Source organism: Streptomyces sp. NPDC003720 (genome assembly GCF_042875075.1).
Classification (GTDB): Bacteria; Actinomycetota; Actinomycetes; order Streptomycetales; family Streptomycetaceae; genus Streptomyces.
In genome coordinates this window covers 484,966-597,097 of sequence record NZ_JBIANZ010000003.1, presented here as the reverse complement: position 1 = coordinate 597,097, position 112,132 = coordinate 484,966, and the positions used below count along the sequence as shown (strand labels likewise).

The 112,132-nt window shown below is 72.7% G+C and carries 100 protein-coding genes and 4 tRNA genes (2 of these 104 running past the window's edge); 55 read left to right on the top strand and 49 right to left on the bottom strand.

What is annotated here, in order from left to right:
• Together proP and ACFYU0_RS11610 are read left to right on the top strand one after the other, a co-directional pair.
• Window positions 1-1,214, top strand: the 3' portion of a protein-coding gene (gene proP / locus ACFYU0_RS11615) for a glycine betaine/L-proline transporter ProP (protein WP_389299829.1). 160 nt of this gene lie to the left of the window's left edge; the window shows 1,214 of its 1,374 coding nt (coding positions 161-1,374); the start codon falls outside the window, past its left edge; the stop codon is at window positions 1,212-1,214.
• A gap of 271 nt (window positions 1,215-1,485) precedes the next feature.
• Window positions 1,486-2,154, top strand: coding sequence for an O-methyltransferase (locus tag ACFYU0_RS11610; protein ID WP_351659913.1), 669 nt, complete (start codon window positions 1,486-1,488; stop codon window positions 2,152-2,154).
• 30 nt (window positions 2,155-2,184) lie between these two features.
• Here the strand turns inward: ACFYU0_RS11610 and ACFYU0_RS11605 are convergent, their stop codons facing one another.
• Window positions 2,185-2,577, bottom strand: coding sequence for a hypothetical protein (locus ACFYU0_RS11605; protein ID WP_351659911.1), 393 nt, complete (start codon window positions 2,575-2,577; stop codon window positions 2,185-2,187).
• A gap of 134 nt (window positions 2,578-2,711) precedes the next feature.
• Here ACFYU0_RS11605 and ACFYU0_RS11600 point away from each other — a divergent pair, with 134 nt between their 5' ends.
• A complete protein-coding gene (locus ACFYU0_RS11600) occupies window positions 2,712-3,143 on the top strand; it encodes a DUF1992 domain-containing protein (RefSeq protein WP_351659908.1) in 432 nt (143 codons plus the stop codon).
• Between the two features lie 25 nt (window positions 3,144-3,168).
• On the opposite strand, the gene ACFYU0_RS11595 is transcribed toward ACFYU0_RS11600, so the two are convergent.
• Together ACFYU0_RS11595 and ACFYU0_RS11590 are read right to left on the bottom strand one after the other, a co-directional pair.
• Window positions 3,169-4,203: a hypothetical protein gene (locus tag ACFYU0_RS11595; protein WP_389299824.1), complete on the bottom strand. Its 1,035-nt coding sequence runs from the start codon at window positions 4,201-4,203 to the stop codon at window positions 3,169-3,171.
• A gap of 2 nt (window positions 4,204-4,205) precedes the next feature.
• A complete protein-coding gene (locus ACFYU0_RS11590; RefSeq protein WP_389299822.1) occupies window positions 4,206-4,877 on the bottom strand; it encodes a hypothetical protein in 672 nt (223 codons plus the stop codon).
• Window positions 4,878-5,025: 148 nt separating this feature from the next.
• Between ACFYU0_RS11590 and ACFYU0_RS11585 the strand changes: the two genes are divergently transcribed.
• Entirely contained in the window at window positions 5,026-5,535 is a 510-nt protein-coding gene (locus tag ACFYU0_RS11585; RefSeq protein WP_389299819.1) for a GNAT family N-acetyltransferase, read from the top strand.
• On the opposite strand, the gene ACFYU0_RS11580 is transcribed toward ACFYU0_RS11585, so the two are convergent.
• Window positions 5,522-7,561 carry a DHA2 family efflux MFS transporter permease subunit gene (locus ACFYU0_RS11580; RefSeq protein WP_389299817.1) on the bottom strand — a complete coding sequence of 680 codons (2,040 nt, stop codon included), beginning with the start codon at window positions 7,559-7,561 and terminating at the stop codon, window positions 5,522-5,524. The two genes, ACFYU0_RS11585 and ACFYU0_RS11580, sit on opposite strands and share 14 nt — an antisense overlap.
• A 149-nt stretch (window positions 7,562-7,710) precedes the next feature.
• Between ACFYU0_RS11580 and ACFYU0_RS11575 the strand changes: the two genes are divergently transcribed.
• On the top strand, window positions 7,711-9,027 hold the full coding sequence (locus ACFYU0_RS11575; RefSeq protein ID WP_389299814.1) for a peptidoglycan-binding protein: 1,317 nt from the start codon (window positions 7,711-7,713) through the stop codon (window positions 9,025-9,027).
• Window positions 9,028-9,349: 322 nt separating this feature from the next.
• Here ACFYU0_RS11575 and ACFYU0_RS11570 read toward each other — a convergent pair whose 3' ends face one another.
• Window positions 9,350-10,018 carry an HAD-IA family hydrolase gene (locus tag ACFYU0_RS11570; RefSeq protein ID WP_389299810.1) on the bottom strand — a complete coding sequence of 223 codons (669 nt, stop codon included), beginning with the start codon at window positions 10,016-10,018 and terminating at the stop codon, window positions 9,350-9,352.
• A 205-nt stretch (window positions 10,019-10,223) separates the two neighbouring features.
• Entirely contained in the window at window positions 10,224-10,805 is a 582-nt protein-coding gene (locus ACFYU0_RS11565; RefSeq protein ID WP_351659888.1) for a TMEM165/GDT1 family protein, read from the bottom strand.
• 376 nt (window positions 10,806-11,181) lie between these two features.
• On the opposite strand from ACFYU0_RS11565, the gene ACFYU0_RS11560 reads away from it, so the two are divergent.
• Complete coding sequence (locus ACFYU0_RS11560; RefSeq protein ID WP_351659885.1) at window positions 11,182-11,826, top strand: HNH endonuclease family protein; 645 nt, start codon at window positions 11,182-11,184, stop codon at window positions 11,824-11,826.
• A 109-nt stretch (window positions 11,827-11,935) separates the two neighbouring features.
• On the opposite strand, the gene ACFYU0_RS11555 is transcribed toward ACFYU0_RS11560, so the two are convergent.
• From ACFYU0_RS11555 to ACFYU0_RS11545, 3 genes are all read right to left on the bottom strand, one after another.
• Entirely contained in the window at window positions 11,936-12,499 is a 564-nt protein-coding gene (locus ACFYU0_RS11555; protein WP_351660188.1) for a VTT domain-containing protein, read from the bottom strand.
• A gap of 271 nt (window positions 12,500-12,770) precedes the next feature.
• The gene (locus ACFYU0_RS11550; protein WP_389299806.1) at window positions 12,771-13,226 is read right to left on the bottom strand and encodes a DoxX family protein; all 456 of its coding nucleotides are present in this window, start codon (window positions 13,224-13,226) and stop codon (window positions 12,771-12,773) included.
• A gap of 425 nt (window positions 13,227-13,651) precedes the next feature.
• A complete protein-coding gene (locus ACFYU0_RS11545) occupies window positions 13,652-13,885 on the bottom strand; it encodes a DUF2277 domain-containing protein (protein ID WP_351659878.1) in 234 nt (77 codons plus the stop codon).
• Between the two features lie 93 nt (window positions 13,886-13,978).
• Between ACFYU0_RS11545 and ACFYU0_RS11540 the strand changes: the two genes are divergently transcribed.
• Complete coding sequence (locus ACFYU0_RS11540) at window positions 13,979-14,977, top strand: ketopantoate reductase family protein (protein ID WP_389299803.1); 999 nt, start codon at window positions 13,979-13,981, stop codon at window positions 14,975-14,977.
• A 72-nt stretch (window positions 14,978-15,049) separates the two neighbouring features.
• Window positions 15,050-15,388 carry a hypothetical protein gene (locus ACFYU0_RS11535; protein WP_389299801.1) on the top strand — a complete coding sequence of 113 codons (339 nt, stop codon included), beginning with the start codon at window positions 15,050-15,052 and terminating at the stop codon, window positions 15,386-15,388.
• A 97-nt stretch (window positions 15,389-15,485) separates the two neighbouring features.
• On the opposite strand, the gene ACFYU0_RS11530 is transcribed toward ACFYU0_RS11535, so the two are convergent.
• Window positions 15,486-15,560 (bottom strand) — tRNA-Val (locus ACFYU0_RS11530).
• A gap of 213 nt (window positions 15,561-15,773) precedes the next feature.
• Between ACFYU0_RS11530 and ACFYU0_RS11525 the strand changes: the two genes are divergently transcribed.
• The 3 genes from ACFYU0_RS11525 (at window position 15,774) to ACFYU0_RS11515 (ending at window position 18,416) form a co-directional block, all read left to right on the top strand.
• Complete coding sequence (locus ACFYU0_RS11525) at window positions 15,774-17,174, top strand: hypothetical protein (RefSeq protein WP_389299798.1); 1,401 nt, start codon at window positions 15,774-15,776, stop codon at window positions 17,172-17,174.
• Between the two features lie 383 nt (window positions 17,175-17,557).
• Window positions 17,558-18,163, top strand: coding sequence for a DUF4383 domain-containing protein (locus ACFYU0_RS11520; RefSeq protein WP_389299795.1), 606 nt, complete (start codon window positions 17,558-17,560; stop codon window positions 18,161-18,163).
• 31 nt (window positions 18,164-18,194) lie between these two features.
• The gene (locus ACFYU0_RS11515) at window positions 18,195-18,416 is read left to right on the top strand and encodes a zinc ribbon domain-containing protein (protein ID WP_250402736.1); all 222 of its coding nucleotides are present in this window, start codon (window positions 18,195-18,197) and stop codon (window positions 18,414-18,416) included.
• Here the strand turns inward: ACFYU0_RS11515 and ACFYU0_RS11510 are convergent, their stop codons facing one another.
• The 3 genes from ACFYU0_RS11510 to ACFYU0_RS11500 are packed head-to-tail and all read right to left on the bottom strand — an operon-like array spanning window position 18,417 to window position 22,892.
• Window positions 18,417-19,247: an HAD family hydrolase gene (locus ACFYU0_RS11510; protein ID WP_389299791.1), complete on the bottom strand. Its 831-nt coding sequence runs from the start codon at window positions 19,245-19,247 to the stop codon at window positions 18,417-18,419.
• Window positions 19,247-21,703, bottom strand: coding sequence for a phosphoribosyltransferase (locus tag ACFYU0_RS11505; protein ID WP_389299788.1), 2,457 nt, complete (start codon window positions 21,701-21,703; stop codon window positions 19,247-19,249). Before ACFYU0_RS11505 ends, ACFYU0_RS11510 begins: the two co-directional genes overlap by 1 nt.
• A 22-nt stretch (window positions 21,704-21,725) precedes the next feature.
• The gene (locus ACFYU0_RS11500; protein ID WP_351659860.1) at window positions 21,726-22,892 is read right to left on the bottom strand and encodes an HpcH/HpaI aldolase/citrate lyase family protein; all 1,167 of its coding nucleotides are present in this window, start codon (window positions 22,890-22,892) and stop codon (window positions 21,726-21,728) included.
• Window positions 22,893-23,068: 176 nt separating this feature from the next.
• On the opposite strand from ACFYU0_RS11500, the gene ACFYU0_RS11495 reads away from it, so the two are divergent.
• The gene (locus tag ACFYU0_RS11495; RefSeq protein ID WP_389299784.1) at window positions 23,069-23,878 is read left to right on the top strand and encodes a TerD family protein; all 810 of its coding nucleotides are present in this window, start codon (window positions 23,069-23,071) and stop codon (window positions 23,876-23,878) included.
• Between the two features lie 3 nt (window positions 23,879-23,881).
• On the opposite strand, the gene ACFYU0_RS11490 is transcribed toward ACFYU0_RS11495, so the two are convergent.
• From ACFYU0_RS11490 to ACFYU0_RS11465, 6 genes are all read right to left on the bottom strand, one after another.
• Window positions 23,882-24,619 (bottom strand): Tellurium resistance, encoded by a 738-nt coding sequence (locus tag ACFYU0_RS11490; RefSeq protein ID WP_389299782.1) that lies wholly within the window; start codon window positions 24,617-24,619, stop codon window positions 23,882-23,884.
• 180 nt (window positions 24,620-24,799) lie between these two features.
• On the bottom strand, window positions 24,800-25,939 hold the full coding sequence (locus ACFYU0_RS11485) for a DUF475 domain-containing protein (RefSeq protein WP_351659851.1): 1,140 nt from the start codon (window positions 25,937-25,939) through the stop codon (window positions 24,800-24,802).
• Between the two features lie 255 nt (window positions 25,940-26,194).
• Entirely contained in the window at window positions 26,195-26,773 is a 579-nt protein-coding gene (locus ACFYU0_RS11480; protein WP_351659848.1) for a TerD family protein, read from the bottom strand.
• 98 nt (window positions 26,774-26,871) lie between these two features.
• Window positions 26,872-27,447 carry a calcium homeostasis/redox stress adaptation protein gene (locus ACFYU0_RS11475; protein WP_351659845.1) on the bottom strand — a complete coding sequence of 192 codons (576 nt, stop codon included), beginning with the start codon at window positions 27,445-27,447 and terminating at the stop codon, window positions 26,872-26,874.
• A 114-nt stretch (window positions 27,448-27,561) separates the two neighbouring features.
• Window positions 27,562-28,020, bottom strand: coding sequence for a peroxiredoxin (locus ACFYU0_RS11470; protein WP_351659842.1), 459 nt, complete (start codon window positions 28,018-28,020; stop codon window positions 27,562-27,564).
• Window positions 28,021-28,146: 126 nt separating this feature from the next.
• The gene (locus ACFYU0_RS11465) at window positions 28,147-28,584 is read right to left on the bottom strand and encodes a DUF3052 domain-containing protein (protein ID WP_351659839.1); all 438 of its coding nucleotides are present in this window, start codon (window positions 28,582-28,584) and stop codon (window positions 28,147-28,149) included.
• A 407-nt stretch (window positions 28,585-28,991) separates the two neighbouring features.
• On the opposite strand from ACFYU0_RS11465, the gene aceE reads away from it, so the two are divergent.
• A complete protein-coding gene (gene aceE / locus ACFYU0_RS11460; RefSeq protein WP_351659836.1) occupies window positions 28,992-31,739 on the top strand; it encodes a pyruvate dehydrogenase (acetyl-transferring), homodimeric type in 2,748 nt (915 codons plus the stop codon).
• A 90-nt stretch (window positions 31,740-31,829) separates the two neighbouring features.
• Window positions 31,830-32,573, top strand: coding sequence for a potassium channel family protein (locus ACFYU0_RS11455; protein ID WP_351659833.1), 744 nt, complete (start codon window positions 31,830-31,832; stop codon window positions 32,571-32,573).
• Window positions 32,574-33,072: 499 nt separating this feature from the next.
• Here the strand turns inward: ACFYU0_RS11455 and ACFYU0_RS11450 are convergent, their stop codons facing one another.
• Both ACFYU0_RS11450 and ACFYU0_RS11445 read right to left on the bottom strand, forming a co-directional pair.
• A complete protein-coding gene (locus tag ACFYU0_RS11450; protein WP_174266320.1) occupies window positions 33,073-33,381 on the bottom strand; it encodes a small hydrophobic protein in 309 nt (102 codons plus the stop codon).
• Between the two features lie 235 nt (window positions 33,382-33,616).
• Entirely contained in the window at window positions 33,617-35,236 is a 1,620-nt protein-coding gene (locus ACFYU0_RS11445) for an MFS transporter (protein ID WP_351659830.1), read from the bottom strand.
• 114 nt (window positions 35,237-35,350) lie between these two features.
• On the opposite strand from ACFYU0_RS11445, the gene ACFYU0_RS11440 reads away from it, so the two are divergent.
• The 3 genes from ACFYU0_RS11440 (at window position 35,351) to ACFYU0_RS11430 (ending at window position 38,208) form a co-directional block, all read left to right on the top strand.
• Window positions 35,351-35,977 (top strand): TetR family transcriptional regulator, encoded by a 627-nt coding sequence (locus ACFYU0_RS11440; protein WP_351659827.1) that lies wholly within the window; start codon window positions 35,351-35,353, stop codon window positions 35,975-35,977.
• A gap of 92 nt (window positions 35,978-36,069) precedes the next feature.
• Window positions 36,070-37,287, top strand: a complete 1,218-nt coding sequence (locus tag ACFYU0_RS11435; RefSeq protein ID WP_389299774.1) for an alpha/beta hydrolase — start codon at window positions 36,070-36,072, stop codon at window positions 37,285-37,287.
• Between the two features lie 66 nt (window positions 37,288-37,353).
• Window positions 37,354-38,208 carry a DUF4429 domain-containing protein gene (locus ACFYU0_RS11430; protein WP_351659821.1) on the top strand — a complete coding sequence of 285 codons (855 nt, stop codon included), beginning with the start codon at window positions 37,354-37,356 and terminating at the stop codon, window positions 38,206-38,208.
• Between the two features lie 21 nt (window positions 38,209-38,229).
• Here the strand turns inward: ACFYU0_RS11430 and ACFYU0_RS11425 are convergent, their stop codons facing one another.
• Window positions 38,230-38,685, bottom strand: coding sequence for a MerR family transcriptional regulator (locus ACFYU0_RS11425; RefSeq protein WP_389299770.1), 456 nt, complete (start codon window positions 38,683-38,685; stop codon window positions 38,230-38,232).
• Between the two features lie 111 nt (window positions 38,686-38,796).
• Between ACFYU0_RS11425 and ACFYU0_RS11420 the strand changes: the two genes are divergently transcribed.
• The gene (locus ACFYU0_RS11420; RefSeq protein ID WP_389299768.1) at window positions 38,797-39,267 is read left to right on the top strand and encodes a GNAT family N-acetyltransferase; all 471 of its coding nucleotides are present in this window, start codon (window positions 38,797-38,799) and stop codon (window positions 39,265-39,267) included.
• Between the two features lie 18 nt (window positions 39,268-39,285).
• Window positions 39,286-40,107 (top strand): serine hydrolase domain-containing protein, encoded by an 822-nt coding sequence (locus tag ACFYU0_RS11415; RefSeq protein WP_389299765.1) that lies wholly within the window; start codon window positions 39,286-39,288, stop codon window positions 40,105-40,107.
• Window positions 40,108-40,158: 51 nt separating this feature from the next.
• Here ACFYU0_RS11415 and ACFYU0_RS11410 read toward each other — a convergent pair whose 3' ends face one another.
• The gene (locus ACFYU0_RS11410) at window positions 40,159-40,809 is read right to left on the bottom strand and encodes a pirin family protein (RefSeq protein WP_389299763.1); all 651 of its coding nucleotides are present in this window, start codon (window positions 40,807-40,809) and stop codon (window positions 40,159-40,161) included.
• Window positions 40,810-40,884: 75 nt separating this feature from the next.
• Here ACFYU0_RS11410 and ACFYU0_RS11405 point away from each other — a divergent pair, with 75 nt between their 5' ends.
• The 5 genes from ACFYU0_RS11405 to fabF all read left to right on the top strand — a co-directional run bounded on the left by ACFYU0_RS11405 (window position 40,885) and on the right by fabF (window position 45,856).
• Window positions 40,885-42,090, top strand: a complete 1,206-nt coding sequence (locus ACFYU0_RS11405; RefSeq protein WP_351659808.1) for a helix-turn-helix domain-containing protein — start codon at window positions 40,885-40,887, stop codon at window positions 42,088-42,090.
• 89 nt (window positions 42,091-42,179) lie between these two features.
• Window positions 42,180-43,127, top strand: coding sequence for an ACP S-malonyltransferase (locus ACFYU0_RS11400; protein ID WP_351659805.1), 948 nt, complete (start codon window positions 42,180-42,182; stop codon window positions 43,125-43,127).
• A 17-nt stretch (window positions 43,128-43,144) separates the two neighbouring features.
• Window positions 43,145-44,176 carry a ketoacyl-ACP synthase III gene (locus ACFYU0_RS11395; protein ID WP_351659802.1) on the top strand — a complete coding sequence of 344 codons (1,032 nt, stop codon included), beginning with the start codon at window positions 43,145-43,147 and terminating at the stop codon, window positions 44,174-44,176.
• A gap of 81 nt (window positions 44,177-44,257) precedes the next feature.
• Window positions 44,258-44,506: an acyl carrier protein gene (locus ACFYU0_RS11390; RefSeq protein ID WP_018545314.1), complete on the top strand. Its 249-nt coding sequence runs from the start codon at window positions 44,258-44,260 to the stop codon at window positions 44,504-44,506.
• Between the two features lie 87 nt (window positions 44,507-44,593).
• Window positions 44,594-45,856, top strand: a complete 1,263-nt coding sequence (gene fabF / locus ACFYU0_RS11385; RefSeq protein ID WP_351659799.1) for a beta-ketoacyl-ACP synthase II — start codon at window positions 44,594-44,596, stop codon at window positions 45,854-45,856.
• 68 nt (window positions 45,857-45,924) lie between these two features.
• Here the strand turns inward: fabF and ACFYU0_RS11380 are convergent, their stop codons facing one another.
• Window positions 45,925-46,419 carry a DUF3145 domain-containing protein gene (locus ACFYU0_RS11380; protein WP_351659796.1) on the bottom strand — a complete coding sequence of 165 codons (495 nt, stop codon included), beginning with the start codon at window positions 46,417-46,419 and terminating at the stop codon, window positions 45,925-45,927.
• A 256-nt stretch (window positions 46,420-46,675) separates the two neighbouring features.
• Here ACFYU0_RS11380 and ACFYU0_RS11375 point away from each other — a divergent pair, with 256 nt between their 5' ends.
• Both ACFYU0_RS11375 and ACFYU0_RS11370 read left to right on the top strand, forming a co-directional pair.
• A complete protein-coding gene (locus ACFYU0_RS11375; protein WP_351659793.1) occupies window positions 46,676-47,578 on the top strand; it encodes an SGNH/GDSL hydrolase family protein in 903 nt (300 codons plus the stop codon).
• 14 nt (window positions 47,579-47,592) lie between these two features.
• On the top strand, window positions 47,593-48,564 hold the full coding sequence (locus tag ACFYU0_RS11370) for an aldose epimerase family protein (RefSeq protein ID WP_351659791.1): 972 nt from the start codon (window positions 47,593-47,595) through the stop codon (window positions 48,562-48,564).
• A 168-nt stretch (window positions 48,565-48,732) separates the two neighbouring features.
• Here ACFYU0_RS11370 and ACFYU0_RS11365 read toward each other — a convergent pair whose 3' ends face one another.
• From ACFYU0_RS11365 to ACFYU0_RS11355, 3 genes are read right to left on the bottom strand one after another with little or no spacing between them, the layout of a single operon-like run.
• A complete protein-coding gene (locus ACFYU0_RS11365; RefSeq protein WP_389299756.1) occupies window positions 48,733-49,065 on the bottom strand; it encodes a YrdB family protein in 333 nt (110 codons plus the stop codon).
• Window positions 49,066-49,114: 49 nt separating this feature from the next.
• Window positions 49,115-49,906 carry an EI24 domain-containing protein gene (locus ACFYU0_RS11360; protein WP_389299754.1) on the bottom strand — a complete coding sequence of 264 codons (792 nt, stop codon included), beginning with the start codon at window positions 49,904-49,906 and terminating at the stop codon, window positions 49,115-49,117.
• A gap of 20 nt (window positions 49,907-49,926) precedes the next feature.
• Window positions 49,927-50,364 (bottom strand): MarR family transcriptional regulator, encoded by a 438-nt coding sequence (locus tag ACFYU0_RS11355; protein WP_389299751.1) that lies wholly within the window; start codon window positions 50,362-50,364, stop codon window positions 49,927-49,929.
• Between the two features lie 89 nt (window positions 50,365-50,453).
• Between ACFYU0_RS11355 and ACFYU0_RS11350 the strand changes: the two genes are divergently transcribed.
• Together ACFYU0_RS11350 and ACFYU0_RS11345 are read left to right on the top strand one after the other, a co-directional pair.
• The gene (locus ACFYU0_RS11350) at window positions 50,454-51,452 is read left to right on the top strand and encodes an NADP-dependent oxidoreductase (RefSeq protein ID WP_351659779.1); all 999 of its coding nucleotides are present in this window, start codon (window positions 50,454-50,456) and stop codon (window positions 51,450-51,452) included.
• A 96-nt stretch (window positions 51,453-51,548) separates the two neighbouring features.
• Window positions 51,549-51,971, top strand: a complete 423-nt coding sequence (locus ACFYU0_RS11345; protein WP_351659776.1) for an organic hydroperoxide resistance protein — start codon at window positions 51,549-51,551, stop codon at window positions 51,969-51,971.
• Window positions 51,972-52,036: 65 nt separating this feature from the next.
• Here ACFYU0_RS11345 and ACFYU0_RS11340 read toward each other — a convergent pair whose 3' ends face one another.
• Window positions 52,037-53,197, bottom strand: a complete 1,161-nt coding sequence (locus ACFYU0_RS11340) for a serine hydrolase domain-containing protein (protein ID WP_389299748.1) — start codon at window positions 53,195-53,197, stop codon at window positions 52,037-52,039.
• A 172-nt stretch (window positions 53,198-53,369) separates the two neighbouring features.
• Window positions 53,370-54,488 carry a hypothetical protein gene (locus ACFYU0_RS11335; protein WP_389299745.1) on the bottom strand — a complete coding sequence of 373 codons (1,119 nt, stop codon included), beginning with the start codon at window positions 54,486-54,488 and terminating at the stop codon, window positions 53,370-53,372.
• A 202-nt stretch (window positions 54,489-54,690) separates the two neighbouring features.
• Between ACFYU0_RS11335 and ACFYU0_RS11330 the strand changes: the two genes are divergently transcribed.
• From ACFYU0_RS11330 to ACFYU0_RS11295, 8 genes are all read left to right on the top strand, one after another.
• Window positions 54,691-55,848 carry a mandelate racemase/muconate lactonizing enzyme family protein gene (locus ACFYU0_RS11330; RefSeq protein ID WP_351659767.1) on the top strand — a complete coding sequence of 386 codons (1,158 nt, stop codon included), beginning with the start codon at window positions 54,691-54,693 and terminating at the stop codon, window positions 55,846-55,848.
• On the top strand, window positions 55,845-56,858 hold the full coding sequence (locus tag ACFYU0_RS11325; RefSeq protein WP_351659764.1) for an alcohol dehydrogenase catalytic domain-containing protein: 1,014 nt from the start codon (window positions 55,845-55,847) through the stop codon (window positions 56,856-56,858). The genes ACFYU0_RS11330 and ACFYU0_RS11325 overlap by 4 nt, the downstream gene beginning before the upstream one ends.
• Before the next feature lie 113 nt (window positions 56,859-56,971).
• Window positions 56,972-57,940, top strand: coding sequence for a hypothetical protein (locus ACFYU0_RS11320; RefSeq protein ID WP_351659761.1), 969 nt, complete (start codon window positions 56,972-56,974; stop codon window positions 57,938-57,940).
• 55 nt (window positions 57,941-57,995) lie between these two features.
• A complete protein-coding gene (chvE, locus tag ACFYU0_RS11315; protein ID WP_351659758.1) occupies window positions 57,996-59,105 on the top strand; it encodes a multiple monosaccharide ABC transporter substrate-binding protein in 1,110 nt (369 codons plus the stop codon).
• A 36-nt stretch (window positions 59,106-59,141) separates the two neighbouring features.
• Window positions 59,142-60,701, top strand: coding sequence for a multiple monosaccharide ABC transporter ATP-binding protein (gene mmsA, locus ACFYU0_RS11310; RefSeq protein WP_389299739.1), 1,560 nt, complete (start codon window positions 59,142-59,144; stop codon window positions 60,699-60,701).
• A complete protein-coding gene (gene mmsB, locus ACFYU0_RS11305; protein WP_389299736.1) occupies window positions 60,698-61,942 on the top strand; it encodes a multiple monosaccharide ABC transporter permease in 1,245 nt (414 codons plus the stop codon). Before mmsA ends, mmsB begins: the two co-directional genes overlap by 4 nt.
• A gap of 57 nt (window positions 61,943-61,999) precedes the next feature.
• Window positions 62,000-63,148, top strand: a complete 1,149-nt coding sequence (locus ACFYU0_RS11300) for an aldose epimerase family protein (RefSeq protein WP_389299733.1) — start codon at window positions 62,000-62,002, stop codon at window positions 63,146-63,148.
• A 120-nt stretch (window positions 63,149-63,268) separates the two neighbouring features.
• Complete coding sequence (locus ACFYU0_RS11295) at window positions 63,269-64,969, top strand: histidinol-phosphate transaminase (protein ID WP_351659747.1); 1,701 nt, start codon at window positions 63,269-63,271, stop codon at window positions 64,967-64,969.
• A 27-nt stretch (window positions 64,970-64,996) separates the two neighbouring features.
• Here the strand turns inward: ACFYU0_RS11295 and ACFYU0_RS11290 are convergent, their stop codons facing one another.
• The 3 genes from ACFYU0_RS11290 to ACFYU0_RS11280 are packed head-to-tail and all read right to left on the bottom strand — an operon-like array spanning window position 64,997 to window position 66,642.
• Window positions 64,997-65,362, bottom strand: a complete 366-nt coding sequence (locus ACFYU0_RS11290; RefSeq protein WP_351659744.1) for a hypothetical protein — start codon at window positions 65,360-65,362, stop codon at window positions 64,997-64,999.
• Window positions 65,363-65,382: 20 nt separating this feature from the next.
• Window positions 65,383-66,033 carry a hypothetical protein gene (locus ACFYU0_RS11285; protein WP_351659741.1) on the bottom strand — a complete coding sequence of 217 codons (651 nt, stop codon included), beginning with the start codon at window positions 66,031-66,033 and terminating at the stop codon, window positions 65,383-65,385.
• Window positions 66,034-66,048: 15 nt separating this feature from the next.
• Window positions 66,049-66,642 carry a hypothetical protein gene (locus ACFYU0_RS11280; RefSeq protein WP_389299729.1) on the bottom strand — a complete coding sequence of 198 codons (594 nt, stop codon included), beginning with the start codon at window positions 66,640-66,642 and terminating at the stop codon, window positions 66,049-66,051.
• Here ACFYU0_RS11280 and ACFYU0_RS11275 point away from each other — a divergent pair.
• A complete protein-coding gene (locus ACFYU0_RS11275; protein ID WP_351659735.1) occupies window positions 66,641-68,287 on the top strand; it encodes a trypsin-like serine protease in 1,647 nt (548 codons plus the stop codon). The genes ACFYU0_RS11280 and ACFYU0_RS11275 overlap by 2 nt on opposite strands.
• 156 nt (window positions 68,288-68,443) lie before the next feature.
• On the opposite strand, the gene ACFYU0_RS11270 is transcribed toward ACFYU0_RS11275, so the two are convergent.
• Entirely contained in the window at window positions 68,444-69,094 is a 651-nt protein-coding gene (locus ACFYU0_RS11270; protein WP_351659732.1) for a DUF4360 domain-containing protein, read from the bottom strand.
• A 236-nt stretch (window positions 69,095-69,330) separates the two neighbouring features.
• Window positions 69,331-69,789, bottom strand: coding sequence for an Rrf2 family transcriptional regulator (locus ACFYU0_RS11265; RefSeq protein ID WP_351659729.1), 459 nt, complete (start codon window positions 69,787-69,789; stop codon window positions 69,331-69,333).
• Between the two features lie 75 nt (window positions 69,790-69,864).
• On the opposite strand from ACFYU0_RS11265, the gene ACFYU0_RS11260 reads away from it, so the two are divergent.
• Window positions 69,865-72,834, top strand: coding sequence for a beta-galactosidase (locus ACFYU0_RS11260; RefSeq protein WP_389299724.1), 2,970 nt, complete (start codon window positions 69,865-69,867; stop codon window positions 72,832-72,834).
• A 9-nt stretch (window positions 72,835-72,843) separates the two neighbouring features.
• On the opposite strand, the gene ACFYU0_RS11255 is transcribed toward ACFYU0_RS11260, so the two are convergent.
• The 3 genes from ACFYU0_RS11255 to ACFYU0_RS11245 form a co-directional block, all read right to left on the bottom strand.
• Window positions 72,844-74,364 carry an alpha-N-arabinofuranosidase gene (locus ACFYU0_RS11255; RefSeq protein WP_389299721.1) on the bottom strand — a complete coding sequence of 507 codons (1,521 nt, stop codon included), beginning with the start codon at window positions 74,362-74,364 and terminating at the stop codon, window positions 72,844-72,846.
• 166 nt (window positions 74,365-74,530) lie between these two features.
• Window positions 74,531-75,394 carry an SMP-30/gluconolactonase/LRE family protein gene (locus ACFYU0_RS11250; protein ID WP_389299719.1) on the bottom strand — a complete coding sequence of 288 codons (864 nt, stop codon included), beginning with the start codon at window positions 75,392-75,394 and terminating at the stop codon, window positions 74,531-74,533.
• Window positions 75,391-76,164: an IclR family transcriptional regulator gene (locus ACFYU0_RS11245; protein ID WP_351659717.1), complete on the bottom strand. Its 774-nt coding sequence runs from the start codon at window positions 76,162-76,164 to the stop codon at window positions 75,391-75,393. Before ACFYU0_RS11245 ends, ACFYU0_RS11250 begins: the two co-directional genes overlap by 4 nt.
• A gap of 131 nt (window positions 76,165-76,295) precedes the next feature.
• Here ACFYU0_RS11245 and ACFYU0_RS11240 point away from each other — a divergent pair, with 131 nt between their 5' ends.
• Window positions 76,296-76,853 carry a hypothetical protein gene (locus ACFYU0_RS11240; RefSeq protein ID WP_389299717.1) on the top strand — a complete coding sequence of 186 codons (558 nt, stop codon included), beginning with the start codon at window positions 76,296-76,298 and terminating at the stop codon, window positions 76,851-76,853.
• Window positions 76,854-76,881: 28 nt separating this feature from the next.
• On the opposite strand, the gene ACFYU0_RS11235 is transcribed toward ACFYU0_RS11240, so the two are convergent.
• Complete coding sequence (locus ACFYU0_RS11235; RefSeq protein ID WP_351659711.1) at window positions 76,882-77,751, bottom strand: hypothetical protein; 870 nt, start codon at window positions 77,749-77,751, stop codon at window positions 76,882-76,884.
• Between the two features lie 185 nt (window positions 77,752-77,936).
• On the opposite strand from ACFYU0_RS11235, the gene ACFYU0_RS11230 reads away from it, so the two are divergent.
• From ACFYU0_RS11230 to ACFYU0_RS11215, 4 genes are read left to right on the top strand one after another with little or no spacing between them, the layout of a single operon-like run.
• On the top strand, window positions 77,937-79,022 hold the full coding sequence (locus ACFYU0_RS11230; RefSeq protein WP_389299714.1) for a MerR family transcriptional regulator: 1,086 nt from the start codon (window positions 77,937-77,939) through the stop codon (window positions 79,020-79,022).
• A gap of 9 nt (window positions 79,023-79,031) precedes the next feature.
• A complete protein-coding gene (locus ACFYU0_RS11225; protein ID WP_389299712.1) occupies window positions 79,032-79,637 on the top strand; it encodes an O-methyltransferase in 606 nt (201 codons plus the stop codon).
• Window positions 79,638-79,678: 41 nt separating this feature from the next.
• Window positions 79,679-81,166 carry an acyl-CoA synthetase gene (locus tag ACFYU0_RS11220; protein ID WP_389299710.1) on the top strand — a complete coding sequence of 496 codons (1,488 nt, stop codon included), beginning with the start codon at window positions 79,679-79,681 and terminating at the stop codon, window positions 81,164-81,166.
• Window positions 81,159-82,502: a carboxyl transferase domain-containing protein gene (locus tag ACFYU0_RS11215; RefSeq protein ID WP_389299707.1), complete on the top strand. Its 1,344-nt coding sequence runs from the start codon at window positions 81,159-81,161 to the stop codon at window positions 82,500-82,502. Before ACFYU0_RS11220 ends, ACFYU0_RS11215 begins: the two co-directional genes overlap by 8 nt.
• A 55-nt stretch (window positions 82,503-82,557) precedes the next feature.
• Here ACFYU0_RS11215 and ACFYU0_RS11210 read toward each other — a convergent pair whose 3' ends face one another.
• Window positions 82,558-86,175, bottom strand: coding sequence for a S8 family serine peptidase (locus ACFYU0_RS11210; protein WP_389299704.1), 3,618 nt, complete (start codon window positions 86,173-86,175; stop codon window positions 82,558-82,560).
• Between the two features lie 981 nt (window positions 86,176-87,156).
• Here ACFYU0_RS11210 and ACFYU0_RS11205 point away from each other — a divergent pair.
• Window positions 87,157-88,194 carry a rod shape-determining protein gene (locus ACFYU0_RS11205; RefSeq protein ID WP_351659694.1) on the top strand — a complete coding sequence of 346 codons (1,038 nt, stop codon included), beginning with the start codon at window positions 87,157-87,159 and terminating at the stop codon, window positions 88,192-88,194.
• Window positions 88,195-88,485: 291 nt separating this feature from the next.
• Here the strand turns inward: ACFYU0_RS11205 and ACFYU0_RS11200 are convergent, their stop codons facing one another.
• Window positions 88,486-89,493, bottom strand: a complete 1,008-nt coding sequence (locus ACFYU0_RS11200) for an anti-sigma factor RsbA family regulatory protein (RefSeq protein ID WP_389299700.1) — start codon at window positions 89,491-89,493, stop codon at window positions 88,486-88,488.
• Between the two features lie 151 nt (window positions 89,494-89,644).
• Between ACFYU0_RS11200 and ACFYU0_RS11195 the strand changes: the two genes are divergently transcribed.
• Window positions 89,645-90,340 (top strand): ANTAR domain-containing response regulator, encoded by a 696-nt coding sequence (locus tag ACFYU0_RS11195; RefSeq protein ID WP_389299698.1) that lies wholly within the window; start codon window positions 89,645-89,647, stop codon window positions 90,338-90,340.
• Window positions 90,341-90,715: 375 nt separating this feature from the next.
• Here ACFYU0_RS11195 and ACFYU0_RS11190 read toward each other — a convergent pair.
• From ACFYU0_RS11190 to ACFYU0_RS11180, 3 genes are all read right to left on the bottom strand, one after another.
• A tRNA-Ile gene (locus ACFYU0_RS11190) sits at window positions 90,716-90,789 on the bottom strand.
• A 176-nt stretch (window positions 90,790-90,965) separates the two neighbouring features.
• Window positions 90,966-91,038: transfer RNA gene (locus tag ACFYU0_RS11185), tRNA-Asn, on the bottom strand.
• Between the two features lie 6 nt (window positions 91,039-91,044).
• Window positions 91,045-91,117, bottom strand: a tRNA-Asn gene (locus ACFYU0_RS11180).
• A 160-nt stretch (window positions 91,118-91,277) separates the two neighbouring features.
• On the opposite strand from ACFYU0_RS11180, the gene ACFYU0_RS11175 reads away from it, so the two are divergent.
• The 4 genes from ACFYU0_RS11175 to ACFYU0_RS11160 all read left to right on the top strand — a co-directional run bounded on the left by ACFYU0_RS11175 (window position 91,278) and on the right by ACFYU0_RS11160 (window position 96,894).
• Complete coding sequence (locus tag ACFYU0_RS11175; RefSeq protein ID WP_351659688.1) at window positions 91,278-91,583, top strand: YtxH domain-containing protein; 306 nt, start codon at window positions 91,278-91,280, stop codon at window positions 91,581-91,583.
• A 64-nt stretch (window positions 91,584-91,647) separates the two neighbouring features.
• Window positions 91,648-93,102, top strand: a complete 1,455-nt coding sequence (locus tag ACFYU0_RS11170; protein WP_351659686.1) for an FGGY family carbohydrate kinase — start codon at window positions 91,648-91,650, stop codon at window positions 93,100-93,102.
• 130 nt (window positions 93,103-93,232) lie between these two features.
• On the top strand, window positions 93,233-94,966 hold the full coding sequence (locus ACFYU0_RS11165; RefSeq protein WP_389299694.1) for an ABC transporter ATP-binding protein: 1,734 nt from the start codon (window positions 93,233-93,235) through the stop codon (window positions 94,964-94,966).
• The gene (locus ACFYU0_RS11160) at window positions 94,966-96,894 is read left to right on the top strand and encodes an ABC transporter ATP-binding protein (RefSeq protein WP_389299691.1); all 1,929 of its coding nucleotides are present in this window, start codon (window positions 94,966-94,968) and stop codon (window positions 96,892-96,894) included. Before ACFYU0_RS11165 ends, ACFYU0_RS11160 begins: the two co-directional genes overlap by 1 nt.
• A gap of 38 nt (window positions 96,895-96,932) precedes the next feature.
• On the opposite strand, the gene ACFYU0_RS11155 is transcribed toward ACFYU0_RS11160, so the two are convergent.
• The 5 genes from ACFYU0_RS11155 to ACFYU0_RS11135 form a co-directional block, all read right to left on the bottom strand.
• Window positions 96,933-98,165 carry an RNA polymerase sigma factor gene (locus ACFYU0_RS11155; protein ID WP_389299957.1) on the bottom strand — a complete coding sequence of 411 codons (1,233 nt, stop codon included), beginning with the start codon at window positions 98,163-98,165 and terminating at the stop codon, window positions 96,933-96,935.
• A gap of 132 nt (window positions 98,166-98,297) precedes the next feature.
• Entirely contained in the window at window positions 98,298-100,205 is a 1,908-nt protein-coding gene (dnaG, locus tag ACFYU0_RS11150; RefSeq protein ID WP_351659677.1) for a DNA primase, read from the bottom strand.
• A gap of 47 nt (window positions 100,206-100,252) precedes the next feature.
• Window positions 100,253-101,518 carry an FAD-dependent oxidoreductase gene (locus ACFYU0_RS11145; RefSeq protein ID WP_351659674.1) on the bottom strand — a complete coding sequence of 422 codons (1,266 nt, stop codon included), beginning with the start codon at window positions 101,516-101,518 and terminating at the stop codon, window positions 100,253-100,255.
• A gap of 78 nt (window positions 101,519-101,596) precedes the next feature.
• Window positions 101,597-102,949 (bottom strand): deoxyguanosinetriphosphate triphosphohydrolase, encoded by a 1,353-nt coding sequence (locus ACFYU0_RS11140; RefSeq protein ID WP_389299687.1) that lies wholly within the window; start codon window positions 102,947-102,949, stop codon window positions 101,597-101,599.
• Window positions 102,950-103,047: 98 nt separating this feature from the next.
• A complete protein-coding gene (locus ACFYU0_RS11135) occupies window positions 103,048-103,911 on the bottom strand; it encodes a sirohydrochlorin chelatase (protein WP_389299684.1) in 864 nt (287 codons plus the stop codon).
• A 171-nt stretch (window positions 103,912-104,082) separates the two neighbouring features.
• Between ACFYU0_RS11135 and ACFYU0_RS11130 the strand changes: the two genes are divergently transcribed.
• Together ACFYU0_RS11130 and ACFYU0_RS11125 are read left to right on the top strand one after the other, a co-directional pair.
• A complete protein-coding gene (locus ACFYU0_RS11130; RefSeq protein ID WP_351659665.1) occupies window positions 104,083-104,760 on the top strand; it encodes an ElyC/SanA/YdcF family protein in 678 nt (225 codons plus the stop codon).
• 103 nt (window positions 104,761-104,863) lie between these two features.
• Window positions 104,864-107,008, top strand: coding sequence for a molybdopterin oxidoreductase family protein (locus ACFYU0_RS11125; RefSeq protein WP_389299681.1), 2,145 nt, complete (start codon window positions 104,864-104,866; stop codon window positions 107,006-107,008).
• A gap of 30 nt (window positions 107,009-107,038) precedes the next feature.
• Here the strand turns inward: ACFYU0_RS11125 and ACFYU0_RS11120 are convergent, their stop codons facing one another.
• Window positions 107,039-107,467, bottom strand: a complete 429-nt coding sequence (locus tag ACFYU0_RS11120) for a gamma-glutamylcyclotransferase family protein (protein WP_389299954.1) — start codon at window positions 107,465-107,467, stop codon at window positions 107,039-107,041.
• Between the two features lie 147 nt (window positions 107,468-107,614).
• Here ACFYU0_RS11120 and ACFYU0_RS11115 point away from each other — a divergent pair, with 147 nt between their 5' ends.
• From ACFYU0_RS11115 to ACFYU0_RS11100, 4 genes are all read left to right on the top strand, one after another.
• Complete coding sequence (locus tag ACFYU0_RS11115; RefSeq protein WP_389299678.1) at window positions 107,615-109,264, top strand: M4 family metallopeptidase; 1,650 nt, start codon at window positions 107,615-107,617, stop codon at window positions 109,262-109,264.
• Window positions 109,265-109,653: 389 nt separating this feature from the next.
• Window positions 109,654-110,235 (top strand): hypothetical protein, encoded by a 582-nt coding sequence (locus ACFYU0_RS11110; protein WP_389299675.1) that lies wholly within the window; start codon window positions 109,654-109,656, stop codon window positions 110,233-110,235.
• Window positions 110,236-110,393: 158 nt separating this feature from the next.
• Window positions 110,394-111,014 carry a class F sortase gene (locus ACFYU0_RS11105; protein ID WP_389299672.1) on the top strand — a complete coding sequence of 207 codons (621 nt, stop codon included), beginning with the start codon at window positions 110,394-110,396 and terminating at the stop codon, window positions 111,012-111,014.
• A 176-nt stretch (window positions 111,015-111,190) separates the two neighbouring features.
• Window positions 111,191-112,132: the 5' portion of an NAD(P)/FAD-dependent oxidoreductase gene (locus ACFYU0_RS11100; protein ID WP_389299670.1), read on the top strand. Its footprint extends 276 nt past the window's final position; 942 of the gene's 1,218 nt are visible here — the first part of the coding sequence; the start codon lies at window positions 111,191-111,193; the stop codon falls past the right edge of the window.

Below are 112,132 nucleotides of genomic sequence, written 5' to 3'. Positions count from 1 at the left end.
ACATCGCGGTCACCCTGGGCAAGGTCTTCTTCCCGTCAGGCAACCCGACCGCACAGCTGCTCTCGACGTTCGGCGCCTTCGCCGCGGCCTTCCTGGTCCGCCCGCTGGGCGGCATGGTCTTCGGCCCGCTGGGCGACCGCGTGGGCCGCCAGAAGGTCCTCGCCCTCACCATGATCATGATGGCGGCGGGCACGTTCGCGATCGGCCTGATCCCGTCGTACGCCTCGATCGGCGTGGGCGCGCCGCTGCTGCTCCTGGCCGCCCGCCTGGTGCAGGGCTTCTCCACCGGCGGCGAGTACGCCGGCGCCTCGACGTTCATCGCGGAGTACGCGCCGGACAAGAAGCGCGGCTTCTTCGGGAGCTGGCTCGAGTTCGGCACGCTGGCCGGCTACATCGGCGGCGCGGGCCTCGTCACCCTGATGACGGCCCTGCTGTCCACGCACGACCTGCTGACCTGGGGCTGGCGTATCCCGTTCCTGATCGCGGGCCCGATGGGCATCATCGGCCTGTACCTGCGGATGCGCCTGGAGGAGACCCCGGCGTTCGCGGCCGAGGTCGAGAAGGCCGAGGCCTCCCGGCCGAAGGTGCCGCTGCGCGAGATGGTCGCGGGCCAGTGGAAGGCGCTGCTGCTGTGCATGGGCCTGGTGCTGGTCTTCAACGTCACCGACTACATGCTGCTGTCGTACATGCCGAGCTACCTGACCAGTGAGCTGAAGTACGACGAGACGCACGGGCTGCTGGTCGTGCTGGGCGTGATGGCCCTGATGATGATCGTCCAGCCGTTCGCCGGCGCCCTGACCGACCGCATCGGCCGCCGCCCGGTGATCGCCGCGGGCTGCGCGGGCTTCCTGCTGCTGTCCGTCCCGGCCCTGCTGCTGATCCGCCAGGGCAGCCTGGTGGCCGTGGCCCTGGGTATGGGCGCGCTGGGCATGCTGCTGGTCTGCTTCACCGCCGCCATGCCTGCCGCGCTGCCCGCGCTCTTCCCGACCCGGGTCCGCTACGGCTCGCTGTCCATCGGCTTCAACGTGTCCGTGTCCCTGTTCGGCGGCACGACCCCGCTGGTGGTCACGGCGCTGATCGGCGCCACCGGGAACATGATGATGCCCGCGTACTACATGATGGCCGCGGCCGTCGTGGGCGGGTTCGCCGTCTGGCGCATGTCCGAATCGGCGGGCCGCCCGCTGCCGGGCTCGGCCCCCTCGGTGGAGCGGTAGGCACCGGTCCGTCACCGTCGAGCGGCCCCCGGAGCGCGAGCGCCCGGGGGCCGTTCCCGTCCCCGCCCGCCGGACGATCCCGGCCGCGGGTCACGGCCCGCCGTGCCGGCCGCCGTACGCCGCGCCCGGCGGCCGAGTGGCCGCCCCGCCGCCGGTGCGGTCACCGCCGCCGCTCCCGCCGTCCGCGCCCCTCGGCTGAGACGATGCAGGGAAAGGCCCAAGGAGCCCCGGGAAGAGACTCGGGCGGACACTCGGGAAAGGCAGCAGACGCATGAGCTCGCAGCTCTGGGACGACGTCGACTTCTACTTCAGCAGCCATCTCGCACCGGAGGACGATGCGCTCCAGGCGGCCCTGCGCGACAGCGAGGCCGCCGGGCTGCCGCACATCAGCGTGACGGCCACCCAGGGCAAGTTCCTCCAGCTGCTCGCGGAGATCCAGGGCGCCCGGACCGTCCTGGAGATCGGCACCCTCGGCGGTTACAGCACCATCTGGCTGGCCCGCGCCCTGCCGGCCGACGGCAAGCTGATCTCGCTGGAGTACAGCGCCAAGCACGCCGAGGTGGCGACCCGCAACATCGCCCGGGCCGGTCTGGAGCGGATCGCGGAGGTGCGGGTGGGGCCGGCCCTTGAGTCGCTGCCCAAGCTCGCCGACGAGAACCCGGCCCCCTTCGACCTGGTCTTCATCGACGCCGACAAGTCCAACAACGCCCACTACGTGCAGTGGGCGCTGCGGCTGAGCCGGGCGGGCAGCCTCATCGTGGTGGACAACGTGGTGCGCGGCGGGCGGGTGGCCGACGCCGACAGCAGGGAGCCGGACGTGGTCGGCACGCGCGAGGCCATCGAGCTGATCGCCGCCCACCCCAGGCTGACCGGCACGGCCGTGCAGACGGTGGGCAGCAAGGGGTACGACGGGTTCGCGGTGGCCCGGGTGCTGGGCTGAGCCACCCGCCGGCCGCTCCGGGCCCGCGGCTCAGACCTCGTGGTAGAAGCCGACGTTGACGCTGCGCGGCGCGGTGCGGTCCTGGACGACGACCTCGCCGGAGCCGCCGCGCGGCAGCGTCACGGCCGCGCCGTAGGCGACGGTCTGCGCGTACTCGCCGACGATCAGCCGCACTTCGGCGGACGGCTCGGCCTGCGAGCCGCGCAGCCAGGAGAGCTGCCAGGCGCCGTCGGGGCCGAACCGGAACTCCAGGTGGACGCGGGAGACGAAAAGCCAGTCCTCGGGGGTGACCAGGCGGCACGCGGACGCGTCCCGGCCCACGCGCAGCACGGCGCCCGGCTCGCTGGGCGCGTCGGCCATCGTCATGCCGGCGGTGGCGCCCGTGTCGGCCCCGGAGACGGTGGCCATGGTCAGTTCGAGCACGTGCGTTCCCCCTGAAGATGCTGCGACGCCCAAGGAGCGGCGGCGTCGGAGACGTCCCTGCGCGGTGGCCTGTTTGCCGCACCGCCGCCGCATGATAAAACGCCCGGCGGGGCGGCGTCCGGCACAATGGGCTCATGACCGAGCGAAAGCCACCGGGCGTTCCGTTCGAGTCCTGGGTCGACAAGCAGATCCGGGACGCACAGGGGCGCGGGGAGTTCGAGCGGCTGCCGGGCGCGGGTGAGCCGCTGCCCGCCGACCTCGACTCCACCTACGACGAACTGTGGTGGGTCAAGCGGAAGATGGCCCGCGAGGGACTCGCGGTGCTGCCGCCGGCGCTGGCCCTGCGCAAGGAGGCGGAGGACGCGCTCGTCGCGGCCTACGCGGCGCCCACGGAGCGGATGGTCAGGAAGATCATCGAAGACGTCAACGTGAAGATCCGCGACATGATGTTCAAGCCGCCGCCGGGACCGTATCTGGGCAAGAAGCCGTACGACGTCGAGGAGGTCGTGCGCGAGTGGCGGCGGCGCAGGACCGCCACGAACGCGGAACCGGGCCCGGCGGGCTGAGCCGGGCCCGGGGTGCGCGCCCGGTTCAGAGGTGGAGCAGGCGGTCGGCCAGTTCGCGGTAGTCGCGCAGGGCCAGGCGCAGTTGCTCGGTGTCGGTCCCGTGTCCAGGGCCGTCCTCCTCGCCGTTCTGCCAGGACATGCGCAGCGACCTGCGGCGCCGGGTCACGGCCTCGCCGAACCGCGCGGCGATCTCCTCCAGTGTCCGGTCGGCCTCCTCGACGGCCGAGCGGGGTTCCTCCACGAATCCGGCGAGCGTCTGGCGCAGCTGCGCCTCCCACTTCTCCGCCTCCTCGTGCGCGAGGAGCGGGGTGCGGCTGCCGGAGTCCTTGCCCCCGGTGCCGGGCCGGCCGGTGTCGCCGGTCCGGGCGGCGGCGGACCCGAGGTGCCCCGTGCCGGACGCCACGCCGTCGGCCGTCTTCGCGCCGCCCCTCGTGACCCCGTCCGGAACCGGCGCCGCCGGCCCGTCACCGCTCGTCCGGTCGCGCGCGTCGGGGACGCCGAGCGCCTCGTCGCCGCGTACGCCCGAACCGGACTCGCGCCGGTCCGCCAGGCCCGCGCCTTCGGCGGCGCCGACTGCGGTGGCGCCGGTGCCGGGAGCATCAGCCCGGGCGGTGTCCGTTCCGGGAGCGCCGGCCTGGGCAGCGTCCGTCCTAAGGGTCCCGCCCTCAGGGGTCCTGGCTTGGTGGGTGCCGGCTTCGTGGACCCCGGCGTCGGTGGTGCCCCTTCCGGGGATGCCCGTCTCGGCGGTTCCGGTCCCGGTACGGCCTGTGCCCGCCGCGCTCGTCCCGGTCGTGCCGGCGGCGGCCGCGCCCGAGTGGGCGTCCACGCCGTCCCGCGGTGTGCGGTCGTCTCCCGTCAGACCCTCCCGGCCGGCGCCGGCCTCGCCGCGGAGCGGGCCCGCCCCGTCCTCGGAGCGGTGCACCGACTCCCCGCGTACGGGCCCGTCGGCGAGCCGCTCACCGACCCGGCGCTCGTCGTCGGGGCGCCGCCCGGCGCCGGTGACGTCGCCTTCGGCCGGATACCGCTCGGCATCCGCTGCCGCATCCCTGTCGCGCGCCATGGTCAGACTCCCCTCGGGTGGCTCTTGCCGAAGATGCCGGCCTTGCCGGACGACTGGTGCCGGGTGTCGTCACCCGTCCCGGTGGCGGTCTCGGAGCGGTGGCCGGTGGCCGGAGTGGAGTCGTTCATCAGGTCGTCGAAGAGGGCACGCGCGTCCATCAGGGCGGTGCGCAGCTCCTCGGTTCCGGCGGCGGACTCCCCCGCACCGCCGCCCGGCCCGGCCTGGCCCACCCGGTGCACCCGGCGGTATCCCTCGACGTGCTGGGCGTGGTGCACGGAGAGCGCGGCGACCTGCTCCTCGTAACGGCCGCCCTCCGGGTAGCCGCGGAAGGCGGCGAGGTCCGACAGCAGCCGGTCGGCCTCGGCCACGGCCTCTCGGGGCGCCTCGACGAACCGCTCCTGCACGGCCGTCCAGCGGGCGCTGTACTGTTCGCGCTCGGCGGGCTCCAGGGGGCGCTCACGCAGCTTGCCGTGGCGCTCCAGACGCTCCGTCAGCTCTCGCTCGGCGGCCTTGGTGTCGCCGTCGTGCCGGGCCACGGTCCGCTGGTACTCGGGCCCGAAGCGCCGCTTCAGGTCCGGTCCGCCCTGCCGGCCGCGGCCGCGCATTACCAGGGTGGCGGCGAGGACCAGGGCCGCCACGACCACGATCACAGCGATGATCATGCCTGTTGACATGGTTGCCTTCCGGAATCGGACCGGCCCCGCTGGCCGGCTCTCCTTGCGTGTGACCCGGAAGTCAGCGCACAAACGGTGGCCCACCGGCGAAGCGGCGCGCGGATATCCGGTTGCGCCCATCACCCGCCGGCACCGGACAATCCCCGGCATGACGTGGACGATCACCCCAGAACCGTTCGACTCCCCGGCCGCCGCCGCCCTTTGGCGGGCGTACTACACCGAGGTCAGCGACCGCTGGTACCTGCTGCACGAGGGGCGCCGCACCGCGCCGGACGAGCTGGAACGGGAGATCGCGGCCCGCACGGGCGCCGAACTCTCGCCGCCCAACGGGCAGTTGCTGCTGGGCCGGTACGACGGTGAGCCGGCCGGCTCGGCGGGGGTACGGCTGCTCACCCCGGACACCGCCGAACTCACCCGGGTGTTCGTGCTGGCGGGGATGCGCGGCCGGGGCGGGGCGGCGCTGCTGGTCGCCGCCGCCGAGGAGGCCGCCCGCGCCCTCGGCGCCACGGCGCTGGTCCTCGACACCCGCGGCGACCTGGTCGAGGCCCGCGCCCTGTACGCCCGGCTCGGCTACGCGGAGACGCCGCCCCACAACGACGACCGGTACGCCGAGCACTGGTTCCGCAAGGAACTGGCGGAGCCGGTCAACCGGTCCTGAGCACCGTGCCGTTGTGCGGCCGCTCGCGTTCCGAGCCGCACAGTTCGCCGGTCAGCTCCTTCACCAGCCGGGTGAGGTCGGTGGACCGGCCGGGTTCCCACCAGTCGCCGAGCAGATCGGCCAGGGACTCCTCGCGGGCCGTGGCGAGCCGTTCGGCGACCTCGCGGCCGGACGCGGTCAGCACCAGGTCCAGGCCCTCCCGCTCGGCCAGGCGCCGCTCCTCGACCTGGCGGGCGGCGGCCAGGACGGCCTGCAGCGGCACGGGACAGCGCTCGGCGAGCACACCGGGCTCCACCGAGCCGTACCTGCGGATGCGCAGCAGCAGCCAGCTCGCGGCGGGCAGCAGGTCGTAGCCGGCCCGCTCGGTGATGTCCCGGTAGATCTCGCGCCGCCCCTCGCGGGTGCCGAGCACGGACAGCGCGCGGCTCACCTCGTCGTGGGAGGAGCGTTCGACCGGGTTCGGCGGGATGGTCTCGGAGGCGTCCGGCGCGGTGACCGAGCCGCGCAGCGGGTCCTCCTTCAGGAACCACGCCAGGAGGAACCCGAGTGCGGCGACCGGGGCGGCGTACAGGAACACGTCGGTGATGGCGGACGCGTACGCGTGCAGGGCCGCCGGGCGCAGCGGGGGCGGCAGGGCGGCGATGCCCCGCGGGTCCGCCTTGAGGGCGTCGGGCGTGGCGCCGGGCGGCAGCCGGACGCCGCGGAAGGCGTCGGCGAGCTTGTCGGCGAGACGGCTCGCGAAGACGGTGCCGAAGACCGCGACGCCGAAGGACGCGCCGATGGAGCGGAAGAAGGTGACGCCGGAGGTGGCGACGCCGAGGTCCTCGTACGACACCGCGTTCTGCACGATGAGCACCAGGACCTGCATGACCAGGCCGAGGCCCAGGCCGAAGACGAAGAAGTAGGCGCTCATCTCCGCGGTCGGGCTGTGCTCGTCGAGCCGGTGCAGCAGGAGCAGGCCGATGGCGGTCACGGCGGTGCCGGCGACCGGGAACACCTTCCAGCGGCCGGTGCGGCTGACGATCTGCCCGGACACCGTGGAGGCCAGCAGTAGGCCGATCACCATCGGCAGCATGTGGACACCGGACATGGTCGGGGAGATCCCGTGCACGACCTGGAGGAAGGTCGGCAGGTAGGTCATCGCGCCGAACATGGCGAAGCCGACGATGAAGCTGATGACGGCGGCCAGGGTGAAGGTGCGCAGGCGGAACAGCGTGAGCGGCAGGACCGGCTCCGCCGCCCGGCGTTCCACCGCGACGAAGGCGACGGCGAACACGACACCGAGCACGGCGAGCCCGACGATCTGCGGCGAATTCCAGTCCCATGTCGTGCCGCCCAGGGAGGCGACCAGCACCAGGCAGGTGGCGACCGAGGCGATCAGGACGGTGCCGAGGTAGTCGATGACGTGCCGGGCGGTGCGGCGCGGGATGTGCAGGGCGGTGGCGATCACGGCCAGGGCGACGACGCCGACGGGCAGGTTGACGTAGAACACCCAGCGCCAGTTCAGGTGCTCGGTGAACAGCCCGCCGAGGAGCGGCCCGAGCACGCTGGTGGCGCCGAACACCGCGCCGAACAGGCCCTGGTAGCGGCCGCGTTCCCGGGGCGGCACGATGTCGCCGACGATCGCCATCGACAGGACCATCAGCCCGCCGCCGCCCAGCCCCTGCAGCGCCCGGAAGGCGATGAGCTGCGGCATGTCCTGCGCCATTCCGCACAGCGCGGAGCCGACGAGGAAGACGACGATCGCGGTCTGGAACAGCCTCTTGCGCCCGTACTGGTCACCGAGTTTGCCCCACAGCGGGGTCGCGGCGGTGGAGGCCAGCAGGTAGGCGGTGACCACCCAGGACAGGTGCTCGAGGCCGCCCAGGTCACTGACGATCGTGGGCAGCGCGGTCGCCACGATGGTCTGGTCGAGCGCGGCCAGCAGCAGCCCGAGCAGCAGGGCCCCGATCGAGACGAGCGCGTTGCCGGAGACGTGCTCGGCGGCCGTGGCGTCCTTCGCCGCGCCGTGCGTGTCCAGGGCCATGGAGACCTCCCGGGGCTCGATGCACCTCTTCCATCCTGAGTGGTGTCACCACTTATGGCCCGTCGAGTCCTGTGATTGTCCTTTGAGTCCTGCGGTTGTGGAGGAAGTCTGCATATCCTCTGAAGCTCGCGAGGGGACGGGGCGAACACATGACGGAGTCGAGCGGCCACACCTGCCCGGAGTGCGGCGCGCCCAGAGGACCGGACAACACGCCGTCGTGCGACTGCACGGAACGGGCGTCCCGGGCGCTGCGCGAGACGCGCACGGCCGAGGCGGCCGCGGCGGAGGACTTCGACCCGCTGCGCATACGGCCGTACGTGGAGATGGGCGACCCCGACGGAGCCGGCGCGCCCGGACCGGCGGGACAGGGATCCTCGCCGAACGAGCGGACCCCGGCAGGGCTGGGCGGGGAGGCTTCGGCCGGGGACAGCGCCGTTCCCGCGGACGGTGGGGGCGCGGGGGACGCCGTTCGGACGAGCGGGCCGGCGGAGCAGCGGCCCTCACCGGACGGGCGGACCCCGGCGGAACGGCAGTCCTCGCCGAACGGGCGGACCTCGGCGGAGCCGGACGGAGACGCCGTTCGGGTGAGCGGGCCGGCGGAGCAGCGGCCCTCACCGGACGGGCGGACCCCGGCGGAGCGGCAGTCCTCGCCGAACGGGCGGACTTCGGCGGAGCCGGGCGAAGACGCCGTTCGGACGAGCGGGCCGGCGGAGCAGCGGCCCTCACCGGACGGGCCGACCCCGGCGGAACGGCAGTCCTCGCCGAACGGGCGGACCTCGGCGGAGCCGGACGGAGACGCCGTTCGGGTGAGCGCGCCGGCGGCGCGGGGGGCCGTGCCGGACGGGTCCGGCGCGAGACGCTTACCGCCGCCCGGGGACTTCGGCGCACAGCCGTTCCCGGGCCCCGCCGGTTCCGCCGGCCGCACCCGCCGGCGCCGTACCGCCCTGCTGTGCATTGCGGGCGCGGGCGTGGTGGCGGCCGCCGTGGGTCTCGCCGGCGGACTGTTCTCCTACCAGGAACCGACCCGGGACCGGTCGGCACCGCAGGTACGCGAAAGCGTGCCGGAAGAGGCGCCGACGTCGCCGGGCTCCGCCTTCTCCTCCGAGCCCGCGTCCCCGTCGGCCGCCCGCCTGCCCGCGCCCGGGACGTCCGCACCCGGGACGGCGACCCCCTCGGCGTCCCGCGGCGCCTCCCGCCCGGCCCCCTCGGGCACGGCGTCGGCCGGCAGCCTCGGCCCGACCGCCACCGCACTGGTCCTGCGCCGCGGCGACCAGGGCCTCGAGGTCATCGACCTGCAGACCCGGCTGAGCGCGCTGAACCTCTACCCCGACCACATCGACGGCGTGTACACGCGCCCGGTCGAGGACGCCGTGCGCACGTACCAACTGGCCCGCGGCATCAGCGGCGACACGCCGGGGGTCTACGGCACGGCCACCCGCGCGAAGCTGGAGTCGGAGACCTGGTAGCCCCGCGCGCCCTCCTGAGGCGGGCCGCCCTCCACCGGGAGCGCTTCGGGCCGGGTGCGACGTCCAGCAGGTGCCGCTTCGAGCAGGTGCGACGTCGATCCGCGTCTCCGAGCGGGGCGACTGCAAGGCGGGCCGCCCTCCCTGAGAGCGCTTCGGGCCGGGTGCGAAGTCGAGCAGGTGCCGCTTCGAGCAGGTGCGACGTCGATCCGCGTCTCCGAGCGGGGCGACTGCGCGGCGGGCCGCCCTCTCCGAGAGCGCCTCGGGCCGGGCGCGCTTCGATCCGCGGCACCGAGCGGACGCAGTGCGGGCGACTCGGTGCCGCTCAGGCCAGGTGCAGCCGGACCGTACCGTCCCCGGCGGGTTCCACCCGTACTCCGGTCAGGTCCGGCACCACGACGTCCGGCCCGTGCGCAGCGGCCCGCGGCCCCACGCCGACGACCCGCATCCCGGCGGCCCGTCCGGCCGCGATCCCGGCCCCGGAGTCCTCGAAGACGACACAGTCCGCCGGGTCCACGCCCAATTCCGCCGCGCCCTTGAGGAACCCCTCGGGGTCGGGCTTGCTCGCCCCCACCGACTCGGCGGTGACGCGCACCTCGGGCAGCGGCAGCCCGGCGGCCGCCATGCGCGCGGTGGACAGGGCGACGTCGGCGGAGGTCACCAGCGCGTGCGGGACACCGCGCAGCGAGGCGAGGAAGGCGCCGGCGCCGGGCACTTCGACCACGCCGTCCATGTCGGCGGTCTCCTCGGCGAGCATGCGGGCGTTGTCGGCCAGGTTCTGTTCCACCGGCCGCTCGGGCAGCAGCACCGCCATGGAGGCGTGGCCCTGCCGCCCGTGCACGACCTTCATCACCTCGTCGCCGTCCAGGCCGTGACGCTCGGCCCAGCGCCGCCAGATGCGCTCGACCACGGCGTCCGAGTTGACGAGGGTGCCGTCCATGTCGAGCAGGAGGGCACGGGCGGTGAGGACGGCGGGCGTGGCGGTCGCCGGCATCGGCGGCTCCTCCTCGGGGTTCCCGGGACTCCCCGGGAAACGAACGAACGGGCTGGGCGGGGTGAAGCGCGGTGGGCGGAGTGGGAGACAAAACGGCCCCGCCCGCCGGTCAGGGAAAACGGGCGGGAGCCACTTTGTTTCTCCACGGTACAAAACAAGTCGCGGCACCGCCACCACCACCGGCGAGGGTTCACCGTCCGTTCGCTCAGCCGGCGACGGCCTCGTACAGGCTCCACACGCCCAGAGCCAGCATCAGCAGCGCCGCGATCTGTGTGATCAGCCGCAGCGGCACCCGCTTCATCAGGGCCTTGCCGCCGACGATGCCGAGCCCGGCCACGGCCCACAGACCGAGGACCGCGCCGACGCCGACGGAGATCGGGTCGTCGTAGCGGGCGGCGAGGTTGGCGGTCATGATCTGCGTGAGGTCGCCGAACTCGGCGACCAGGATGAGCATGAACCCGGTGCCGGCGACCTTCCAGAAGGACTGGTCGGCGGGCTTCTTGACCTCCTCCTCGCCCTCGTCCTTCTTCAGCAGCAGCACCGCCGCGCCGCCGAGGAACAGCACACCGGTGAGCGCGTGCACGATCTGCTGCGGGAGCAGGGTCAGCACGCTGCCGGCCGCGACGGCGAGCACGACGTGCAGCAGGAAGGCGGCGGCGACGCCCGCGAAGACGTACGAGGCGCGGTAGCGGGTGCCGAGGACGAGGCCGGCGAGCGCGGTCTTGTCCGGCAGTTCGGCGAGGAAGACGACGCCGAAGACGATCGCCGTCACGGTGATGCTGATCAAGGTTCCTCAATCGGTCGGGGCTGCCCCACCGAGAGTGCTGTACCTGACTGAGGACACCTCGGCACGGCAGCGCACTCGGCGCCCGCGCCTCGGGGGCACGGGCGTGCACTGCTTGCCGAAGGTCTCGCTGGGCGGTCCACGCGGGATCCGCCTCCGGGCGCCGGCTCAGGCTCGCTGAGCAGTATGTCGACGGTCCGGCGAAGAGCTACTCCCCTTCTGCACCGCCCATGGTACGCGATCGAAAGTTCGAGCCTGAACCTTGTCGTGTCATGCGCACGACACTAACTTCTAACCGAGCGCTCACCGACCGGCAACACGGCAGCGCGAGCATTCCCACGCCCGCGCTCCAACACCCCCACCGCACAAGGGAGTTCGCATGTCCCGGTTCTACGCGCGTCGACGGCTCAGCATACTCGCCGCCCTCAGCGGACTGGTAGCCTCCGTCGCCCTGTTCAACGCGCCGAGCGCCTCCGCGGCCCTGCCCACGCCGGTCAGCGGCGCCACGGCCCGCAGCTACCTCTCCCAGCTCACCGTGGCCACCGAGAACCGCACCGGCTACAGCCGCGACCTGTTCCCGCTCTGGATCACCATCAGCGGCACCTGCAACACCCGCGAGACGGTCCTCAAGCGGGACGGCACGAACGTCGTCACCGACTCCTCCTGCGCCGCCACCAGCGGCAGCTGGTACTCCCCGTACGACGGCGCCACCTGGACCGCCGCCTCCGACCTCGACATCGACCACCTGGTGCCGCTGGCCGAGGCCTGGGACTCCGGCGCGAGCAAGTGGACCACCGCCCAGCGGCAGGCCTTCGCCAACGACCTGACCCGTCCGCAGCTCCTCGCCGTCACCGACAACGTCAACCAGGCCAAGGGCGACCAGGACCCGGCCACCTGGATGCCGTCCCGCACCGCGTACCGCTGCACGTACGTCCGCGCCTGGGTGCAGGTGAAGTACTACTACAACCTGTCGGTCGACTCGGCGGAGAAGTCCGCGCTGACCAACTACCTGGCGAGCTGCTGACCGCCGGCCCCCCACAGCCCTCTCCGGCCGCCACGAGCAGGCGGCCGGGGAGGGCGGCGCCGTTCAGGGCCGCGTCCCAACCGCCCGGGCAGGGCCCACTCTTGAACCGTTACGCCGGCCGCCGCCGGACCAGGAAGCCGGCCGCCGCGCCCGCGCCGACCAGTGCGGCCACCGAGACGCCGGTGGCCAGCCAGGTGGCGCCCAGCCAGCGGGCGCCGAAGTAGCCGAGGGCGACGCTGTAGGCGGCCCAGGACAGGCCGGCCAGCGCGGACCAGGGAACGAAGTCACGGGCCCGGCGGTGCGCCGCGCCGGCACAGAAGGACACCACCGAGCGGCCGGCCGGCGCGAACCGGGCCAGCACCACCAGGGCCCCGCCGCCCCGGGACAGCGCCTCGCCGAGACGTTCCTGCGCGACGGTCAGCCGACGGGAGCGGCCTATCGCCCGGTCCAGGCGCTCCCCGCCCCGCCAGGCCAGCCGGTAGGCGGCGACGTCACCGAGGAGCGAGGCGGTCGCGGCGGAGAGGATCAACGCGAGGATGTCCGGCACCTCGTGCGGGACCTGTCCTGTCGCGGCGCCCGTGCCCGCGGCCGCCGCCGTGGCCGCCGTGATGACGAGGACACCGCTCGGCAGCACCGGCAGGAAGACGTCGAGCAGCACCGACAGGGCCACCATGACGTAGATCCATGGGCCGGCGGCCAGTGACCCCAGGCTCTCCCACACGACTGCTCCCCGTCCCCCGTGACTCCCCCGATGACAGCCATACAGCGTACGCCGCGGGTGTGACAGGAGGTTCTCAGGGGGCGCACGTGATCGTCACCCCGTTTTCCGGGCCTTCACACCGAGCGGACCCGGCGGCGCCCCACCCCGCTTCGGGAGCGGGGTGGGGCGCCGTGTCCGTATGCCCTGTCCGGACACCTTGAAGCAGCGCCCCGGCGGGCTGTGGTCAGGCCGCTATCGGAGCCTGCTCGGCGGAGGTCCGGCGCGCCGCGGCCGTACGCCGGGTGACCAGCCGGTCCAGGCCGAAGGCGCCGGAACCGGTGAAGACCAGCAGCAGGAAGGACCAGCAGAACATCACCGACAGCTCGCCGCCGTTCTGGATGGGCCACAGGGCGGCCTGCTGGTGGACGTCGAAGTACGCGAACGCCATCGAGCCCGAGGCGACCAGCGCGGCGCCACGCGTACCGAGGCCGACCAGGACGAGGCCGCCGGCGACGAGCTGGATCACCGCCGCGTACCAGCCGGGCCAGGCGCCGGCCTCGACGGTCCCGCCGTGGGTGCCCATGGCGCCGCCGAGGACGCCGAACAGCGAGGCGGCGCCGTGCACGGTGAACAGCAGGCCGACGACCACGCGGAACAGCCCGGTGACGTACGGCTGAGCGGAATTGAGACGTGCGGACATGTGGGGGGTCTCCTCTTCGGTTCGGTCGGGCCGGCCGGGGACGGGCCGGTCGTGGGGGCGGCGGTACCGAATGGAGACCCAGGTTAGGTGAACCTAATAGATGCTTGCAAGTTCAACATTTGGCCATGGTTCCACGCGTCCCGACGGCGCCCTTCCGGGCGCGAGCGCACGTAGCGGGGCCCCGACCGCCGCAGCGCGGACCGAAAGTGTGACCGAATCCACTCCCTGCACAGCTACCCACCGCCGCCACCCGGCCCACGCCGGCCACGGCAAACTCGGCGTCAACCACCCATCGGGCAAAGCCATCTGATCAACCGTCAGGCGAAAGCGGCGACCGGCCCCGAAGCAGGAAGCGGGCAGCACGGGACCCCCGAGCGGCGACCGGCCCACCGCCCAGGCCCCTCGGAGCGCGGGGAAGCGCTCCCCTACTCCGCCGCCGTCCGCACGGCCCGCCCCCGCACCTCAAGCCCCCCGAGCAGCTCGGCCGTGGCCTCCGCGACGGCCTCCACAGCCCGCTCGAACACCTCGCGGTTGTGGGCGGCGGGCGCCCGGAACCCCGAGACCTTCCGCACGTACTGCAGCGCGGCGGCGCGGATGTCGTCCTCGGTGGCCTCGTCGGGCAGCACTGGCGGGCGCAGCGTCTTGATACTCCGGCACATGCCCCCAGTCTCACGCAACGCGCCCACCCCTGCGAGGATCACGCCGAAGGCGGCCACCGACCCACGGGGCCGACCGACGAGAGGGAGCCCCTCATGACGACGAAGCAGACCGGGCAGGCCGGAAACACGGGACAGGCCGAGCACGCCGGACAGGCCGGACAGGCCGGGAGGCCGGCGGAGACCGGCCGGCCGGAGCGGACCAGGCGGACCGTGGCCGTACTGGGCCCCGGCGGCGTCGGCGGTCTCCTCGCCGCCCTCCTGTCCCGCTCCGGCCACCGCGTCGTCTGCCTGGCCCGCGAGGACACCGCCGCCATCCTGCGCACCCACGGAATCCAGGTCTGCAGCCGTCAGTTCGGCGACTTCACCGCGGCCGTGGAGGCCGACACCGAACTGCGCGAACCGGTGGACGCCTGCCTCGTCACCGTCAAGCACACCGGCCTGGACGACGCCCTCACCCGCGTCCCGCCCGCCGCACTCGGCGACGCCCTCCTCGTACCGTTCCTCAACGGCGTCGAACACCCCGCGACCCTGCGCGCCCGCTACCGCCCCGACCTCGTGGCCCCGGCCGTGATCCGGGTGGAGGCGACCCGGACCGCGCCGGGCGTTTTCGAACACGACAGCCCCTTCACTGAGATCGACCTAGCGAGCGGCACCGCGCCCCGGCCGCGCCTGGACGCCCTCGCCGCGGTGCTGTCCGACGCCGGCCCCACCGCCCGGGTCGTCGAGGACGAAACGGCAGCGCTGTGGGCCAAGATGGCGTTCCTCGCACCCCTCGCCCTGCTCACCACGCGGTACGGCCTCCCTCTCGGCGACGTGCGCACCCGGCATGACGAGGAACTGCGCTCGCTGGTCGCCGAGACGGCCGCGGTCAGCCGCGCCTGCGGCGCCCCAGCCGACCCGGCCGCGGCCATGGCCAGGTACGCCGCCTTCCCGGCCGGCATGAAGTCGTCCATGCAGCGCGACGCGGAGGCGGGCCGCCCGCTCGAACTCGAGGCCATCGGCGGGGCGCTGCTGCGCGCGGCGGACCGGCACGGCGTACCGGTGCCGGTGGCGACGCGGCTCGTGGGGGAACTGCGGGAGAGCGGTCACTGAGCCGATCACCCGTTCGACTGAACCTCGGGAACGAGCTCGCTACTCAAAATCGAACAGGCGTAGCATTGCCGCGTGGGTACGTCCTATGACTTTCCGAGTGACCTGCTCGCCGGTCAGGAGGAGCTGCACCAGATAAGGGCCGAGCTGTCGGCCCTGCTGAGGCGGCTCCCCTGGTCGGTCGAGCCGCTGGACGGCTTCAGCGACGAAAGCGGGTGGCGCAAGATCGAGCGGTCCGCGTCCCCGGGGTGGACGGAGGACGAGCAGGCGGAGGTGGAGAAGCTGCGGCAGCGGGAGCACGAGCTCGCGGTTTTCGTCAGCACCCACCGCTACTGGTCGGACCTGCCCGGCCCGGACCGCGTCGACGCCCGCAGCAGGCTGAAGCACGCCCCCGATACGCCCGAGGCCGACTGACCCCCCGCCGGTGATCACCGGAATCCGGCCGGGCGACCCCCCGCCCCATGACCGAAGGCCCAGCCCCTTGCGGGGACTGGGCCTTCTCGAATCCACATGGTGGGCGCGGACGGTTTCGAACCGCCGACATCCTGCTTGTAAGGCAGGCGCTCTACCGCTGAGCTACGCACCCGGGACAGGCCGACAGCCTACATTGTCCCGACGCCTGCCCTGCAAGCCCGCGCGGGCGTGTGGCCAGGGAGGCCCCGCTGTCCGTCCGATGTGCGTTCCGGCCGCGGCCGGTGAAAGTCCCCGAGCCCACGGCGAACTGATCGGCTCGTGTGTTCGTCTTCAACAGGTGGGAGAATGACAGCAGGTAGGGCGGACCACAGCACGGGAGAGGGATGTGAGGGCGACACCGGGCACGCCATCCACGCAGTCGTACCCGCCGTCGCCGACCGGACGGACCCGGCGTGGGTCCGCGGGGGTGCGTGACGTCCTGACGCTGATGAGTGTGCCGGTGGTGGTAGCGCTGGCGCTGCCGGTCGCGTTCGCCGGGGGCGGCACCCGGCGGTGGTTCGGCGGGCGTGCGGAGGGTCAGCGGGCCGAGGCGCAGGCCGCGAAGGACGCCGCGGCCGCCGCGTTCTACGAACTGGACACCGCCCAGCGGGACCTGCGGATCTCGGTGGAGACCATCACGGCCGTCGACGACTCCCCCGCCGCCCGGCGCGCGGTCGCCGACTTCGAGGCGCTGGGCGCGCGGATCGACGAGGTCAGTCAGCGGTACATCCAGGCCGTCGACGCGCATGATCTAGACCGCGACGGTCTTGAGGCGGCTACTGCGGCCCGGGCGCGGAGCGAGCTGACCGCGGCCAAGGACGAGCTGGTCCGGGTCAAGGAGGAGCTGGACCGTTTCGGCAGCTCGCTGGGGCCGTTGCTGGGCAAGGCCGAGACCCAGCTGGCCCGGCTCGCGCCGGCCGTGGAGCGGGCCCGGCAGGCGCTGCTGGGGGCGAGCAACGCGCTGGACGCCGTACGGGAGAAGGGGCTGGCGGCGGACGATCTCGCGGCCCGGCTGGCCGCGCTGTCCCCGGAGCTGACGAGGCTGAACCAGGGCGCCGGGCAGCACGGGGTGCCGCATACGCTGGAGCGGGCCGAGCGGGTGCAGCGGGAGGCCGCCGCGATCCGGGCCGAGGCCGAGCGGCTGCCGGAGCGGGCGGCGGAGATCGATCACCGGCTGGTCAGTCTGCGTACCCGTGCGCAGGCCCTGACCACCCGGGCGGGGCAGGTCGAGCCGGTGCTCAGCGAGCTGCGGCGGCGCTTCACGGCGGCGTGCTGGCAGGACCTGCAGCAGGTGCCCGCGTCGGCCGCGGAGAACGTGCGGCAGGCCGAGTCGAAGCTGCGTGAGGCGCAGGCGGCGCGGGACGCGCAGCGGTGGCCGGACGCCACGTCGCTGCTGTCGACGGTGCGGGCGCTGCTGAACAGTACCGACGAGGCCGTGTCGGCCGCCGGTGACCGGCTCGCCCGGTTGAACGCGGTGCAGAAGGATCCGCAGGCGGAGACGGAGCGGACCCGGTTCGCGATCCGGGATGCCCAGCGGCTGGCCATGACGGGACGTACGACGCCCGATCCGCGGCACGCGCGTCCGCTGGACGACGCGGTGGCCCGGCTGGACCGGGCGGTCGGCTCGCTGGAGGGCCGGCACCCGGACTACTGGCACTTCCTGACGGAGCTGGAGGCGGTACGGCGGACGGTGGCCGACGTGGTGTCGCGGATCCGCGAGGAGCGCGGGGGCGGCGCGGGTCACTGAGGCGCCGGGGCGGCGGGGAGCCGACGGCTGGGGCGCCGGAGGCCGTGGGGCGCCGTCACTGAGGCGACGGAGGCGGTGCGGCGCGGGCACTGGGGCGCCGGAGGCCGTGCGACGCCGCCCCTGAGGCGACGGGGGCCCGTGCGGCCCGGACGCTGGGGCGCCGGAGGCCGTGCGACGCCGCCCCTGAGGCGACGGGGGCCCGTGCGGCCCGGACGCTGGGGCGCCGGAGGCCGTGCGGCGCGGCCACTGAGGCGACGGGGGCGGTGCGGCCCGGGCACGGGCGCCGGGGGCCCGGACTGTTGAGGCGTGTGGTGGCGGTTCGGGGTGGGGTGGCGGATGCTGGATGGACGGATGGCCTCCGCTAGCGCCCGGAGGAGGCGGACATGGCCACACACGCAGTGCACAGCAGGCCTCGACGGCGGATCCGGTTCGACGAGCATCTGCCCGTGGACCACCGGCTGAACACGGTCTACCGCATCGGGGCGGCTCTGATCGGCGCGTTCCTGCTCGTCTTCGGCATTCTGGGGCTGATCGACCAGATCGGTTTCTTCAGCACCGGTGGTGACAGGGTCATCGGGCTGAACACCAACGGCACGCTGAGTGTGCTGTCCATCGTCGTCGGGGTGATCCTGCTGGCGGGCATGGTGATCGGCGGGAACGTGGCGTCGACGCTGAACATGGTGTTCGGGGTGCTGTTCCTGCTGAACGGTTTCCTGAACCTCGCGCTGCTGGACAGTGACTACAACTTCCTGGCGTTCCGGATCCAGAACGTGCTCTTCAGCTTCATCGTGGGGCTGCTGCTGATGACGTTCGGCATGTACGGCCGGGTCGGTTCCTCCCTGCCGCCGGACAATCCGTACTACCGGGCCCGTCATCCCGATCCGGCCACCGAGCCTCCGGGGCGTGAGCACGAGACGGGCACCATGCCGGTGACTATGCCGTTGCCGGGCAAGGAGGAGGGCGGGTCCGGCCGTCCCGGCTTGCGGTGATTCCGGAGCGGGTGCCGGTTACTCTGGGCGCATGCCTCGCTATGAATACCGTTGCCGTACCTGCGGTGACACCTTCGAACTGAGCCGTCCGATGGCGGAGTCCGCCGCTCCCGCAGCCTGCCCGGCGGGCCATGACGACACGGTGAAGCTGCTGTCGACGGTGGCCGTCGGCGGCACGGCCGGCGCCCCGGCCGCGGCGCCGGGCGCGGGCGGCGGGGGCGGCGGCTGCTGCGGCGGGGGCTGCTGCGGCTGATCAGGCCGGCGGGCCGGCGGGTGTCTCGCCGCGGGCGGCCCGCAGGAACTCCCGGGTGATCCGTTCGCCGGCGAGCACGCCCCGCTCCGGCAGTGCGGTGATGGCGGGTGCGGTCCACTTGCCGTCGGCGAGTTCGCCGTGTCCGGGCCGCCAGCCCCGGTCGGCGGCGAGGAGCATGTCGGCGTCGAGGAGGGAGTCCCCGGCCGCGAGGGTCAGCTCGGCTCCGGTGCGCCGGGCGACTTCGTGCACGGCCGCGCTCTTGGTGAGCGGCTTGGGGACGGCGTAGATCTTGCGGCCCTGGAGGGAGACGGTCCAGCCGCGGTTCTCCGCCCAGGCCGCCAGTTCCTTCATCCACTCGTCGGGCAGGAGTTCGCGCTCGATGACGAGGTAGGCGAAGAGGTCCTCGGCGACCCGGTGCTTGCGTACCCAGACGGGGTCGGCGGTGCGCATCAGGTGCTCGCGGATCTCGTCCAGGGGGGCGCACTCGTCGGCGAGGCGTGCCAGTACGCGCGCGTGCCAGTCGTGGTCGGTGGCTCCGTCGACCAGCAGGTGTCCGCCGTTGGCGCAGATCGCGTAGGCCGGCTGGGGGCCGGGGAGGTTGATGCGCTGGTACTGCTTGCGGGTCCGGGTCGTGGTGGGCACGAAGACGGCCGCGTCGCCGAGGTCGGTGAGGAGCTGGGCCGCCGTCTCGGTCATGTAGGACAGGGGTCTGCTCTCGTGGACCTCGACGCAGAGCAGGCGGGGGGCGCGTGCGTCGGGCATGGTCAGGGCCAGGGCCGCCGCCGAGTAGATGAGGGTGCGGTCGAGGTCGCTCGCGACGAGTACGGGCATCAGACGTTCACCGCCCGGCCGTCGGCGCCGGTGGCGCCGCGGGTGTACTGGGGGTGGATGAGTCCGACGCAGGTGTAGGGCAGTTCGCCGACCTCCTCGACGGGTACGCCGCGCTGTTCGGCGAGCAGGCGTACGTGGTCCAGGTCGGGGCCGGCGCCGGCCTTGGCGAGGATCTTCCAGGGCACGCGGCGCAGCAGTACCCGGGTGGTCTCGCCGACGCCGGGTTTGACGAGGTTGACGTCGTGGATGCCGTACTCCTCGCTGATCCGCTCGACGGCCCGCCAGCCGGCCCAGGTGGGGGTGCGGTCCTCGGTCATGAGTTCCTTGACGGCGCTGTCGACGGTGTCGGCGACTTCCTGGAAGCGGTCGCGGACGGCGTGGAGGAAGGCCGTGGAGACGTCGGCGCCGGCGAGTTCGCGGTAGAACTTCGCGCCGTGGAAGTCGTGCGGGCCGACCAGGTCGGCGCGCAGGACGGTGCGGGAGATCAGGCCGGAGACGGTGGAGTTGAGGCAGGCGGAGGGGATGAGGAAGTCCTCGCGGGTGCCGTAGGTGCGTACGCAGGAGCCGGGGTCGGCGAGGACGGCGATCTCGGGGTCGAAGCCGGTGATGCCGTCCTGCTCCTCGAACGCTTCCACGGCTTGGGCGAGTTCGCGGGTGATGGCGCCCTTCCCGGTCCAGCCGTCGACGAAGACGACGTCCCGGGGGTCGTGGTGGGCGGCCAGCCAGCGCAGCGCGTTGGCGTCGATGCCGCGGCCGCGGACGATGGAGACGGCGTAGTGCGGGAGGTCGAGACCGTGCCGGAACTGGGCCCAGCGGCGCATCAGGATGCCGACGGGGGTGCCGGCGCGGGCGAGCGAGACCAGTACGGGCCGGGGTGAGCGCTCTTGGAGGACGGTCTCGGTGACGACGCCGACGGCGTGCGCGATCCGGGCGGCGGAGGTGTCCAGGGCGGCGTGGAAGAGCCGCTGGTACTGCTCGCTGGGCTGGTACTCCACGGGGAGCGATTCGGCGTAGTGGGCGCCGCCGCTCTGGATGGCCTCCTCCCGCTCCTCGGTCGGCGCTTCGAGGGTGACGTCCGAGAGGTCCCGCAGCAGCCAGCCGACCTCGTCGGGCGGGTACGAGGAGAAGGCGGGGCCGCGGAGGGGCTCGGGCAGCATGGCCGGCCTTTCGGGGGTGGTGGCGGGGGTGGGCACGTGGGAGGGGACGACGGCGAGCAGGACGTGCGGGGTGTGGGCGGCGAGGCGGGCCGTCAGGCCGTCGGGGGCGCGCAGTGCGGGGGTGTCGGCGGCCGAGTCGACCACGGCGACGACGGCGTCGAAGCCGGCGCCTGCGACGTTGTAGGCGTACCGCTCGCCGGGGCCGTCGGCGGGGTCGTCGTGGGCGGGGAAGACCAGGCGGGTGCGGATCGCGTAGCCGGGGTCGTCGACGGCGAGGACGGGTGAGCGGGTGGTGGTGGAGAAGCGCACCCGGGTGTCCGGGGCGATCTGCTCGAGTTCGCGGGCGATGCGCAGCGGTGCGTACATCAGTTCCTCGAAGCCGAGTACGAGGATGTCGCGGGCGTCGGCGGGCAGGGCTTCGGCGATTCTGGCGGCCATGGCGGGCAGGGCGGTTTCCAGGCGGGCGCGGTGCGCGGGGGTGAAGCCGTGGCGGCCGCCGTCGGGCAGGCCGCGGGGCCAGCGCAGGTCGACACGGGTGATGCGGCCGCGGGGTGGTGCGGGCGTCTCGCCGGGCCGGGCGGCCTCGTGCCGTGCGACCAGTTCGCGGCCCTTGTCGAGGACGTCCTCGGGCAGCCGTACGGTGCCGGAGGCGGCGGCGACGAGATCGACGCGGGCGCCGATGCCGTCGGCGAAGCGCTGCAGGCGTGCGGTGTCCTCGGGTGAGCGCATGTCGACGAGGGCGACCACCACGTACCGGTCGCGCGGGTGGCGGGCGTGCAGGTCGCGGATGGTGTTGAGGACGGTGCTGCCGGTGGAGAACTCGTCGTCGACGAGGACCAGCGGGCCGTCGCCGGCGAGCAGGGCGGGGTCCTCGGGGAGCAGCAGGTGGGAGGTGGCGTGGGAGTGGGACTCCTCGAAGCCGCCGGCGGGGGTGATGCCGGGCACGGGGCGGCGGGTGGAGTGCAGGTACGGGGCGAGGCCCAGGCCGTCGGCGACCGCGTGGCCGAGGCCGGTGGCGGTCTCCGCGTAGCCGAGGACGACGGCGGTGGCGGCCGCCGTGTCGCCGAGCAGTGCGCGGACCCGGCGGCCCAGCCGGAAGCCGTGGCCGTAGACCACGGACGGCGACTGGGGCACGTGTTTGCCGAGCACGTTGGAGACCAGCAGGTGGGCCCGCTTGGGGTTGCGGCGCAGCGCGAGTCCGAGCAGGTCCGGCAGCCCGTCGTCGCCCTCCAGTCCGACTCCGAGTCGCTCGGCGACCCAGCGGCCGGACCAGACCCCGTCGTTCACTGCGTTGTTCATGCGTTCCTTGGGTTGGGAGGGGTCAGCCGGGTATTCCGGCGGTGAGCAGTTCGACGAAGCCGACGTCCTCGCCGGCGACGCCGAACACCTCGGCGCGCAGCAGGGTGCGTTCGGCCCAGGCGCGGTGCGGTTTCACTTCGTTCATCTTGTTCGTGTAGGCGGACCTGAGTACACCCCCGCCGCCGCGTTCCGGCCGGAGGATGTCGGCCGCGTCGCTGAACTCCTCGTGGCTGACCACGGACAGCGCGTGCACGGGCAGGACGTGGGAGGGGTGGATGCAGGTCTTGCCGAGCAGGCCGTTGGCCTGGTCGAGGGAGATCTCCCGGAGCAGTCCGTCCATCGCGTGCTCGATGAGCTTCTCGCGCAGCTCGACGGCCTGCACCTCGAGGAAGGGGCTCTGCCGCAGTTGTGGCTTGAACATGCGCTCGGGGACGCGGAAGTACTCCCAGACGGGGCCGGTGACGGTGAAGCCGCTGCCGTCGGCGCGGCCCAGCATGTTGACCACGTCGGCGATCACCGAGGCGACGACCTGGACGTCGTAGGCGGTCATGTCGGGTGCGCGGCGCAGGCCGTAGGAGGAGCAGAAGTCGGTGACGCCGAGGCGCAGGGCGAGGACCCGGTCGCGGTGCTTGCCGACCGCGCGGGCGATGCCCTCCAGGGTGTCCACGCGGCTCTCGCGGTAGAGCAGCTCGGGCGATTCGAGGACGGGCATGGCGAAGAGCCGGCGGCCGCTCTCGGCCTCGGCGAGGGCGAGGGCCTCGAGGAAGGGGTTGCCGCGTTCCTCGGTGAACTTGGGCAGGACGAAGCCGGACAGCAGCCGTACGGAGGGGCCGAGGCGCCGTACGAGGTCGGGGATCTGCTCGGGGACACGCACCCGGATGAACAGCAGGGGCGGTTCGGTCTCCGTGCGGGAGTCGAGGTCGGCGAACTGCCGGACGAGGTTCTCCTCGCCCGCGGCGACGTCCGCGTCGTCGATGGAGTCCTCCAGGCACAGCACCATCGAGACCACGCCGTTGCCGGCCTGTTTGACGATGTCGTCGGCCAGCTGCGGCCGGGTGGCCGGGCTGTACAGCGTGGCGCCCAGGGCCGCGGAGAGCAGCCGGGCCGGGGAGTCGGCGGTGAACTCGCACGGCTCCTGATGGAACAGACGCCTCCGCACCTCGGGGGCGATGTGCCCGAAATGACGCATACGGCTCCTTCGGTGCCCGGGTCGGACCTTTGGATTGGGTAAAGGGTGGCCGGTAATAGTACGTAGGGAACGATGTCGGAGGTTCCCTGCGGGCGTGAACTTCCGGTAACCGGCCCGCGTCGGCGCCGGTACACCCCGCATTGTCGTGGCCACGGCCCAGAAGGCAGGATGACCGCATGACGCACGCGATGCTGAAAGGGTCCAACGTCCCGCTCGAGGCCACCATGGTGCGCGCCGTGCTGCGCTGGACGCCCGGGCAGGGGGTTCCGGACGTGGACGCCTCGGCGCTGCTGCTGGGCCAGGACGGCCGTGTGCGCTCCGACGAGGACTTCGTCTTCTACAACCAGCCCCGGCATCCCTCGGGGAAGGTCTGGCGGCTGGGCAAGAAGCGGGTCCCGGAAGGCCTGACCGACACCATCCAGTCGGACCTCTCCGGTGTGGAGCCCGGTGTGGGCCGTGTCCTGCTGGTCGCGTCGGCGGACGGCGTCTCCTTCGACCAGGTGCCGGCCCTGTGCATCCTGCTGTACGACGCCGCCGTGGCCGATGGCGAGCCGCTGGCCCGTTTCGAGATCAAGCCGGAGACGGGGGCGGAGACCGCGCTGATCTGCGGTGAGCTGTACCGGCGCGGCGACGGCTGGAAGTTCCGCGCGCTGGGCGAGGGCTATTCGAACGGGCTGCGGGGCCTGGCCACGGACTTCGGGATCTCGGTGGACGAGTCGGAGGTGGAGGAGCCGCGGCAGGCCCCGCCGGAGACGACGTCCCAGCCCCTTCCGCCGGAGCAGCCGACGACCGCGGTGCCGTCCCAGCCGGGGTACGGCTATCCGCAGACGGTGTCGCCCCGGCAGCCGGCGTACGGCTATCCGCAGCCGACCTCGGGGCTGCCCGCCTACGGCTATCCGCAGTCCCCGCCGCAGCCGGTCCCGGCGGCTCCGCTGGACCCGGACTTCCGGCTGCCGCCCCAGGGGCCGCAGTTCATAGGCCGGTAGGGGCTACTGCTCCACCTTCGACTTGTAGCCCCGCCCCCAGGTCAGTCCCCATCCGTAGAGCCGGTCCAGTTCGCCCTGGAAGCCGTAGACGAACTTGACCTCGCGCCGGACGAGCAGTTCCCCCTTCACGTTCTCGATCATCACGACGGCGCAGGACCGGGCCTGGGGGTGGCGTTCGTCCAGGCCTATCTCGATGCGGGGCCCGTTGCTGGGGTAGAGCGTGACGATGGCGTGCGTGCGGTCGAAGGCGGGTGTGCGGTCGTAGATGTACACGAACACCAGCAGCCGCCTGATGGCGTCCCGGTGGTCCAGGTTGACGTACATGGTCTCGCCGGACGCCGAGCCGAACCGGTCGTCGCCGCTGAGCTTGATGTACGGGGGCGCGTTGACGTCGCCCAGGTAGCCGCCGAGGGGCTGGACGACCCCCTTGGTGCCGTCGGTGAGTTCGTACAGGCAGCCCAGGTCGAGGTCGACGTTGACCATGCTCTGGCCGTGGCCGAGCACCTCCGGTGGTTTCAGTGCCCGGAAGGGGTGCCGGAAGAGGCTGGTGCGCTGGTTGACGTCGAAGTCGGAGGTCCGCATCCGCCAGGTCAGGTTGACGCGCAGGTGGCCGGTGGCCGCGTCCTGCCGGGTGAGGGACACCTGCTGGTGCCGCCGGGTCAGTTCGATCGCGTTGCTCGCGGCGCTGCCCGAGTCGAACTCGGCGGCGCGTCCGCCGCGCAGCCCGTCGAAGAATCCCATTCCCGCCCCCAGGTGACTCGTCTCGAACGCCGTCAGGGGCGGCCGACCACGTCGGCCGCCCCTGATCAGAGCGTTCCTCACGGCGCGGGGCGTCACACCCCGTGACGTCCCCGATCTTGCCCTTAGGGGCTTCGCACCGGTCCGTTCCGGACGAAGTCCCCTGGTGGCCCGCCAGGACCGTCAGACCCCGGAGGACACCTCCGTCTTCTGGCCGGAGTCCTCGCCCGCGGCCGCGAGGGCGCGGTTGCGGCGGACGGAGGACCAGAAGGACCAGGCGATCAGGACGACGCCGACGAGTCCGGTGATGACCTCGTTGATCTCGTACCGGATGGTGACCATGAGGATCACGGCCAGGGCGCCGATGGCGTAGTGGGCGCCGTGCTCCAGGTAGACGTAGTCGTCGAGGGTGCCCTGGCGGACCAGGTACACGGTCAGGGACCGGACGTACATCGCGCCGATGCCGAGGCCGAGCGCCATCAGGACGATGTCGTTGGTGATGGCGAAGGCGCCGATGACACCGTCGAAGGAGAAGGACGCGTCCAGGACCTCGAGGTAGAGGAACATGAAGAACGCGGCCTGGCCGGCCAGGACGACCGCCGAGCGCTTCTTGCCCGTGCGCTCGGCCTCTTCCTCCTCCTCGTGCTCGCGCTCCTCCTGCTCCTCGAGGCGGTCCTCGAAGAAGCCGGAGAGACCGCCGACGACCATGTAGGTGATCAGGCCGGCGATGCCGGCGATGAGAACCGTCTGCGCCTTGTCGACGTGGGCGCCGCCGTGCTGGTGGGCCTGGGTGGCGAAGGTGAAGGCGGTGATGAGCAGGACGATCAGGGCGATGCAGACCGACAGCATGTCGACCTTGCCGAGCTTGGCGAGCGGCCGCTCGATCCAGCGCAGCCACTGGATGTCCCGGTCCTCGAAGATGAAGTCGAGGAAGATCATCAGCAGGAACATGCCACCGAACGCGGCGATCGCCGGGTGGGCGTCGGTGACGAGCTGCTGGTAGCGGTCCTTGTTGTTGAGCGCGAGGTCGACGGCCTCGATCGGGCCCATGTGGGCGGTGACCGCGACGATCACGACGGGGAAGACCAGCCGCATGCCGAAGACGGCGATGAGGACGCCGACGGTGAGGAAGATCTTCTGCCAGAAGGCGTTCATCTTCTTCAGGATTCCGGCGTTGACCACCGCGTTGTCGAACGACAGCGAGATCTCGAGGATGGCGAGGATCGCCACGATCCCGAAGGCGGTCCATCCGCCGTAGAACGCGGCCGCGACCAGGCCGAGCGCGGTGATCGCGAACGACCAGCCGAAGGTTTTCAGAAGCACTGGCTACCCCATCGTGTTGTGCGGGCACCTCCCAGACGATGTCTGAGGGGAGAGGTTCCCCCGCGCCGTACTCGGCTTTGCTAAATGTTGACCACGAGTCTAGAGGGGCACTGCGCCGAAAGGGTCGGCGAGGGGACCTCCGTCACATCGCCGCAGGTCCCCGCCTCGCACTGTCAGCACAGCTTGACGCCCTCGCGGAGCACGGGGGCGGCGGGGGTGGTCACGAAGCCCCGTCCAAGGGCCTCGTGTCCGGGCTCAGGAGACGTTGACCCCGAAATCGAGGGCGATGCCCCGCAGTCCGGACGCGTACCCCTGTCCCACGGCCCGGAACTTCCACTCGCTCTGGTAGCGGTACAGCTCGCCGAAGATCATGGCGGTCTCGGTGGAGGCGTCCTCGCTCAGGTCGTAGCGGGCCAGTTCCTGGCCGTCGGCCTGGTTGACCACGCGGATGAACGCGTTGGAGACCTGGCCGAAGGTCTGGCCGCGCTCGTCGGCGGCATGGATCGAGACCGGGAAGATGATCTTCTCGCACTGGAGCGGGACCTTGGCCAGGTCCACCAGGATCGACTCGTCGTCACCCTCGCCCTCACCGGTGAGGTTGTCGCCGGTGTGCTCGACCGAGCCGTCGGGGCTCGTGAGCTGGTTGTAGAACACGAACCACTCGTCGCCCAGCACCCGGTTGGCCCCGCCGCACAGCAGGGCGCTGGCGTCCAGGTCGAAGGGGGCGCCGGTGGTGGAGCGCGCGTCCCAGCCGAGCCCGATCATGACGTTGGTGAGGTTCGGTGCGGCCTTGGAGAGGGAGACGTTGCCTCCCTTGGCGAGCGTGACGCCCATGATGCTGGTCCTCCCCTAGTGGTGCTTCTTTGGTTGTCCTGCGCGTCCGGCGCCGCCCGTAAACGGTGCGGCGCCGGACGGTGGTGCTGTGTTGCGTGTCAGACGTTGACGCCGAAGTCCTGGGCGATGCCGCGCAGGCCGGAGGCGTACCCCTGGCCGATGGCGCGGAACTTCCACTCCGCGCCGTGGCGGTAGAGCTCGCCGAAGACCATGGCGGTCTCGGTGGACGCGTCCTCGCTCAGGTCGTAGCGGGCGATCTCCTGCTCGCCCGCCTGGTTCACCACGCGGATGAACGCGTTGCGGACCTGACCGAAGGACTGCTGGCGGTTCTCGGCGTCGTAGATCGACACCGGGAAGACGATCTTCTCGATGTCGGCCGGCACGCCGGCCAGGTTGATCTTGATCTGCTCGTCGTCGCCCTCGCCCTCACCGGTGATGTTGTCACCGGTGTGCTCGACGGAGCCGTCCGGGCTCTTCAGGTTGTTGAAGAAGATGAAGTGCTGGTCGCTCGCGACCTTGCCGGAGTTGTTCAGCAGCAGCGCGCTGGCGTCGAGGTCGAAGTCGGTGCCGGTCGTGGTGCGCACGTCCCACCCGAGACCGACGATGACGGCGGTCAGGCCCGGGGCCTCCTTCGTCAGCGATACGTTGCCGCCCTTGCTGAGGCTGACTCCCACGGGTCCTCCATGTGGTGTTCTGGGGCCGGAAGCCCCGTCGTGCTTCGGATATGGGATCAACGTGCCGATCCTAGTGACGGGTTCCCGCTCTCCGCAGACCCTGGACCCGGAGGATCACAGGGTGTCGAGCGCCTTCACGTAGTCGTTCAGGTCCCGGGCGTCCGGCAGTCCGTTGACCACGGTCCACCGCACGACGCCCTCCTTGTCGATGACGAAGGTGCCCCGGACGGCGCAGCCCTTGTCCTCGTCGAAGACGCCGTAGGCGCGCGAGACGTTGCCGTGCGGCCAGAAATCGCTCAGCAGCGGGTACTCCAGGCCCTCCTGCTCGGCGAAGACGCGCAGGGTGTGGATGGAGTCGTTGGAGACGGCGAGGAGCTGGGTGTCGCGGTCCGCGAACTTCGGCAGGTTGTCGCGCAGCTCGCACAGCTCGCCGGTGCACACGCCGGTGAAGGCGAAGGGGTAGAAGAGCAGCACCACGTTCTTCTCGCCGCGGAAGTCGGCGAGGTTCACGGTGCGGCCGTGGTTGTCCTTGAGCTCGAAATCGGGCGCCTTGTCGCCGACCTGGATCGCCATCGTCGTGCATCCCTTCGGTGGGCCGTTCGGGTCAGAGCGCGGCAAGCGCTCGATTCCACCCTACGCAGCGATCACCGGGAGGCCCGCGGCGGCCGGACCGGACCCTTAGGCCCGGCCCGGCGGCGGTCACTTCTTCGACTTGGCGGCCTTCGGCGTGGCCAGGCGGCTGCCGCTCCAGTCCTTGCCCACGCTGACGCTCTTGGACGCGGTCAGGCCGGCGGTCGTCGCGGCCTCCGAGATGTCGCTCGGCTCCACGTACCCGCTGCGGCCGGTCTTCGGCGTCAGCAGCAGGATGGCACCGCCCTCCTCGATGTACGTCGTGGCATCGACGAGCGCGTCGGTGAGGTCACCGTCCTCGTCGCGGTACCACAGCACGACGGCGTCGGCCACGTCGTCATAGTCCTCGTCCATCAGGTCGCCCTCGACGGCTTCCTCAATGGCCTCGCGGAGCTCCTGATCGACGTCGTCGTCGTAGCCGATCTCCTGGACCACCTGCCCGGGCTGGAACCCCAGCCTGGCGGCAGGGTTCGTCCGCTCCTCCGCGTGGTCCGCGGTCGCGCTCACGGTTTGCCTCCTGATCATGTCTTGTTGAATATCTCAGCCACGCGCGTGCGCGAAGCATTGGCCGTAGTCCACACGGGCGGGACGGATCGCGCAAGTACCCGGCCGTCCGGACCGCCGAAACGGTGACGATCCCGGCCGTGTCGGCGCAACTCCTGGCACCGTATCCCGATTCGCCGCAACCCACATCACACGCTTGTGCCCGCTTTGTTCCATTCGGAATCATCCAGTCAAACGACTCTCGAACAAGTTTGGCAAGCCTGTCACACCCCGGGCGTATCGTTGCGTTTTGACCGGCCCCGTGTGCCGGTTACCCCACGGTAGAGGTGACGTGCGTCTTGCCGAGGTACACGATGGGGAACGGTGTAGGCACGAGTGAAGAAGTGGCCCTCCGACAGGTAAGGAACAGCGTGGCTTCCGGATCCGATCGCAATCCGATCATCATTGGCGGCCTTCCGAGTCAGGTTCCTGACTTCGATCCCGAAGAGACCCAGGAGTGGCTCGACTCCCTCGACGCCGCGGTCGACGAGCGCGGCCGGGAGCGGGCCCGGTACCTCATGCTCCGCCTGATCGAGCGGGCCCGCGAGCGGCGCGTGGCCGTGCCCGAGATGCGCAGCACGGACTACGTCAACACGATCCCCACCCGGGCGGAGCCGTTCTTCCCCGGCAACGAGGAGATCGAGCGCAGGATCCTCAACGCGACCCGCTGGAACGCGGCCGTGATGGTCTCGCGCGCCCAGCGCCCCGGCATCGGCGTCGGCGGCCACATCGCCACCTTCGCCTCCTCCGCCTCGCTGTACGACGTGGGCTTCAACCACTTCTTCCGCGGCAAGGACGAGGGGGACGGCGGCGACCAGGTCTTCTTCCAGGGCCACGCCTCCCCCGGCATCTACGCGCGCGCTTACCTGCTCGACCGCCTCACCGAGCGCCAGTTGGACGGCTTCCGGCAGGAGAAGTCGAAGTACCCCGACGGCCTGTCCAGCTACCCGCACCCGCGCTCCATGCCGGACTTCTGGGAGTTCCCGACGGTCTCCATGGGCCTCGGCCCGCTCGGCGCGATCTACCAGGCGCGGATGAACCGGTACATGGAGGCGCGCGGCATCGCCGACACCTCCAAGTCGCACGTGTGGGCGTTCCTCGGCGACGGCGAGATGGACGAGCCGGAGTCGCTCGGCCAGCTCAGCATCGCCGCGCGCGAGGGCCTGGACAACCTGACCTTCGTGGTCAACTGCAACCTGCAGCGCCTGGACGGCCCGGTGCGCGGCAACGGGAAGATCATCCAGGAGCTGGAGTCGGTCTTCCGGGGCGCCGGCTGGAACGTGATCAAGCTGATCTGGGACCGCTCCTGGGACCCGCTGCTCGCGCAGGACCGGGACGGCGTGCTGGTCAACAGGATGAACACCACGCCGGACGGCCAGTTCCAGACGTACGCGACCGAGACCGGCGCGTACATCCGCGACCACTTCTTCGGTGACGACCACCGGCTGCGCGCGATGGTCGAGAACATGACCGACCACCAGATCCTGATGCTCGGCCGCGGCGGTCACGACCACAGGAAGATCTACGCGGCGTTCAAGGCGGCCGTGGAGCACAAGGGCCAGCCGACGGTCATCCTGGCCAAGACGGTCAAGGGGTGGACGCTGGGCCCGAACTTCGAGGGCCGCAACGCCACGCACCAGATGAAGAAGCTGACGGTCGACGACCTCAAGCGCTTCCGCGACCGGCTGCACCTGCCGATCTCCGACAAGGAGCTGGAGTCCGGCGCGCCGCCGTACTACCACCCGGGGCGCGACTCCGAGGAGATCCAGTACATGCACGACCGGCGCCAGCAGTGCGGCGGGTACGTGCCGACCCGGGTCGTCCGCTCGGAGCCGCTGGCGCTGCCGGACGACAAGGCGTACGCGACCGTGAAGAAGGGCACCGGTCAGCAGTCCATCGCCACGACCATGGCGTTCGTGCGGCTGCTGAAGGACCTCATGCGGGACAAGGAGATCGGCAAGCGGTTCGTGCTGATCGCGCCGGACGAGTACCGCACGTTCGGCATGGACTCGTTCTTCCCCAGCGCGAAGATCTACAACCCGCTCGGCCAGCAGTACGAGTCGGTGGACCGCGAGCTGCTGCTCGCCTACAAGGAGTCGCCGACCGGCCAGATGCTGCACGACGGCATCTCCGAGGCGGGCTGCACGGCCTCGCTGATCGCGGCCGGCTCCGCCTACGCCACGCACGGCGAGCCGCTGATCCCGGTGTACGTCTTCTACTCGATGTTCGGCTTCCAGCGCACCGGCGACCAGTTCTGGCAGATGGCCGACCAGCTCGCGCGCGGTTTCGTGCTGGGCGCGACCGCGGGGCGTACGACCCTGACCGGTGAGGGCCTGCAGCACGCGGACGGCCACTCGCAGCTCCTCGCCTCCACCAACCCGGCGTGCGTGGCCTACGACCCGGCGTACGCCTACGAGATCGCCCACATCGTGCAGGACGGCCTGCGCCGGATGTACGGCGGCGACGCCGAGCACCCGCACGGCGAGGACGTCTTCTACTACCTCACCGTCTACAACGAGCCCATCCGGCACCCGGCCGAGCCGGCGAACGTGGACGTCGAGGGCATCGTCAAGGGCGTGTACAAGCTCAGCGAGGGCCCCGGCGGATCGATCCCGGCGCAGATCATGGCGTCCGGTGTCGCGGTGCCGTGGGCGCTGGAGGCCCAGCGGCTCCTCGCCGACGAGTGGAACGTCAAGGCGGACGTCTGGTCGGCGACCTCGTGGAACGAGCTGCGGCGCGAGGCCGTGGCCTGCGAGGAGCACAACCTGCTGCACCCGGAGGAGGAGCAGCGGGTGCCGTACGTGACGCGGAAGCTCAGCGGCGCGGAAGGGCCGTTCGTGGCCGTGTCCGACTGGATGCGGTCGGTGCCGGACCAGATCGCGCGCTGGGTGCCGGGGACGTACCAGTCCCTCGGCGCGGACGGCTTCGGCTTCGCCGACACCCGGGGCGCGGCCCGGCGGTACTTCCACATCGACGCGCAGTCGATCGTGGTCGGGGTGCTGACCGAGCTGGCCCGGGAGGGCAAGGTCGACCGGTCCGTGCTGAAGCAGGCCATCGACCGGTACCAGCTGCTGGACGTGTCGGCGGCGGACCCGGGGGCCGCGGGCGGCGACGCGTAGCACCGCGCGGCCCGCGACAGGGCTTGGGCATGAGGGCGGCGGAGCCGGAGTCTGCGCCGCCCGCACGTCCGCCTTCCCTACGATGCGGGCATGGAGACGAACGCGGCGCAGGCCCGGTGGGAGCGGCTCACCCAACGGCCATTGCTGGCGCTGGCCGTGGCCTTCGCCGTCGCCTACGCCGTGCCCATCGTGGACGGTTCAGCCGGCCACTCGCTGACGGCCCTGTGCACGGGGGTGGAGTGGGCGGTGTGGGGCGCCTTCGCGGTGGACTACCTCATGCGGCTGGCGCTCGCTCCCCGGCGCGGGGAGTTCGTGCGCCGGCACTGGCCCGATCTGTGCGCGGTGGTGCTGCCGGTGCTGCAGCCGCTCCGGCTGCTGCGGCTGGTGTCGACGCTGCTGCTGGTGGGGCGGCGGGCGCGGATGGCTCCGCAGATCCGGCTGACGACGTACGTCGTGGGGTCGGTGATCGGGCTGCTGATGTTCGGGTCGCTGGCGGTGCTGTCGGTGGAGCGGGAGTCGCCGGACGGGAACATCCGGACGCTGGGTGACGCCGTGTGGTGGTCCTTCACGACGATGACGACGGTGGGGTACGGGGATCACGCGCCGACCACCGGGCTGGGACGGATGATCGCGGTCGGGCTGATGCTGTCCGGGATCGCGTTGCTCGGTGTGGTGACGGCGAACATCGCGGCGTGGTTCATCTCGCGGTTCGAGAAGGACGACGTGGAGGAGCGGCGGCAGACGGAGGCCATCGCCGCGCTGACGGAGGAGGTGCGGGCGCTGCGGGCGGAGGTGGCTCGGCTGGCGGCGGAGCGGGAGGGGCAGCGGCGGTGAGGGGGGCTCCGCCGGTTGGCCGGGTCGGCTTGGCTGCCGGTGCTGCTGGGCTTGGCGGGGTCTTGTTCGTTGGGTGCCGGGTGCCTCGGTGAGTGTGGGGCTTGGTTCGCCTGGTTCGCTGGTTGCCCCGTGCCTCGGTGGGCGTCGCGGGGTTTCGCTTGCCCGCGCTTGCGGGGTGCCGCTGCGCCCACCCGTGCCGCCCCTGGCGGCACGCATGCCCGCAGTGGGGGCGGGCTCGGTGCCCGTCAGCCGGTTGCGGGTGGGCGCTGACCCTGGCGGCACGCGTGCCCGCAGTGGGGGCGGGTTCGATGCCCGTCAGCCGGTTGCGGGTGGGCGCTGACCCTGGCGGCACGCATGCCCGCAGTTGAGGGCGGGCCCGGCGCCCGTCAGCCGGATGTGGGTCGGCGCCGGTCTTGACGGCATGTGTGTACCCAGCTGCGTGGCCGGGGACGGCGACGCCCGCAGCTTTGGGGCTGCGGGCGTTCGGGGTGGGGCCGGGTCAGAGAAGGCCGTGGCCCCAAGTGGCCGCGCCTGCCAGGGCGATGAGGGACAGCAGGGTGTCGATCGCGCCCAGGACCAGGGCGACCACGGCCGGGATGTTGCGGTCGGTGGACCATTTGCGGCCCATGGACTGCCAGCCGCAGAACATCGCCACCGGGCCGAGGATGATGCCCAGTGCGAAGAATCCGGCGACCGCGCAGACGGTTCCGATGATCCCGAGCGTCGCGCGGTCCGGCCCGGTCCGCTGCCACGAACGGCCGCGTGACCGGGGGTACCCGCGCGTTCCGTGCCCGAAGCCAGCCATCATCAACTCCCTGGTCATCCTGGACAGTTCGGCCTCATCGGGCGGGTACCCCGGTTTTCCTCGGGCAGACCTGCGCGCGCTGCCCCCTCCAGCAGCGCGCGCCGCGGCCCGGCGGTCCCCGCATGCCCTGCGGAGGACCTGACCCACTGTGACCTGCGGCGCGCGCCGGGAGCGAGGGATCTTGAGCGGAGTCACCCTGATGAGCGAACCCCGCCGGAAGCAGGCATGGAACGGGACGTCAGATGTGACCGACTCCCGCGCCCGCCTCCGCGTTCTCGCCCCGCTTGGTGAGCAGCGCGACGAGCACCGCGAACGCCGCCACGCCGGCCGCGACCAGGGAGGCGAGGCTCATGCCGGAGATGAAGGTGTCGTGGGCGACGCCGCTGATCTTCGCGACGAGAGCCTCCGGCATGCCCTTGGCCACCGGCGGCACGCCCACCTGGACCGCCTCGGAGGCCTGGTCCAGCTGCTCCGGGGTCAGCTTCGGCAGCCCCGCGTCGGCCCAGTTGCCCGGCAGTTCGCTGTCGACCCGGGAGGCCATCACGGCGCCCAGCACAGCCGTGCCGAGGCTGCCGCCGATCTGCATGGCGGCCTGCTGCAGACCGCCCGCCACACCGGACAGCTCCATGGGCGCGTTGCCCACGATCACCTCGGTGGCGCCGACCATGACCGGCGCGAGGCCGAAGCCCAGCAGGGCGAACCAGACCGACATCAGGCCGCTGCCGGTGTCGGCCTTCAGCGTCGACATGCCGTACATGGCGATGGCGGTGGCCGCCATGCCGCCGGCCAGCGGGATGCGCGGGCCGAGCTTGGTGATGGCGGCGCCCGCGAGCGGGGAGCCGACGATCATCATGCCGGTCAGCGGGAGCAGGTGCAGGCCCGCGTCGATGGGGCTCATGCCGTGGACGTTCTGGAGGTAGAACGTCACGAAGAACAGACCGCCCATGAAGGCGATCGCCATCAGGACCATCAGGACGACACCCGCGGACAGCGGGACCGAGCGGAACATGCCCAGCGGGATCAGCGGCTCGGCGACCCGCGTCTCCCAGACCGCGAACAGGACGAACAGCAGCGCCGAGGCGCCGATGAAGCCCCACGTCTTGACGTCGCCCCAGCCCCAGGTCGGCGCCTTGATGAGCGCCCAGACCAGGCAGAACATCGCGCCGGACAGCAGCGCGATGCCCGGCAGGTCGAAGGAGCGCGGCGCGTTCTTGGCGCGGTGGTCCAGCAGGATCAGCAGGCCCAGCAGCAGCGCGAGGACGCCGACCGGCACGTTGATGAAGAACACGGACTGCCAGTTGACGTGCTCGACGAGGACGCCGCCGAGGATCGGGCCGCCCGCGGTGGAGGCGCCGATGACCATGCCCCAGATGCCGATCGCCATGTTCAGCTTCTCGGCCGGGAAGGTGGCGCGCAGCAGGCCGAGCGCGGCCGGCATCAGCAGCGCGCCGAAGAGGCCCTGGAAGACGCGGAAGGTGACGACCGCGGCGATGCTGTGCGACAGGCCGATGGCGCCCGAGGCGGCGGCGAAGCCGGTGACGCCGATCAGGAAGGTCTGCCGGTGGCCGAAGCGGTCACCCAGCTTGCCCGCGGTGATCAGGGAGACCGCGAGGGCGAGGAAGTAGCCGTTGGTGATCCACTGGACGTCGGCGAAGCTCGCGCCGAGGTCCTTCTGGATGGCCGGGTTGGCGATGGCCACGATGGTGCCGTCGAGGGCCACCATCATGACGCCTACGGCGACGGTGATGAGGGTGAGCCATGGGTGGCCGCGCAGCCCCGCGGCCGGGGCCGGCCCCGACGGGTCGGCCGATGCCCGGTCCCCCGGCCCCGTCGTGTCGATGGTGGTCTGACTAGTCATACCTTCGAGGCTAGTGTCAGTCACTGACAATTGACAAACCAATTCACCTGTCGGTAACTGACACGACACCAGCGCATAGCCTGAGCTGGAAGGACATCGCACGGGAGAGGGCCCATGGAGACGCTGCGCGACCGCAAGAAGCGGCGTACTCGGGAGGCGCTGCTGCGGGCCGCTCTCGAACTGTTCACCACGCAGGGTTACGAGCACACCACCGTCGACGAGATAGCGGAGGCAGTCGACGTCTCGCAGCGCACCTTCTTCCGATACTTCGCCGGCAAGGAGGAGGTGGCCTTCGCCGTCCAGGAGATGACGGAGGCGCTCTTCGTGGCGGCCGTACGGGCGAGGCCGGCGCACGAGGCGCCGATGGAGGCGCTGCGGCAGGCGGTCCTGGAGGGCTGGGAGGCGATACGGGAGACCGTCGACTCGGTCGTCCCGGTGGAGCTGTACCTGCGGATGTACCGGACGATCGAGTCGACGCCCGCGCTGCTCGCCGCCCATCTGCGGCGCTCCGTGGCCACCGAGGAGACGATCGCGCGGCTGCTCGCCGAGCGGGAGGGCGTCGACGTGGACGCCGACCCGCGGCCGCGGCTGGCGGTGGCCGTGTTCGGCGGGGTGATGAGGGTCACCGAACGGCAGTGGTGCACGGGCGACGACTTCAGCCTGGAGGCGATACGGCGTCTGACCGCGTCGTACCTGGACCAGTTGGGCTCGGCGCTCACCGGTAACTGGCGTACGGGCTGAGGACGTCTCGGGAGCGTTCGACGGTTACCGAAACGTGATACCCATCACTCGGTTACCCCGAGACCCTCCCGTTCTCCTAGTGTGTCCTCCCAGTGACTTCCTTCGACACCTCCCCGCCTCTCAACCTCTGGCGCGCCCTGCTGGCGCTGTCCGTGGTGTTCGTGATGCTCGCGACCACCGGCTGGACGGCCATGCGCACCCACCGGGAGCCGACCGCGCTGCAGCACTCACTGGAGAAGTGGGAGCACGGCACGCTGCGCGGGGCGCACCTGCCGGACCCCGATGCGGCTCCCGCGCGCCTCGCCCGGTTCTTCGCCTCGCTCACCCCGCACGAGCGCGGCCGGCTGGCCCACCGCTACCCCCTGGCGGTCGGCAACATGAACGGCGCCCCCGCCGCGCTGCGCTACCGCGCGAACCGCATCGCGCTGGGCCAGGCGCGTGCGGTGGAGCGCGAGCGCATGCGCGACAACCGGATCAGCAGGGCGGGACAGCAGGACGCGGGCCAGCGGATGGAGCGCTACGAGGCGCTGATGCGTCCCGGCCGGCACATCCTCGCCTTCGACCCCGCCGGCTCGGGCCGGGTCGCGGAGGTGTTCGGCAGCCTGACCAAGGCCGACCGGATCTCGGTCGTCGTCCCCGGCGTCGACACCGACCTGCTCACCTTCCAGCGGACGTACCGCAAGTACAGCGCGCCGGTCGGGATGGCCAAGGCGCTGTACGCGGCCGAGCGGGAGGAGAGCCCGGCGACGCGCACGGCCGTGATCGCGTGGGCCGACTACACCGCACCGGACGGGCTCGGTGTGGACGCCGCCACCGGGCTGCGCGCCGAGGAGGGCGCCGTCCGTCTGAACGCGCTGCTGCGCGGCCTGCCCGGCCGGGCGCCGGTGTCGATGTTCTGCCACAGCTACGGCTCGGTGGTCTGCGGGGTGGCCGCGCACGCCATGCCGGCCCGGGTGGCCGACCTGGCGGTGGCGGCGAGCCCCGGCATGCGCGCCGGGAGCGCCTCCCGCCTCGGCACCTCGGCCCGGGTGTGGGCGATGCGGGACGCCAGCGACTGGGTGCAGGACGTGCCGTACCTGGAGCTCGGCGGGCTGGGCCACGGCGCCGACCCGGTGTCCTCGGCGTTCGGCGCGCGGGTCCTCGCGGCCCGGGACGCGCAGGGCCACAGCGGCTACTTCCAGCCGGGCACGGACAGCCTGCGCAACCTCGCGCACGTCGGCGTCGGCGCGTACGACGCGGTGACGTGCGCACGCGAAGACGATGCCTGCAGGGCGGGTCTGCCCCGCACGACGACGGCCGGACGCGCGTAGAAACAGCAGGAAGTGCGGTCTGCGCGGGTGGCGACGGAGGAGCACGTGCCGCATACGATGAGCCGCATGGGTGACGTACTGGCGGGTTTTCATGCCGTATGGGAGTTCGAGTCCGACTCCGTGCTCATCCGTTACGAACGGGGGATCCGGACACCCAGACTGTTCCAGGCGCTGGGCGAGCGGCGCGTTCCGCTGGCCGCGGTCGAGGAGGTGACCCTCACCCCCGGCAAGCGCGGCTCCGTCGTACTGCGGCTGCGGCCGCGCCCCGGCGCCGATCCGCTGATGGACGCGGCGGCCGGGCAACTGCGGGAGGGCTCCGACCCCTACCGGCTGGTGCTGCCGGCCGAGCGGGCGACCCTCGCCGAGTACTACGCCGACGAACTGAAGCCGCTGCTGGCCGGGAACGGGCCGGAACCCGCCGAGCGCTGGCTGGTGGCCGCCCCCGAGGCCCCGCTGCAGTTCAAGGCGTACGACGGCAAGGCGACCTTCGACGGGACCACCGTGCGGTTCCGCTGGTCCTGGACGGGTGCGTCCTCGGCGAAGTGGAAGGCAGGGGACCAGAGTTGGCCGGTCTCCAGCCTCAGCGCGGTGGAGTGGCGCTCGCCGGAGGTCTTCGAGGGGCATCTGCGCCTGGTACCCCGCGAGGGCGGTTCCACCCGTCCCGCGCAGCCCGACCAGGATCCGGCGGCCGTCGTCTTCGGTCTCGGGTACGGACCGGTGCACGAGTCCCTGCCGTTCGCCGCCGCCGTTCTCGCGGCGCTGCGGACCCGCGGACCGGTGCCGGTGGCGCCGGTGCCGGCCCGGCGGGACCCGGCCGACATCGCCGAGCGCATCCGGCATCTCGGCGAACTGCACAGCGCCGGGCTGGTCACCGACGAGGAGTTCACCTCGAAGAAGGCCGAGTTGCTGGCCGAGCTGTAGCGGTCCCGCGCGGGCGGGGACTCAGCGCTCGGTGGCGTAGAAGCTGATCTTGCGGTCCAGGACCGCCAGGGTGTCGTGGAGTTCCGCGATCCGGGCCAGCACGTCCCGGCGGGTCGACTCGAGCAGTTCCTGGCGTTCGGCGTAGGTACTCTCGCCCTCCCGCACCAGCTCCGCGTAGCGGACCATGTCGGCCACCGGCATGCCGGTCAGCCGGAGCTTGTTCACGAACTCCAGCCAGTCCAGGTCCCGGTTGCTGTAGCGGCGCTGGCCGGTGTGCGAGCGGTCGACGTGCGGCATCAGGCCGATCCGCTCGTACCAGCGCAGCGTGTGCGCGGTCAGACCGGTGAAGGCGACGACCTCGCTGATCGTGTAGTGGTCCTCGCCCTCGGGGCGGGGGTGGCGCCGGGGCGGGGCGGCGCAGATGTCGGCGGGGGTTGCCCGCCCGGCGGCCGCCGGCGTGGTCTGCATCACCGTCATGCCCCCAACGCTATGGCCTTGGAGTGCACTCAAGGCAAGCGGCTCCGGTGAGAAAGGGGTGTGGGGAAAACGGCGCGACGGGCCGGGGGTGCGGTGGCTAGCGTGCGCGGCATGAGTCTCGTACGCCGGGCCGAGCCCGAGGACGCAGCGGAAGTGCTGCGGCTGCGCCAGGTCATGATCGACTCGATGGCCCACGCCGACCGGTCCACCGACTGGCACGCCGAGTCCCTGCCCGTGCTGCGGGCGAGGCTCGCGGAGCCGGAGGGGGAATTCGCGGCCTTCGTCGTGGACCATCCGGAGCGGCCGGGGGCGCTGGCCGCGCTGGTGGCGGGCACGCTGGACTACCGGATCGGCCGGGCGGCCAACCCGCTCGGCACCGTCGGGTACGTCTTCAGCGTCGCCACCGACCCGGACGCCCGCCGACGCGGCTTCGCGCGCGCGTGCATGGACGCGCTCCTCGGCTGGTTCCGTGAGCGCGGCGCCGACCGGGTGCAGCTCACCACGTCCTCGGCGGGCGCGCCGCTGTACGCCTCGCTCGGCTTCCGGCCCAAGCCCGACCCGTTGCTGGAGCTGTGGCTCTGAGCGCATAGGCTCGGCCCCATGTCGTTGAACAGCCTGGCGTCGATCGAGAACTGGCCGGTTCCCGCCGCCGCGGCGGGCGTGGTCCGCGCGGACGGCACGGTCGTGGGCACCCACGGCCCGGCCGGGCAGCGGTTCCCCCTCGCCTCGGTCACCAAGCCGCTGGCGGCCTACGCCGTGCTCGTCGCCTACGAGGAGGGCGCGATCGAGCTGGACGAGCCGGCCGGCCCGCCCGGCGCCACGGTCCGCCATCTGCTCGCGCACACCTCCGGGCTGGCCTTCGACGAGCACCGGGTGACGGCTCCGCCCGGGGAGCGGCGGCTCTACTCCAACGCGGGGTTCGAGCAGCTCGGCGACCATGTCGCCGAGGCGACGGAGATCCCGTTCGCCGAGTACCTGCGGCAGGCGGTGCTGGAGCCGCTGGGGATGACGTCGACGGCTCTGGACGGCTCCCCGGCGAAGGACGGCGTGTCCACGGTCGCGGACCTGCTGCGGTTCGCCGCCGAGATCCAGGCGCCGCGACTGCTGGACCCGCGCACCGTCGCCGAGGCGATGACGGTGCAGTACCCGGGCACGAAGGGCGTGCTGCCCGGCTACGGTCACCAGAACCCCAACGACTGGGGGCTCGGCTTCGAGATCCGGGACTCCAAGTCGCCGCACTGGACGGGTGGTTCCTCGTCCCCTCGGACCTTCGGGCACTTCGGGCAGTCCGGTACGTTCCTGTGGATCGACCCGGACGCGGAGGCGGCCTGCGTGGCCCTCACCGACCGCGCCTTCGGGCCCTGGGCCGCGGAGGTCTGGCCGGTGTTCACGGACGCGGTGCTGGCGGACCTGCGGGGCTGAGATCCGCCGGAGCCGGCCGGGGGCGTTCCGCATGCCCTCGACCGGCGGCGGTCAGGGCATCTCCCACAGCAGCAGTTCCGCCGCCGTGGTCGCGACGGCGTCCAGTTCCCCGGCGTCGGTGATCCGGGCCGAGTCGCCCGCGCCCAGCCCTTCCTCCGCCAGCGTGATCTCGCCCCGGACCACGTGGACGTACACCCGGGGCGCGTCCGGGACCGCCGTCCGCTCCCCCGCCTTCAGGCGGCGGACGTGGAGCATCGCGCCGGCGGCCGGGAGGGCGTACGGGGTGGAGTCGGCGATGCCGCGGACGACGTCGTAGGACGGGTCGCCGCCCGGCTCCAGCGGGGCCAGCCACATCTGGAGGAAGGTCAGCGGCAGCGGGCCGTCGTTGCGTTCCACGTGCCGGACGCCCGCCGCGGCGGCGAGGTGCTGGACGTCGCCGGGGCGTACCTTCGTCTCATGGCCCGTGGAGTCACGGTGGGTCAGTTCGCCCTCGACCACCCACGTCACGATCTCGGTGTGGCTGTGCGGGTGCTCGTCGAAGCCGGTGCCGGGGGCGAGCCGCTCCTCGTTGCAGGCGATCACCGCGCCGAAGCGCAGGTTGTCCGGGTCGTAGTGCGGGCCGAAGGAGAAGGCGTGGCGGGTGGCGATCCCGGCCCCCTCGTCCCCTCCGCGGTAGCGCTCGGCGGCGCGCCGTACGTCCATCACAGGCACCACCGTAGACCGCGCGCGGCACCCCGCCGACGCATGGTCCCGTCCCGATAAGGCAGTCTTGTCCCCGTGCCCGAACCCGTAACCCGCAGCGGCGGACCCGCAGCGCACGCCGTCCACCCGCACTCCGCGACCCTGAAACGGCTGGAGAAGTCCTCCGGGAATCTCGCCGCGCAGGCCATCGCGCGCATGGACGAGACCCTGCCGTGGTACCGGGCCATGCCGCCGGAGAACCGTTCCTGGATCGGGCTCGTGGCACAGGCGGGCATCGCCGCGTTCACCGAGTGGTTCCGGCACCCGGACGCGCCGCAGGCCATCTCCACGGACGTCTTCGGGACCGCGCCCCGCGAGCTGACCCGGGCCATCACGCTGCGGCAGACCGTGGAGATGGTGCGGACCACCATCGAGGTGATGGAGTCCGCCATCGACGAGGTGGCGGCCCCCGGGGACGAGAGCGTGCTGCGCGAGGCGCTGCTCGTCTACGCCCGCGAGATCGCGTTCGCCACCGCCCAGGTGTACGCCCAGGCCGCCGAGGCACGCGGTGCCTGGGACGCGCGGCTGGAGTCGCTGGTGGTCAACGCCGTGCTCAGCGGCGAGGCCGACGAGGGCGCCGTCAGCCGGGCCGCCGCGCTCGGCTGGAACTCCCCCGACCACGTGTGCGTCGTGCTCGGCACCGCGCCCGACGGGGACAGCGAGCTGACCGTCGAGGCCATACGGCGCGCCGCCCGCCACGCCAAGCTGCAGGTGCTCACGGGCGTGCTCGGGGACCGGCTCGTGGTGATCGCCGGCGGCAGCCCCAATCCGCTCGGCGTGGCCAAGTCGCTGATCGGGCCGTACGCCGCCGGGCCGGTCGTCGCCGGGCCCGTCGTGCCCGACCTGCTGGCCGCCACCCGGTCCGCGCAGGCCGCGGCGGCGGGGCTGAAGGCGTGTTTCGCCTGGCAGGACGCGCCGCGGCCGGTCCTGGCGGACGATCTTCTGCCGGAGCGCGCCATCGCCGGCGATCCGGGCGCGCGCGAGCAGCTGGTGGAGGAGATCTACAGACCACTGGAGGAAGCGGGCTCGGCACTGCTGGAGACCCTGAGTGTCTACCTGGAGCAGGCGAGCAGCCTGGAGGGCGCGGCCAGGATGCTGTTCGTTCACCCGAACACCGTGCGCTACCGGCTCCGACGTGTGACAGACGTCACCGGATGGTCGCCCTCGGATGTACGATCCGCGTTCACGCTGCGGATCGCCCTGATCCTGGGGCGTCTGGCCGACGGTGAACCCCAGGCCTAGGGTTTTGTGGGGGGCCCACAAAACCCCTACGTGTTCTTCGTCCCTGTCCCCACGGGCGGCTTCGGCCGTCGACAAGAGAGAGTGTGAGAGTGCTCGTACTCGTCGCTCCCGGCCAGGGCGCCCAGACGCCCGGCTTCCTGACTCCCTGGCTCGAACTCCCCGGTGCCGCGGACCGCGTCGCCGCGTGGTCGGACGCCATCGGCCTCGACCTGGTCCACTACGGCACCCAGGCCGACGCGGACGCCATCCGCGACACCGCGGTGGCGCAGCCGCTGCTGGTCGCCGCCGGGCTCCTGTCCGCCATGGCACTGGGTGACACGGCGGAGATCGCGCCCGGCGCGGTCGCCGGCCACAGCGTGGGCGAGATCACCGCCGCCGCCTTCGCGGGCGTCCTGGACGACACCGCGGCGCTCGGCCTCGTCCGCCGCCGCGGACTGGCGATGGCCGAGGCCGCCGCGATCACCGAGACCGGCATGTCGGCGCTGCTCGGCGGCGACCCCGAGACCTCCGTCGCGCATCTGGAGAAGCTGGGCCTGACCCCGGCGAACATCAACGGCGCGGGCCAGATCGTCGCCGCCGGCACGCTGGAGCAGCTCGCCGCGCTGGCCGAGGACAAGCCCGAGGGAGTCCGCAAGGTCGTCCCGCTGAAGGTGGCTGGCGCCTTCCACACGCGTCACATGGCCCCCGCCGTGGAGGCGCTGGCCGAGGCCGCGGCGCGGCTGGCGCCCGCCGACCCGAAGGTCCCCTACGTCTCCAACAAGGACGGCCGCCAGGTCGCCTCCGGCGCCGAGGTGCTGGACCGGCTGGTCGGCCAGGTCGCCAACCCGGTGCGCTGGGACCTGTGCATGGAGACGTTCAAGGAGCTGGGCGCCACCGCGCTCATCGAGGTGTGCCCCGGCGGCACGCTGACCGGTCTCGCCAAGCGCGCGCTGCCCGGCGTGCGCACGCTCGCCCTGAAGACCCCCGACGACCTCGACGCGGCCCGCACGCTCATCGCCGAGACTGCGACACCTGCCGCTGACGCGGCGAGCGCCTGACAAGGAGCCCAAGACCCATGTCGAAGATCAAGCCCAGCAAGGGCGCCCCGTACGCGCGCATCCTCGGCGTCGGCGGTTACCGGCCGACCCGTGTGGTGCCGAACGAGGTGATCCTGGAGAGGATCGACTCGTCCGACGAGTGGATCCGTTCGCGCTCCGGCATCGAGACCCGGCACTGGGCGGGCCCGGACGAGACGGTCGCCGCGATGTCCGTCGAGGCGGCCGGCAAGGCGATCGCCGACTCCGGCATCGACGCCGAGCAGATCGGCGCCGTGGTGGTCTCGACCGTCTCGCACTTCAGCCAGACCCCGGCCGTCGCCACCGAGATCGCCGACAAGCTGGGCACGAACAAGGCCGCCGCCTTCGACATCTCGGCCGGCTGCGCGGGCTTCGGCTACGGCCTGACCCTCGCCAAGGGCATGGTGGTGGAGGGTTCCGCCGAGTACGTGCTCGTCATCGGCGTGGAGCGGCTCAGCGACCTCACCGACCTGGAGGACCGCGCCACGGCCTTCCTGTTCGGCGACGGCGCCGGCGCGGTCGTCGTCGGCCCCTCGCAGGAGCCGGCCATCGGCCCGACCGTGTGGGGCTCCGAGGGCGACAAGGCCGGCACCATCAAGCAGACGGTCTCCTGGGACCGCTTCCGGGTCGGCGACCTCGCCGAGCTGCCCCTCGACAGGGAGGGCAACGTCAAGTTCCCTGCGATCACGCAGGAGGGCCAGGCGGTGTTCCGCTGGGCCGTGTTCGAGATGGCGAAGGTCGCCCAGCAGGCGCTGGACGCGGCCGGAATCAGCCCGGACGACCTGGACGTCTTCATTCCGCACCAGGCCAACGTGCGGATCATCGACTCGATGGTGAAGACGCTGAAGCTGCCGGAGCACGTCACGGTCGCCCGTGACATCCGCACCACCGGCAACACCTCGGCCGCCTCGATCCCGCTCGCGATGGAGCGGCTCCTGGCCACCGGGGAGGCGAAGAGCGGCGACACCGCGCTCGTCATCGGATTCGGGGCGGGTCTCGTCTACGCCGCCACTGTCGTTACCCTCCCCTAGGCACTCCGTGCCGGATCTTGCTTCCGGCGCGGTGCACAACTGCCACAAACCGTCTGGATTATCGAAGAAGGAGCGCCTGACATGGCCGCCACTCAGGAAGAGATCGTCGCCGGTCTCGCCGAGATCGTGAACGAGATCGCCGGGATCCCCACCGAGGACGTCCAGCTGGACAAGTCCTTCACCGACGACCTGGACGTCGACTCGCTGTCCATGGTCGAGGTCGTCGTCGCCGCCGAGGAGCGCTTCGACGTGAAGATCCCGGACGAGGACGTCAAGAACCTCAAGACCGTCGGTGACGCCACCGACTACATCCTCAAGCACCAGGCCTGAGTCACCCCTTAGGCCGTCAGGCTGCTAGGCCCCGCCACCCGGCGGTGGCGCCGTAGAATCCCGTTTTCCGTTGGAGAAAGAATTCCCGTGAGCCCGACCAATCGCACCGTGGTCGTCACCGGTATCGGCGCAACCACACCGCTGGGTGGCGACGCAGCCTCGTTCTGGGAGGCCCTGGTCGCCGGCAAGTCCGGTGTCGGCCCGCTCGAGCAGGAGTGGGCGGCCGAGCTGCCGGTCCGCATCGCCGCGCAGATCGCCGTGGAGCCCGGCGAGATCATCCCCCGCCCGCAGGCCCGCAAGCTGGACCGGTCCGCGCAGTTCGCGCTGATCGCCGCTCAGGAGGCCTGGAAGGACGCCGGTTTCACCGCCAAGGCCGGTGAGGACGCGTCCGTCAACCCCGACCGTCTCGGTGCGGTCATCGCCTCCGGCATCGGCGGCGTGACGACCCTCCTGGACCAGTACGACGTGCTCAAGGAGAAGGGCGTACGCCGCGTCTCCCCGCACACCGTGCCGATGCTGATGCCCAACTCCCCGGCGGCCAACGTCGGCATCGAGCTGGGCGCCCGCGCCGGTGTGCACACCCCCGTGTCGGCCTGCGCCTCCGGCGCGGAGGCCATCGGGTACGCGATCGAGATGATCCGCACCGGGCGTGCGGACGTGGTCGTGGCCGGTGGCACCGAGGCCGCCATCCACCCGCTCCCCATCGCCGCCTTCGGCAACATGATGGCGATGTCCAAGAACAACGACGACCCCGAGGGCGCCTCGCGTCCCTACGACTCGGGCCGTGACGGCTTCGTGCTCGGCGAGGGCGCCGGTGTGGTCATCCTGGAGTCCGAGGAGCACGCGAAGGCCCGCGGCGCCCGGATCTACGTCGAGGCGGTCGGGCAGGGCATCTCCGCCGACAGCCACCACATCACGCAGCCGGAGCCGTCCGGCAACGGCATCGCGCAGGCGCTGCAGAACCTGCTCGACAACACGGACCTGAAGCCGGCCGAGATCGTGCACGTGAACGCGCACGCCACGTCGACGCCGCAGGGCGACGTCGCCGAGATCAAGGCGCTGCGCAAGGTGTTCGGCGACGACGTCGACCACATGGCCATCTCCGCCACCAAGTCGATGACGGGTCACCTGCTCGGCGGCGCGGGCGGCATCGAGACCGTGGCGTCGATCCTGGCGCTGGTGAACCGCACGGCTCCGCCGACCATCAACGTGTCGAACCTCGACCCCGAGGTCGACGCGGACGTGGTGACCGGTGAGGCCCGCGAGCTGCCCGAGGGGCGGATCGCCGTGCTGAACGACTCGTTCGGCTTCGGCGGGCACAACGTGGTCCTGGCCTTCCGGACCGTCTGAGAACACATGTGAGGAGCCCCCACCGGCCGGTGGGGGCTCCTTCGTGCGTGTGCGGGTCCCGCAGGGGCTCAGACCACCTGGTGCAGCCAGCGCACCGGCGCTCCCTCGCCCGCGTAGCGGAACGGCTCGAGTTCGTCGTCCCAGGGCTTGCCGAGGAGCTTGGCGATCTCCGCCTCCAGGTCGGTCTCCTCGCGCTGGGAACGCGTCAGCGCCGCGCGCAGCCGGTCCTCGGGGATGAGGATGTCGCCGTGTATGCCGGTGACCGCGTGGAAGATGCCGAGGTCGGGGGTGCAGCTGTAGCGCTCGCCCTCCGCGGTGGCGCAGGGCTCGGCGGTGACCTCGAAGCGCAGCAGGTGCCAGCCGCGCAGGGCGGAGGCCAGCTTGGAGGCGGTGCCGGCCTCGCCCTGCCAGGAGAACTCCGAGCGCCAGGTGCCGGGGGCCGCGGGCTGCCGGATCCAGTCGAGGCTGACGCGCGTGCCGAGCACCCCGGCGACGGCCCACTCGACGTGCGGGCACAGCGCGCGCGGCGCGGAGTGCACGTACAGAACTCCACGTGTCGTCACCGGAACCTCCGGGCAGAGCGGGACATCTTGCGGACTGGCGGGGCGGCCCAGGCGCGATGGCCGCGTTGATGGCGAGGCTACCCTGCGGCGGGGCAAGGAGTGTGACGTACCGTCGGTCCCGGTGCCAGGAAACCCGTGCCATTCACCCAGGGGGACGCTTGTACGGGGGTGCGGCGTTCCCGGGTCCCCGGTTCGGGAACCTTCGCGCGTTGTCATGGGAGGGAGCACCGCACCGTCGAGCGAGGGGAGCAGCCACATGCGCGAGCGAGGCCACCGGGCGCGGGTCGCCGTCGCCGTGATGACGGCGGCCGTCCTGGCCCTGACGGGGTGTGACGCCTTCGGCGGTGGCGGGGCCGAGGGCAAGAAGGCCCCGGGCACGCCGTCCGCCCGGCCCTCGGCCCGGCCGGCGCCTGTGTGGGACCGCAGCCCGGACTCGATCGCCGCGGTCGGCGACTCCATCACCCGGGGCTTCGACGCGTGCACGGTGCTCTCCGACTGCCCTGAGGTGTCGTGGGCGACGGGCAGTGACGCGGCGGTCGACAGCCTGGCGGTGCGGCTGCTGGGAGCGCGGGGCGCGGCGGAGCGCAGCCGCAACTACGCGGTGACGGGCGCCCGGATGTCCGACCTGCCGGGGCAGATGGCCGGCGCGATCGCCGGGCGGCCCCAGCTGGTGACGGTGATGATCGGCGCGAACGACGCCTGCCGCGCGTCGGTGTCGGCGATGACCCCGGTGGCGGACTTCCGGGCGGACTTCGAGGCGTCGCTGGCCAGGCTGCGGACGGCGCTGCCCCGGACGCAGGTGTACGTGGCGAGCGTGCCGAACCTGCTGCGGCTGTGGGTACAGGGCCGGACGAACCCGCTGGGCAAGCAGGTGTGGCGGCTGGGCATCTGCCCGTCGATGCTGGCCGAGCCCGACGACCTGTCCGGCGCGGCCACGCGGCGCCGGGAGAAGGTGCAGCAGCGGGTGGAGGACTACAACGCGACGCTGCGGGCCGTGTGCGCCAAGGACCGCCGCTGCCGCTTCGACGACGGCGCGGTGTTCGACTTCCGCTTCGGCACCGACCAGCTCAGCCGCTGGGACTGGTTCCATCCGAGCCGCGACGGCCAGGCGCGGCTTGCGGAGATCGCGTACCGCACTGTCACCGCGCGGAGACCCTGACTAGGGTTTCCCACATGAGCGAACTTTTCTGCACACTTCCCGACGGCTCACCGGTGCACCGCTGGACGCTGGAGCGCGCCGGGGTACGGGTGCGGGTGCTGTCGTACGGCGGGATCGTGCAGTCGGTCGAGGTTCCGGACCGGGACGGGCGTACGGCCGACGTGGTGCTGGGATTCCCCGGGGTCGAGGGCTATCTGGAGCATCCGGAGCCCTATCTCGGCGCTCTGGTCGGGCGGTACGCCAACCGGATCGCGGGCGGGCGCTTCGCGCTGGACGGCCGGGCGTACGCGCTGCCGGTGAACGACGGGCCGAACTGTCTGCACGGCGGGGAGCGCGGGTTCGACAAGCGGGTGTGGGAGGCGGAGCCGGCCGGGGACGGCGTCCGGCTGCGCCGGGTGAGCCCGGACGGCGAGGAGGGCTTCCCGGGCCGTCTGGAGGTGTCCGTGACGTACACGCTGGACGGCTCCGGGGCGCTGCGGATCGCCTACGAGGCCGTGACGGACGCGCCGACCGTCCTCAACCTCACCAACCACGCGTACTGGAACCTCGGCGGCTCCGGTCCCACGGGCGGGCACGAACTGCGGCTCGCCGCCTCCCGGTACACCCCGGTGGACGCGGACCTGATCCCCACCGGTGAGCTGCGGGACGTCTCCGGCTCCCGCTTCGACTTCCGCGCGGCCCGTGAGGTCGGTTCCGGCTACGACCACAACTTCGTGCTGGACAAGGGCGTGACGGAGGCCGCCGAGGAGGTGGCCGAGCTGTACGACCCGGGGTCCGGGCGGGTGCTCACCGTGGCCACGACCGAGCCGGGGCTGCAGTTCTACACCGCCGACCACCTGGCCGCGCCCTTCGCGCCCGGCGAGGGGGTCGCCCTGGAGACCCAGCACTTCCCCGACTCCCCAAACCGCCCGGAGTTCCCGGGGACCGTGCTGCGGCCGGGCGAGGTGTTCCGGTCCGAGACGGTGTACGGCTTCTCGGCGCGCTGATACGGGGGACGAGCCCCGGTCCGGAGGTCAGGTTTCCGGGCCGGGGCTGCCCACGGGGGACTTGTCCCGGTCCCGACGTTAATCCTCCCGGCCCCTGCGGGGCGCACGATGACCGCCCTCGGAGCGATCCCGTACGAACCCTTCACAAACGGCCAGGCCTCCGCCGCGTCACGCCTCCCGGGCCTGGGCCAGGCATTTGCTCGCCACGCACACCAGGGCGAGGACGGCCGCCCAGGCGTGGGCCCCGGCGGCGTACAGCGCGGCCGCCCCCGCGCCGAACCAGAACAGTTCGAAGACGAGGCGGGCCGTGCCGTGGAGCTTGAACCGCGCCCTCGGTGACGCGAAGAGCCCCCACGACTCGGCGAGCAGCCCCGTCCCGCAGATGCCGAAGAGGAGGCCGGCCGTGCCGCCGTAGGTGATCCCCGAGTACAGAACGGCGCCGAGGACCGCCAGTTCGAGGAGGAAGAGCACGACGAGATTCACGGCCTTCGCTGTCTTCACGCCCGGCAGTATGGCCCGGCGACCCGCGCGGCGACAGGCCGAGCGGGGTTCAGGAAGAGATCGGTTCGGTGGTCTCGGCGGGGGCGGGGTCGGCGCTCTCCTCGTCCAGGAGGTCCCGGGCGAGGAGGGTGGCGCCGGCCACCGCGCCCGGCATGAGGAAGACCGCGACGACCGGGAGCAGGAAGGCCAGGCCGAGCGGGGTGCCGAACCCCCAGACCAGGGTCTTGCGGGAGCGGAGCAGGGCGAGGCGGGCGCGCAGTTCGACGCCGCGGCGCTGGAGGGCGATGGCGGTCAGTTCCTCGGTGAGGAAGAACCCGGTGACGAAGAAGCCGATGACCGGGACGACCGTCTGGCCGACGACGGGCAGGAAGCCGGCGGCGAAGAGCAGCACGCCCCACAGCAGGGCCCGGACGAGGATCCGGAGGCTGTCCCGGGCGGATGTCCACAGCTCGCGCCAGAGCGGCAGGCCCGACTCGGGCGCCGTGCCGTCGGGCGAGACGTCCTCGTCGACCTTCTCCGAGAGGCTGTCGTAGAAGGGCTGGCCGATCAGCAGGGTGAGGGCCGTGAAGGTGAGGACGGCCAGCAGCAGGCCCAGGGCGAACAGGACGACCGTCAGAAGGCCGCGGAAGAGGCCCTGCCAGGGGCTCGCCCAGTCGTCGGCGAACGGGGTGGCCCAGCCGACCGCGTCCTGGCCCCATACGGCGAGCACGACCAGCGCCGCCGCGTAGAGGACCAGCGTGATCAGACCCGGCAGCAGGCCGAAGCCGAACTGGCGGCCGTGCCGGGCGACCCAGCGCTGGCCCGCCACGAGATAACCGAAACCCACCCCGAGATCGCGCATGGCGAAGACTTTACTGGGACTCAGGCGTCCAGCATCCGCCGCAGCAGGTCCCGCAGGGACCGCCGCTCCTCGGCGGAGAGCCCGGCGAGGGGCTCACGGGCGAAGCGCAGGCCCTCGCGCAGGTCCCGGGCGACCCTGCGGCCCTCGTCGGTGGCGGCGGCCAGCTTCACCCGGCGGTCCGCGGGGTCGGGGCGGCGCTCCGCCAGGCCCCGGGACTCCAGGCGGTCGACTATCCCGGTCACGTTCGACGGCTCGCACTTCAGCCGCTGGGCGAGCTTGCGCATCGGCAGCGGCTCCAGCGACAGCAGGCTGAGCAGGCGCGCTTGGGGGCCGGTCAGCGCGTGGGCGGCCGCCGCCTCCTCGTAGTCCGCGTAGAAGCGGGCCACGACGTCCCCGATCAGCTCGACGACCTCCATGGTCAGTTCGTCGGGACGGCGGGTATTCGGTGGTGTGGCCATGCCGCCCAGGATACCCGGTTACTTGACATCATGAAATATTCAGGCCCATTGTTGTTTCAGGTACTGAAGTAAATGAAAGGCGACCCCCCATGATCAACCGCGAGTGGCACCTGCTCAGCCGTCCGGTCGGCTGGCCGAAGCCCGAGGACTTCGCCCTGGTCGAGACGCCCGTCCCGACCCCCGGCGAGGGCCAGGTGCTGGTGCGCAACGAGTACCTCTCCGTGGACCCCTACATGCGCGGCCGGATGTCGGCGGCCAAGTCGTACGCCGCCCCGTTCGAGCTGAACAAGGTCATGCAGGGCGGCGCGGTCGGCGAGGTCGTCGCCTCCGAGGCCGAGGGCATCGCGGTCGGCGACCACGTCCTGCACTTCGGCGGCTGGCGCGAGTACGCGGCCGTGGACGCGAAGAGCGCCGTGAAGGTCGACCCCGAAGCCGCTCCGCTGTCGACGTACCTCGGCGTGCTCGGCATGACCGGCCTGACCGCGTACGCGGGTCTGCTGCGCACCGCCTCCTTCAAGGAGGGCGACAGCGTCTTCGTGTCCGGCGCGGCGGGCGCGGTCGGCAGCCAGGTCGGGCAGATCGCGAAGCTGAAGGGCGCCTCGCGGGTCATCGGCTCGGCCGGCTCCGCGGAGAAGGTCCGGCTGCTGACGGAGGAGTACGGCTTCGACGCCGCCTTCAACTACAAGGACGGCCCGGTGAGCGAGCAGCTGCGCGCGGCCGCCCCGGACGGCGTCGACGTGTACTTCGACAACGTCGGCGGCGAGCACCTGGAGGCCGCGATCGGGTCGCTGAACCTGGGCGGCCGGATCGCCGTCTGCGGCATGATCTCCGTCTACAACAACACCGAGCCGGCCCCCGGCCCGCGCAATCTGGCCCGCCTCATCCAGACCCGCGGCCGCATCGAGGGCTTCCTGGTCGGCGACCACTACGACCTGCAGCCGCAGTTCGTCCAGGAGGTCGGCCCCTGGGTCGCCTCGGGCGCGCTGAAGTACCGCGAGACCGTGGTCGAGGGCATCGAGAACAACCTGGAGGCGTTCCTCGGGGTCCTGCGCGGCGACAACACCGGGAAGATGATCGTCAAGCTCTGACCTGGCCCGGACTTTCCGGCATGCGGTAGCTTCATTCCGAAATCCGCCGTCGATCGTGGGCGCGAGTCGCGGCGGACCGAGGAGGAAGACACCGCCATGCCCATACAGCAGTCCGACGTCCTGTACACGGCCGTCGCCACCGCCGAGAACGGCCGCGACGGCCGCGTCGCCACCGACGACGGCAGGCTCGACGTCGTCGTGAACCCGCCGAAGGAGATGGGCGGCAGCGGCGCCGGCACCAACCCGGAGCAGTTGTTCGCCGCCGGCTACAGCGCCTGCTTCCAGGGCGCGCTCGGCGTGGTCGCCCGACAGGAGGGCGCCGACGTCTCCGGCTCGACCGTCACCGCCAAGGTGGGGATCGGCCGGAACGAGGACGGCTTCGGGATCATCGTGGAGATCTCCGCGGACATCCCGAACGCCGACGAGGCCACCGCGCGGGCGCTGCTCGAGAAGGCGCACCAGGTGTGCCCGTACTCGAAGGCGACGCGCGGCGACGTCACCGTGACGCTGGCCCGGTAACGGTCGTTGCGCAGGGCGGCGGCCGCATCCTTGGACGTGGGATGCGGCCGCCGCCCCGCACGGCGTCAGCCGCTCGCCAGCGCCGCCCGGTGCACCGCCACCGCCAGCCGCCCGTTCTCCGGCGCGGAGCCGCCCGGGAAGGCGAACCGGCGCCTGGTGTAGCCGTAGGCGAGACCGCTGCGGGGGTCGGCGAAGGCCTGGCAGCCGGCGGCGCCGCTGTGACCGATCGCGCCGGCGCCCAGGAAGGGGTGCCAGGTGTCGGCCGTGGCCTGGAAGCCCAGGCCGTAGGACCTGTGGGCCCGGGCCACCAGGTCGTACCCGACGGAGTGCGGCTGTCCGAACTCCGCGACCGTGTCCTGCTTCAGCAGCGGCGCCCTGCCGCCGGTCTCGCTGATCATCGCCGCGTACATCCCGGCCAGGCCGCGCGCCGAGGCGACGCCGCCCACCGACGCCGGGCCCCGGGCCCGGACCGCGCGCTCGTTCGGCAGCGACTCCAGGTCGGTCGGCTCCGGCGCGTGGCGGTTGAAGGCGATCGAGGCGAGGGTGTGCGGGCCGCTCGGCAGCGCGTCGAGCAGCGCCTGCTGCCCGGGCGTGGGCAGCATCGGCGCGGTGGTGCGGAAGCGGCTCTCGCGGGCGGCCGGCAGGCCCAGGTGGAAGTCCAGTCCCCACGGGACCCGCACCCGCTCCTCGTACACCTCCTGGAGCGTACGCCCGGTGGCGCGGCGGACGATCTCGCCGGTGAGCGCGCCGATCACCAGGGCGTGGTAGCCGAAGGCCGTGCCCGGCCGCCAGAACGGCCGCTGGTCGGCGAGGCGTTCGGCCAGCGCCCGGTCGTCGGCCAGCTCGGCCGCGCTGAACCCGGTGTCGGTGCCGATCAGGCCGGCCCGGTGCGCGAGCAGTTCGCGCAGGGTCAGCGCGCCCTTGTCCTCGGCCCCGAACTCCGGCCAGTAGTACGTGACCCTGCGGTCCAGCTCCAGCGTGCCGTCCTGCACCAGCAGGGCGACGACGAGGTGCGCGGCGCCCTTGGTGGACGAGAACACGCCGTACAGCGAGTCCCCGTCGGCGCCCTCGCCGGCCCACAGGTCGACGACCCGCCGGCCGTGCACGTACGCGCACAACTGGCCCTCGTAGTCGTCCCGTTCCTCCGCCACGAAGGCGGCGAACTCCTCGCGCACCGCTTCGTAGCCCTCGGCGACCGTGCCGTGCACGGGGGTTGCCTGCGTCATGCGCCCTCCTCGACCGAGCCGCTCGCGCGTCGCTCCCTCTCGTTCGCGCCCGCTCCGGCACCGGGCGTTCCCCGGATCGGTACGGCGAGGGGCACCCGTTCGACTCAACCGTGCCGGGCGCGGACCGGTTTCCCCGGTCCCGGGTCGTGCGTCGCTACCCTGCGGACACGGCCTAGGTGCACCACCACAGGAACCGGTTGCACGACTTCGTCGGGGACGGGGTGGGCGTCGGGTCCGAGGTCGTCGGGTCGGCCGTCGGGGTGTCGCTGGGCTGGGACGAGGGCGGGGCCGGCGGGGCCGCGGTCGCCGTGCCGGCGTCCGAGGTGGCGGACTGCTCCGCCTTGTCGCCGGCGGCGGCCGACTCGGAGGGCTTGTCCTTCGGCGACTCGGAGGCGGACGCCGACGCCGAGGGGCCGGTGGACGACGAGGCGCTCGGCGCCGTCGTTCCGGCGGAGGCGCCGCGGGCGGGGGCCGCCGTGCTGCCGGGGGACGACGCGGAGGCGCCGCCGCCGTCGGCCGAGGTGTCCCCGGCCGACGCCGACGTGTCGCCCGAGAAGGGCGCGAAGGGGGCGTCGGTGCCGAGTTCGGCGAGGCTCAGCCCGCCGGCGGCCAGCACGAACCCCGAGGCGATCAGCACCGTACGGCGGCGGCGACGCCGGTGCGCGGCGGCCTTGCGGTCCCGGCGGCTGGCGTCGGCGACGGCGGGACCGCCGGCGGCCTCACCGCCCGCGGCGCCCCCACGGCCGCGGCCCCGCGACTGACGCCGGGCGGCCCGCCCCACGGGCTCGTCGGAGCCCTCCTGGTCGTCGTCGTACCCGTCCCGGTCGTCGGCCTCGCCCTCGTCGCCGTCGCGGCCGGGGTCGCCGCCGTGGTCCGCGTGCTCCTCGCGGGCGTCGTACGCGTCGCCCCGGCCGCCGTGCTCGGGGTGGTGGCCCGTGACCGCCTGACCGTCCGCGCCCGCGTGATGCCCGGTCCCGCCCCCGTACGTGTACGCGTCCGGGACCGCGGCGGCGCCGGCCTGCTGCGGTACGCGCACCTCCTGCGCCGCGCCCTGGTGGGCGAAACCGCCGGGGTACTCGGCCGCGTAGGCCGCGGGATGCCCGCCCGGACCGGCGTACGCGTGCCCGGCCGGAACGCCGGTGTGGGCCTCCTGGCCGTACGCGCCCGCGTACCCGGGCGCGACGGACGCGTCCGCGTCCGCGTGCGGGGCGGGGTGCCGGGCCTGTGCGCCACATCCCGGGCAGGCCAAAGCGCCGTTGAGGTGCCGTTGGCACGGGTGGCAGAAGTCCATGACGCCGGAAGACTAGATTCCCCGCCGGTCACGTAACCAGGCACCTCTGTGAAGGTTTCGTGCGGGACCGAAAAAGTTGTCGGCAGCCATGCCGAAACTGTTACCTGTTCGACCCATTGACACCCCCGCCGCACTCTCCTTACTGTCACGCCAGCATTTCGAACGAGTGACGAAATCTCGAACATCCTGAGGGGCAACTGCCGTGCGCATCACCGGAATCAGCACGCATGTGGTGGGGACACCGTGGCGCAACCTGACCTACGTCCAGGTGCACACCGACGAGGGGATCACGGGAGTCGGCGAGACCCGGATGCTCGGCCACACCGACGCGCTGATCGGCTATCTGCGCGAGGCCGAGGCCAACCACATCCTCGGCTCGGACCCGTTCGCCGTCGAGGACCTCGTGCGGCGGATGAAGTACGGCGACTACGGGCGGGCCGGCGAGATCGTCATGTCCGGCATCGCGGTCGTCGAGATGGCCTGCTGGGACATCAAGGGCAAGGCGCTCGGCGTGCCGGTGTGGCAGCTCCTGGGCGGCAAGGTCACCGACCGGGTCAAGGCGTACGCCAACGGCTGGTACACCACCGAGCGGACGCCGGAGGCGTACCACAAGGCCGCCCAGGGGGTCATGGAGCGCGGCTACAAGGCGCTGAAGATCGACCCCTTCGGCACCGGGCACTTCGAACTGGATCACGAGCAGACCCTGTACGCGGTCTCCCTCATCGAGGCCGTGCGGGACGCCATCGGACCGGACTCCGAGCTGATGCTGGAGATGCACGGCCGCTTCTCCCCCGCCACCGCCGTCAGGCTGGCCAAGGAGATGGCGCCCTTCAAGCCGGCCTGGCTGGAGGAGCCGTGCCCGCCGGAGAACCTCAAGGCGCTGGAGAAGGTGGCCGCCAAGGTGGACGTCCCGGTCGCCACCGGTGAGCGCATCCACGACCGCATCGAGTTCCGCGAGCTCTTCGACAGCCAGTGCGTCGACATCATCCAGCCCGACGTCGGCCACATCGGCGGCATCTGGGAGACCCGGAAGCTGGCGGCCACCGCCGAGACCCACTACATGCTCATCGCCCCGCACAACGTGGGCGGTTCGGTGCTGACCGCCGCCTCGCTCCAGGTCGGCTTCACCTCGCCGAACTTCAAGATCCTCGAGCACTTCAACGACTTCGCCGACGCGGACATCAAGAAGGTGGTCAAGGGCGCCCCGGAGGTCGTGGACGGCTACTTCCACCTCTCCGACCGGCCCGGGCTCGGCGTCGAGCTGGACACCGACGCGGCCGCCGAGTTCCCGCAGCAGCAGGCCAGGTTCGACCTGTGGGCCGAGGGCTGGGAGCAGCGCAAGCCCAAGGGCACGAAGTGACCCCGGCCGGTTCGCAGGTCGTCGTCGAGGCGCCGGGCGTCCACCGGGTCGAGGAGCACACGCCCCGGCAGCCCGGTCCCGGCGAGGCGCTGGTCGCCGTGCACGCGGTGGGCATCTGCGGCAGCGACCGCGAGGTGTACCAGGGCAACCGGCCCGAGGGGTACGTCCGTTACCCGCTCACGCCCGGCCACGAGTGGTCCGGGACCGTGCGGGCGGTGGGCGCCGGGGTGCCGGAGGGCCTGGCCGGCCGCAAGGTCGTCGGCGAGGGCTTCCGCAACTGCCAGGTGTGCGACCGCTGTCACGCGGGCGAGACCACGCTGTGCACGGCCGGGTACGAGGAGACCGGCTTCACCCGGCCGGGCGCGATGGCGGCCACCCTCACCCTGCCGGCCCGGCTGCTGCACCCGCTGCCGGACGGCGCCGACCTCACCGCCGCCGCCCTGCTGGAGCCGGCCGCCTGCGTCGCGGCCGCCGCGCTGAAGGCCCGGGCCCTGCCGGGCGAGCGGGTCGCGGTGGTCGGCACGGGCACCCTCGGGATGTTCGCGGTGCAGTTCCTCAAGGCCGTCTCGCCGGCGGAACTGCTGGTCGTGGGCACCGGGAACGACCGGGAGGCGCTCTCCCGGCGGTTCGGGGCGAGCGACTTCCGGCTCAGGGACCAGCCGCTGCCCGCCGACTTCGACGTCGTGATCGAGACCGCCGGATCCGCGTCCGCCGCGCGCACCGCGGCCGCGCTGCTCAGGCGCGGCGGGCGGCTGGTGCTGACGGGCATCCCGGCGCCGGGTGCGGACGGGCTCGACCCGACCGATCTGGTCGTACGGCAACTGGAGGTGCACACCGTCTTCGGGGCGCCGCCGGACGCCTGGGCCCACACCGTGCGGGTCTTCGGCGCCGGGCTGCTCGATCCGCTGCCCCTGGTCACCCACGAGCTGCCGCTGACCGAGTTCCCGCAGGCCATCGAGCTGGTGGGGGCCGGTGACCCGAAGGTGGGCAAGGTGCTGCTCCGCCCCTGACCGTACGCCGGCCGGGAGGTGACCCGACGCACGTCCCGGCCGGCGTACACGTGGTCTTCTCCGTACCCAGAGCCGCGAACCTTGTCCGAAATACCGAACACGAAGGACAGCAAGTGACCGACGCTTCCGCTCCGGCAGCCCGCAGGCCCGGCGAGCAGGTGCTCGCCGCTCTCGGCCTGGACGCGCCCGCCCTCGACCCCGCCGACACCTCCGCCCACTCCTTCCCGGGCGGCGGCCGCTGGCGCACCGAGATTCCCTCGTGCGAGGGTCCCGAAGCGCTGATGGTCGTGCTGAAGGAGGCCTCGCGCCTCGACGTGCCGATCCACCGGATCAGCCAGGGCAGCGGCGTGTGGATGCTCACCGACGCCGAGATCACCGAGATGGCCGAGGCGACCGCCGAACGGGACATCGAGCTTTGCCTGTTCACCGGCCCGCGCGGCACCTGGGACATCGGCGGCTCGGTGCGCACCGACTCGCGGGGTGCGGGACTGCGCGCCCGGGGCCACGACGCCGTCGCCGGCTGCGTCGAGGACGCCGTCCGCGCCACCGAGCTGGGCGTGAAGTGCCTGCTGGTCGCCGACGAGGGCGTGCTGTGGACCCTGCACCGGGCGCGCACGGCCGGGATCATCCCGGCCGACACCACCCTGAAGGTCTCCGCGCTGATCGGCCCGGTCAACCCGGCCTCGTACGCGGTCTACGAGCGGCTCGGCGCCGACTCCGTCAACGTGCCCAGCGACCTGACCCTGGACCACCTCACCGAGATCCGCCGGGTCTCCGGCGCCCCCATGGACATGTACATCGAGGCCCCCGACGACCTCGGCGGCTACGTGCGGATGTACGAGGTCGCCGAGCTGATCCGGCGCGGCGCCCCGCTCTACCTGAAGTTCGGCCTGTCCAAGGCCCCCGGCATCTACCCGTGGGGCGCCCACCTGCGGGACGTGACCCTGGACACCGCCCGGGAGCGGGTGCGGCGCGGCCGGCTCGCCCTGGACCTGCTCGCCCGGCACGGCGCGGACGGCGACATGGCGCCGCTCGGCTCCCGGCTGCCCGGGACGCTGCACCGCTTCGACACCACCGTATGACCCCCTCGACGACGTGACCCCCTCTCAACGACGAGAAGAACAAGGACGGATCACCATGCTCAACCGCAGAGCCGCACTCGCCGCGACGGCCACGGCCGCCTCGCTCGCCCTCACCCTGACCGCCTGCGGCCAGAACAGCGAGGGCGGCAGCGACGCCAAGGGCGGGGACGCCAAGGGCGGCACGATCGGCATCGCGATGCCGACCAAGTCCTCCGAGCGCTGGATCGCCGACGGCAACAACGTCGTGAAGAACCTTCAGTCCAAGGGCTACAAGACCAAGCTGGTCTACGGCGAGGACAACCCGGAGACGCAGGTCTCGCAGATCGAGAACCTGATCACGCAGGGCGTGAAGGGCCTGATCGTCGCGGCGATCGACAACAAGTCGCTGAACAACGTGCTCCAGGAGGCCGCGGACGCGGACATCCCGGTCATCGCCTACGACCGCCTCATCCTCGGCACCAAGAACGTCGACTACTACGCCTCGTTCGACAACGAGAAGGTCGGCAAGCTGCAGGGCCAGTACATCGTCGACCGGCTCGGGCTGACCAAGGGCAAGAAGGGCCCGTTCAACATCGAGCTGTTCGCCGGCTCCAACGACGACAACAACACCAAGTACTTCTTCGGCGGCGCGATGAGCGTGCTCCAGCCGTACATCGACAAGAAGCAGCTCGTCGTCAAGTCCGGGCAGACGAAGATCAACCAGGTCGTCACCCTGCGCTGGGACGGCACCACCGCGCAGAAGCGCATGGAGGACATCCTCACCTCGTCCTACAAGAGCGGCCGGGTCGACGCGGTCCTCTCCCCCTACGACGGCATCTCCATCGGCATCCTGTCCGCGCTGAAGTCGGACGGCTACGGCTCCGGCAGCAAGGCGCTCCCCGTCATCACCGGCCAGGACGCCGAGCTGGCCTCCGTGAAGTCGATCATCTCCGGCCAGCAGACGCAGACCGTCTACAAGGACACCCGGCAGCTCGCCAAGGTCGCCGCCACCATGGTCGACGACTCCCTGCGGGGTAAGAAGCCGCAGGTCAACGACACGAAGACGTACGACAACGGCAGCAAGGTCGTGCCCGCCTACCTGCTCCAGCCGGTCAGCGTCGACAAGTCCAACTACAAGCAGGTCCTGGTCGACGGCGGCTACTACACCGAGTCCGAGCTGAAGTAACCCGCCCCCGCTACCTACGGATTGGAAGGCACGACCATGGCGGGACCCGTCCTGGAAATGCGCTCGATCGTCAAGACCTTTCCCGGCGTCAAGGCGCTGTCGGACGTCACCCTGACCGTCCGGCAGGGCGAGGTCCACGCCATCTGCGGGGAGAACGGCGCCGGCAAGTCGACCCTGATGAAGGTGCTCTCCGGCGTCCACCCGTACGGCAGCTACGAGGGGGACATCCTCTTCGAGTCGGAGGTCTGCCAGTTCAAGGACATCCGGGCCAGCGAGCAGCACGGCATCGTCATCATCCACCAGGAGCTGGCGCTGGTGCCGTACCTCTCCATCGCGGAGAACCTCTTCCTCGGCAACGAGCACGCCAGGCGCGGGCTCATCAACTGGAACGAGACCCTGCGGCACGCCACCGAACTGCTGCGCCGGGTGGGTCTGGACGAGCACCCGGAGACCCGGGTCGCCGACATCGGCGTCGGCAAGCAGCAGCTCGTGGAGATCGCCAAGGCGCTGTCGAAGCAGGTGAAGCTGCTGATCCTCGACGAGCCGACCGCCGCGCTGAACGACGAGGACAGCGGCAAGCTCCTCGATCTCATCCTGGAGCTGAAGAAGCAGGGCATCACCTCGATCATCATCTCCCACAAGCTCAACGAGATCCGCCGGGTCGCCGACTCGGTGACGATCATCCGGGACGGCCGGTCCATCGAGACGCTGGACGTGAAGGCGCCGGAGACCACCGAGGAGCGGATCATCGCGGGCATGGTCGGCCGCGACCTCGACCACCGCTTCCCGGACCGCACCCCGCACGAGCCCGAGGAGGGCGCGGCGCCGGCGCTGGAGATACGCGGCTGGACCGTGCACCACCCGATCGACCAGCAGCGCAAGGTCGTGGACGACGTCTCGCTCCACGTGCGCCGTGGGGAGATCGTCGGCATCGCGGGCCTGATGGGCGCGGGCCGCACCGAGCTGGCGATGAGCGTCTTCGGGCGCGCCTACGGCCGGTACGCGGGCGGCACGGTGCTGAAGGACGGCGAGGAGATCCGCACCAAGTCCGTCGCGGAGGCGGTCGGGCACGGGATCGCGTACGTCACCGAGGACCGCAAGCACTACGGCCTCAACCTCATCGACACCATCAACCGCAACATCTCGCTGACCGCGCTGTCCAAGGTGGCCAGGCGGGGCATCGTCGACGAGCACGAGGAGCGGCAGGTCTCCGAGGGCTTCCGGAAAACCATGAACATCAAGGCGCCGACCGTGTTCGAACCGGTGGGCAAGCTGTCGGGCGGCAACCAGCAGAAGGTCGTCCTCAGCAAGTGGATCTTCGCAGGACCCGACGTGCTGATCCTCGACGAACCGACCCGCGGCATCGACGTGGGCGCCAAGTACGAGATCTACACGGTGATCGACCAGCTCGCCGCCCAGGGCAAGGCGGTGGTCTTCATCTCCTCCGAGCTGCCCGAACTGCTCGGCATGTGCGACCGCATCTACACGATGGCCGCCGGGCGGCTGACCGGTGAGGTGCCGCGGGCCGAGGCCACGCAGGAAGTTCTGATGCGCCATATGACGAAAGACACGCAGGACCAAGAGGTGACGCGATGAGCACGGATGTGACCGCCAAGAGCCCGGCCCCCGCGCCACCGGGCGGGAGTGGACCGGCGGCCCGCAAGGGGCTGCTCCAGGTGGTGCTGGACGGCCTGCGCCGCAACATGCGCCAGTACGGCATGCTGATCGCGCTCGGCCTGATCGTGGCCCTCTTCGCCGTCTGGACGGACGGGGACCTGCTGCTGCCGCGCAACGTCTCCAACCTGGTGCTGCAGAACAGCTACATCCTGGTCCTCGCGATCGGCATGATGCTGGTGATCATCGCCGGGCACATCGACCTGTCGGTCGGCTCGCTGACCGCGTTCGTCGGCGCCTTCGCCGCGGTGCTGACCGTGCAGCACGGCGTCTCCTGGCCGATCGCGCTGGTGCTGTGCCTGCTGGTGGGCGCGGCGGCCGGCTCGGTGCAGGGCTACCTCATCGCCTATCTGGGCATACCCTCGTTCATCGTCACGCTCGCCGGGATGCTGCTCTTCCGCGGTCTGACGGAGATCCTGCTCAAGGGCCAGACCCTCGGCCCGTTCCCGGACGGGCTGCAGAAGCTCGGCAACGGCTTCCTGCCGGAGACCGGCCCGGACACCAACTACCACAACCTCACCCTGCTGCTCGGTCTCGTCCTGATCGCGGCCGTGGTGTGGCAGGAGGTCCGGGACCGGCGCCGCCAGCAGGAGTTCGCGCTGGGGGTGCTGCCCACCCGGCTGTTCCTGCTCAAGCTGACCGCCCTGGTCGCCGCGATCCTGGTGCTCACCCTGCTGCTCGCCAGCTACAAGGGCGCCCCGATCGTGCTGATCATCCTCGGCGCGCTGGTCGTGGGCTACGGCTACGTCATGCGCAACGCGGTCTTCGGCCGCCACATCTACGCGATCGGCGGCAACCTGCCGGCGGCCAAGCTGTCCGGCGTGAAGGACAAGAAGGTCACCTTCCTGGTCTTTCTGAACATGGGCGTGCTCGCGGCCTTGGCGGGCCTGGTGGTCGCGGCCCGGCTGAACGCGGCCTCGCCGAAGGCGGGCGTCAACTTCGAACTCGAGGCGATCGCCTCGTCGTTCATCGGCGGCGCGTCCATGAGCGGCGGTGTCGGCACCGTCCTCGGCGCCATCATCGGCGGTCTCGTCCTCGGCGTGCTGAACAACGGCATGAACCTCCTGAGCGTCGGCACCGACTGGCAGCAGGTCATCAAGGGCCTGGCCCTGCTGGTGGCGGTCGGGTTCGACGTGTGGAACAAGCGCAAGTCCGGTTCGTAACTCAGCCCGGGCCCCGCCGGATCCGGCGGGGCCCCTTCCTATGCGCAGGAGCCGCAGATGGAACTGAACAGACGTACGGTCATTGCAGGAGCGGCGGCGACGGGTCTGGCCGCCACCACCCTCGGGGGCACCGCGCAGGCGGCCCCGGGCCACCGGCCGGTGAAGGAGCTCTTCGGCCGGCTCGCGGACGGCACCAAGGTGTACCGCTGGTCGCTGGAGAACGGCGGCATCCGGATGAAGGTGCTGTCGTACGGCGGCGTCGTGCAGACCCTGGAGGTCCCCGACGCCCGCGGCCGGCACGCCAACGTGGTCGCGGGCTTCGCCGACCTCGACGACTACGCGGCGAAGAGCCCGTACTTCGGCGCGCTGATCGGCCGCTACGGCAACCGCATCGGCAAGGGGCGGTTCACCCTCGACGGCAAGGACTACCAGCTCTCCGTCAACGACGGCGTGAACAGCCTGCACGGCGGCGCCAAGGGCTTCGACAAGCGGGTGTGGGACGTGGAGCCCTTCGCCGACGGCTCCGACGTCGGCCTGCGCCTGTACTACACGAGCGCCGACGGCGAGATGGGCTACCCGGGCACGCTGCGGTCGAAGGTGACGTACACCCTCACCCGGCGCGGCGAGTGGCGCGTCGACTACGAGGCCAGCACCGACCGGGCCACGGTCGTCAACCTCACCAGCCACGTCTACTGGAACCTGGCCGGCGAGGGCGGCGGCACGATCGAGGACCACGAGCTCACGATCGCCGCCGCCCGCTACACCCCCACCGACTCGGGTCTGATCCCGACCGGTGAGCTGGCGCGGGTCGCGGGCACCCCGTTCGACTTCCGCCGCGCCAAGCCGATCGGCCGGGACATCCGGGCCGGGCACGAGCAGCAGGTACTGGCCAAGGGCTACGACCACAACTGGGTGCTGGACAAGGGCCTCACCGCGCGTCCCGAGCACGTCGCCACGCTCCGCGACCCGCGCTCCGGCCGCACCCTGCGGATCGCCACCGACCAGCCGGGCCTGCAGTTCTACTCCGGCAACTTCCTCGACGGCACGCTGACCGGAACCGGCGGCCGCACCTACCGCCAGGGCGACGCGCTGTGCCTGGAGACACAGCACTTCCCGGACTCCCCGAACCACCCCTCCTTCCCGTCGACCGTGCTCCGGCCCGGGCGGACGTACCGGACGACCACGGTGCACACGTTCGGGGCGTGAGAACCGCGCCCGGCGTGAACCGGCTCACACCACCGGTGAGTTGAACGCCACTGGCGCCTCCTCCGTATCCCTGGGTGGCCCGTGCTCCCCCGCACGGGCCACCCTTCGACGGAGGTCCCCTTGCCTGACAACGTCACCTCGTTGTTCCGCAACACCGCCGCGCACAGCCCTTCCATGGCGGCGCTTACGCGGGAGAGCGACGGGTCGGGCCCGGTGGACTTCTGCATTCCGTGCAATCCGTACTTCCCCACTCCCGCCATGTTCGAGGAGATGGCGGTCCGGCTGCGCGAGATCATCACGTACTACCCGAGCGGCGCCGACACCATCACCGCCGAACTGTGCGGTCTGCTCCAGCTCCCGCCGCAGTGCGTGGCGATGGGCAACGGCTCCACGGAACTGATCACCTGGATCGACCACCTGCTGGTCCGGGAGTCGCTGGCCGTGCCGGTGCCCACCTTCGGCCGCTGGACCGACCAGCCCATGGAGACCGGCAAGCGGGTGGACATGTTCCCGCTCCAGGAGGCGAACGGCTTCGGCCTGGACCTCGCGCAGTACGCCGAGTTCATCCGGGCCCGGGGCACCCGGGTTGCGGTCGTCTGCAACCCGAACAACCCCGACGGCGGCTATCTGCACAAGCAGCAGCTCGTGCAGTTCATGGACGCGATGGCGGACCTGGACCTGGTGGTCATCGACGAGTCCTTCCTGGAGTTCGCCGACGCCGAGGCCGAGCCGAGCGTGGTGCAGGAGGCCATGCTCCGCCCCAACGTGATCGTGCTGCGCAGCCTCGGCAAGAACTTCGGGCTGCACGGCATCCGGTTCGGCTATCTCGTGGCCAACCCGGCGCTGGCCGGCCGGGTCCGCTCGATGCTGCCGAAGTGGAACCTCAACTCCTTCGCCGAGCACGTGGTGTTCATGCTGCGCGAGCACGGCCCGGAGTACGCGCAGAGCCTGCTGCAGGTGCGCCGGGACCGCCTCGACATGGCCAGCCACCTCTCCGCGCTGCCCGGCCTCACCGTCTACCCCTCGCAGGGCAACTTCCTCTTCGTGCGCCTGCCCGTCGGCGCGGAAGGCACCGTGGTCCGGGACCGGATGCTCACCGAGCACCGGGTCCTGGTCCGCGAGTGCGGCAACAAGATCGGTTCGTCCAGCCGCTTCCTGAGACTCGTGGTGCGCCCCCAGGTCGACGTGCGTCGCCTGGTGTCCGGCCTGGAACAGGTGCTCTACGGGACCAGGAGGGGAGCCGCCGTACCCGAGCCGGGCACCGGGACCAGCTACAGCTCGGGTACGGCGGCCGTCGACCGGCTGATGCACGAGACCAACGGAGCCGGTGTACAGGGACTGGCGGCACAGGCCGTCGGCACCGGCCCCGCCCCGGCCGCCGGCACCGGTGTGCCGCTCCCCGCCGCCACGCCGATGGGCGGCGGGATGCCGATGCCGGCGGCAGCCCAGGCCCCGCCCGCGGCTCCCGCCCCCCAAGCTCCGGCGCCGGTCCCCCTCCCGGCGCCGGTCCCCACGCCCGCGCCCGCCCCGATGGCCCCGGCCCCGGTCGCGGTGCCCGCTCCGGCCCCGATCCCCGCCCCGGCGCCCGTCCCCGCCGCCCCCACCCCTGTGCCCGTCCCGGCCTCCGTGCCCGTCCCGGCGCCCGCCGCCGCGATGGGGCCCACCCCGCCCGGCGTCCCCGCGCGCGGCGGCCTCACCGCCGCCCAGGTGCGCGGTATGACGGCCCCGCCGCCCGCCACCGGTCTGACCCCGGCCCCCGCGACCGGCTGGCCCAACGCCCAGAGCTGGCCGAACGCGGCCGGGATGGGGCAGACGGGGTAGCGGACGCCTCAGCGGGAGCGCCGCCGGTCAGCCTCTGAAGCGCCGGTCGTAACCGATCGAGTACACGCCGGCGGTGCCGCTCACCGAGCACGTCGCGGACGACACGCGGTTGCGGTAGACCCATCGGCCGGTGATCGTCCACTTGTGGCCACCGGTGTTGATACAGGTGACCACGGCTCTGTGCTGGCGCACTCCGCTGTTGCTGTCGCACTTCACGTTGCCGGTCTGACCGGAGTCACTCGGGTACGTCGTGCAGCTCTCACTCGCGGCGGCGGTCTCCCAGGCGCCGGAGGCGGCGAGGAGACCGGCCGCGAGGACCGGTACGAGCAGCAGGCGGGCGGACTTCTTGCGGCCGGGCTCGGTGCGACCGGACTCGGTCTGGGTGGGCTTCACGTGGTCGGGGTACTTTCCTGTCAGAGGTTGCGGGTGGTCAGGCGCTTGCCGTCCCGGTCGAGGAGGATGAGGTTCCACGCGGTGGAGCCGTCGCCGTCGTCGCCGTCCCACCAGGTCGCGAACGTGCCGGCGAGCCGCTCGGCGTCGGCCCGGCCGCTCCCGCCGGTGTATGTGGTGGTGAGTTCGACGTCGTAGTCCCGGTCGCCGAGGTGGACGAGGACGGTTCGGTCCACGTGCTCGGCGGATCGCTTGCCCCCGTGCGCGGCGGCCCAGGTGCGGAACCGGGCCAGGAGATCGGGGTCGGACTCTCGGCGCGTCACCTGCCGAGCGGGCGGCCGCCGGTCGGCGCCCGACTTCACCCCCTGCTTGCAGCCCAGCACCCAGGCGCCGCGGTCCTTCTCCACCACGTTTCGCGGCCGGGCCGTGAGGGACCGCCGGACACACCCTCCCCACACCACCTCGCGGACCGCGGCGCCCTTGCCGCCGTCCTCGAAGAGCTGTTTCCCGGTCCGCCAACCGGCGTCGTACGCCGACGCGTAGCCGGGCTCGGCCCCGGCACGGGACGGGGCCGGCTCCGGCTTCCCGTTGCCGTCGCAGGCCACGGCCAGCAGGCTCAGCAGAGCCGTCGCGACCGTGAGCCCGAACAGCCCTGTTCTCGCAGGTGCGTTCATGCCCCGTGTCCCCTCTCAATGCTTCGCGGTCCAGCCTGCTAGAGCGTTCTTGCGAAGCCTTGGTTGCCTCGTGGAATCGCCTTTACGTTCGAGGACGGATGTGGGTAGGGTCCACGATCGCAGCGGACCGGGCCGCACTGACCAGCGCCCGCGACGCAGCCGGACAACAGACGGGCCGCACTGACCAGCGCCCGCGACGCAGCCGGACAACAGACGGGCCGCACTGACCAGCGCCCGCGACACATCTGAATCAGGGGGAACTTTGAGGCTGAGACACAGCCTGGCCGCCGCCACCGCGATAGCGGCCGTCTTCATCCCGTCGGCCGCCATGGCCGATTCCACACCCGCCGTGCCGACGGCGAGTCCGAGCGGCTCACCGCTCGACCCGTCGGCGTCCGCCTCCCCCTCGCAGGAGGCGAGCCCGACGGCCACGCCCATCCCGTCCACCTCGCCGTCGTCGGGTTCGGTGCCGGCCACACCGCCGGCCACGCCGTCCGGCCCGCCGACCTCGCCCAGCGCCACGCCGAGCGCCTCGCCGAGCGCGAGCGGCACTCCCGGGGGCGCGGCACCGGCGACCGAGCTGGAGAGGTTCTGGACACCGGAGCGCATGGCACAGGCCGTCCCGGTGCAGGAGGACCAGCCTCTTCCGGGACAGTCGGGCGCCCGCCGGGGCAAGGCCGTCACCCGGACCTCGCCGTCGCACACCTTCGAGGGCATCAAGGAGGTGGGCACGTTCTTCTGGCAGGACAGCGACCTGCAGTACCGCTTCTGCGCCGGAACCGTCGTCCCCTCCCCGGACAAGGACATGGTGCTGACCGCGGCGCACTGCTTCGACAGCACCGACCAGCAGAAGAAGCTGGTGTTCGTGCCCAAGCACCACCGGGCCGACCCCAAGCCGTACGGACTCTTCCCGATCAAGGTCGGGCAGATCTACGCCGACCCCCGCTACCTGCGCAAGGGCGGTGACCACGACTACACAGACCTGGACTTCGCCCTGCTGAAGACCGAGCCCCGCTCTGACGGCAAGAGGGTGCAGGACGTCGTCGGGGCGATCCCCATCGGTTACGGCACAGGCTTCGATCACCCCACGACCAGGGTCATCGGCTATCCGTGGCTGCCGGACGACGACGGCAAGTACAAGCCCCACCAGGACCCGCTCGACTGCACGTCACCGATGAAGAAGTTCACCGCCGCCAGTTCCGGCGGCTGGAAGGGCGGCACCTTCTCGCAGATCGACTGCGACGGCTACGTCCGCGGCACCTCCGGCGGCCCCTTCATCATCGGAGGCGACCACCCGCAGGTCATCGGCGTGACGGGCGGCTGGCAGACCGGCGGCCACAGCGACGACACGTCCTACTCGTCCTACTTCGATACCGACCTCAAGCGGATCTACGACGCCGCGGTGGCCGGGAAGAAGCCGGCGCCGGTCGTACTGCCGGCCGCGTCGACGTGGCAGCACGCCAAGGACATCGCCTCCGGCTTCTTCGCTCTCGACGGGCCGGTCTCCGAGGACCGCATGGACATGTTCGTGCTGTGGTCCGACGGCGAGCTGACGATCTACCGCGGCGCGGACAAGGGACTGAACTACTTCGACAAGGAGATCAGGGTCCAGAAGCCCAACAAGCTGTGGGCCGAGCACGCCAAGCAGGTGGTGGCCGGTGACTTCACCGGCGACAACGGCTCGGACCTGCTCGTGCTGTGGACGGACGGAGAGGTCACCCTGTACCCGTCGGTGGACGAGAAGGGCTTCCACGGCGAGAAGCAGATCGTGGCGCCGAACGCGACCTGGAAGCACGCCGAGGAGATGACCGCCGGACGGTACGGCGGGAACAAGTGGCAGGACGACCTCGTCGTCCGCTGGTCCGACGGTGAACTGACGGTCTACCAGAACACCGGGACGAGCCTCGGCAAGGAGATCAAGGTAGTCAACCCGAACAAGACCTGGACCCACGCCGTCGAGATCGGTTCCGGCGACTACACGCAGGGCGACACCTGGGACCTGGTGGTGCGCTGGTCCGACGGCGAGCTGACCCTCTACGACGACTTCACCGGAAGCGGCGACACCTGGGGCGAGCACAAGTGGAAGGCCCCCAACGACCTGTGGGAGCACGCCATGCTCGTAACCGGCGGGGACTTCAGCGACAACCCCTGGCCGGACGACACCCTCGTCCGCTGGTCGGACGGTGAGCTGAGCCTCTACACCGAGGGCAACGCCTCCGGGATCGGCAGCGAGCACCAACTCGTCGCCCCCTGAGTCAAGCCCGGAGGGGGCTCCGCGACCGTCGTGGTCACGGAGCCCTCTCCGGCATCCCGACGTCGGGGCGGCTGCGCGACTACGGCGATCACCGCGGCCGTGCCGCCGCCACGGTCCGACCGGGTCGGAAACCACGGCGACGGCCCGGCGCGAGCACTAGCTGTGCGGGCACTCCTTCCAGGCCAGGTGGTAGACCGTGCTGATGTCGCCGTCGGTCGAGTCCATCGTCATGAAGCTGACCTTGCCGGGGTTGGCGCTGCCCGCGTTCACCCGCAGCTCGGTGTTGATGTTGAAGTTGCGCAGCACCCCGCAGGGCGCCCAGACCAGCTGGGCCCAGTCGGTGCTGTCGGTCGCCTGCCAGTCGTCGTTGTAGGCGCCGTTGAACGGGTGCGTCCTCGACGCGGTGTTGGACGAGCCCTGGAAGTAGTACGACGCCTTCTGGGTGGCGGTCGCGCCGGGCTGGAGGGAGAGGAAGCCCCGGTAGTCCGCGCTGGCGACCGCGTAGGTGAAGCCCTGCGGGACGTGCACGACCAGGTTGAGCTGGCAGTTCTTGCGGAAGGCCGTGGGGTCGGAGTTGCCGCCGGCCTGGGCCAGGTAGTCGCTGTAGGTCACCGTGAAGGCGGTGTTGTCCGGAGAGACGGCCACGGCGGCCGTGCCGGCCGGACAGCCGGAGCCGTTCACCGTGGCGACGTCGATGACGATCTTGTCCGGGGGCGGGTCGTCGAAGACCGACGAGGGGGACTGGGCGGGTAGCGCGGTGGTGAGCAGAGCGGCCAAGGCGCCGCCCAGCAGGAGTCCACCAGCCATGGTTTCTCCAGGTTGTCGAGTGGGGGGTTCGACCTCCGACCCGCCCGTTCACCGTGGAGGAAACTGTGTCGGACCTGTGAAGGACGGGGAGGCGAGGGGAATCGTAGGAAGCCCCACTGCGGCCCGGCAGGGCGAACTCCGGCCATTCACATCCGGCTTTTCACGCACCGCACACCCGGTCCCGCACCTCCGTCACGCGCGCCCCGGCCACACACCCCTGACGCCCCGACCGCCCCTCAGGGGTTCTCCCAGGCCGCCGGTTCCGCCGCCAGCGCCCGCACCGGCTCGGGCAGCGCGCCGGTCGCGAGGTCGGCGACGGTGACGCCCTCCAGGATGCGGCGCACGTTGGCGCGCAGGGCGATCCACAGCGGGAGCAGCGGCTCGGCCGTGCCCGTGTACGCGAGGCCCGTCGGGCGCTCGCCGCGCACCGAGACGATCGGGCCGTCCACCGCCCGGATGACATCCGCCACAGTGATGGCGGCCGCGGCCCGGGCCAGCCGGTAGCCGCCGCCCCCGCCGCGCCGGCTGTCGACGACCCCGGCCCGCCTGAGGTCGCCCAGGATGCCCTCCAGGAACTTGTGGGGAATGTCCTGCTCGACAGCGATTTCCTCTGCCTTCACCGGGCCGTTACCCTCCCGTACGGCCAGCTCCAGAACCGCCCGTACCGCGTAATCCGCCCGCGCCGAGATCCTCATGGGTCCATTGTGGGGCGTATTCCCATGGAGAATGGCCGGACCGCGCCCCCGTAAGATCGCCCGGGAGGATCCACCTTGGCGCTCAGCAGACGTACCTTCAGTGCCCTGGCCGGCTCGGCCGCGCTCGGCTTCGCCCTGGGCGGCAGCGGCGGTCCCGGGGCGCCCTCGGCGTTCGCGGCGCGCAGCGTGCCGACCGGACCGGCGCCGGCCCCGCCGAGCGCCGACGGCGAGCGCCACACGATCGGGTACGACGCCTACTCGCTCCTGGTCGACGGCAAGCGCCTGGTGGTGTGGTCCGGCGAGATGCACCCCTTCCGGCTGCCCAGCCCCTCCCTGTGGCGCGACGTGCTGCAGAAGATGCGGGCGCACGGCTTCAACGCCGTCAGCATCTACGTGGCGTGGAACTACCACTCCCCCGCCCCCGGCAAGTACGACTTCACCGGCGTGCGGGACCTCGACCTGTTCCTGCGCACGGCCACCGAGACGGGGCTGTACGTCCTGCTGCGGCCCGGCCCGTACATCAACGCGGAGGTCGACGGCGGCGGCTTCCCGGGCTGGCTGACGGCCGCCGAGGGCACGGCCCGCACCGCCGACCCGGCCTATCTCCGCCACGTCGACGAGTGGCTGACCCAGGTGAACCGGATCGTCCGGCGGCACCTGTTCACCCAGGGCCGGGGCACGGTCCTGCTCTACCAGATCGAGAACGAGTACGACTCCCACGTCGACGAGGCGGCCGGCCGGGACTACATGTCCCATCTGTACAAGAAGGTCCGCTCCGACGGGATCGACGTCCCGCTCTTCCACAACGACAAGGGCCGCAACGGCCACTGGATCCCCGGCTCGTTCGACACGGGCGGGGAGAAGGGCGGCTGGCTGTACGGGTTCGACGGGTACCCCTCGCCGGCCCAGGCGCCGCCGGACTGGGGGCACTACGGACCCGGCGGCCTCACCGGCGGCGCCACCGCCTCGCCGCACACACCCGGCTTCGTGCCCGAGTTCGGCGGCGGCTGGTTCGACCCGTGGGGCGGGGCCTGGTTCGACGGCAAGGGGTACGCCGAGTCCCGGCGCACCCGGGACGCGGCCTACGAGCGCCGCTTCTACCTCACCAACCTCGCCAACGGCCTCACCCTGCACAACGTGTACATGACCTTCGGCGGCACCTCCTGGGGCTGGCTGCCCGCGCCGGTCGTCTACACGTCGTACGACTACGGGGCGGCCATCGACGAGGGGCGCAACGTCACCGAGAAGATGGCCCCGATGCACCAGCTCGGGCATCTGCTCCAGCGCGTGCCCGACTTCGCCCGGCTGGACCGGGCGGCCGACGTCGAGGCCGAGGGGCTGAAGGTCTACCACCTGACCAACCCGGACACGGGCAGCCATGTGTACGTGGCCCGCAACGACGGCTCGGCCCCGGTCACCACCGACCTGCCCACCCACGAGGGCAGGGTGCGGATCACCGTGCCCCCGCGCGACGCCCGCATGCTGACCACCGGGCTCTCCCTCGGCAGCCGGACGCTGAAGTACAGCACCGCGCAGCCCGTGATGTGCCTGACCGCCGGCCGGCAGGAGATCGCGGTGTTCGCGGGCCGCCGCGACGACATGGCGGAGCTGGTGCTGAAGTGCCCGGTCGAGCCGCTGGTCATGCGGCTCGACCCGGAGGCGGCCTGGACGTTCGAGAGCGACAGGCTGCATGTGAACGTGCCCCTCGGACAGGGCGGCCTGACCCGGGTGTCGGTGGCGCAGGGCGAGAGCGACACCCCGCTGCTGCTGCTCTTCGCCGACGACGCCACCTCGGTGCGCATGTTCCCGTACGACACCCCGTCCGGGACGCTGCTGGTGTACGGCCCCGCCCTGCTGCGCCACGCCGAGGTGCGCGGCACCGAGGTCCACCTGACCGGTGACGTCACCGGGACGACCAGCGTGGAGGTGTGGGGACCGCGCGGCGTCACGAGCCTGGTGTGGAACGGACGCAAGGTGCCGACCCGGGTCACGATGTCCGGCAGCCTGATGACGACCGGGCTGCTGCCCGCCGTGCCGGAGGTGAGGCTGCCCGCGCTGGGCGGCTGGCGGATGCGGACGGAGAACCCGGAGGCGGGCCCCAACTTCGACGACTCGAAGTGGCGGGTCGCCGACCGGACCGCCTCGCACAGCAAGACGCCCGTCCCGAAGGGCGGCCCCGTGCTGTTCGCGGACGACTACGGCTTCCACTACGGGGACGTCTGGTACCGGGGCGCCCTCACGGACGCCTCCGGCCTGGAGGAGGTCTCGCTCGCCTACACCACCGGCACCCAGGGCCTGCTGATGGCATGGCTGGACGGGGAGCCGCTGGGCACGCACCGGATGCCGGTGCCGGACAAGAACACCACCATCCGCAAGGGGAGCTGGGACGCCACGGCGGTGTTCGCGGTGCCCGAGCGGCTGCGCGGGTCCGGCCGGCACGTGCTGTCGGTGCTGGTCCGGCGCATGCAGCACGACCAGGACGGCAAGGCGCAGGACACCCACAAGGTGGCCCGCGGGCTCACCGCGGCCCTCTTCAAGGGCGCCTCGCCGAAGGTGACGTGGCGCATCCAGGGCGAGGCGGCGCCGGACCCGGTGCGCGGGCCGCAGAACAACGGCGGTCTGTTCGGCGAGCGGGAGGGCTGGCACCTGCCCGGCTTCGCCGACCGGGACTGGAAGCCGGCCGCCTTCCCGCGGGCCGAGCGGCGGCAGGGCGTGACCTGGTACCGGACCACGTTCCGGCTGTCCGTGCCGGGCGACATCGACGCCTCGGTGGGCCTGACCCTGGAGGACGACCCGTACCGCGCGTACCGGGCGCAGATCTTCCTCAACGGCTGGAACATGGGCCAGTACATCAACAACGTCGGCCCGCAGCACACCTTCGTGCTGCCGAACGGCATCCTGCGCACCCGCGGCGACAACACCCTGGCGCTGGCGGTCCTGTCGGAGTTCACCACGGAGTCCGGTCCGGGCAAGGTGGGCCTGACCCTGCTGGGCAGGGCGGCCGGCGGGACACCGGTCACCCCGGTGCCCTCCCCCGGCCGCTGAGCCCCGGCGCTACGCGAGCCGGATCACGTTCCAGGACAGCGGCTCCAGCACGGCGGTGAGGACGCCGCCGTCGAGCGCGGTGCCCCGGACCCGGTGCGGGGCGACCCGCTCGGGGTCGTCCAGGGTGTTGCGGGCGTCGGGGTCGGCGTCCGCGAGGGCGCTGTGCTCGGTGACGGTGGTCAGGCCGAGGCCGCCCAGGGCGACTTCGAGCGGCAGCGGGCCCCCGCGGTCGCGGTTGACGGCGAAGACCGTGACCGTGCCGTCCGCCGCGCGCACGGCGGTGGCGTGCAGCAGGTCGGTCTCGCCGTACTTCCGGGTCTCGTAGGTCGGCGAGTCCACGCGGACGTCGAGGACCTCGCCGCGCCCGTACCGGGAGGCCTGCGCGAACGGGAAGAACGTCGTCTGCCGCCAGGCCGGGCCGCCGGGCTCGGTCATGATCGGGGCGATCACGTTGACGAGCTGGGCGAGGCAGGCCACGGCGACCCGGTCGGCGTGCCGGAGCAGGGCGATCAGCAGGGAGCCGAACACGACGGCGTCGGTGACGCTGTAGCTGTCCTCCAGCAGCCGGGGGGCCTCGGGCCAGTCGTCCTGGTCGAAGGTCCGCGCCCGCTCCTCCCACCGGGAGAGGTACCAGACGTTCCACTCGTCGAAGGAGAGGTTGATCCTCTTCTTCGACTTCAGGCGGGCGCCGACGTGGTCGGCGGTGGCCACCACGTTCTCGATGAAGGACTCCATGTCGACCGCGGAGGCGAGGAAGGAGTCCACGTCGCCGTCGACGGGCTCGTAGTAGGCGTGCAGGGAGATGTGGTCGACCAGTTCGTACGTCTCCTCGAGGACCGTCGCCTCCCAGGCCGCGAAGGTGGGCATGGCCTGGCTGGAGGAGCCGCAGGCGACCAGCTCGACGCCGGGGTCGAGCCGGCGCATCGCCCGGGCCGTCTCCGCCGCGATCCGGCCGTACTCCCGCGCCGTCTTGTGGCCGGTCTGCCAGGGCCCGTCCATCTCGTTGCCGAGGCACCACAGCCGGATTCCGAAGGGCTCCTTGTCGCCGTGGGCGGCGCGGAGGTCGGCGAGGGCGGTGCCGGCGGGGTGGTTGGCGTACTCCTGGAGTTGCAGGGCCTCGGCGACGCCCCTGGTGCCGAGGTTGACGGCCATCATGGGCTCGGCCTGGGGTCCGATCTTCCGCAGGAAGCCGATGTACTCGGAGAGGCCGAACCGGTTGGTCTCGGTGGAGTGCCAGGCGAGGTCGAGCCGGCGGGGGCGGTCCTCGACGGGGCCGACGGAGTCCTCCCAGCGGTAGCCGGAGACGAAGTTGCCGCCGGGGTAGCGGACCGCCGTCACGCCGAGCTCGCGCACGAGGTCGAGGACGTCGGTGCGCAGGCCCTCGGCGTCGGCCACCGGGTGGTCCGGCTCGAAGACGCCCGTGTACACGCAGCGGCCGAGGTGTTCCACGAAGGAGCCGAACAGGCGGGGGTCGACCCGGCCGACGGTGAAGGCGGGGTCGAGGGTGAAGCGGGCGGTGCGGCTGCTCATGGGTACGCCTCCCGGGGTGGGTGAGTGATGCGTCGTGGGCCGCTCCGTGCCGGGTGCGCGTCCGGCCCGGCCGGCCGGACGGCGGTCACCAGGCGGACGGGCGGGCGGGCGTGACGTCCCGCGGCGGTCGCCGGCACGGGGTCGCGCCCGCCCGCGGAGGCCGGGCTCAGCCGGCGAACGCCGGCTGCGGCACTCCCCGCCCGGCGCCCGGCACCACCAGCACCGAACCGGAGACCGGGTGCGGCGCCGGGAGCCCGACGCGGGCGGTGGTGACGTACAGATCGGTGAGGTCCGCCCCGCCGAACGCGCAGGCGGTCGTCAGCGGCGCCGGCACCTCGACCACGAGGTCCAGCTCGCCGGCCGGCGTGTACCGCCGCACCGCGCCGCCGCCCCACAGCGCCACCCACACGCAGCCGTCCGCGTCGACCGTGAGACCGTCCGGGAACCCCGCGCCCTCCTCGATCTCCACCAGCGGCCGCCGGCCCCGGATCACGCCCTCCGCGTCGTGGTCGAAGACGTCCACCCGCCGCGTCGGGGTGTCGGCGTAGTACAGCAGCCGGCCGTCCGGGCTCCAGCCCAGGCCGTTGCTGACGGTGACCTCGGCCAGCACCGTCCGCACCTCGCCGGCGCCGGTCAGCCGGGACAGCGTGCCGCCGCCCGTCGCCTCGTCGTACCGCATCGTGCCCGCCCAGAGGGACCCGTCCGGGGCCACCGCGGCATCGTTCGCGCGGCGGCCCGGGACCGGCTCGCGGTGCAGCCAGCGCAGGGCGCCGTCCGGGTCCAGCAGGGCGACGCCGTCCCGCAGGTTCAGCACCAGGCCGCCGCCCGCCCTGGGCTTGGCGGCGCCGACGTGCTGCTCGGTGGTGCGCACCGTGCGGCGCCCGGAGGAGGGGTCGTAGGTGTGCACCCGCATGCCGAGGACGTCGACCCAGAGGAGACGGCCCGTCGCCGGGTCCCAGGTCGGGCCCTCGCCCAGCTCCGCCTCGGCCCGTACGGCGACCTCGTACGCCGCGCCCGGCCCGGCCCTCACGCCGTCCCCCGGTGGCCCAGCCGCTCGGACAGTTCGGCCGCGCCCTTGGCGGCCAGTTGCTCCAGTTCGGCCCGGCGCTCCTCGCTCCAGCGGATCATCGGGACCGAGATGGACAGCGCGGCGACCACCCGTGCGGCCCGGTCGCGCACCGGGGCCGCCACACAGGACACGTCCGGGTTGGACTCGCGGCTCTCCACCGCGATGCCCCGCTCCCGGATCTCCGCGAGGGCCTCGCGCAGCGCGCCGGGATCGGTGATGCTGTTCGGCGTCATCGCGGTCAGCTCGGCACTGTCCGGTATCCGTGCCGTCAGCTCCTGCTCGGGCAGCGAGGCCAGCAGCATCTTGCCGACGGAGGTGCAGTGGGCGGGCAGCCGGCGGCCGGCGGCCGACACCATGCGCACGGCGTGCGTGGAGTCCACCTTGGCGATGTAGATGACGTCGGTGCCCTCGAGGATGGCCACGTGGACCGTCTCGTCGCAGGTCTCCGCGACGGAGCGGGCCACCTGCTGGCCCTCGGCCGCGAGATCGAGCTGCTCGGCGTACCGGCTGCCGAGCTGGTACGGGCGCACTCCGAGCCGGTACCGTCCGGGCTGTCCCGGCACGGGCACGATGTAGGAGCGGGCGGCGAGCGTGGTGACCAGCTCGTGCACGGTGGTGCGCGGCAGTTGCAGCCTGCGCACGATGTCGGGGGCGGAGAGCGTCCCGTCACCGTCGAGGAACAGCTCCAGAATGTCGAGAGCCCGGGTCACGGCAGGCACGAGGCGTCCCACGTCCGGCCCCCTCCCTTGGGTTAAGCGCCTTGTTCGAGATTTCAACAGGCGATCGGCATGACGAACACAGGCTAGCCATGCGGGGTTGCCCGGGCAATGGGTCCGACCGTGCCCGGGGCACCATGGGTGTCATGCGTCCCGACTTCCAGCTCGTGCTGCTGCGCCGCATGGCCGACCACAACCCGGACCTGGTCGACGAGGCCCGGCGGCGGCTCGGGGCGTCCATGACGGAGATGCGGGAGGCCAACAAGCGCTGGCAGGCGATGGTCCGCTCCCCCAGGTCCCGGTCGGCCGCCGCCCGCTACCGCTCCGTCCTCGGCGAGCCGGAGTCCGTCGTCCCGCGCCGCCTCGGGGACGTCGACTGCGAGGCCCGGCGGTGGGCGCTCCCGCTCTGGCCCGACCTGCGCTTCGAGGTGCTGGTCTCGCCCGACGGCGCGGTCTGGAACGAATGGCTGGTGCGCGCGCCCGGCGCGCCCGCCCCCGCGCTGCGCACCCTGGACGACCTCACCCCGTGGTCCTGCACGGTCGACGAGGCCGCCCGCGCCTTCGCCCCGGCCCGTCCGCTGGAGGGCACGGCCCCCACGCGGTGGGGTCTGGCCTTCTCGGCGCCCGGCCGGGACGGCGTCCGGCACGAGGTGGTCGCGGAGTTCACCTGGGGGCTGCTCCAGCGGACGGCGGTCCGGGACTGAACGCGGGCCCCGGGCGGCGCGGGCGGGCTCAGCCCGCGGCGGCCAGGACCGCCGACGTGACGCGGGGCAGGGAGGCGGGGTGCAGGAAGAGGAAGAGGTTCGGCTCCACCAGTTCGAGCTCCATCACCCGGGGCCGGCCGTCCTCGCCGTCGACGAGGTCCACGCGCGCGTACAGCAGTCCGGGCGCGCCGGGCACGCACGCCAGCGCCTTCTCGGCCACGGCGAGTTCGGCGTCCGTGGGCTGCCAGGGCTCGAGGTCGGGATGGGCCACCTTGTCGGCGTCGAAGGGGGTGCCGGGCGCGAGGACGGCGCCCTTGCGGCTGGCGTGCAGCAGGCGGCCGCCGAAGAACTGCAGCGCCCGCTCCCCGCTGACGTCTATGTTCCGCAGGTACGGCTGCACCATCGCGGTGAAGCCCTCCGCGTGCATCCGGGCGAGCTGCCGTACGGCCGTCTCGTGCCGGTCCGGGGTGTAGCGGGCGGCGAACCGGGCGCCCGCGCCGGAGGTCGGCTTGATCACGTACTCGTGTCCGCCGGGCAGCTCGGCGGGCTCGCCCGGGGCGATGTAGCGGGTCTCGACGGTGGGCACGCCGGCCGCCGCCAGCTCGCCGAGGTAGCGCTTGTCGGAGTTCCAGCGGACCACGGCGGCCGGGTTGGCCAGCCGGGTCAGGGCGCCGACCCGCTCCACCCACGCCCCGAACTCCGCGGCCCGCCAGCTGTAGTCCCAGGTCGAGCGGATGAGGACGAGGTCGTAGCCGGCCCAGTCGGCCGCCGGGTCGTCCCAGTACCGGGCCTCGGCGTCGGCGCCGGCCTCCCGCAGGGCGTCCACCAGCACCGGCAGGTCGCGGTCCTTGCTCGGCCGGTCGCCGGGGTCGTAGGTGGCGAGGGCGATACGGGGCACGGCGGGCTCCCTGTCGTACGGCGGTTCGATCGGTTGCGAGGCTAACAACCGCGCCGGGAACCGGGACAGCCCGCTTGACCTTCACCTTCGGGGAAGCCCCAGCATCGGTGGCGGAAGCGAGGAACGCGGCGTTCTCCCGGACGGCGTTCCCTTGAGGACGGGATTCCTGTGGAGCTGAGGTCCGTATGGAGCTGCTGACGATCGGCGCGTTCGCCAAGGCGAGCCGGCTGTCGCCGAAGGCGCTGCGGCTGTACGACGAGCTGGAGTTGCTGCGGCCGGCCCGGGTCGACCCGGACAGCGGCTACCGGTACTACGCCGTGGAGCAGCTCCAGCGGGCCCGGCTCGTGGCCTGGCTGCGGCGGCTCGGCATGCCGCTGGCCGAGATACGCGCGGTGTGCGCCCTGGACGCGGCCGAGGCCGCGCACGAGGTCCGGGCGTACTGGGCGCGGGTCGAGGCGGAGACGGCCGTACGGCGGGATCTCGCCGCCTTCCTCGTCGACCAGTTGGCCGGAGAGTCGAGAAGGGACCACACCACCATGCTGGAACTGCGTTATGCCGCCCACTCCGACCGCGGGCACGTCCGCCCGTCCAACCAGGACTCCGTGTACGCGGGCCGCAGGCTGCTCGCCGTCGCCGACGGCTTCGGCCCGGCGGGGGCGCCCGCGAGCAGCGCGGCCGTCGAGGCGCTGAGGTTCCTGGACGAGGGGGAGGAACCGGCCGCCGGCGACGTGCTGAACCTGCTGGAGGACGCGGTGCGTTCGGCGGGCGAGGCGGTGCGGGACCTGGCCGGCGGCGAGCGGGTCGGCACCACGCTGACCGCGATGCTGTGGACGGGTTCGAAGCTGGCGCTCGTGCACATCGGCGACTCGCGGGCGTATCTGCTGCGGGACGGCGGACTGTTCCGGATCAGCCACGACCACAGCGTCGTGCAGTCGCTGATCGATGAGGGGCGGCTGAGCCCCGAGGAGGCGGAGAGCCACCCGCAGCGGGCCATGCTGCTGAAGGCGCTGGGCACCGGCGGGCCCGCGGTGGCCGCCGATCTGATGCTGCGGGAGGCCCGGGCGGGCGACCGGTACCTGCTGTGCTCGGACGGTCTGACGGGGGTCGTGGCCGACGCGCGGATCAAGGAGCTGCTCGCCGGTGAGAGAGACCCCGAGCAGGCGGTACGGGAGCTGATCGACGCGGCCAACGCGGCGGGCGGTCCGGACAACGTGAGCTGTGTCGTGGCCGATGTCGTCCCCGCCGCCGCGCCGGCCGCCCCGGTCGGCTAGAAAGGCCGGATGGCGACCGACGGCACCGACGCGTACAACGGCGCGGCCGGGCTCCCGCCCCTCGTGCGGGACCCCCTGGCCGCCGCCCGCGCCCACGGCTTCCGCTACTCCTGCCGGCCCGAACAGGGCCGTCTGCTGCACGCGCTGGCGGGCGGGGCCGGCGCCCGGATCGGGGAGACCGGCACCGGGCTCGGGGTGGGGCTGGCCTGGCTGGCCTCCGGGGCCCGGCCGGGCGTGCGGCTGTACAGCGTGGAGCGGGACCCCGAGCGGGCGCGGCTCGCCACCGGGGTCTTCGCGGACCGGCCCGGGGTCACGGTGCTCACCGGCGACTGGCGGCGGATCGCGGAGCACGGCCCGTACGACCTGCTCGTCCTCGACGGGGGCGGGCAGGGCAAGGCGCCGGGGGACGAACCGGCCGACGTGGCGGAGCTGCTCGCGCCCGGCGGGACGGTCGTCGTCGACGACTTCACCCCGGCCACCGGCTGGCCGCCGCTGCACGAGGGCGCGGTGGACCGGGCACGGCTGCACTGGCTGGGGCATCCCGCGCTGCGCTCCGCCGAGCTGCGGCTCGCGGCGGACTTGAGCGCCGTCGTGGGAACGCGGCGGCTGGGGTAGGAAGGGAGCACCGAGTCCCCCGATTACAAGGAGTGCGCCGCGTGTCCTCCCTCTTTCCCGCCCTGGTGGACGGTCCGGGCAAGCCCAGCGGTACGGGGGTCCCCCCGGACGAGGTCCGGGGGAGGGTCGCCCTGCGGTTCGGCGAGCGGTCGCTGACATACGGCGCGCTCGCCGGCGCCGCGGGCGCGGTCGCCGCCCGCCTGAGCGGCGCGGGGCGGGTCGCCGTGTGGGCGACCCCGGAGCTGGAGACCGCCGTCGCGGTGACCGGCGCGCTGCTCGCCGGGGTGGCCGCGGTGCCGCTGAACCCGAAGTCGGGCGACAAGGAGCTGGCGCACATCGTCTCCGACAGCGCGCCGGACCTGGTCCTGGCCGCGCCCGGTGACGAACTCCCCTCCGCGCTGGACCACTTGGAGCGGCTGGACGTCGACGCCGGCGGCAGCGCCCCGCCGCCCCCTGAACGGGCCGGCGACGGCGACCCCGCACTGATCGTCTACACCTCCGGCACCACCGGCCCGCCCAAGGGCGCGGTCGTGCCACGCCGGGCCCTGGCCGCGACCCTGGACGCACTGGCCGACGCCTGGCAGTGGACGGACCGGGACGTGCTGGTGCACGGGCTGCCCCTGTTCCATGTGCACGGCCTGGTGCTGGGCACCCTCGGTCCGCTGCGCCGGGCCGGCTCGGTGCGGCACCTGGGGCGGTTCAGCACCGAGGGCGTGGCGCGCGAGCTGAACGACGGCGCGACCATGCTGTTCGGGGTGCCGACGATGTACCACCGCATCGCCGAGGCGCTTCCCGGCGACCCGGAGCTGGCCAGGGCGCTCGGCGGGGCCCGGCTGCTGGTCTCCGGCTCGGCCGCGCTGCCCGTGCACGACCACGAGCGGATCGCGGCGGCGACCGGTCGCCGGGTGATCGAGCGGTACGGCATGACGGAGACCCTGATGAACACCAGCGTGCGGGCCGACGGCGAGGCCAGGGCCGGGACGGTCGGGGTGCCGCTGCCGGGTGTGGAGCTGCGGCTGGTGGAGGAGGACGGGACGCCTATCACCGAGTACGACGGGGAGAGCGTCGGCGAGATCCAGGTGCGCGGCCCGAACCTGTTCACCGAGTACCTGCACCGGCCCGACGCCACCGCCGCCGCGTTCACCGCCGACGGCTGGTTCCGCACCGGCGACATGGCGGTGCGCGAGCCCGACGGCTACGTCCGCATCGTCGGGCGCAAGGCCACCGACCTGATCAAGAGCGGCGGCTACAAGATCGGCGCGGGTGAGATCGAGAACGCGCTGCTGGAGCACCCGGGGGTGCGGGAGGCGGCGGTCACCGGGGAGCCGGACGCGGACCTGGGCGAGCGGATCGTGGCGTGGATCGTGCCCTCGGACCCGAAGGCGCCGCCCTCCGACGCGGAACTGGCCGACCACGTGGCCCGGCGGCTCGCCCCGCACAAGCGCCCGCGCGTGGTCCGCCACCTGGACGTCCTGCCCCGCAACGAGATGGGGAAGATCATGAAGCGGGCGCTGGTGCCCGATGCCTGAGCGGCTGTCGGCACGGGAGATCCTCGCCCTGGTCGCGGACGAGGCGAGCTTCCGGGAACTCCCCGTCGCGCGACGGACCCACGAGACCGACGGCCCCCTCGGCTGGGACGGTTACGGCGCGGCGCGCGCCGGTGCCGCCGAGCGCACCGGCGAGGCGGAGTCCGTGGTGTGCGGCACCGCGAGCGTCGGCGGCACCCGGGCCGTGCTGATCGCGTTCGAGTTCGGCTTCCTCGGCGGCTCCCTCGGCGAGCGCACCGGCGACCGGCTGGAGGCCGCCTACCGGCACGCCCGCGCCCACCGGTTGCCCGTCGTGCCGCTCGTCGCCACCGGCGGCAGCCGGATGCAGGAGGGCATGCTCGCGCTGACCCAGCTCCAGCGGGTGGCCCGCGAGTCGGCGCTCACCCGGGAGGCGGGGCTGCCGCAGATCGCGGTGGTGCGGGACCCCACGACCGGCGGCGGCTGGGCCACCCTGGGCGCCGGCGCCGACGTGATCCTGGCGCTCCCGGGCGCCCAGGTGGGCTTCGCCGGCTCCCGGGTCCGGCCGCCGGACGCGGACCCGGCCGCCTACACGGCGGAGGCACAGGTGGCCGCGGGTTCGGCGGACGCGGTGGTGCCGCCTGGGGAACTCCGGCAGACGCTCGGCCACTGGCTCCGGCTGCTCACCACCCCGGCGCGGGAGGCGCCGGCGCCGCACGCCCTGGGCGCGCCCGCGCTCCCGGAGACCGGCTGGGAGGCCGTCCTGCGGGCCCGCTCCCCCGAACGCCCGCGCGCCCGGGCCTATCTGGACGCCTACTTCACCCGCCGGGTGGCCGTCCACGGTGACCGCTGCGGGGGCGCCGATCCCGAGGGCATGCTGTGCGGCTTCGGCGAGCGGGACGGCCGCACGGTGGCCTACGCGGCGCAGACGGGGACGGCGACCCGGCCCGCCGGGTACCGGACCGCGGCACGGCTGATCCGGCTCGCGGACCGGCTGGACATCCCGGTGCTGACCCTGGTGGACACACCGGGTGCGGCGAACGACGCCGAGGCGGAGCGGCAGGGCGCCGGGGCCGCGATCGCCGAGGTGTTCGGCGCGGTGGCGGCCGCCCGGGTGCCGGTCACCACGCTGGTCGTCGGCGAGGGCGGCTCGGGCGGGGCGCTCGCGCTGGCCGCGCCCGGCAACACTTGGGCCACCCCGGACAGTTACTTCTCGGTGATCGCCCCGGAGCTGGCGGCGGCCATCCTGAAGCGCCCGCCCGGGGAGGTGGAGGCGACCGCGGGTCAACTGCGCGTGCGCCCCCAGGACCTGGTGGAGCTGGGCGTGATCCGGGGCGTCATGTACCACCCCGGCCCCTAGGCCGTGTCCGGCTCGCGGGGCGGGGGCGGCCCGGGGACCGCCCCCGCCGCGACGGCTACCGCACCCCCACCGCCCGGATGATCTCCTGGGTGACCGAGCCGCCCTTGTCGTCCCGGGCCGAGGCGCGCAGGGAGACCTGGGCGGCGTCGCGGGGCACGGTCAGGGTGCCGTGCCAGGAGGCGTTCCGGTCCGCGGTGAGCGGGACCGTCCGCCAGGTGGCGCCGCCGTCGTAGGACACCTCCAGCCTGCCGCCGCCGAGGGTCCCGGTGCCGGCGGCCTTCGCCACGTACGAGGCGGCGATCCCGACCGGTACGCGGTGCCCGGCGGGCACCGTGCCGGCGAGGTCGGTGCCGACGTCGAAGGCGAGGTTGATCAGCGGCAGGTAGGTCCAGCGGTCCTCCGGGGTGGACGCCGACCGGAACGTCCACTCGCTGTGGCCCTTGGTGCCGGGCTTCCACAGGCCGGGGTCGAGGGCGGTGTCGGTGACCACCTTGTAGGTGTGCTCGTCGGCGGGCGCGTCCCACACGTAGGCGCCGGAGCTGGTGCGCCGGTCGACGAGCGTGCCGTCCAGGTAGACGGCGGTGGTCTGGGTCATCCCGCTGCCCTCGCTCCACACGTCGCCGAAGCCGGTGTGGTCGGGCCCGGAGTCGCCCCAGCCCGGGGCGTTCAACTGCATCTGGTTGCCCGCGCGTTGCTGCCCCCAGCCGAGCCCGGTGCCGAGCCACGGGTGCCACACCGGGCGGAACCAGTTCAGCTCCTGCCGTGATCCGCCGTCGTAGCGCACCAGTCCGCTGCGCTCCTCCAGCGCCCCGTCGCGTGCGGTGACGGACTCGTGCCAGAGCTGGCCGGGGCCGGTGGAGACGTAGTCGGTGCGCTCGGAGGGCAGGTCGACGCGCTCCTGGAAGCCGAGACCTATGGGGAAGGTGCCGGTGACCGAGTACCGGAACTCGCCGCCCCCGATCGGCTCCGCGGCGTGGAACCGGCTGTGCACGGTCGCCAGTTGACGCCCCGAGGGCGCGTACGTGAGGTCCCGGTCCGGGATCGCGCCCGGGTGCCCCTCGGACAGGTCGTACACGTACGGGGAGTTGCGGGTGCCGGTCATGTCCACCTTGCCCGCCGCCCGCAGCCGGGCCGCGTCCGCCGCGCTCACGGTGGCGATCTGCAGCGGCCGGTCGGCGTTGTCGTCCGTGCCCCACCAGGCCATCAGCCGGCCGGGGGCGTCGTCCGTGACGAACAGCGCCCTGGCGCCCGCGTCCTGGGCCGCCTGGGCCAGCGCGGCCGGGTCGGCGCCGTCGGCCAGGTGCGCGAGCACCGCCCTGCCCCCGACCCCAGTGAGCGGCCCGTCGCCGACGTCGGTCAGCGGCAGTCTCGTGCGGCCCTCGATCAGCGAGCCGCCCGCCTGCACGGTGGCCTCGCCGATCCCCCTGACCTCCAGCAGCGGCTTGGCGAGCCGCCACACGGTCCGGTACTCGAAGGCGCCCTCGGCGACCTTCGCGGTCGGCGCGGCGAAGACGCTGTCGTAGGTGAGCGGCACCTGGACGGCGCCGAACAGGTCGGCGCCGTTCGCCGTCCGGTCGTACTCCATGAGCAGTTGCCGCGTCTCGGTGCGCCGGCGGACGTCCGCCTTCACCTCCCGCAGCTTCCGGCCGTCGAGGGTGACGTCCCGGTCCCGGTCGAGGGTGATCTCGGGGGCGGCGAGGAAGCCGAGGCCGAGCGAGTCGGCGCCGTGGCCGCCGCGCACGTCGAGGAAGGAGGTCAGGCTGTACGTGCCCGGCTTCAGCCGCAGCTTCAGGGTGCCGGAGTCACCGACGTGGGCGGGCTGGGCGTCCTCGCCCGCGGCCAGCCGCTGCACGGCGAGGTCGGCCGCGGTGGCCGCGCCCGCGCGGTCCTTGACGTGGACGGTGAGCGTGTACCGCTCCTCCTCCTTGACCAGCCCGAACACGGTGTGCGCGACCGGGGTGCCGTCGGGCGCTGAGGCCACGATCTGCCCGCCGCTCTCACCGACCGGGGCCTTCGCGCCGTCACCGGTGACGGTGGTGGAGGCGGTGCCGTGCGCGGGGACGCTCAGGGCGGGGTCGGCGAGGGTGGCGACGCCCTCCGGCCCACCCTCGACGGCCAGCGTCAGCCGGATGTCCGCGTCGGAGGAGTTGCGGTAGGTGAGGGTGCGGGTGACCGGCTTGTCCGCGTCGTACGGCCAGGCGTGGAAGCCGAGGTCGGCGCTGCCGGTGGCGGTGACGTCGGCCTTGACGGCGTCCGGCACGCTGACCCGCCCGGCGCCCAGCACGTACGGGGACGCGTCCAGCCGGGTGGAGGTCGACATCAGCGCGTCCTTCAGCCGGGCGCCGGACCAGTCCGGGTGCGCCTGGGCGAGCAGCGCGGCCACCCCGGCGACATGCGGCGTCGCCATGGAGGTGCCGCTCATCGAGGTGTACGGCCCGTCGCCCTCGGTGAGCCGGGAGCGGGCGGCGAGGATGTCGACACCGGGCGCGGAGAGGTCCGGCTTGAGGGCGTTGTCGCCGTACCGGGGTCCGGCGCTGGTGAAGTAGGCCGCCTGGTCGCCGGAGTCCACCGCGCCGACGGTGAGGGCCGCGTCGGCGGCGCCCGGCGAGCCTATGGAGGAGGGCGCGCCGGTGTTGCCGGCCGCGACGACGAACAGGGCGCCGGTCTCCGCGGAGAGGGTGTCCACCGCCTGCGCCATGGGGTCGGTGCCGTCGCTGGCCTCGGTCGAGCCCAGGCTCATGGAGATCACCCGGGCGTGCACGTCCCGCGCCGCCCACTCCATGCCCGCGATGATCTGCGACTCGCTGCCCGAGCCCTGGTCGCTGAGCACCTTGCCGACCGCGAGGGTGGCCCCGGGCGCGACGCCCCGCTCCTTGCCGTCGGAGGCGGCGCCGCTGCCGCCCACGGTGGAGGTGACGTGGGTGCCGTGACCGTTGCGGTCGGCGACCTCCTCGCCCTCGATGAAGCTCCGGCTGTCGGTGACCCGGTCCTTGAGGTCGGGATGGGTCAGGTCGGCACCGGTGTCCAGCACGGCGACCTTGACGCCCTTGCCGGTGAGGCCCGCGTCCCAGGCGGACGGTGTCCCGATCTGGGCGTTGCTCTCGGCCATGTCGGCCTTGACGCGCCCGTCGAGCCAGACCTTGTCCACGCTCCCGCGCCGGGTGAAGGACCGCCAGAAGGCGCGCCCCCGGGCGGCGTCGACGGCGGCTCCGCGCAGGCTGGGCAGCGACCGGGTCCGCTCGGCGCCTGCCGGGGTGGCGGCCCGAGAGCCCTTGCCGTAGGTCACGATGAGCGGCAGCGCGTCCGCCTTGGCGTCGGTGAGCCCCTGCCGGATGAGCCCGCTCACGTCGAACAGCCGCCGGTCCAGGCTGCCGGCCCGCAGGTACGGCCGCGCCTCGTCCGGTACGACGGTGATCTCGCCGCCGTTCACCTGGGTCCGCACGGCTCCGGTGGCCCCTCGGGGCCGCCCCACGGTGACGGTCTTCCTCCGCTGCCCCAGGTCCGTGACGGTCACCTTGTCGCCGGTGACGAGGGTGACGGTGGTGGCGGTGTCCGGGGTGCGCCGTGCCGCGGTGACGGCCTGCTGCGCGACCGCGGGCCCGTTCGGCAACAGGGCGATCACGAGCCCCGCCGACAGCAGGGCCGCCCCTCGTCTGACTGGTCCTCTGGTCATCCACGCCTCTTCTCGTGTCGAGCGCGTCGAGTGCTGGGACGAGTGTCATGTGCCGTGTGGTGCACGGGTGTTGACCGGTCGTGGCGGAAAGGCGTCCTGGCGGCTTCCCGCCAGCGACGGCCCCGGCGGGCGGCGGAATCCGGGACAACCGCCGGCGGCGGGCGCGGGACGATGGCGCGGAGGGCATGCAGCGGATTGCCGCCCGGCTGTGCCGTGCACCGAGCGGCGGGGCGGCGCGTCCGTCCAACGCCCGCGTGAGTGGCGGGCGTTGCGGCCCTCCGCCTCGGTGGGACGGCACCCGCCTCACGACCCGGACCTCGGGAGCCTCGCCGTCCGGCGGCCGGGTGGAGCGAGGGCGATGAGCGGAACGGCTCGTACGGAGAGGCCACGAAGCGGCGGGTCGCGTCGAGACCGGACGCGGTGCGCGCGCCGACGGCGAGGGCCGCGCAGTCCCGGACGGACGGCGTGGCGTGCAGGAGCAGCGGCGCGGCAGTGCCCGGAGGGCGACGGCGAGCCGCCCGGCCGGGCACCGCCCGCGCCGGGGCCGGCGCGGCGCGCGGCGGGATGGAGAGGACGTCGACGACGAGGAGCGGTGTGCTGCCCCGCACGACGGGTCCGGCCGGCGGACCGAGCCGACCCTCCGGCCCGCCGAAGGGGAAGTGCCCGGGTCACCGGGTCGGTGCAGAGGCGGTGACCCGCCGGCACGGGGCGGGCCACGGCCCGCGGATCGTCCCGGCGGTCCGTTCCGCTCCCCTGCCGGGTGGAGCCGGACCCACCCCGGAAGCGGACACCGGCGGCAGCCACTGAGGGCGCGACCCCGAGGAGCGGGACCCGCCCGTCCGGCCCGCCGCGCCGGGGACGACCCGTTCAGCGGTGCCCCGCCCGGCCCCCTCCCGCAGGCGGGCCGTCGGCGTCACCCGGAGAGTGGGGAGGAAGCCACCGTCCGGCCTCCAAGGCCCTGCGCACTCGGGAGGATCCGCCGTGACCGTCAGCCTGGAGCAGTTGCGTCGCTGTCACTTCGCCGTCGACCTGGGCGCGGCCCGTACCCGGGTGTATGTGAAGGGTGCCGGGATCGTCGTCGACCAGCCATCGGTCGCGGCCGTGAACACCCGGACGGGCGCGCTGATCGCGGTGGGCGAGTTCGCGGAGCAGATGACGGGGCGGACGCCGGGTTACATCAAGGTCGTGCGGCCCGTCTCCGGCGGCACGGTGGTCGACATCGAGATGGCGCAGCGCATGCTGCGGCAACTGATCGGCGAGAAGGTGCGCCGCGCCCTGCGCCGCAAGCCCCGGCTGCGGGCGGCGGCCTGCACCCCGCACGACGCGGACCCGCTCGCCCAGCGGGCGACGATCGAGACGCTGGTCGGGCTCGGGGCGCGCCGGGTCGAGCTGGTGGACACGCTGATCGCGGCCGCGGTGGGATGCGGACTGCCGGTGGAGCAGCCCGAGGCGACGATGATCATGGTGTGCGGGGCCGCGGCCACGCAGGTCGCCGTGCTCTCGCTCGGCTCGCTCGTGACCGCCGAGCGCATCCCGGTCGGCGGGGAGGCCGTCGACAACGCGATCGTGCAGCATCTGCGGCTCGAGCACCGGCTGCTGCTGCCCAGCCAGGCGGTAAGGCCGCTGCAGGTCGCCCTGTCCGGCAGCGGGCTCACCCCGGACGGGCCGGCCCTGACGGAGATCCACGGGCGGGACGTGGTCACCGGCCTCGCCCGCAGCGTGCGGGTCAAGACGGCGGCCGTCCGCAACGCCATCCAGACCCCGCTGACCTCGATCCTCGACGGCATCGGCAAGGTGCTGCGCGAGTGCCCGCCCGACCTGGTGGCCGACCTCGCCGACCGCGGGATCGTGATGGTCGGCGGCTCCGCCCTGCTGCCCGGCCTGGACCAGATGCTGCGTCAGGCGACCGGCGTCCCCGTGCACATCGCGGAACGGCCGGAGCTGTGCGCGGTCCAGGGCCTCGGCGCGATGCTGGAGGGCAACGTCGAGCCCCTGGTCCTGAACCCGCGCGCCGCCTGACCGGACCCGGCCCGCCGGTTCCGCGGGGAAGGCCCCGCACGGAGGTCGACAGGGCGGCGCGGGAACGGGACCGACGGCCCCGGCGCGCCCTAGGTCGTGTCCGCAAAGTCGCGTCGTTCGCCCGCAGGGCGGGCGTCGCGGCGTCCGTGCGTGCTCTGAAGGGTCCCCCCGGCCGAAGGCTGGGGGAGTGCCGGCCGGATGCCCTCGTACTGGGTGTACTCGGGCTTTCGGCCGGTGCGGCGAGAGGGCGTGCCGGGCGTCGTGACGCAGACGCGACTTCGCGGACACGGCCTAGCGCGCGAGGTAGCTGCGGATCGTCGTACCGGACGCGGCCGTGTGCGTGCGGACCAGGTCCGACAGGAGGTTGACCAGGAGCAGTCCGCGGCCGCCGCTCCGGCCGTGGGCGGCGGGACGGTGGCCGGTCAGCGGGTCGGTGATGCGGCCCCGGTCCCGGACCTCCAGCAGCACATGCCCCTCCTCCGCCCACAGCGTGAGCGCGCCCGTGCCGCCGCCGTGCACCACGCTGTTGGTGGTCAGCTCGGCGGCGATCAGGGACAGGTCGTCGAGCCGCCGGCCGGTCAGGCCGAGCCGGCCGCCGTGTTCGGTGACGAGGTGCCGGGCCCTGGCGAGGGAGCCGCTGCCGTAGGTGAGGGCGAGGACGGTGGGCCCGGGTACCGGCGTGAGCGGCAGCGGCTGGTTGTAGCGGGCGACGACGCCCTCGGGGTCGTAGGCCTCGCTGGGGCGGGGCTCCGTGCTGCCGGGCGGAATGACGACGGGGTGGGTGGCGTGGGCGTCGGCGAGCGCCCGCTCGTCGAGGCGCGCCGAGTCGTAGGGGCACAGGACGGTGACCTCGCGGCCCAGGAACGCCGCGTTGACGAGCGCCTCGAACTGGGCGCAGGCGGGGTACTCGGCGGCGCTGCGGCCCGCCCACACCGGCTCGCCGACGATGCGCACGGGCCTGCCGGGCGGTCTGCCGTCGGCGAAGGCGTGCAGCACGCCGGGGATGATCCGGCCGGGGTTGCGTCCGGCCTCCCGCATGTCCAGGCACCGCACGGCGTCGGCGTCGGCGCCCAGCGCGTCCCGGATCAGCCGCAGGTTCTCCCCTGGCACCGCCACCGCGACCGGCTCACCGGCGGCCAGGGCGGCGCGCACGAACGGCACGGTGCCGGCGAGGTACTGCTCGGCGTCCGCGTAGAAGAGGGCGGGGTGGGCGAAGGGCCGGGGGCCGCGGTCATGGCATCGGCGCGCCCGGGCGGTCCGCCGCGGGCAGGCGGTGCGGCGGCGGCCGTCGGGGGCCACGCCGGCTCCGGCACGCTCACGACACCTCCCTGCGGCACTGGGATCACGGGCCCCAGTATGCGCCCCGGCGCCACCGCGCGGGGGTGTGGGGCCCGGGCGGCGAGGGCAGGCGGGGATATACGAGCCAAGAGGACCGGAGCAGGGCGGAGACATGACCTCAGCGGCACGAGACCCCTACACCGGACGCCTTGACGCGCTGGTCGTCGAGGGTCGGACGGTGCGTGACCGGGCTTTACTCCAGGCGCGTGGAGAGGTGGTGCGCGGCGCCGCGGACACGGTGGCCAGAGCCCTGGCCGCCCTCCCGCCGGACGTCGGCCGGGTCGAAGTGGACATGAGCGAGGTGACCTTCATGGACACCTCGGGACTGGAGTGCCTGGACGTGCTCGGCGAGTACGGGCGCCGGCGCGGCGTGCCGGTCGCGGTCACCGGCTGGCGGGGCCAGCCGCGCCGGGTGCTGGAACTGGTGGGTCTGGACGACACCGACCCGCTGCCCGCCGCCCCGTTCGCCGGTTCACCCGTGCGCAACGCCTCCGCGGTGGCCCGTGAACGGGCCGAGCAACTGGGTTCGCTGCGGGCCGAGATAGCGCAGCTTCGGCACGCGATCGACTCCCGCCCGGTGATCGACCAGGCGCGCGGCATCCTGATGGCCGCTCACTCCTGCACCCCCGAACAGGCCTGGCACGTCCTGCGGGAGGCGTCCCAGCGCACCAACACCAAGCTGCGCGAGGTGGCGGGGGCGCTCATCGCGAGCACGGCGCCCGGCAGCCCGCCGCCGTCCGGGGCCCTGCGTGCCGCGCTGCGGGCGGCGGTGGCCCGCCATGTGCCGCCGTCCCCCGGCGGCCGGTGACGGCGGGGACGGCCGGCGGCGGTCAGTACGGGAGGATGCGCCCGGAGGGCGTCCTGCGGTCGATCTCCTGCCCGCGCGGGGCGGCGGGCCGGCGAATGACACGTACCCGGATACGACGGTCCATGACGCCCTCCTCCTGCCGGCGCCGCCCGCGCGGCGGCTTCCGGTAGGAGGTCCGTGCCCAGCGCAGGGCATGTCCAAGCCAAAATCACGGCAAGTCGTGACCGTTCGAGGGCTGTTGGCCGAACCGCTTGACGAATCCGAACGATTCGTCCGGCCTGCGGCGGCCGACCGGACGGCGGCCCGTTGCGCTGATCGTCGGCAGGCTCGGCCGGGCGCCGGATGGCGAGACGTTTCTGCGGGAGTAGTGCTGAGTGGGGCGGGTGGGACTCGAACCCACGGCCGACGGATTATGAGTCCGCTGCTCTAACCGGCTGAGCTACCGCCCCATAGCGGCGTGTCGCGTACAAGTGTGCGCGCCGTCTGCCGCAGCATAGCCGCTCATACGATCTCCTGCTTCGGATGGTCGGCTTCCGCGCTGCTTCCTGACCTTGAGGACTTCACCAGGTCGGCGGCGGTTCCCAGGGACATGAAAAAGGACCCCGGAGGGTCCTCGTTCAACGCGCTCCCCCGACTGGACTCGAACCAGTAACCTGCCGGTTAACAGCCGGCTGCTCTGCCAATTGAGCTACGGAGGACCGAAGCTCCCCCGACTGGACTCGAACCAGTAACCTGCCGGTTAACAGCCGGCTGCTCTGCCAATTGAGCTACGGAGGATCGCCTCGTTGCATCGAACGCACCTACCTGGGTATTCGCCAGGGGGCGCGCGCTCGCTGCGACACATACATTAGCGCAAGCAGGGGGGTGCTCCGCCAATCGGTTCTCCCCGGCGCCGACGCCGCACCAGAGACCTCAGACAAAGGGAAGGGTGGCAGCCATGCGTTACCGGCTTACGTTCCTCGCCGGAGTGGCCCTCGGTTACGTGCTGGGCACGAGGGCCGGACGCGAGCGCTACGAGCAGCTGAAGAAATCGGCTCGCCGGCTCGCGGAGAACCCCGCCGTGCGGAACACCGCGGAGACGGCCGCCCAGCAGGGCCGCCAGTACGCGGGCAAGGCGTTCCACACGGTCAGCGACAAGGTGGGCGACCGGGTCCCCGCGTCGGTGGCCCAGCGCGTGCGCTCCCTGCGCGAACGCAACGTGAACGGCGCCCCCGAGGACGACTGGGGCACGAGCAACACGTGACACTCTCGCGGCGCCCCTCCTCCCGCGGCCGAAGCAAGCCCCGCGATGCGGCAGAATTTTCGCCATGGGGATAGTCGCCGGCTTGGACAGCTCACCCGATTTCACGCGCATCGTGGTCTGCGACACGGACACCGGGGCCGTGCTGAGGCAGGGGTACGCCCCGCATCCGGTCGACACGCCGGACGGCGGCGGGCGCCCCAGTGACGTCGACCCGCAGGCCTGGCTGCTGTCCCTGGGCGAGGCCGCGGGCGGCGGGCTGCTGGAGGGCGTCCAGGCCATCGGGGTCTCGACCCAGCAGAACGCGCTGGTCCCGCTGGACGCGCAGGGCAACACCGTGCGGCCGGCTCTGGTCGGCGGGGACAAGCGGGCCCAGGTCGCGGCGGCCGACCTGGTGGACGCGCTGGGCGGCCGGGAGGCCTGGGCCCAGGCCGTGGGGTCCGTGCCGCAGGCGGCGCAGCCGGTGACCAAGCTGCGCTGGCTCGCCAAGAACGAACCCGAGAACGCGCAGCGCACCGCGGTGCTGCTGCAGGCCCACGACTGGCTGGTCTGGCAGCTTCTCGGACGGCCCGTGCGGCGCACCACCGACCGCGGCGGGGCCTCCGGCACCGGGTACTGGTCGGCGGCCACCGGCGGCTACCGGCCCGACCTGGTCGAGCTGTCCCTGGGCCACCAGGCGATGCTGCCCGAGGTGATCGGCCCCTCGGACGCGGCCGGCACCACCCCGGAGGGGCTGCTGATCTCCGCCGGGACCGGGGAGACCATGGCCGCGGCCTTCGGGCTCGGCATCGGGCTCGGGGACGCGGTCGTCTCCCTCGGCGCGTCCGGGTCCGTGATGGCCGTCCACCCGGAGGCCCTCGCCGACCAGTCCGGGATGATCACCTCCCTCGCCGACGCCACCGGCATGCACCTGCCGGTGGTGACCACCCTGAACGCGGTGCGCACCCTGCGCGGCACCGCCGAACTGCTCGGCCTGCCCGATCTGGAGAGCCTGTCCGACCTGGCGATGAAGTCGACGCCCGGGTCGCACGGGCTGGTGCTGCTGCCGTACCTGGAGGGCGAGCGGACGCCGCAGCTCCCGCACACCGCGGGCACGCTGGCCGGACTGCGGCGCGAGTCGATGAAGGCCGAGCACCTGGCGCGGGCCTCGTTCGAGGGCATGCTGTGCGGGCTCGCCGACGCGCTGGACGTGCTGCGCGGACGGGGTGTCGAGGTGCGGCGGGTCTTCCTGCTCGGCGCGGCCGCCGAACTGCCCGCCGTGCAGGCCGCGGCGCCGTCGCTGTTCGGCGCGCAGGTCGTCGTGCCGCAGCCCGCCGACTACGCGGCGATCGGCGCGGCCCGGCAGGCCGCCTGGGCGCTCGGCGTGTCGCAGGGGGCGCTCGACCCGCGCACCCCGCCGGCCTGGCACGGCGCGGCCGCGCAGGTGCTGGAGCCGGGCGAGGAACTGGCCGTGGGGCAGGCGGTGCGGCAGCAGTTCGTGTCGGTCCGGGAGCAGACCCACCCCGGAGCCTTCCGCCCGTGACGGCCCGGGCCTCCGGGTGCCGGGAGCACGCCGATGGCTTAATCGGTTGAGGTAACACGGGTGGAGTGCCCGACGATAGGGGCGAAGGGCGCATCGACCAGCCCCTGTCGCCGACTCCGAGAGACGTAGCGTGCTCATACGACTTCTGCGGACCTATCTCAGGCCCTATAGAAAACCCATAGCGTTCCTGGTGCTGCTGCAGTTCCTGCAGACCTGCGCCACCCTCTACCTGCCCACGCTCAACGCCGACATCATCGACAACGGTGTCGTGAAGGGCGACACGGACTACATCCTGTCCTTCGGCGCCCTGATGATCGGCGTCTCGCTGGTGCAGGTCGTGTGCAACATCGGCGCGGTGTACTTCGGCGCCCGGACCGCCTCCGCGCTCGGCCGGGACGTGCGCGGTGCGGTCTTCGACCGGGTCCAGTCGTTCTCCGCCCGTGAGGTGGGTCACTTCGGGGCGCCCTCGCTCATCACCCGTACGACGAACGACGTACAGCAGGTCCAGATGCTGGCCCTGATGTCGTTCACCCTCATGGTGTCGGCGCCCATCATGTGCGTCGGCGGGATCGTGCTCGCTCTCGGTCTCGACGTGCCGCTGTCCGCGGTGCTCGTGGCGGTCGTGCCGGTGCTCGGCATCTCCGTGACGCTGATCGTGCGCCGGCTGCGGCCGCTGTTCCGTTCCATGCAGACGCGGCTGGACACGGTGAACCGGGTGCTGCGCGAGCAGATCACCGGCAACCGGGTGATCCGCGCCTTCGTCCGGGACGAGTACGAGCAGGGCCGGTTCGGGAAGGCCAACGGGGACCTGACCGAGATGCAGCTCGCCACCGGCCGGATGCTCGCCCTCATGTTCCCGATCGTCATGACGGTGGTGAACGTCTCGTCCATCGCGGTGGTCTGGTTCGGCGCCCACCGCATCGACAGCGGCGGGATGGCGATCGGCGACCTGACCGCGTTCCTCGCCTATCTGATGCAGATCGTCATGTCCGTGATGATGGCCACCTTCATGTTCATGATGGTGCCGCGCGCCGAGGTGTGCGCCGAGCGCATCGAGGAGGTCCTGGGGACCGACTCCAGCGTGGTGCCGCCGGTCGCAGCGGTGACCGAGCTGCGCCGGCACGGGCATCTGGAGATCCGGGGCGCGGGCTTCCGCTATCCGGGTGCCGAGGAGCCGGTGCTGAAGGCCGTCGACGTGGTGGCCCGGCCGGGCGAGACGACCGCCGTGATCGGCTCGACCGGCAGTGGGAAGTCGACGCTGCTCGGCCTGGTCCCGCGGCTGTTCGACGCCACCGAGGGCCAGGTGCTGGTGGACGGCGTGGACGTCCGCGAGGTCGACCCGGAGCTGCTCGCCCGGACCGTCGGGCTCGTGCCGCAGAAGCCGTACCTGTTCGCCGGGACGGTCGCGACCAACCTGCGCTACGGCAATCCGGAGGCCACCGACGAGGAGCTGTGGCAGGCGCTGGAGGTGGCGCAGGCCAAGGACTTCGTCGGCAAGCTGGAGGGCGGGCTCGACGCGCCGATCGCGCAAGGCGGCACCAACGTCTCGGGCGGTCAGCGGCAGCGGCTCGCCATCGCCCGCACGCTGGTGCAGCGCCCGGAGATCTACCTCTTCGACGACTCCTTCTCGGCGCTGGACTACGCCACCGACGCGGCGCTGCGCTCCGCGCTCGGCCGCGAGACCGCCGACGCGACCGTCGTCATCGTCGCGCAGCGGGTGGCCACCATCCGGGACGCGGACCGGATCATCGTGCTGGACGAGGGACGGGTGGTCGGCACCGGCCGGCACCACGAACTGATGGCGGCGAACGAGACCTACCGGGAGATCGTGCTCTCCCAGCTGACGGAAGCGGAGGCCGCCTGATGGCCGGGCCCATGGGACGCATGATGGCCGGGGGCGGCCCCGACCAGCGCTCGATGGACTTCAAGGGCACGGGCAAGCGGCTCGTCGCCCGGTTCAGACCCGAACGGGTCACCATCTGCGCCCTGCTGCTGTGCGTGGTCGTCAGCGTGACCCTGAGCGTGCTCGGCCCGAAGATCCTCGGCAAGGCCACCGACCTGGTCTTCGCCGGCATCGTCGGCCGGCAGATGCCGGCCGGGGCCACCAAGGAGCAGGTGCTCCAGTCGATGCGCGAGCGCGGCCAGGGCCAGATCGCCGACATGCTCAAGGGCACCGACTTCACGCCCGGCCAGGGCATCGACTTCGGCGCCGTCGGGCAGGTGCTGCTGCTCGCGCTCGGCACCTTCCTGGTCGCCGGTCTGCTGATGGCGGTCGCCACCCGGCTGGTCAACCGGGCGGTGAACCGCACCATGTACCGGCTGCGCGAGTCCGTGCAGGGGAAGCTGTCGCGGCTGCCGCTGTCGTACTTCGACAAGCGCCAGCGCGGTGAGGTGCTCTCCCGGGCCACCAACGACATCGACAACATCGGTCAGACGCTGCAGCAGTCGATGGGCCAGCTCATCAACGCGGTGCTGACCATCATCGGCGTGCTGGTGATGATGTTCTACGTCTCCTGGCTGCTGGCGCTGGTCGCGCTGGTGACGGTGCCGCTGTCGTTCGTGGTCGCCACCCGGGTCGGCAAGCGGTCGCAGCCGCACTTCGTGCAGCAGTGGCGCAGCACCGGCAAACTGAACGCGCACGTCGAGGAGATGTACACCGGGCACACCCTGGTGAAGGTGTTCGGCCGGCAGGAGGAGTCGGCGCAGCAGTTCGCCGAGCAGAACGAGGCGCTGTACGAGGCCGCGTTCCGGGCGCAGTTCAACAGCGGCGTCATGCAGCCGCTGATGATGTTCGTGTCGAACCTGAACTACGTGCTGGTGGCGGTCGTCGGTGGCCTCAGGGTCGCGTCGGGCGCGCTGTCCATCGGTGACGTGCAGGCGTTCATCCAGTACTCGCGGCAGTTCTCGATGCCGCTGACGCAGGTCGCGTCGATGGCGAACCTGGTGCAGTCGGGTGTCGCCTCGGCGGAGCGGGTCTTCGAACTCCTGGACGCGGAGGAGCAGGAGGCGGACCCGGTGCCGGGCGTGCGGCCCGAGGAACTGCGCGGACGGGTGTGCCTGGATCACGTGTCGTTCCGGTACGACCCGGAGAAGCCGCTGATCGAGGACCTCTCGCTGACGGTGGAGCCGGGGCAGACGGTGGCCATCGTCGGCCCGACCGGCGCGGGCAAGACCACGCTGGTGAACCTGCTGATGCGGTTCTACGACGTCTCCGGCGGGCGCATCACGCTGGACGGGGTGGACGTGCGGCGGATGTCCCGGGACGAACTGCGGTCCGGGATCGGCATGGTGCTCCAGGACACCTGGCTGTTCGGCGGCACCATCGCGGAGAACATCGCCTACGGCGCCGCCCGCGACGTGACCCGGGGCGAGATCGAGGAGGCGGCCCGCGCGGCGCACGCGGACCGGTTCATCCGCACCCTGCCCGACGGCTACGACACCGTGATCGACGACGAGGGTTCCGGGGTCAGCGCCGGTGAGAAGCAGCTCATCACCATCGCGCGGGCGTTCCTGTCCGACCCGGTGATCCTGGTGCTGGACGAGGCCACGAGCTCCGTGGACACCCGTACCGAGGTGCTGATCCAGAAGGCGATGGCCAAACTCGCGCACGGGCGGACGTCGTTCGTCATCGCGCACCGGCTGTCGACGATCCGGGACGCGGACACCATCCTGGTGATGGAGAACGGCTCCATCGTCGAACAGGGCGCGCACGCGGAGCTGCTGGCGGCCGGCGGGGCGTACGCCCGGCTGTACCAGGCGCAGTTCGCGCAGGCCGTGGCCGAGGTGGACTGATCCGCGGCCGGGGCCGTCCACGCCGTGGGCGGCCCCGGTCAGTCCAGGTAGCCCCGCAACTGGTCCGCGAACGTGTGGTCGCGGAGCTTGCTGAGGGTCTTGGACTCGATCTGCCGTATCCGCTCCCGGGTCACGCCGAACAGGCGCCCGATCTCCTCCAGGGTGCGGGGGCGGCCGTCGGCGAGTCCGTAGCGGAGCTGGACGACCTTGCGCTCGCGCTCGCCGAGGGTGGAGAGCACGGCCTCCAGGTGCTCCCGGAGCAGCAGGAACGCGGCCGACTCCACGGGGCTCGCGGCGTCGCCGTCCTCGATGAGGTCGCCGAGGGCCACCTCGTCCTCCTCGCCGACCGGGGCGTGCAGGGACACCGGTTCCTGGGCGAGCCGCAGCACCTCGCGGACCCGCTCGGGCGGCAGGTCGAGCTGGCCGGCGACCTCCTCGGGCGCGGGCTCGTAGCCCCGTTCCTGCAGCATGCGGCGCTGGACGCGGACGACCCGGTTGATCAGTTCCACCACGTGCACGGGCACCCGGATGGTGCGGGCCTGGTCGGCCAGGGCGCGGGACATGGCCTGGCGGATCCACCAGGTGGCGTAGGTGGAGAACTTGTAGCCGCGGGCGTAGTCGAACTTCTCCACGGCCCGGATGAGCCCGAGGTTGCCCTCCTGCACCAGGTCGAGCATGGTCAGGCCGCGGCCGACGTACCGCTTCGCCACCGACACCACGAGCCGCAGGTTGGCCTCGATCAGCCGGCGCTTGGCCATCCGGCCCATGACGACCAGCCGGTCCAGGTCGTGCGCGAGCCGGCTGTCCAGGTCGGGGGTGCTGCTCAGCTTCTCCTCGGCGAACAGACCGGCCTCCACCTTGCGGGCGAGGTCGACCTCCTCGGCGGCGGTGAGCAGCGGGATGCGGCCGATCTCCCGCAGGTACTGGCGGAACAGGTCGGCGGACGGGCCGCCGGTCTCGGCCCGCGCGGCGACCGCGGGTCCCGCGGGCTCGGCGGGCTCGGCGGCCTCCTCCGGCTCCTCCGTCAGCGCCTCGGCGGGTGGCTCCGCCGGTTCACCGGTCTGCTCCTGGTCCGCCTCGGGGTGGCCGAGGGCGCGGCTCTGCGGGGGGACGGCCACGAGGACTCCGGACTCCGCGCCGGGCCCGTCGGCCGCGGCGCCGGCGCTGCTGTCGGTGTGGGTGAGGGTCTGGGTCTGCACGGGGGCGACCTCCTGGGGCAGGCACCGGAAACTGCCTGGGCGGGCACCGGGGGCCCGGGCACCGCACCCCAGTGTGGGGTAAGACACATCGCCGCCACGAGAGTCGTGCGGTGACTTTTTGCGTCCGGTCCGTGACGCGGTGGTTATCCGATCCGCGACGCGGTCATGGTCCGGACCGCTTCCGGGGTGGCAGGGCCCGGCCCGTCACAGGGCGGACGCGCCCCGTTCGCGCAGTGCCTGGTCGTACTGCTGCAGGACCCACATCTCGTTCTGCACGGCGGCCAGTTGGGCCGGGTCGCCGCCGGAGGACAGGCGGGTGAGCTGGGACTGGATGTCGCGGATGCGGCGCTCCACGGCACGGCGGCGGATCTGCACCAGCACCGTGCCGGCGTACGTCTCGTCGACCGTGCGGCGCAGGATCGGCTCGACGGCCAGTTCGGTGACCATGGCGCGGGCGGTGTCGTCGGGCGCGGCGTCGCGCACCCGGACCAGGTACTCCTGGCCGTCCTCGACGCCGTACTCGGCGCCGCCCGCCTCCGCGATGGTCCGGCGCACGGCGGCGTAGGGCGGGGCGGTGAACTCGTCCTCGCCGTACGCGTCGAAGGCCGGGGAGACCAGGTCGGGGCGCTGGAGGGCGAGTTTGAGCAGTTCGCGCTCGGCGGCGTAGACGGGGTTGCGCAGAGTGAGGGCCGGGCCGGAGGGGGCCGCGGGGCGGGGCCCGGTCTCCCACTGCTGCTGCGGGCCGCGAGACTGCTGCTGGGGCCCTCCCTTGCCGCGCTCGCGGGCCCAGCGGGCGAGCTGGGCGACCCGCTTGACCACGAACTGGGTGTCGAGGATGCCGAGCATGCCGGCGAGTTGGACGGCGACCTCGTGCTGGGCGCCGCTGTTCTTGATGCGGGCGACGATCGGGGCGGCCTCGTCCAGGGCGGCGGCGCGGCCGGCCGGGGTGTCCAGGTCGTAGCGGGCGACGATCTGGCGAAGCGCGAACTCGAAGAGCGGGGTGCGCGGTTCGGCCAGGTCGGCGACCGCGTCGTCGCCCTTGGCCAGGCGCAGCTCGCAGGGGTCCATGCCGTCGGGCGCGATGGCGATGTAGGTCTCGGCGGCGAACTTCTGGTCGTCCTCGAAGGCGCGCAGGGCCGCCTTCTGGCCGGCCGCGTCGCCGTCGAAGGTGAAGATCACCCGGGCGGAGCCGTTGTCCATGAGGAGGCGGCGGAGGATCTTGATGTGGTCGCCGCCGAAGGCCGTGCCGCAGGTGGCGATGGCGGTGGTGACCCCGGCCAGGTGGCAGGCCATGACGTCGGTGTAGCCCTCGACGACGACGGCCCGGCTGGTCTTGGCGATGTGCTGCTTGGCCAGGTCGATGCCGTACAGGACCTGGGACTTCTTGTAGATCGCCGTGTCGGGCGTGTTCAGGTACTTCGGCCCGTTGTCCGCCTCGTAGAGCTTGCGGGCGCCGAAGCCGACGACCTCGCCGCCGATGTCGCGGATCGGCCACATCAGCCGGCCCCGGAAGCGGTCGATGGGACCGCGCCGGCCCTCCTGCGACAGCCCGGAGAGGATCAGCTCCTTGTCCGTGAAGCCCTTGCCTCGCAGGTAGCGGGTGAGGTGGTCCCAGCCCTGGGGGCTGTAGCCGACGCCGAAGTGGACGGCGGCGGCCTGGTCGAAGCCGCGCTCGGCGAGGAAGACCCGGCCGGTCTCGGCCTCGGCGCCGGTGGCGAGCTGCTCGGCGTACCACTGGGCGGCGACCTTGTGCGCCTCGACCAGGCGGATGCGTTCGCCGCGCTGGTGGGCGGGGTTGTACCCGCCCTCCTCGTAGCGCAGCGTGATGCCGGCCTGGGCGGCGAGCCGCTCCACCGCCTCCGAGAAGGAGAGGTGGTCCACCTTCATGACGAAGGTGATGGTGTCGCCGCCCTCCTGGCAGCCGAAGCAGTGGAAGAGTCCCTTGCTCGGGCTGACCTGGAAGGACGGCGACTTCTCGTCGTGGAAGGGGCAGAGCCCCTTGAGGTTGCCGCCACCGGCGTTGCGCAGCTGGAGGTACTCGGAGACCACGGCGTCGATCGGGACCGCGTCCCGTACCGCCTTCACGTCCTCGTCGTTGATCCGTCCTGCCACGATGCGATTCTACGGGGCTCGTACGACAGTCCCGGTGGCCGCGGAGATCAGGAGCCGAGGCGGTCCAGCGGTACGTGGGGGTCGGCGAGCGCCTCCGTGTCCACCCGGGCCCGGGAACGGATGAGGTTCTGGATGGGCTCTGTGACATCCCACACGTTCACGTTCATCCCGGCGAGGACCCGGCCCTCGCGGACCCAGAACGCGATGAACTCGCGCCGGCCCGCGTCGCCCCGGATGACCACCTCGTCGTACGACCCGGGCGGCGCCCAGCCGCTGTACTCCATGCCCAGGTCGTACTGGTCGGTGAAGAAGTAGGGCACGCGGTCGTAGGTGACGTCCTGGCCGAGCATCGCGCGGGCGGCGGCCGGGCCGCCGTTCAGGGCGTTGGCCCAGTGCTCGACGCGGAGCCGGGTGTCGAACAGGGCGTGCGGGAAGGAGGCGACGTCGCCGGCCGCGTGGATGTCCGGGTCGGACGTGCGCAGCCGTTCGTCCACCACGATCCCGCCCCCGTGCTCCCGGCCGGCCAGCTCAAGGCCCGCCGCCTCGGCCAGGGCGGTGCGCGGGGCCGCGCCGATCGCCGCGAGCACCGCGTGGGCGGGGTGCTCCTCGCCGTCGTCGGTGCGGGCGGCGAGGACGACGCCGTCCTGGCCGGCGATCTCGGTCAGCCGCACCCCGAAGCGGAAGCGGACGCCGTGGGCGCGGTGCAGCTCCGCGAAGACGTTGCCCAGCTCGGGTCCGAGGACGCCGTGCAGCGGGGTCGGCGAGGGCTCGATCACGGTGACCTCGGCGCCGTACTCGCGGGCGGCCGCCGCGACCTCCAGGCCGATCCAGCCGCCGCCGGCGATCACCAGGTGGCCGTTGTCCCGGCCGAGCGCGGCCAGGACGCCCTTGAGCCGCTCGGCGTGCGCGAGGCGGCGAAGGTGGTGCACGCCCGCCAGGTCGGTGCCGGGGATGTCGAGGCGGCGGGGTTCAGCGCCGGTGGCGAGCAGCAGCTTGTCGTAGTGGACGAGGGTGCCGTCGTCGCCGAAGCGCACGGTCCTGGCGGCGCGGTCGATCCGGTCCACGGTCTGGCCGAGGTGCAGCTCGACGTCGTTGCGCGCGTACCAGGCGGGCTCGTGCACGAAGACGCTGTCCCGCTCCTCCTTGCCCAGCAGGTAGCCCTTGGACAGCGGGGGACGCTCGTAGGGGTGGTCGCGCTCGTCGCAGATCAGTATCACCCGGCCGGTGAAGCCCTCCGCACGGAGCGTCTCGGCCGCCTTCGCGCCGGCGAGGCCGCCTCCGACGATGACGAATGTCTGATCCGCGTCGACCACTTGATGCCTCCTCGTAAGGGTGCCGCCACATGCGAGCGTCCCGCACCGGGCGTGCTGCGGGAAGAGGGAGTGCCCCGATCAGGCCACGGGAGGGGCACTTTCCCGGTGGATATGCCCCGTCAGTCTCGCGTGCAGCGAGCGGGCGGAGGCGTCGGTCAGTGAGGCGATCTGGTCGACGATCACCCGCTTGCGCGCGTGGTCGTCGGGCGCCTCGTCGAACAGGGCCCGGAACTGGGGGTCGAGGCCTTCCGGCGCGCGCAGGGTGAGCGCCTCGGCCAGCTCGGCCACGACCACCCGCTGGTCGGCGCGCAGCAGCTCCTGCTCGGCGCGCTGCATGACGAACCGGTCGGCGACCGCCTTGAGCACCGCGCACTCCATGCGGGTCTCGCGGGGCACGACGAGTTCGGCGCCGTAGCGGGTGAGCCGGCCGCCGCCGTACGCGGCCCGGGTGGCGCCCTCGGCGGCCAGGCAGAACCGGCCGATGAGCTGGCTGGTGGCGTCCTTCAGGCGGGCCTGGGCGACCGCCGTCCCGTCGTAGCCGTGCGGCCACCACTCCTGGTTCTGGAGCCGGTCGAGGGCCTCGGCGAGCTCGGCGGGGTCGGTGTCCGCCGGGACGTACCGGCCGACGGCGACCTCGAACACCGCCTGCCGCTCGGGTTCGGCGCGCAGGCACTCCGGGTCGACGTGGCCGGCGTGCAGGCCGTCCTCCACGTCGTGCACCGAGTAGGCCACGTCGTCCGACCAGTCCATGACCTGCGCCTCGAAGCAGGTGCGGGTGCCGGGGGCGGTCTCGCGGACCCAGTCGAACACCGGGCGGTCGTCCTCGTACACGCCGAACTTCACGGACCCCGGGTCGGTGGGGTGGGCGCCGCGCGGCCAGGGGTACTTGGTGGCGGCGTCGAGGGCGGCGCGGGTGAGGTTGAGGCCGACGGAGCCCTCGGGGGTGAACCGCTTGGGCTCGATGCGGGTGAGCAGTCGGAGGGACTGGGCGTTGCCCTCGAAGCCGCCGCAGTCGTCGGCGAACTCGTTCAGGGCCTGCTCGCCGTTGTGGCCGAAAGGCGGGTGGCCGAGGTCGTGCGAGAGGCAGGCCGCCTCGACCAGGTCGGGGTCGCAGCCGAGGGCGGCGCCCAGCTCGCGGCCGACCTGCGCGCACTCGAGGGAGTGGGTCAGGCGCGTGCGGGGACTGGCGTCCCAGGCCTGGATGGGCGTCCCCCCGCTCGAGCGAAGCTGGGAGTGGGGGAGGGTCCCCGGTGTGACCACCTGGGTCTTGCCGGCCAGGCGGCGCAGGGCCGCGGAGTGCAGGACGCGGGCGCGGTCGCGCTGGAAGGCGGTGCGGCCCGGGCGCTTGTCGGGTTCGGGCGCCCAGCGTTCGACCGACGTCGGGTCGTAGGCGGGGGCGGGTGCCGTGCTGGTAGCCGTGGTGCCTTCCATGACTCGACAGTACGGGGCGGTGGTGACAATCGGGGGGCACGGGGCGCCCGATCGCCCTTCGGGGTGTGTCGGGTCCGCGGGCGCCGGCCGCCCGTGTCTCAGGCCGACGCCAGATCGGCCGCCGGCGCCTGCGCCCGGTCGTAGCGGTGCAGGACCAGGCGGGCCATCGCCTCGTGGGCGCCCAGGGGGGCCGAGGCGATCCACGGCGCCGCCTGCGCGCACTGGGTCGCGAACCGTCCCGGCGCGGTGAAGCAGGAGGCGATCGCCACCCGGTCGCGGCCGCGTGCGGCCAGTGCCCGCAGCGCCGTGGGGACCGTCGGACTCGCCGCCGAGGCGTAGGCGGGGACGACCGGCACGCCGAGGCGCTCGGCGAGGAGGCGGGCCGTGCGGCGGGTGTCGGCGGCCGAGTCGGGGTCGCGGGAGCCGGCCGCCGCGAGGACGACCGCGCCAGTGCGGCGGACGGCGGCGTCCCCGGCCGGGGGCCAGCCGGCCTCCAGCAGACGGGCGTGCAGGGTGTCGACCAGGAGGGGGTGCGGGCCCAGCGGGGCGGCCACGCGCGTGCGGGCCGGCGAGGCGGCGGCCATCTCGGGGATGTCCCGCTTGACGTGGTGGCCCCGGCCGAGGAGCAGCGGTACGAGGACCGCGGGGGCCGCTCCGAGCGCGGCCAGGGTGTCCGGGAGCAGGGGCTCGTTCAGCTCGATGTGGCCGAGGTGGACGGGGAGCCCGGGCCGCCGCTCGCGCACCCGGTCGCGCAGGGCCCGCACGGTCCGCAGCGCGCGCGGGTCGCGGCTGCCGTGGGCGACCAGGACCAGGGCGGGCGGGGTGGGTGCGGGACGGCGGCGTCCGCTCGGTGACACGAGCCGGAGCCGGTCGGCCAGCCGGTCGCCGATGCTGATCATGAGGTGCGCCGTGCTGTCGAGGTGGAGGGCGGGCTCGTCGCTGAAGGGGTTCGACGCCGTCATGGGATGATCCTGACGTGGGTTCGTTGCGCCGCCGTTGCCGGACGGTCACGGGTGTTTTCCGCGGCTTCACCCCGTTCGGATGCACGCCGTGAGGGCGGACCGGGTCGCCGGAGCGAACCGGATCCCCGTGACCGGCGTCCTCCCGGTCGGAACCGATCAGGAGGGGGCCGCATGAAGACGCGCCGACCGCGGCTGCCGCGCACCCGCAGGGGGTGGCGGCGGCTGGTGCAGTCCGTGATGGCCGGGTGCGTGCTGGCGCTGCTGCCGGTGACCTGGCTGTACGTGTCGACCGCCGACCGGCTGCGGACCGCCGCGGACGTGCCGCGCACCGAGGTGGCGGTGGTGTTCGGGGCCGGGCTGTGGGACGGCGAGCCGTCCCCGTACCTCGCGCACCGCCTGGACGCGGCGGCCGGGCTGTACCGGCAGGGGCGGATCGAGGCGGTCCTCGTCACCGGGGACAACAGCCGCGAGGACTACGACGAGCCCGACGCCATGCGGGCCTACCTCACCCGGCACGGCGTGCCGGACGCGCGCATCGTCAGCGACTACGCGGGCTTCGACACCTGGGACTCCTGCGTGCGGGCCAGGAGGATCTTCGGAGTGGACCGCGCGGTGCTGATCAGCCAGGGCTTCCACATCCGGCGGGCGGTGGCGCTGTGCGAGGCGGCGGGAGTGGACTCGTACGGCCTCGGGGTCGACGCCAAGCACGACGCGACCTGGTACTACGGCGGCACGCGCGAGGTGTTCGCGGCGGGCAAGGCGGCTCTGGACGCGGTGTTCCAGCCGGATCCGCGGTTCCTCGGACCGAAGGAGACCGGCGTGGCGCGGGCCCTCGCGTCCGGCCGGTGACCGGGGCCTCACGGCGGGCGGGCGGGCGCGGGGAGGCCGGCTTCCCGGCCGCGTAACAAGGAGCCGCCGCGGGCCGTAACACCGGGGAAGCACGCTGGTCGGCATGGAGACCACCTCGACGCCCACCCACTGCCCGTACTGCGCCCTGCAGTGCGGGATGAACATCACGCCCCTGCCCCAGGGCGGCGTCGAGGTGACCGAACGGCCGGACTTCCCGGTGAACCGGGGCGCGCTGTGCGGCAAGGGCCGTACCGCCGCCCAGGTGCTGTCGCCGGCGGCCCGGCTGACCTCGCCGCTGGTGCGGTCCGGCGGGAAGCTGGTGGAGGCCGGCTGGGAGGAGGCGCTGGACCGGATCGCCGGGGCGCTGTCCGGGGTGCGTGCGCACAGCGGGCCGGACGCGGTGGGGGTGTTCGGCGGGGGCGGGCTGACCAACGAGAAGGCCTACGCGCTCGGCAAGTTCGCGCGGGTGGTGCTCGGCACCTCGCAGATCGACTACAACGGCCGGTTCTGCATGTCCTCCGCGGCGGCCGCCGGCACCAGGGCGTTCGGGCTGGACCGGGGGCTGCCGTTCCCGCTTGAGGACATCCCGCGCACCGGCTGCGTCGTCCTGGTCGGCTCCAACCTGGCCGAGACGATGCCGCCGTCGCTGCGCTTCTTCGGCGAACTGCGCGCCAACGGCGGCACGCTGATCGTCGTCGACCCGCGCCGCACGAAGACGGCCGAGCAGGCCGATCTGCACCTGGCGCCCCGGCCGGGCACCGATCTCGCCCTCGCGCTGGGCCTGCTGCACCTGGTGGTGGCCGAGGGCCGCACGGACGAGCGGTACATCGAGGAGCGCACGTCCGGCTGGGAGGAGGCCCGGGCGGCGGCCATGGCGCACTGGCCGGAGTACGTGGAGCGGATCACGGGGGTGTCCGTTCCCCTACTGCGCCGGGCGGTGCGGATGTTCTGCGAGCCGGAGTCCGCGATGGTGCTCACCGCGCGGGGGCCCGAGCAGCAGTCCAAGGGGACGGACACGGTGGGCGCGTGGATCAACCTGTGCCTGGCGACGGGCCGGGCGGGCCGCCCGCTGTCCGGGTACGGCTGTCTGACCGGGCAGGGCAACGGGCAGGGCGGACGCGAACACGGCCAGAAGGCGGACCAGTTGCCCGGTTACCGCCGGCTGGACGACCCGGCGGCGCGGCGGCACGTGGCCGGGGTGTGGGGCGTGGACCCGGACGGCCTGCCCGGCCCGGGGCGCAGCGCGTACGAGCTGCTGGACGCGCTGGGCACGGACGTCCGGGCGCTGCTGCTGATGGGCTCCAACCCGGTGGTCTCCGCGCCGCGCGCGGCGCACGTGGAGGAGCGGCTGCGCTCGCTGGACTTCCTGGCCGTGTGCGATGTCGTCCTCTCGGAGACGGCCGAACTCGCGGACGTCGTCCTGCCGGTCACGCAGTGGGCCGAGGAGACGGGCACGACGACCAGCCTGGAGGGCAGGGTCCTGCTGCGCCGCCGGGCCGTCGCGCCGCCCGCCGGGGTCCGCAGCGACCTGGAGGTGCTGCACGGCCTGGCCGCCCGGCTCGGCGTGGAGAAGGGCTTCCCGGCCGACCCGGAGGAGGTCTTCGGGGAGCTCCGCCGGGCCAGCGCGGGCGGCGCCGCCGACTACTCGGGCATCACCTACCGCCGTCTGGCGGACGAGAACGGCGTCTTCTGGCCGTGCCCGGAGGCGCCGGCGCGGGACGCCGTCGGCGCGGCCGCCGGGGCCCCCGCGCCGGACGGGCCCGCCTCGCCTCCCGTCCATCCCGGCACCCCCCGCCTGTTCCTCGACCGTTTCGCCACCGACGACGGCCGGGCGCGGTTCGCCGCCGTGGCGCACCGGGCCAGTGCGGAGGAGCCGGACGAGGAGTACCCGCTGCTGCTGACCACCGGCCGGGTGGTCTCCCAGTACCAGTCGGGGGCGCAGACCCGCAGGGTGGCCGAGCTGAACGCGGCCGCGCCCGGCCCGTTCGTCGAGCTCCATCCGCGTCTCGCGGCCCGTCTCGGCGCCGCCGAGGGCGACCCGCTGGCGGTGGTCTCCCGGCGCGGCCGCGCCGTGGCCCCCGCCCGCATCACCACCGCGATCCGCCCCGACACGGTCTTCATGCCGTTCCACTGGCCGGGCGAGGGCCGGGCCAACACCCTCACGAACCCGGCCCTCGACCCGACGTCGAAGATGCCCGAGTTCAAGACCTGCGCGGTGCGGGTGGAGCCCCTAGGGCCACCGGAGTAGGGAGCTGGGAGGCATCCGGGCCGGCCTCCCTCAGCCGCGTGCCAGCCAGTCGCCGCTCGTGATCCGCCGGCCCCCGGCGCGCAGCCGGGCGGCGACGGCGGGGGCCGCCAGGTAGACCCACGCCCGGGTCGTGCCGCCGTCGGGGCGCTCGACGGGGCGGGCGACCCGTTCGTAGAGGTTGCGGGGGTCGCCCGGGACGTACTCCTCCAGGCGGTCCAGCTCGGCCAGGAGTGCGGCGTACGACCGCGCCGAGGCGGTGACGAGTTCGCCGCTGACCGTGCCGCCGGGCTCCTCGACGGCGTAGGGGTAGCCGGGGCCCTCGTACAGCGCCGCGCCCGCGAATCGTCCCGCTTCCTCCCGCTCGGTCCGGCCACGCAGGAACAGGCCGTGGTTGCGCCCGCCGGGGCGCAGGGTGCCGTAGACGAAGAACGGCAGCGGGTCCAGGGCGTCCGAGGTGATCACGGAAACGATTCTCCTCCTGCGCCGCCTTCTCACACATCTCCATGAAGGCGCTATGGACATGACATGTCATGGCCCCTTAAATCTCAGTCAACACAGCGCGCCCCCGCCCCCCACGCCTCGAAGGCGCCTCCCCCAAGGAGACAGATGAGTCGGATACGTCAGCACGTCCGGGGTTCCCGTCGTCTCGCCACCGCCGGCGCCGCCGTCACCACCGCGGCCCTCCTCACCGCCGCCCTCTCCCCCGCCGCCCACGCCGACGGCCGCCCCACCCGGGCCACCGCCGTCCAGAACGCGGCCTCGGCGATCCTGGCGCAGGCGCGCAGCCTCGGCCTGACCTCCGCCCAGGACACCAGCGTCCGGGACGTGATCGTCGACGGCAACGGCACCCAGCACGTCCGCTACGACCGTACGTACCATCAGCTTCCGGTGCTCGGCGGCGACTTCGTCGTCCACCTGGCGCGGGACGGTGCGTACCGCGGCGCCGACCGCGCGACCAGGACCAGGATCTCGGTCCCCACCACCACCCCGAAGCTGACCGCGCCCCGGGCCGCCGACCTCGCCGTGAACGCCCTGCGCGCCGCCAACCTGGGCGAGAAGCTCCGGCAGGTCAAGGCCAGGCCCGAGCTGGTCGTCGACGCCCTGCACGGCGCCCCGAAGCTCGCCTGGCGCACCAACGCCGCCGGCCTGGACTCGCTCGGCAACCCGGTCGCCCGGACCGTGCTGACCGACGCCCGCACCGGCGCCCAGATCGACGCCTGGGACAGCATCGAGACGGTCACCGGCGACGGCAAGTCGCTGTACAGCGGGACCGTGCCGATGGAGAGCACGCAGTCCGGCTCCTCGTACCAGCTCAAGGACCCGACGCGCGGCAACACCTACACCGGTGACGCCGAGGGCAAGACCGACCTGTGCTTCTTCGGGATCTGCTTCAGCCGGGCCCCCGCGACGCTGTTCACCGACGCCGACAACCACTGGGGCACGGGCGCCACCGCCGACCGCGCCACGGCCGCCGTCGACGCCCAGTACGGCACCAACGAGACCTGGGACTACTACAGATACGTCCACGGCCGCAACGGCATCGCGGGCGACGGCAAGGGCTCGTACAACCGCGTCCACTACGGCAGCAGCTACAACAACGCCTTCTGGGACGACAGTTGCTTCTGCATGACGTACGGCGACGGTGACGGCACCACCTTCGGGCCGCTGGTTGCGCTGGACGTGGCCGGGCACGAGATGAGCCACGGCGTGACGTCGAAGACGGCCGCGCTGACCTACTCGGGCGAGTCCGGCGGCCTGAACGAGGCCACCTCGGACATCCTCGGCACGATGGTCGAGTGGTACGCGAACAACTCCTCCGACCAGGGCGACTACCTCATCGGCGAGAAGATCGTGAAGCCGGGCTTCGGCAAGGCGGCCCTGCGCTTCATGGACAAGCCGTCCAGGGACGGCAGCTCCGCGGACTACTGGAGCTCGTCGGTCGGCAACCTCGACGTCCACTACTCCTCGGGCGTCGCCAACCACTTCGCCTACCTGCTGGCCGAGGGCAGCGGCGCGAAGACCATCAACGGCGTCGACTACAACTCGCCGACGTCCAACGGCTCGACGGTCACCGGCATCGGCCGGGACAAGGTCGGCAAGATCTGGTACCGGGCGCTGACGGTCTACATGACGTCCTCCACGAACTACGCGGGCGCCCGCACGGCCACCCTGAACGCCGCCAAGGACCTGTACGGCGCGGGCAGCGCGGAGTACAACGCGACGGCCGCCGCGTGGAGCGCGGTCAACGTCAACTAGAGCACGACGAGGCGCGTTCGGGCGGCCGTCCCGGTCCATTGGGTACCGGGGCGGCCGCCCTTCTCGCGCGCCGTGCGGCCCGGCGGCCCGCGCCCGCCCGCCGTGGCGGCCGGCCAGGGCGCCCACCAGCCACGCGTGCCGCCCCTCACCCGTTCACCCCCGCCCCGCGCTCCATTCGTGTGCTCTTTCCCGAGCACCTGCGGCACGCCTGTGACCAGGCATGATCCGTCTCCGCTAGCCCGTGTGGGGGTCCCGCGCGCCACCCGTTCAGCACGTTCCTGACCGGGCGTCAGCAAGCGCCGCGGCCCGAGTGCGATTTTCCTCGGAGGAGCAGGGGCGCGCCCCTGGACGAGTCGGAGGAACGAGACGGACAAGCCCTGGGGAGCACCATGCGACGCACCGCCCGTCTGCTGACCGGTACCGCGCTCGCCGTGGCCACGGCGGGACTCGCCACGGCGCCGGCCCACGGCGGCGAAGGCCCGGCGGCGGCTCGCCTGCGGAGCGCTCCGGCCGCGGCCGGGAGCGGCAGCCTGCAGGTGGACCCGGCCACCGCGGTGCCCGGCGGCCAGGTCACCGTGAACACCGCGGCGTGCGGCGAGAAGGCCGGCGCGATCGCCGACGCGGGCGCGGTCGGCGCCGGAACCTTCATGCTGGCGCCCGGCGCGGACGAGGGCGGGGCGAGCGGCGGGTTCCGGGTCCCGCCGGGCGCCCAGCCGGGCACGTACGAGATCGTCGCGAAGTGCGCCGACGGCGCCCGGCAGGTCACGGGCGACCTGGTGGTGGCGCTCAGCACGGCGCGCATGGGCGCGGAGCACGAGCAGGTGCGGCCGCGGGGAAGCGTGAAGACGGGGGTCGGCGGCGCACTCGGCACCGACCCCGTGCAGACCGCGGCGGGCGTGACGGCTCTGGCCGTCGCCGCCGCGGGCGGTACCTGGCTCCTGCATCGCCGGGCGAGAGGCGACGGGATCTGACGGACACCCTCCGCTGTCCGTCCGCCGGTACCGCAGAATCCCGCCCCCTCCGGGTCCGACGCCCCTCGCGGCCCGGAGGGGGAGGGGGTCCGCCCCGTGGCGGGCCGAACCGAATCCGAAGGGCCCGTTCGGGGTGCGCCCCGGGAAGAGGGGATCTCATGCGCAGAGTCGGGGACACCGCCATAGCCGCCGTCACCGTGGTCGCCCTCGGCTCGGGGACGTGGCTGCTCGCCGCTCCGGACGTGACGCACGCGCCGCCGCAGCCGCCCGCCGCCGAGGGCCGGCCCGACCCGGGCGAGGAGCGGCTCGGGGCCACCGCGCTGGCGCCCTCCCCGCCGACCCGCATCCGCATCCCCTCGATCCGGGTGAACGCCCCGCTGACGGGCCTGGGCCTCACCCCCGCGGGCAGCCTGGACGTGCCGCCCGCCGGGAACAAGAACCTCGCCGGCTGGTACGAGGCCGGCACCACACCCGGCGAGACGGGCACCGCGATCGTCGCCGGCCACGTCGACAACGCCGAGGGCCCGGCCGTCTTCTACGACCTGGGCGCCCTGAAGCGCGGAGCCGTCATCGAGATCGACCGGCGCAACGGAGGCGTGGCCGTGTTCACCGTCGACGCGGTGGAGGTGTACCCGGCCAGCGCCTTCCCCGACGACAAGGTGTACGGCGCGGCCGGGCGGCCGGAGCTGCGGGTCATCACCTGCGGCGGCGGCTACTCGAAGGCCACCGGGTACCAGGGCAACGTGGTGGTCTTCGCCCACCTGACCGGCAGCCGCTGACGACCGCCTCCGAGGCCGGCGCGGCGGCCCCGCCCCGGCGTTCACGCACCTCACGGCCCTCCTCCGGCGCCCGCCGGGACCCTCACACGCCCGGCCCCGCACCGCTGAGGGCAGCGTTCCCCCCGGGAAACAGGGGTGATGCGGCCGGGTAACGTCGAAGCCGCACGCTGCGGTGCATGACCTCGAATACGCGTGTGGTGGTGATCGGCGCCGGCCTCGCGGGCGTACGGCTCGCCCGGCGGCTCGGTGAGCTGGGCACGCCCGCGCTGCTCGTCGGCGAGGAGGAGCACCGGCCGTACAACCGGGTGCTGCTCGCCGAGGTGCTGGCCGGGCGGTACGCCCCGGAGGTGATCGCCCTCCCCGTGCCCGGCGGGCTCCGGCGCGCCCGGGTCACCGGCGTCGACCGCGCGGCCCGGCGGCTGCGCTGCGCCGACGGCTCTTCGATCGGATACGGCACCCTGGTGCTGGCCACCGGCTCCAACCCGGTGCTGCCGCCGCTGCGCGGCCTGTTCACCCCCGACCGCCGGCTGCCCGAGGGCGTCCACGCGTTCCGCACGATGGACGACTGCCTGGGCCTGTCCAAGGCGGTACGGCCGGGCGCGCGGGCGGTCGTCGTCGGCGGCGGGCTGCTCGGGGTGTCCGCGGCCCGCGCCCTGGCCGTGCGCGGCGCGCAGGTGGTGCTGGCCCAGCAGGCGGAGCGGCTCATGGAGCGCCAGCTCGACCCGAGCGCCTCCCGGCTGGTGCTGCGGCACCTGACCGGCCTGGGCGTCGAGGTGCACACCGAGTGCCGGGTGCGGGACGTGCGGTGCGTCGGCGGCGCGGTCCGCTCGGTGGAACTGGCCGACGGGTACGCCCTGGACGCCGACCTCGTGGTCCTCGCCTGCGGGGTCCGCCCGCGCACCGGTCTGGCGGAGCAGGCCGGCCTCGCCGTCCGCAAGGGCGTCCTCGTCGACGACGAGCTGCGCACCTCCGACCCGCACATCCACGCCCTCGGCGACTGCGCCGAGCACGACGGCACGGTCTACGGCCTCGCCGCCCCGGCCCTGGAACAGGCCGAGGCGCTGGCCGCCCTGCTCGCCGGCGACGCTGGCGCCCGCTACCGCGGGACCCGGTCGCTG

What these genes read in the sequence shown, in the direction of transcription:
- ACFYU0_RS11610 (WP_351659913.1), top strand. Translation starts at nt 1,486, where the DNA reads ATGAGCTCGCAGCTCTGGGACGACGTCGACTTCTACTTCAGCAGCCAT.
- ACFYU0_RS11600 (WP_351659908.1), top strand. Translation starts at nt 2,712, where the DNA reads ATGACCGAGCGAAAGCCACCGGGCGTTCCGTTCGAGTCCTGGGTCGAC.
- ACFYU0_RS11595 (WP_389299824.1), bottom strand. Translation starts at nt 4,203, where the DNA reads ATGGCGCGCGACAGGGATGCGGCAGCGGATGCCGAGCGGTATCCGGCC.
- ACFYU0_RS11590 (WP_389299822.1), bottom strand. Translation starts at nt 4,877, where the DNA reads ATGTCAACAGGCATGATCATCGCTGTGATCGTGGTCGTGGCGGCCCTG.
- ACFYU0_RS11585 (WP_389299819.1), top strand. Translation starts at nt 5,026, where the DNA reads ATGACGTGGACGATCACCCCAGAACCGTTCGACTCCCCGGCCGCCGCC.
- ACFYU0_RS11580 (WP_389299817.1), bottom strand. Translation starts at nt 7,561, where the DNA reads ATGGCCCTGGACACGCACGGCGCGGCGAAGGACGCCACGGCCGCCGAG.
- ACFYU0_RS11575 (WP_389299814.1), top strand. Translation starts at nt 7,711, where the DNA reads ATGACGGAGTCGAGCGGCCACACCTGCCCGGAGTGCGGCGCGCCCAGA.
- ACFYU0_RS11570 (WP_389299810.1), bottom strand. Translation starts at nt 10,018, where the DNA reads ATGCCGGCGACCGCCACGCCCGCCGTCCTCACCGCCCGTGCCCTCCTG.
- ACFYU0_RS11560 (WP_351659885.1), top strand. Translation starts at nt 11,182, where the DNA reads ATGTCCCGGTTCTACGCGCGTCGACGGCTCAGCATACTCGCCGCCCTC.
- ACFYU0_RS11555 (WP_351660188.1), bottom strand. Translation starts at nt 12,499, where the DNA reads ATGGTGGCCCTGTCGGTGCTGCTCGACGTCTTCCTGCCGGTGCTGCCG.
- ACFYU0_RS11550 (WP_389299806.1), bottom strand. Translation starts at nt 13,226, where the DNA reads ATGTCCGCACGTCTCAATTCCGCTCAGCCGTACGTCACCGGGCTGTTC.
- ACFYU0_RS11545 (WP_351659878.1), bottom strand. Translation starts at nt 13,885, where the DNA reads ATGTGCCGGAGTATCAAGACGCTGCGCCCGCCAGTGCTGCCCGACGAG.
- ACFYU0_RS11540 (WP_389299803.1), top strand. Translation starts at nt 13,979, where the DNA reads ATGACGACGAAGCAGACCGGGCAGGCCGGAAACACGGGACAGGCCGAG.
- ACFYU0_RS11520 (WP_389299795.1), top strand. Translation starts at nt 17,558, where the DNA reads ATGGCCACACACGCAGTGCACAGCAGGCCTCGACGGCGGATCCGGTTC.
- ACFYU0_RS11515 (WP_250402736.1), top strand. Translation starts at nt 18,195, where the DNA reads ATGCCTCGCTATGAATACCGTTGCCGTACCTGCGGTGACACCTTCGAA.
- ACFYU0_RS11510 (WP_389299791.1), bottom strand. Translation starts at nt 19,247, where the DNA reads ATGCCCGTACTCGTCGCGAGCGACCTCGACCGCACCCTCATCTACTCG.
- ACFYU0_RS11505 (WP_389299788.1), bottom strand. Translation starts at nt 21,703, where the DNA reads ATGAACAACGCAGTGAACGACGGGGTCTGGTCCGGCCGCTGGGTCGCC.
- ACFYU0_RS11500 (WP_351659860.1), bottom strand. Translation starts at nt 22,892, where the DNA reads ATGCGTCATTTCGGGCACATCGCCCCCGAGGTGCGGAGGCGTCTGTTC.
- ACFYU0_RS11495 (WP_389299784.1), top strand. Translation starts at nt 23,069, where the DNA reads ATGACGCACGCGATGCTGAAAGGGTCCAACGTCCCGCTCGAGGCCACC.
- ACFYU0_RS11490 (WP_389299782.1), bottom strand. Translation starts at nt 24,619, where the DNA reads ATGGGATTCTTCGACGGGCTGCGCGGCGGACGCGCCGCCGAGTTCGAC.
- ACFYU0_RS11480 (WP_351659848.1), bottom strand. Translation starts at nt 26,773, where the DNA reads ATGGGCGTCACGCTCGCCAAGGGAGGCAACGTCTCCCTCTCCAAGGCC.
- ACFYU0_RS11470 (WP_351659842.1), bottom strand. Translation starts at nt 28,020, where the DNA reads ATGGCGATCCAGGTCGGCGACAAGGCGCCCGATTTCGAGCTCAAGGAC.
- ACFYU0_RS11455 (WP_351659833.1), top strand. Translation starts at nt 31,830, where the DNA reads ATGGAGACGAACGCGGCGCAGGCCCGGTGGGAGCGGCTCACCCAACGG.
- ACFYU0_RS11450 (WP_174266320.1), bottom strand. Translation starts at nt 33,381, where the DNA reads ATGATGGCTGGCTTCGGGCACGGAACGCGCGGGTACCCCCGGTCACGC.
- ACFYU0_RS11445 (WP_351659830.1), bottom strand. Translation starts at nt 35,236, where the DNA reads ATGACTAGTCAGACCACCATCGACACGACGGGGCCGGGGGACCGGGCA.
- ACFYU0_RS11440 (WP_351659827.1), top strand. Translation starts at nt 35,351, where the DNA reads ATGGAGACGCTGCGCGACCGCAAGAAGCGGCGTACTCGGGAGGCGCTG.
- ACFYU0_RS11430 (WP_351659821.1), top strand. Translation starts at nt 37,354, where the DNA reads ATGGGTGACGTACTGGCGGGTTTTCATGCCGTATGGGAGTTCGAGTCC.
- ACFYU0_RS11425 (WP_389299770.1), bottom strand. Translation starts at nt 38,685, where the DNA reads ATGACGGTGATGCAGACCACGCCGGCGGCCGCCGGGCGGGCAACCCCC.
- ACFYU0_RS11420 (WP_389299768.1), top strand. Translation starts at nt 38,797, where the DNA reads ATGAGTCTCGTACGCCGGGCCGAGCCCGAGGACGCAGCGGAAGTGCTG.
- ACFYU0_RS11415 (WP_389299765.1), top strand. Translation starts at nt 39,286, where the DNA reads ATGTCGTTGAACAGCCTGGCGTCGATCGAGAACTGGCCGGTTCCCGCC.
- ACFYU0_RS11410 (WP_389299763.1), bottom strand. Translation starts at nt 40,809, where the DNA reads ATGGACGTACGGCGCGCCGCCGAGCGCTACCGCGGAGGGGACGAGGGG.
- ACFYU0_RS11395 (WP_351659802.1), top strand. Translation starts at nt 43,145, where the DNA reads ATGTCGAAGATCAAGCCCAGCAAGGGCGCCCCGTACGCGCGCATCCTC.
- ACFYU0_RS11390 (WP_018545314.1), top strand. Translation starts at nt 44,258, where the DNA reads ATGGCCGCCACTCAGGAAGAGATCGTCGCCGGTCTCGCCGAGATCGTG.
- ACFYU0_RS11375 (WP_351659793.1), top strand. Translation starts at nt 46,676, where the DNA reads ATGCGCGAGCGAGGCCACCGGGCGCGGGTCGCCGTCGCCGTGATGACG.
- ACFYU0_RS11370 (WP_351659791.1), top strand. Translation starts at nt 47,593, where the DNA reads ATGAGCGAACTTTTCTGCACACTTCCCGACGGCTCACCGGTGCACCGC.
- ACFYU0_RS11360 (WP_389299754.1), bottom strand. Translation starts at nt 49,906, where the DNA reads ATGCGCGATCTCGGGGTGGGTTTCGGTTATCTCGTGGCGGGCCAGCGC.
- ACFYU0_RS11355 (WP_389299751.1), bottom strand. Translation starts at nt 50,364, where the DNA reads ATGGCCACACCACCGAATACCCGCCGTCCCGACGAACTGACCATGGAG.
- ACFYU0_RS11350 (WP_351659779.1), top strand. Translation starts at nt 50,454, where the DNA reads ATGATCAACCGCGAGTGGCACCTGCTCAGCCGTCCGGTCGGCTGGCCG.
- ACFYU0_RS11345 (WP_351659776.1), top strand. Translation starts at nt 51,549, where the DNA reads ATGCCCATACAGCAGTCCGACGTCCTGTACACGGCCGTCGCCACCGCC.
- ACFYU0_RS11340 (WP_389299748.1), bottom strand. Translation starts at nt 53,197, where the DNA reads ATGACGCAGGCAACCCCCGTGCACGGCACGGTCGCCGAGGGCTACGAA.
- ACFYU0_RS11335 (WP_389299745.1), bottom strand. Translation starts at nt 54,488, where the DNA reads ATGGACTTCTGCCACCCGTGCCAACGGCACCTCAACGGCGCTTTGGCC.
- chvE (WP_351659758.1), top strand. Translation starts at nt 57,996, where the DNA reads ATGCTCAACCGCAGAGCCGCACTCGCCGCGACGGCCACGGCCGCCTCG.
- mmsA (WP_389299739.1), top strand. Translation starts at nt 59,142, where the DNA reads ATGGCGGGACCCGTCCTGGAAATGCGCTCGATCGTCAAGACCTTTCCC.
- mmsB (WP_389299736.1), top strand. Translation starts at nt 60,698, where the DNA reads ATGAGCACGGATGTGACCGCCAAGAGCCCGGCCCCCGCGCCACCGGGC.
- ACFYU0_RS11300 (WP_389299733.1), top strand. Translation starts at nt 62,000, where the DNA reads ATGGAACTGAACAGACGTACGGTCATTGCAGGAGCGGCGGCGACGGGT.
- ACFYU0_RS11285 (WP_351659741.1), bottom strand. Translation starts at nt 66,033, where the DNA reads ATGAACGCACCTGCGAGAACAGGGCTGTTCGGGCTCACGGTCGCGACG.
- ACFYU0_RS11275 (WP_351659735.1), top strand. Translation starts at nt 66,641, where the DNA reads ATGGCACAGGCCGTCCCGGTGCAGGAGGACCAGCCTCTTCCGGGACAG.
- ACFYU0_RS11280 (WP_389299729.1), bottom strand. Translation starts at nt 66,642, where the DNA reads ATGCGCTCCGGTGTCCAGAACCTCTCCAGCTCGGTCGCCGGTGCCGCG.
- ACFYU0_RS11270 (WP_351659732.1), bottom strand. Translation starts at nt 69,094, where the DNA reads ATGGCTGGTGGACTCCTGCTGGGCGGCGCCTTGGCCGCTCTGCTCACC.
- ACFYU0_RS11265 (WP_351659729.1), bottom strand. Translation starts at nt 69,789, where the DNA reads ATGAGGATCTCGGCGCGGGCGGATTACGCGGTACGGGCGGTTCTGGAG.
- ACFYU0_RS11255 (WP_389299721.1), bottom strand. Translation starts at nt 74,364, where the DNA reads ATGAGCAGCCGCACCGCCCGCTTCACCCTCGACCCCGCCTTCACCGTC.
- ACFYU0_RS11240 (WP_389299717.1), top strand. Translation starts at nt 76,296, where the DNA reads ATGCGTCCCGACTTCCAGCTCGTGCTGCTGCGCCGCATGGCCGACCAC.
- ACFYU0_RS11230 (WP_389299714.1), top strand. Translation starts at nt 77,937, where the DNA reads ATGGAGCTGCTGACGATCGGCGCGTTCGCCAAGGCGAGCCGGCTGTCG.
- ACFYU0_RS11225 (WP_389299712.1), top strand. Translation starts at nt 79,032, where the DNA reads ATGGCGACCGACGGCACCGACGCGTACAACGGCGCGGCCGGGCTCCCG.
- ACFYU0_RS11215 (WP_389299707.1), top strand. Translation starts at nt 81,159, where the DNA reads ATGCCTGAGCGGCTGTCGGCACGGGAGATCCTCGCCCTGGTCGCGGAC.
- ACFYU0_RS11210 (WP_389299704.1), bottom strand. Translation starts at nt 86,175, where the DNA reads ATGACCAGAGGACCAGTCAGACGAGGGGCGGCCCTGCTGTCGGCGGGG.
- ACFYU0_RS11195 (WP_389299698.1), top strand. Translation starts at nt 89,645, where the DNA reads ATGACCTCAGCGGCACGAGACCCCTACACCGGACGCCTTGACGCGCTG.
- ACFYU0_RS11175 (WP_351659688.1), top strand. Translation starts at nt 91,278, where the DNA reads ATGCGTTACCGGCTTACGTTCCTCGCCGGAGTGGCCCTCGGTTACGTG.
- ACFYU0_RS11170 (WP_351659686.1), top strand. Translation starts at nt 91,648, where the DNA reads ATGGGGATAGTCGCCGGCTTGGACAGCTCACCCGATTTCACGCGCATC.
- ACFYU0_RS11160 (WP_389299691.1), top strand. Translation starts at nt 94,966, where the DNA reads ATGGCCGGGCCCATGGGACGCATGATGGCCGGGGGCGGCCCCGACCAG.
- ACFYU0_RS11140 (WP_389299687.1), bottom strand. Translation starts at nt 102,949, where the DNA reads ATGGAAGGCACCACGGCTACCAGCACGGCACCCGCCCCCGCCTACGAC.
- ACFYU0_RS11135 (WP_389299684.1), bottom strand. Translation starts at nt 103,911, where the DNA reads ATGACGGCGTCGAACCCCTTCAGCGACGAGCCCGCCCTCCACCTCGAC.
- ACFYU0_RS11130 (WP_351659665.1), top strand. Translation starts at nt 104,083, where the DNA reads ATGAAGACGCGCCGACCGCGGCTGCCGCGCACCCGCAGGGGGTGGCGG.
- ACFYU0_RS11125 (WP_389299681.1), top strand. Translation starts at nt 104,864, where the DNA reads ATGGAGACCACCTCGACGCCCACCCACTGCCCGTACTGCGCCCTGCAG.
- ACFYU0_RS11115 (WP_389299678.1), top strand. Translation starts at nt 107,615, where the DNA reads ATGAGTCGGATACGTCAGCACGTCCGGGGTTCCCGTCGTCTCGCCACC.
- ACFYU0_RS11110 (WP_389299675.1), top strand. Translation starts at nt 109,654, where the DNA reads ATGCGACGCACCGCCCGTCTGCTGACCGGTACCGCGCTCGCCGTGGCC.
- ACFYU0_RS11105 (WP_389299672.1), top strand. Translation starts at nt 110,394, where the DNA reads ATGCGCAGAGTCGGGGACACCGCCATAGCCGCCGTCACCGTGGTCGCC.